Origin of the sequence: Magnetospira sp. QH-2 (genome assembly GCF_000968135.1) — a bacterium.
Classification (GTDB): domain Bacteria; phylum Pseudomonadota; class Alphaproteobacteria; order Rhodospirillales; family Magnetospiraceae; genus Magnetospira.
In genome coordinates, this window is the sequence record NZ_FO538765.1 from 1,761,659 (window position 1) to 1,876,203 (window position 114,545).

The following is a 114,545-nucleotide window of genomic DNA, read 5'->3' on the forward strand; positions in this document are numbered from 1 at the left end:
CACGGGGATCTCCAGTTGATTGGCCCGGGTGATGACTTGCGCGGCGCCAGGAATCAGCTCTGCCTTGTACGGCTCGTGCAGATAGTTGACCTCCACCACCACGACGCCGTCGCGGTCGAGGAAGAGCGCCGGACGGTCAGCGGGGCCCTTGTCGAGAATTTGGTTCCAGACATGCTCACCGTCGATCATCAAGCCTTTGGGCAAATCAAGTTTCTGTTTCATGGGGCGGGCCTCGGATTGATGGGGATGAGCGTGCCGGAGCGGATGGCAAGAGAGGCGGGTGTGAGCAGGTTCATCAGCAGGGCAACCGTATCGGCGATGGGAACATCGGGCGAAATTACCAACGACAGGCGATGAACACCGAGTGGCAGGGAACTGTTTAAAACCCGCCCCCCCGCGTCGTCATCCACCAGGGCAACGATGCGTCCATCGGTTTCTTCCATATCCTCGGCTAAGGCACGGGCCAATCCGGCCAAGCTGCTCAGGTGGCGGCGCCAGACTTCGGCGGCTTCGTCGTCGTCGGGCAGGGGGCCCAATTCACTGCCATCTAAAACCAGGATGTCCACGTTTTCGAGTTCCAAGGCAAGCACGTCTCGGGTTACCGAGTGGGATAGGTCACCTGGTAGCGATTGCACCGTTGCATTGTTTTCACCGTTCAATTCATCGGCGATGACCTGCATCTCCGTTTCGCGCCCTCCGGCCAGGACCAAGAGGCCAGGTTCGGCGGAAAGTTTCGCCGCCAATCGATGCCCCATTTGCCCAAATGGACCAGCCAGAAGCAGGGTCGATGGGGGCGGGTCTTGGTCGCTGGTTTGAGTCATGAGAATGTCATTCCACGGAGTCGCGCTGAAGGGATCCTATCGTCGGCGTCCAAAGGTCGCAATCGATCCTATTTAATATATTGAAATTAAAAGATATTTGTGGGGTGGTTGATCCTGCGACCGTCATTTGAAAGGATGAGGCTCCTCAGAAGAACGACCGTGGTCAACACGGCGTCTCACGCTTGGAAGGAATAGCCAAAAAATGATGGAAATCCGCATCCATGGTCGGGGCGGGCAAGGCAATGTGGTCGCGGCCTATGTCCTGGCCACCGCAGCCTTCGAGGACGGGCGCTTTTGCCAGGCCTTTCCGGCCTTCGGCGCCGAGCGCCGGGGCGCCCCCGTCGTCGCCTTTGTCCGTGTCTCCCATTCCCAGATCCTGCAACGGGACGAAGTCAAGACACCTTCGTTTCTGATTATTCAGGACGAAACCCTGTTGCACGAGGCGGGCCTTACCAAAGGCCTGAAAAAGGGTGGAGGCATCTTGATCAATTCGACCCTGGACGTGAAAGAGCTGAAAAAGCGCTACAAGGAAGACATGATCCCCATTCCGGCCACTCAAATGGCCATCGAGAATGTCGGGCGTCCGGTGCCGAACGTGGCGCTGTTGTCGGCCTTTCTGGAAATGACCGGCATGCTGCCACAATCAGCACTTAAAAAAGCTTTGAGCCAACGCTTCAAGGCGCATGTGTTGGAAAACAATCTGCGCCTCGCCCATCAGGCGGCAAAGGCAGTGGACAAAGGAATGTGGAAGGAGATCGCGGATGCGGCAAGCGCTTGAAGGTTCGCAGGCCATCGCAAAAGCGGTGGCTCTGTGTCGTCCGGGCGTGGTGGCGGCCTATCCCATCACCCCGCAGACCCACATCGTGGAAAACATTTCCAAGCTGGTTGCCGATGGCGACATGAAGACTCAGTTGGTCAGTGTGGAGAGCGAATTCTCCGCCGCCTCCGTGGCCTTGGGCGCCGCCGCTGCCGGGTCGCGGGCTTATACGGCCAGTTCGTCGCAGGGCATCATGTTGATGGCCGAGGTGCTGTTCAATATCGCCGGGCTGCGCATTCCCATGGTGCTGACCTGCGCCAACCGGGCCGTCGGTGCGCCATTGAACATCTGGAACGATCAGTCGGACAGCATGGCTGTGCGGGACTCAGGCTGGATCCAGCTCTATTGCGCCGACAACCAGGAGGCCGTGGATACCATGATCCAGGCCTATCGCATCACCGAAAAGACCGAACTGCCGGTGATGGTCTGCATGGACGGGTTCATTCTGACCCATACCCTGGAAGTGATCGATATTCCGGACTCCGCCAAGGTCGATAAATATCTGCCCGAGTATAAGTTCAAGCGGGTTTTGGATCCTTCGGACCCGATCAGTGTCGGGACCTTGGTATCGCCCGAGTTTTTCTCCGAGGTACGCCATTCCCATCATGCCGCCATGCAAAAGGCTCTGCCGGAAATCGTTTCGGCGGACAAGGCATTCGGGCGCGCCTTCAAGCGCAGTTATGGCGGCCTGCTCAGCGAGCATGGCGACGAAAACGCCACGGTGGCAATCCTGACCCTTGGGTCCGTGTCCGGTACCTTGCGGGCGGGTATGGAACGCTATCCACCGCGCCGCAAGACCAAGATCATCAACATGCGCTGCTTCCGGCCATTCCCCGAGGATGCCATCCGCGAGGCCTGTGCTGGGATCAAGGACCTGATCGTCATGGAGCGCGCCTTCTCGGCGGGCATGGGCGGTATCGTTGGGACGGAGATCCGCGCCGCCCTATCAAGCATGAAAAACCCGCCGAAGGTCCACAACGTGGCCGTTGGTCTGGGTGGACGCGACATTCCCATCGAAATGTTTCCGCGCCTGATGGAGGCCCTCAAAGAGGACTCCATCTCCGAGTTCTCGGTATTCGATGTAGAGCTGGACAAGCTCCCCAAGGAGGACCGCTGACATGGCCGCGAAAAAGAAAGTCGATCAGGAACGTTTGCGCGAACTGCGCAACAAGCATGGTCGCAAGGACGGGGAAGCCCCCAAAAAGGGGGAAGCCAAGCAAAAAGACGCCCGTCAGCTTCAGCCCCGTTTCAGGGGATTGGAAGCCGGACACCGGGCCTGTCAGGGCTGCGGGGAGGCTTTGGCCGCGCGGTTGGTCACCGAGGCCGCCGGGCCTGATGTGATGATCGCCAATGCCACCGGGTGTCTGGAAGTCTTCACCACCCCCTGGCCGCAATCGGCTTGGCGGGTGCCTTGGATCCATTCATTGTTCGAGAACGCCGCCGCTGTGGCCTCGGGCATGGAAGCCGCCATGCTGGACCAAGGCAAGTCGACCAAGGTTTTGGCCTTCGGCGGCGATGGCGGCACCTTCGATATCGGTTTCCAGGCTCTGTCTGGCATGCTCGAGCGCGAACATAACGTGCTTTACGTCTGCTACGACAACGAAGCCTACATGAACACCGGCATCCAGCGGTCCGGTTCGACGCCCCATTCGGCGCGCACCACCACCTCGCCACCAGGCAAGGCGAGCATGGGCAAGCGGCACCTGAAAAAGGACCTGCTATCGATCATTTCGTCGCATCATATTCCTTATGCCGCCAGTACCTCGGTGGCCTATCCCGCCGACATCCGGCGCAAGGTGCGTCGGGCCATGGAAATCACCGGCCCGACCTTCTTGTTGGTGCACAGCCCCTGTCCGCTTGGTTGGGGGCATGATGGCGCCAAGACCATCGAGGTGGCGCGCCTGGCGGTTCAATCAGGCCTGTTCCCGTTGGTTGAGATGGAGCGGGGCGATGTCACCGATGTGATGCCCATCCGCAAGCCACGACCGGTGGCCGATTATCTCAAGCAACAGGTGCGCTTCCGTCATCTGTTCGTGCCGGACGACCCCCGGGCTTTGGAGGAGCAAGAGCACCTGCAGGCTTTGGCCGACTACAATATCGAACGCTATGGGCTTTACGGAGAGGATGACGATCCGTTGGATACCGATGGCGCCGACGCGGTCCGCCGCGGCGGTTTGGCGAATTAAGGGGAGAGACAGAACATGGCTGTGTTAACACGCGGGGCCTATGCCCTTCCCGGGACGTCACTGGACTTCAAGACCGGTACCTGGCGGGTGGATATTCCCTATCACCAGCACTGGTCGGCGCCCTGCCATACCGCCTGTCCGGCGGGAGAGGATCAACAAGCCTGGCTGGCCAAAATTCAGGAAAACAAGCTGCACGAGGCTTGGGAAGTCCTGGTGGCCGCCAATCCCATGCCGGCGATCACCGGGCGGGTCTGCCCGCATCCTTGCGAGTCCGCTTGCAATCGGGCCCAATACGACGAACCCATTGCCATTCACAATGTGGAACGGTTTCTCGGCGACGAGGCCATCCGTCTGGGCTGGAAATATCCGATCCTGAAGAAGGTGACCAAAGAATCGCCGAGCGTGGCCGTGGTCGGTGCGGGGCCAGCCGGGCTTTCCGCCGCCTATCATCTGGTCCGACGGGGATTTAAGGTCAATCTGTTCGATGCTCTGCCAGAAGCCGGGGGACTTTTACGCTCGGCCATTCCCATGACCCGGCTGCCGCGCAAGGTTCTGGATGCGGAAATCGAGCGCATTTTCGCTCTCAATGGGTTGAAGTTCCATCCGCGTCATCGCTTGGGACGGGATATCTCCTTGGGTGAGTTGCAAAATGATCATTCGGCCGTCTTCATGGGCCCGGGAGCCGAGCGTTCCAAGAACTGGGACGTGGATGGGGCCGTGCCCGCCGATTTGCATCAAGGATTGCACCTGATCAAGGAATGGGTGGATCACGGCGAAATCCCGACGCCGAAGAGTGTTGCCATTCATGGCGGCGGCAATACGGCGGTGGACCTGGCCCGCATCATGAAGCGGCGGGGGGTGGAAGAAGTCTATGTGATTACGGCATCGGGTCTGCCCGGTCCCGACACGGCGCCCGACGACATTCTCAATGTGGTGCCGCGCGAGTTGGAAGAAGCCATCGAGGAGGGGGTGATCTTTTATCCCCACCGGACCATTCAGCGGCTGATCATGCGCGGGTCAAAGCTGATCGGCGTGGAGATGGTTCACCTGAAAAAGCTGCCCGGCAAGGGGGGGCGGAAAAGCCGTATCTCGTTCCAGGGTACCGAGCGGGTGCTCAACGTGGATATGGTCATTCCGTCCATTGGCGAAGCTGTGGATGCAGGTGGTTTCGAAAAACTGGTCGGCAACGCCAACTACTTTAAAACCGATGACTGGGGCAACGTGTCAGATCATCCCGGCGTGTTCGTCGGCGGTGACGCCCGCGGCGACCGGGGCACGGTTAGTGCCGCCGTTGGCGATGGGCGCAAGGCGGCGGAAGCCGTCGAGGCCTTTATCAAAAGCAAGGAGCCGGTGGACGACGTTCGCGAGACCCTTGATTACGATAAACTGAACGTCAACTACTACGAGCCGGCGCCCCGATCCTTTGTCGGCAAGCTGCCAGTCATCGATCGCACCGACTTTGCGGAAATCGAGCAGAGTTTGGAATACGCCCAGGTGATCGACGAAGGCGCCCGCTGCTTTAGCTGCGGCAATTGCCTGGCTTGCGACAACTGCTGGACCTACTGCCCGGACAATGCGGTGGTAAAAACCCGCGACACCTGTTCGGACGGCTCACACTATCTGTTTGACTACGAGTTCTGTAAGGGCTGCGGCATGTGCGCCGCGGAATGCCCGTGCGGCTATATTCTCATGAAGCACGAGGATTAATAAGTCAGCGTACGGCAGCTTGCGCCAGGGTATAGACCGTCATCCGGCGGTCGACCCCGCGCAATGCCTGCTCACCCAACGATATACAGCGATCCGCCGTGATTTTTGCGAACTGATCGGAGAGTAACAAAGGCTGGTCGAGGGTCTTGCAGAAGCCCTCAAGGCGCGCGGCTTCGTTGGCTGCCGGGCCAATGACGGTGAATTCCAAGCGTTCGGGAGTGCCGATATTGCCATAAGTCACATCCCCCATATGCAGGGCGATTCCATAGCCCAGCGGTTCTTCTCCGGCGGCTGTGCGTTCACGGTTCAGGTCATCCATGCGGCCCATGGCGTCGGTGGCGGCGGCTAGGGCATCAATACAGGCTTGCCGATGAATAGGGCATTTCTCCGGATTGGGAACGGGGGGGGCATCAATGGGGAAGATCGCCAGTACGGCATCGCCCACATAGCGCAATACTTCGCCACCGTGACCCAACACCGCCCCAGCCATGCATTCAAAGAATTCATTGAGCAGATTAAGATACTCCGGGCGCGGTAGAATATCGGCCATTGGGGTCGAGCCGCGCAGATCACAAAACCAGATCACCGAGTGAATATCATCGCCGTCGCCACGACGCACTTGGCCATCCAGCACCTTGGCGCCTGTTTTTCCGCCCAGATAGGTTTCCAGAACCGTCCGCGCGGTATAGCGCAGGGCGTGAACCTCCAGAGCGCGGGACAGGGGGATGGTCATGGCGGTAAGTCGTTCGATCTGTTCGTCGTCAAATCCTTCCGGTCCATCGCTGGCCAGGGTGAGCGCATGCAAGCTACCGTCTCCGAACACAATTGGCAGGGCCAAATAGTCCGTATAGCCCTCGTCCACCAAGTCGGGGAGGATGTTGTAGTCCAACTGAATGTCTGGTCCGATTAGGCGCCGCCGGATGGTCGAGCCATCTTCGAATATCTTGGCATAGGGACTCTTAAGATACCTGTCCGTCTCGATGATCTCATGGGGAGCCCGGACTTCAGCTACTTCTTCTTGCCCAAAAACCCAGGTGTAGCTGGTGCCGATGGCCTGAGGATGGAGAGTCCGCAGGGTCACCCGTGCGCGCCCCACGGGAATGTCAAAAGCTCTCAGCTGCTGGCTCAGTCCGGTTAGAAGTTCCGGAACGGACGACGCGCTCCAGCCGTAGCGGTAGAGCCAGTCATCAATGGGATCATCGGAGGGTTTCATAGCTTTTCATATGGCTCGAATTCCGCTTCCGGCAAGGGAGTAAACAGGATGGAACGCCTTGCCGTGGATAAAAAAACCGGGCAGCTGGAAAGCCGCCCGGTTCAAGTATAGCGCATGTTCGGGAGGAACACGCAGAGAGAAGTTATAAGGATTACTCTCGCCAGCTATATTTGGCAAAAGGATGGTCAATCCTCATAAGATCTCCGCGTAAGCTAGGTCTAGAGATCCCCGCTATCATTGATCCATATCAATTTTGAACATTGATTTTCTCCCATCAATGATCGGGTTGTATTCATTCTAAAGAAGAGGATAGCGATAAAGTTATGCATGGTTACCTTTTTTTGATCGCGTGCCATGGTCATCGCAGGTGAATCGAGCTACGCTTCCTGCAGAAAAAGGACGGACACAGAATTGGGGCGGGCGTGCTTGCCGGGCTGACAAACATATCCAACGAGACCATTGCGGCTCTGGTCGAACAGGTGCCTACCCCGATTCTAGTGGCCGAAGGGGAAGCGCAATCCGTCCTTTATACCAATCGCGCCTTCAGGGAGATGATCGGCTATTCCATCGCTGAGATCCCCGACGTGGCCCATTGGTGGCCGCTTGCCTATCCGGATCCCGACTATCGACAGCAGGTGATGGAAAAATGGAGCCAGTTGGTGGCCGAGGCTCGCGGGGCGGGGGGCGCCATTGCGAATATGCTTGAAGTCATTCGCTGCAAGGACGGCAAGTCGCGCTGGTTCGAGGCGGGAGGGTCCATCAGTGGGGACAAACTGTTGGTCTTCTTTACCGATGTCACCGAGCGGGAACAAGCCGCACAGCGATATCGGGAACTGTTTGATCATATGAGCAGCGGGGCCGCGGTCTATCGGGCCGTGGATGACGGCTCGGATTTCGTCTTTTTGGATTTCAACAAGGCCGGACAGGTTATCGAGAAAATCGATTTGGGGGACGTCGCCGGGCAGCGAGTCTCGGAGATATTCCCTGGGGTCGAGTCATTCGGTTTTTTAGATGTGCTCAGGCGCGTCTGGGAAACGGGTGTTCCCGAGCATATGCCCATTTCCTTCTATCAGGATGAACGGATCACCGGCTGGCGAGAAAACTATGTCTATCGACTGCCGGGCGGAGAAGTGGTGGCCATCTACGACGATATCACCGACTTCAAGGAAACCGAGCGCAAGCTCCTGGCGAGCGAGGACAAGTACCGCCATATGGTCGAAGGCGCAAAAGCCGTGGCCTGGCGCCTGGACCTGGAAACCCGTCTATTTACGTATGTTTCTCCCCAAGCAGAGCATTTGCTAGGTGTTCCAGCGGAAAAATGGACAGATTTCGAATTCTGGGCCGATCACATTCACCCGGACGACCGGGAGCAGGCGGTTTCATTTTGCAATGCAGAAACCGCCAGGGGAATTGATCACGAGTTCGAATACCGAATGTTGCGGGATGATGGCAGCCTGGTCTGGGTCCGCGATCTGGTGGTCGTCGATCACGACAACCTGGGGCGGCCGGTCGAGCTTTCCGGCATTTTGGTTAATATTGATGAGCAGAAAAAAGCTGAAATCGAGCGCGACAACTTCTTTGATTTGTCTATCGACCTGCTTTGCGTGGCAGGGACCGATGGCTATTTCCGACGATTGAATAAGGCGTGGGAGACCACCCTGGGATGGTCCAAAGAGGAACTGCTTTCGAAGCCGTTTATGGAGTTCATCCATCCCGATGATGTGGCCCCGACCATCGCCGAGGTCGAGCGGCAGATGGGCGGCGAGAGAGTCATTCATTTTGAAAATCGCTATCTATGTAAGGATGGCAGTTGGAAGTGGTTGGACTGGAGTAGCGAGCCAGAGCCGGACGGCACCATCTATGCCGTGGCCAGAGATGTTACCCAACGCCGCCGAACGGTTGAGGTCCTGCGCTCCGAGCGGCAACGGGTCTATGCGGTCTTGGATGGTCTGCCCGCCGTCGTGTCGCTGCAGACCGCCGACGGACGAATCCAGTTTGCCAACCGCCGTTTTCGAGAGATTTTCGGCATGGTCGATCAGCCTCCCTATCGTGATGCCGAAGGGGGATCGCCGAGCCTGAACGTCATCCAAAGCCGGGCGCCCACCGAATGGGAGTGGGATTCCGAAGACGGCCATGTCTACCAACTGAGCGCCTATCCGTTCGAAGACGCGGATGGGACTGAAATGGTGCTGGAGACCGGATTGGATATTACCAGTCTCAAGCAGACACTCGATGAACTGGTTCGGTCAAACGCGGAACTGGAGCGTTTTGCGTTCATCGCGTCCCACGACCTTCAAGAACCGGTGCGGTCGGTGGTCAGTTTCGCCCAGTTGCTGGAAAAAAGGCTGGAAGGACTGTTGGACGAGGATACCCAGGAATTTCTGGACTTTGTCATCGTGGCCGCGCAGCGGATGGGCGAACTGGTCAACGGATTGCTATCCTATTCCCGTTTTGGCGCCACGGCCCGGCGGTTTGAGACCGTGGACTGCAATCACTTGGTGGAACAGGTGGTCTCGGGCCTGAGAGCCATGGAGTTGAACGCCGAGGCCCAAATTGATTGGACCGACCTGCCCACGGTGATGGGCGATCCGCTGCAACTGAGTGAACTTTTCCAAAACCTCATAGCCAACGGCATTAAGTTTTCCCGCGAAGGGGCCGCGGTTCGGATTGATATTTCCGCGGTACCGGGTGACGGCCTTTATGAGTTTACCGTGAGCGATAACGGAATCGGCATCGCCTCGCGCTACCAAGAGGAGATTTTTGAGGTGTTCAGGCGTCTGCACTATGCCGACGAAATTCCGGGCACCGGCCTGGGACTGGCCATCTGTAAACGGGTGGTGGAGCGCCATGGCGGACGGATCTGGCTGGAGTCCGAAGAAGGCGAGGGGAGCCGCTTCAGGTTTACCCTCCCGGCTCCGTCCAACATCCCGGAATAGCCCCGTTGCAGCATTGGCCTGACAGCATTGCCGGGTTCCGCGATAGAAACAGGCCAACAGCTTTTGCCGTTAAACTTTAAGTGATCCTATAGTAGGCTGTTTACCCGTGACGGGATGTCGGGTGAAGCGGTTATTGGCCCAAGGGAATGCTGTGTCTGAAGAGCTTTTTATTGTGGTGGTTGATGATGATGAGGTCGTTGCCGATGCCCTTGGCACGATCCTCGAGTGCTGGGGGCATCGGGTGGCTGTTTCCAATGGCGACACCGATTTTGACCCCTTGATAGAACAAGACTCTGCAAAGCCGGACTTGATCATTGCGGACTATAACCTCGGGAATGGTCGAACAGGGGTGGATTTGATCACTCGGCTTCGGCAGCACCATGGAAACCCAATTGCCGCCACCTTGTTAACCGGTGACACCGCTTCCCTTCCGCCCGTTGACCCGACCATCCTTATCCTTCTCAAACCAGTTGAACCGGCGACGTTAAAAGAGGTCCTTGGCAGTTTACGGCCCTGACCGCCTCGCCTTTGGTCCAAGGTGAAAAAACGGGATTGGTATCAACAGGCTTGCTCAGCGAAGCAAATCGGCGATGGTTCGGTGCAGCTGGTCGGGATTGATCGGTTTGTGCAGCAGCGGCAAACTGGATAGGGCCGCTTCTTGAAGGCGTGAAGGATTGGTGTCCCCGGTGATCAGCATGGCCGGGATCTGAGTATCAAAGTGAGCCCTAATGCGCGAGACCGCCCAGGCGCCGGTTTGTTCGAACGGGAGCCGGTAGTCAGCGATGATGAAATCCGGCTTTCTGGCACGCTCATCAAGAATATAGGGGTAATTGCAGTCATTATTGTTAATGCAGCTTGAGATAAAAACCTCGCAACCCCAGTGTTCCAGAAAAGTGGCGGTGGCTTCGGCGACTGCCATGTCATCCTCAATCAGGAGCACGCGCTTACCGTTAAGGTGTTCCGCCTTGTCGGGGGGCGAAAGAGGCGGCGTGAGAGGCTCCTCCCCACCGGTGAGAAGGACAATGGAAAACATGGTTCCGCGATCCGGATGCGAGCGGAACTGGATCGGGTGGTTGAGCAACAACGCCATGCGCTTGACAATGGAGAGTCCCAGGCCGAGCCCTTTGTTGCGATCCCGTTCTTCGTTGCCGATTTGATAGAATTCCTCGAACACACTGTCGGTTTTGTCTTCTGGGATGCCGATACCCGTGTCCCAAACTTGAATCTCCAGACTGTCGGGCCGCCGTCTGGCTCCCAGTAGAATACGACCTTCCTCGGTAAACTTGACGGCATTGGATAAGAGGTTGCGTAAGAGAGTATCGAGTAATGCCTCATCGGTCTGGACCGTGACCGAAGAAGGGATAAACCGGAAATCAAGATTTTTGGACGCGCTCAAGGCAGTGAATTCTTCGGCCAGACGGCGCATCAATGGCGCAATGGGAGTGGCCCGCATCTGTGGGCTGATGAGTCCGGCCTCCAACTTCGACATGTCGAGGACCCGGTCTAGGATGCCGCGCAGGCTGTCTACCGAGAGGCGGGTTTTTTCAATCAGCTTTGGCTGTTGGGCCGGGGTGGCGCCTTCGCTGAGCACGGATAAGAACAAGGTGATGGCCTGCAAAGGCTGTCGAAGGTCATGGCTTGCCGCCGCCAGGAATCGGGATTTGGCCGCGCTGCTCTGCTCGGCGGCTTCCCGGGCCAGGCGCTCCCGTTCCTCGGCTTTGTTGCGGGCGACGACAAACCCGTGAAGGGCCTCGGCCATGTGGCTGATTTCGTCGCTTCCGCTGATATCAATATCGAGCGGCCCTCCTTTGGCGGCCCGGTCCATGGCGGCCTTCAGAGTATCTAGTCTGCGAGAAACATTGAACAAAACCAAGAGACTGAAAACCAGAGCAACGAGAAAGGTGATGCCCGAGACCCCTGCTAGGATCCAACTGCGGTTTTCCATTTGCTCGATGCTGGTCTCAAAGGCTGACTCGATTTCGGTGCGTGCGGCGCGAACCAGGCTGCCGACGGCAAAGACCTGTCGACGGGCTGTTTGATCATAGGCAAGTCGGAGTCCCTCTGTCCGTCGGATGGCATCTTGAACTTCCCACGCACTGGAAAAGATATCGCGTTCCTGTTTGCCGAATGCTTCCAAGGAATCAATGGTGGCCAAAAGAATCGCTTGGTCGTCGGGGGCCAAATCCACGGTTTCCTGGCGGGCCTGGGTCAAGTGCATCAAGTACAAAGACCGCATGTCCTTTGCTCCATGTGCCAATCGAGGCAACGGATTGCCAAACACAACGAGTTCGGCCTTTCGCAGATGGAGTTCGATGCTCCTGCGCGCCCAATTGATGGCTTTGGAGCGGTGACCTGAGGCCATGGGAAGAATGCTGGCCAAAGTGCGCTTTAGATCCTTTTTCAGGCCATCAAAATCTCGTCGGGCCTCAATCCGACGGGCGACCATGGCCTCAAGGGCTTCAAGCCGGTAGCGAAGCTGGATCATGTCCGTTTCCACCTGCTCGAGAAGAGCCGCAAGGTGGTCTTGGCCGATCACTTTTAATGAGCCGACAAGCCGTTCCATGCGTTCGAACTGATCGTGGATTCGAAACAGGATGGTTTTGCGCTGACTTTCAACACGGGCCGCGGCAAGACCGGGAGCGCTTGCCAAGACCGCTTCGCTTTCGTGGGCCAATTCATAGGCGCTGGATATGATTGGGACGCCCGTACGGGACACGGTTTGTTGTGTCTGGTTCAAGATGACCAGGGAGGACAGCGCCAAAAACAAGGCCGTGGCGATAAAGGCCAAAACGACCAGGAAATTGAACTCGAGCAGCAGTTTGATCGATAGGCCAGATATAAACCTGGAAAAACCCGACAGCATGGATACCGGTCTGAAATCAATGGAAACAACGGACGCCACTTCGTTTGGTGGCGTTGCTTGGACGACGTTGACAATGCTACCATTCCAAGAGAGCCTCGGAAACCTTGTTGCTCTCGCTAAATAATAGATCCGGGGCCTATGGGGAGGCGGAATCATGATGCTGCGGATCCTTGTTGTGGTCCTCGTGTCCTTTGGGATGCAGACCGCAGTGGCGGGAACACTGGATGATGTTCGCGAGCGTGGTGTGCTGCGATGTGGAGCCAACCACGACTATGCCGGTTTTTCGGCGGTTGATAAAAAAGGGCGTTGGTGGGGGCTCGATGTGGATCTGTGTCGTGCCGTTGCCGCAGCGGTGCTGGGAAGTGCCGATGCGGTTGAGTTCCTGCGCCTGAGTGATGAATTTCGATTCGAGGCCTTGTCCAGAGGGGACGTGGATCTTTTGTTTCGCAATACCACCGAAACTCTGAGCCGCGATACCGCATTGGGGTTCAATTTCACCCGGTCCTATTTCTATGACGGCCAGGGATTTATGGTCTGGGCTGATCTGGGGGCCCGCAAACTCGCGGACCTGAAGACCGCGCGGGTTTGTGTCGAGACCGGAACGACTACCCTCAAGACCTTGCGCGATTTCACGCGGCGGGAAAAAGTGACTTTCGATATTCGCCTTTATCATTCCCTGGACGAGATGAAGGTGGCGTTTTTCTCACGCGAGTGCGACACGTTTTCCTCCGATGCTTCAGCCTTGGCTTCAATTTTGTCAACCGACGCTCCGAAGGGAAACGACTTCCTTATTCTGCCAGAAAGAGTTTCCAAAGAACCACTGGCAGGAGTGGTGAGGGAAGGAGACGAGGATTGGTTTGATGTGGTGAAATGGACTCTTCACGGTGTGATCGAGGCAGAGGAAAAAGGTCTGACCTCTGGCAACCTGGAGCAAATGCAAGCGGTTAAAGACCCTTATATCCAGCGGCTGCTCGGCGTGGCACCGGGGATTGGCCAGACACTGGGGTTGGATGATCAATGGCTGCGGCGCATCATTGCCCAGGTCGGGAACTATGGTGAAATCTACGAGCGGAACCTCGGCGCCGCGGCGCCCGTTACCTTGGATAGGGGCTTGAACAATCTGTGGACAAAAGGGGGCTTGCTGTATTCCCCGCCTTTCCTTTGAGGGACTGAGGCGCGCGCGAAATATCACCCCCCCCAGATTTTCACCTTTTCACGGTGTCTATCCCAAAGTATGATTTTTGCCGTTCGTTGCCTGGGGCAAGAGGGGGAGAAGTGGCTTTCGACGTTCGTCATTGGCTGAGTCCGACCGCATTCCTTAAAGGATTGATGGTGTTGGCGCTATTGTCGCCGTTGGGATCCTGCGGCGATGGAGATGAAGCGGAAAAAGCAATCAAAATCGGCCTTGTCACCAATAATCCCAATGGCTTGCGGAATATTCAAGGATTCCGCGACGGCATGGCCCACCTCGGTTTTCAAGAAGACGGGCAAGTGGCCTATCTTTTCGATGGACACCCGGTAACCGGACAGGATCTTAAGACCACATTGGAGCATTTCGTCGCCGCCGAGGTCGATTTGATCTTCACGGCGGGCACGCCAACCGGAGTGTTGGCCCACGAAATGACCAAAGACAGCGGCATACCGGTCATATTCGGCGTGATGGCCGATCCCGTGCAAGCGGGCGTTCTTGGCGATATTTCTCACCCGGGCGGCAACATGACCGGCGTAAAACTGGGCAAAAACCAAGCCCGCCGCCTGGAGTTGTTCAAGGAAGTGGTGCCGGGTATCCAGAAATTGGTCTTGCTCAGCAATCTCGGCGATCCGGCATCGGCGGCATCGGTCGAGCAGATCCGAAGCAGTAATCTGGCCAAAACCCTTGATCTGGTGATCATGGATTGCCGGGACGATGAGGCGGTGACCCGCGCCTTGGCGGACTTGCCGGACGATACGGACGCGCTGTTCCTGGTTCCCAATAGTACGGTCAACAAGCGCATCAAGGATATCGCCCGCGTGTCCCTGGAGCGGAAGATTCCCATTTCCGGGCCAAGTACGGCACAGATCGAACAGGGCGCATTGATGACATATGGTTTTGTGCACGAGGAAGTGGGGGCTCAGGCCGCTCGCCTGGCGCTGCTGGTTCTGAATGGCGCGAACCCGGGGGATTTGCCGGTGGAGAACGCGGAATCTTATTTGGGGTTGAATTTGGAAATCGCCAAGCGGATCGGCCTGGAGATCGACCCGCTCTATATTCGGTCAGCGGATATTTTGATCCGCCCGGTTCCTTGAAACCGCGAGACATTTTGCGTTGGCGAACTGTATAATAGAGGCACTGACTTCCGCTCAACAGGAAGGACGTCGTGTTTCGAAGTCTAAAGTTTCGCTTTTTTCTTGCGTTTGTGGGACTGGCCGTGGGGCCGTTGCTCTTGGCCGCCTTGTTGGTTGGCAACGCCATCAAAGACGAAGAAACTTGGCATAGCCGCGTAATTCTACAAGCAACAGCCGAGCGGGTTCGCGATGGTGTTCGCAGCCTGTTCGAAGCGTCGCGGCGGGATGTGCAGGTCATCGATAACATGATCGGTATCGGCTTGCGGGCTGATACACGGAGATATCAGGTTTTACAGGCGCTGCTGTTGCGCAACAAAACATTCCAGACACTCCGGATTATCGATCTGGAGGGGGGGACGGCGGATGTTGTTTCCAGAAGCAATATGCAGCCGGGTCTGCATTCCCGCTTGTTCCGAGATCGCAAGGGTATGGCTTCGGCGATTGAAACGGGTCAGCCACTCTTTGGAGGGGTGCGCATGGATGAGAGCCTGAATGAGCCTCTGATTACCATGCTGATCCCCTTGCAGATGCCGATAACCGGTCAAGTGGAATGTGTCATGGTCGCGGACCTTCGCTTCAAAGCCGTATGGGATTTGTTGGCTCACCTGACTTTGGGCCCCGGGACCCAAGCTTACATCGTGGACGAAGAAGGGGTTGTTGTCGCCCACCGCAATCCTACCCATGCTTTGCAGCGAAAAGAGGCACCCGTCGGCGAGATTGGCCTTGCGGGTGCGCCGGTGCTCAGAGTCCGAATGCCGCTGGGATTGGCCGGAGCCGGATTGCTTGTTGTTGTGGAGCAAGACCTAGCGGATGCGGAAGTCACGATCCGCCGGATCCTAAATGTTTCCACCATCACCGCTGTGTTCTTTATCCTGGTTGCCCTGTTGTTTTTCACTTACTTCGTCCTGCGCATGGTTTTCCCCTTGGAACGACTGGTGGCTGCCAGCAAGCAAGTGGGAAGAGGCCAGACACCGGAGACGATCTCCGTCGCGGCAACGGGAGAAGTCCGCGAGCTCATCGTTGCCTTTAATCAGATGGCCACCGATATTGCCAAAGCCAGGGATCTGGCGTCGCTCCATGCGATGGAACTGGCAAACAAGAACCTGAAGCTGGATGCGGATAACTTGGCGTTGGAGCGGGCCGAGGCGTCATTGCGCCAGGCTCTGGACAAGGTAACCCTGTCCAACGAGGAGTTGGAGCAATTTGCCTATGTGGCCTCCCATGACCTGAAAGAACCGCTGCGCATGGTTGGCAGCTACTTACAGCTTCTCAAAATGCGCTACGCCGATCAGCTGGATGATACAGCAAGCGAATACATTGGGTTTGCGGTGGACGGCGCCCTTCGCATGAATCATCTGATCACCGATCTTTTGGAATACTCCCGAGTCGAGACTAAAGGGGGAGAGCTGATTCCGCTTCCCATGGAAAATATCCTCCAGGTGGCCATGCAGGATTTGTCCGTGACCATTGACGAGAAAGGGGCGACCGTAAAGGTGGAGGGCCAATGGCCCGTCTGCGAGGTGGATGGATCACAGATCGTTCGACTATTCGAAAACCTCATCGGCAATGCGCTTAAATATGCCGACGAGGACCGGGCTCCGGAAGTTGTCGTGAGCGGCGCCTTGCAAGGCGACCAATGGGTATTTTCCGTTGCCGACAATGGAATCGGGATCGCCGAAGAGTTTCATGCTCGGATCTTTGCCATCTTCCAACGCCTCCATAATCACGATGCATACGGCGGCACGGGGATTGGTCTGGCGGTCGCCAAAAAAATCGTCGAGCGCCATGGTGGGAGAATCTGGGTCGAATCGTGTTTGGGTAAGGGAACAACCTTCTATTTTTCCCTTCCACAAGCCGCCGCCCCCGAATAGGCCGTCGCCGCTGGAGCGAGAATCCCCCCTTAGAGGCGCGCCGGGGTATAAAAATGGTCAAAATTCCACGCAGCCCCCTTTACATTCTTGCTGGTGCGGTTAGGGTTTTAGCTGACTTGTGCATGCAAGAAGCCTGTTGGGCGAGAAGCGGGGGCAAGTCGAAGTCAACACTCAAGGAGTTTTCTAATGCCTACAGGCACGGTTAAGTGGTTCAATCCGGAAAAAGGCTATGGGTTCATTCAACCCGATGCGGGCGGAGACGATGCCTTTGTGCATATCACCGCAGTCCAACAGGCCGGACTGGCAACTCTGAATGAGGGCCAGAAGGTTTCCTATGAGCTGGCTCAAGGCCGCAATGGCAAATATGCCGCTCAGGACCTTCAGGTAACCGAGTAAAAGATCCAGGTATCTCCCGATTCCGGGTCCGCTGGGATCGGGAGTTCCTTACCGTAAAGCCGCCCATAGAAGCGGCTGCGATAAAGGGGTGGGAAGTGACGTTTGGGAGATTCGTCACGCGTTAGCGCGTGTGCCTATCGAACCCACAATGTTCCGTTCCCAACAGACTTCTTCAATCATCCACCAAGGATTTGGGCGGTTCCATATAATGGGACCAGCCAGTACGCCCCCCTCGGTTATCAAGGAAATTGCCCAGGGCCGAGACCGGTCGGCGGTCGTAGGTGACATCCACACCTTCGCGTAGGATTGCCGCTGCCTTGTCGAAGGGGATGGCGTCTCGATAGGCCCGGGGGCTGACCATGCCGACAAAGGCATTGGAAGCCGCGATGATGCGGGCGCCCAGGTGGATTTCTTCACCACGTTTGCCTTCCGGATAGCCCGAGCCATCCCATTTCTCCTGTAGATCGCGGACCACGGCGGCCACCGGCACATCGAACTCGAGCCCCTCCAACAGGTCGGCGCTATTGAGCATAGACTCGCGGATTTTGCTCACTTCGTCGTCGGATAGCTTGCCGGTTTTGGTTAGCAGTTCAGGCGGCACCAGCACCTTGCCCAGGTTCATGAGGTTGCCCGCAAGGTCAACGGTGCGCACCATCTCCTCCGGTTCCCCCATTTCCTCGGCGATGGCCTGGGCCACTTCGGCGACACGGGCCGATTGGTGGGCGGAGTAGGGGTCTCGCCGGTCCACCAGGGATACCAAGGTGGTGACCAGCTTGCGCATGGTGCGTTCGCGCTTTTCCCGTTCTTCCACGACATCGGTCACGTCTTGCAGCATTTGCAGGACCGCGGGGGGGTAATCCCGGTCGCCACGCAGGGGCAGGAAGTGGCCGCGATAGATATGCCGCTGCCCTCCTTCTTCCTCGAAGCTCAAGGTCTTGCTCATGGGTTCAAAGGATTTAAAGACTTCCTGATTGACCCGTTCAAGCTCGCGCGCCTTCACTGGGCCGACCACAGAGGCCATGGTCTTGCCCAAAATGTCATCCTTGGGAATTCCGGCGGTCTCGGCCAGCCAGCGGTTGGCAAAGGTGAACTTGGTGTCCTCGGAAACAGCGGCGATCATTGCCGGATGGCCGTCGGTGACCACGGTGAGGAACTTGGAGAAGTTCTGGAAGCGCTCCAGGGCAACGGTCATCTCGCCCATGGCCTTGGCGGTGCGAACCGAGGTGCCGTGGCGCCAGACCGCAATGATGGTGATACCGAGACCGACAATCAGGGCAATGAATACGATCAGCATGGTTCCCAGACGGCTGTCGGTGGCGGCCAGGGCCTCGGCGCTGGCTATCTTGCGCAGAACCACCCAAGGGGTTCCGGCAATGCCGCGACCGGTGACCAGAACCGGCGCTTGGGCGTAATCCACATACTCGCCAAACCCACCCGGCGATTGCTCGGCAAAGGCGGCGGCCAGGTCTGGTGTATTGGCCGCCAGGCGGCGCTTGAGCGGCGCGGTGCCGTCGGCCAATGGCGATAGATACTCGATCATCGCGCCCACCCGCCGGACCAGCAGGGTCTCGGCGGTTTCCGACGTATCGCCGGGTTGGTTCAGATTGTCGAATAGATCGCGATCGATCTTCTTGAAACCGACCACGAAGCCCAAGGCCGTCGAAGAGCCGGCGTCGTCCTGGATCCCGTAAACCGGCAGCACGAACCCGGTGCTTGGTCCCGCCGCACCTTCGTGGATATCCACCAAGGCCGGTTGGCCTCTAGCGGCCTCATCCATGGCAGCGCGCAGGCGCGGAGTCATGGGCGGCATGTCGGGGGTGGCGGCCAAAAGATTGCCCTGGGCATCGGTGAGGGCGATCCCGGCCTGTCCGGCGGCTGCCACATTGGCCCGCACTTCCAGCGCCGGGGCGTCGGCTCGAAAACCGCCTTGATGGGCGGTGACGGTCAACAGGCTTTCCAGGTATTCCCCTTCGACCCCGTCGCCATCGCCCAGGCTCAACTCCGACATATAGACCTGTAGCGAGGCATTCTCGGCCAGTCCGCGCATGACTCCGAACTGATTATCCAGCCACTGCTGTACCGCCGCGGCGCGGCTATCGGCGATGATGCCCAATCGGACCTGCCAGCCTTGCATGTCGCGGTCGCGCTCTCGTTCGATGAAGAGGTTTACGGCAATAATTCCGCCGATCAGTGCCACGGCCAAAAGCCCCATGGCGCCGAAGACCATCAGGCGGGCACGGGAGCCGCCGGTACCGGAGGGAGCCGGGGAAGGGGCGCTGTCAGTCATCGATGAATTTCCTTTGGGCGGCGGGGTGACGTGGGTGTCATTCTCCCGGTCTATGGCCGTGAATTCAAGCTGAGTTTCGTTGCGAGGGCTTGGGAGTTTCTCAAAGTGACCCGCTTTCACGGCACTAAAAATTACTATAAAACAATAAAATGAAAAGATAATATAATGTCATAGGTTAGGTATGTGGTGGTTGGGGGATGGCAATCCGTGTAAAAAAAACGGGACCCTAGGGGCCCCGTTTTCTTGATGTCTTGGCCGGTCTCGAACCGACTATTCCAGGCGCTCTTTCACAAAGGATCCCGGTGCTTCTTCAATCACCTTCAGATTGCCATCGCCGGGAACCCGGGCCGGAACCTTGCCAGCACCGTATTTGGTCACCCACTTGAGCCAATCGGGCCACCAGGAACCCTCGACACGCTTGGCGCCTTCCAGCCATTTATCGGGGTCCTTGGGCGCTTTGCCGGGTTTGGTGAAGTGGAAATACTTTCCGGCCGCCGGAGGATTGATCACCCCGGCGATATGCCCCGAACCGGCAAGCACGAACTTGACCGGGCCGGAATAGGTTTGGGTCGCCACGTAATTGGATTTCCACGGCGAGATGTGGTCTTCCTGCGCCGACAGGACATAGGACGGCGTTTTGACGGTTCGCAGGTCGATGGGGACACCGCCGAATTCCAAACCGCCCGGCTCGATGAACTTGTTTTCCAGGTACATGTTGCGCAGGTAGAAGCTGTGCATGGTGGCGGGAAGTCGGGTGGAATCCGAATTCCAGTACAACAGGTCGAAGGGGAAGGGGTCCTTGCCCAACAGGTAGTTGTTGACCACGAACGACCAGATCAGGTCGTTGGAGCGCAGCAGATTGAAGGTCTGCGCCATTTCGGCCCCGTCCAGATAGCCCTTTTCGGCCATGGCCTTGTCCAGCCCGGCGAGGAGTTCCTCGTCGATGAACACACCCAGGTCGCCCGGCTCGGCGAAATCGATCATGGTGGTGAAATAGGTGCAGGACTTGATGCGCTTGTCACCCTTGGCTTCCATATAGGCCAAGGTGCCGGCCATCAGGGTTCCGCCGATACAATAGCCGATGGCGTTGACCTGTTCCTCGCCGGTGGCTTCCTTGATCGCGTCGAGAGCCGTGATCGGGCCTTCGAGCATATAGTCGGTGAAATCCCGGGTCGCGTGGCGCTCATCGGGGTTGACCCAGGAGATGACAAAGACGGTCAGTCCTTGATCCACGAACCACTTGATCATCGAGTTCTTGGCCCGCAGGTCCATGATGTAGAACTTGTTGATCCAAGGCGGCACGATCAGCAGCGGGGTTTTCTGGACGTCTTCCGTGGACGGACTGTATTGCAACAGCTGCATCATGTCGTTTTGGAAGACGACCTTGCCCGGCGTGTTGGCGACGTTGTCGCCGACCGTAAAGGCTTCGTAGTCGGTCATGGAGATACGCAGCTGACCTTTGCCGCGCTCCAGGTCCTCCAGCATGTTTTGCAGGCCCTTGAGCAGGTTTTCGCCGCCGCTTTCCGCCGTGGCGCGCAGCACTTCGGGGTTGGTGGCGACAAAATTGGTCGGCGACAGAGCATCGGTGAACAGCTTGGTATAGAAATCCACTTTGTGCTTGGTCTTGTCGTCCAGGCCTTCCACGTCGCCAACGACCGTTTGCATCCAACGTGAAGTCAGAAGGTAGGACTGCTTGATATAGTCAAAGACCTCGTTTTCGTTCCAGGCATCGTCGCGGAACCGGCGATCATCACGCGCCGGGGTGACCACGTCCTCGGTTTCCTGGCCCATCATGCGTCGGGTCGTGTTTTGCCACAGGGCCATGTAGTCCTGCCACAGAGTCATTTGCGCCTGCATGAGCTTCGCAGGGTCGGCCATCATCTTGGCGGTCATATCCATGAACGCCTGGCCGATATTCAGCGGGTCCATGGGGCCGGTAGAACCGTCACCCGTCTGCTTACTCAAAAAATCGGCCACCAGCCTTTGGCTGCGTTCGGCGATATCGCTCATGATCGTACTGACTTCGCCCGGATCGGGCATGGTCGGTTCAGCTGATTGCTTGTCGGACATGGAGCTCCCTTTTCCCAATAAGTTCGCGCCCATACGCATTCTTATGGCGTATGGTGCTGACTCCCCGCTGGAACCGGATTTGCCCGGTTCTTTCTCCACCGTTTATTTTTCGGCGTCGTTTGTATAGTTTTAACGGAATTTCTTCAGGCTGGAAAATGGAATCGGATATTTTTTTGCAATGCGGCATTCGGTTCGGATTTGACAGTTGGTATGGCAAGGGCAAGGGAATGATGGATAAACTTATGAAGTCGACTGCCGTTTTGGCGATGATGGTGCCGTTGGCCCTGGGGGGCTGCTCCACTGCCTGGATGGACGACTACACCCCCGATTGGTTCGATGACGAGCCAACAGCCGAAGGCGATGTCGAAGTGGTCGATGCGCCGGGCGGGGATCGGGACTATCCTTCCGTCGCCGATACGCCGGAAGCGCTGCAAGCCAGTGCGGAAGCAGAACGGGCTCAGGTCGCCGAGGGGCTGCGTGCGGATAACATCCGTAATCGCTATGCGGCAGATACCATTTCGCGTCAAAATGACATGACCGACGATATCCCCATCGCCCGGGCCCCGACATCAGCCAATGCGCCCATGGCAGCACCGCCCATGCCGACGGTGTCCGCGCCGATGGTGGCCGGGGCGCCGGTGCCCATGGCTCCGGTTCCCACGGCGCCTTCGGTGCCGGGCGCGCCGCAAACCGCTTCGGCGCAACCGGCCGGTCCGGCCCAGCCCGTGCCGCCCATGCCCTGGCTTGGCCCGCGTCCGCAGCCCTTGCAGGTGGTGACCTCTGAATCCCAGGCTGGCGCCTTGTTACCCTCGCGCCCCGGGTCCGCTGCTTTTGCCACGGGGATCTATGATCCAACCGCCGCTGGTCCGGTGGTGATTTCCGGATCGGGTTTGCAGATGCCCGTCACCGCCCTGCCCATGGACCGTCGGGGGACTCTGACCGGTGCCGACAGACGCAACATCATGCCCGGCAATGCCTTGCGCGTGGCGACCATTCAGTTCCAGGACGGCTCGTCGCAACTGAGTGCCCATGACCGCACCATTCTGCGTCAAGTGGTGGCCTTGCATCGTGAGCGAGGCGGCGTCGTTCGCGTCGTTGGTCATGCCAGCAGCCGCACACGCGACATGGATCCGGTGAAGCACAAGATGGTCAACCTGAGCATGTCCACGGCCCGCGCGGAGCGGGTGGCCAAGGCGTTGGTCTCTTACGGCGCCCCGTCCTCTCAGGTTCAGACTGCCGGGGTTTCGGATCACGAGCCGCGCTTCTACGAAGTCATGCCGGCGGGCGAGGCAGGCAATCGTCGTACGGAAATCTATTTCCTGCGCTAAAGGACCGGGTCTCGGGGCCTTGTCGTTTTTTTCCGGGTATCGCTTCGTCCCGCTTGACGCGGGGCGGGCCAACCCTTAACCACCCCATCCACGGTCGCTTTACCGCCCGGGCCGGGGCTTAGACAATCGAGCAAATCAGATGATGGACCAGGAGTTTCACCGCATCAGGCGCCTTCCCCCTTATGTCTTCGCCGAAGTCAACGCGATGAAGGCAAAGGCCCGCGCTGCTGGCGAGGACATCATCGATTTCGGCATGGGCAACCCGGACCAGCCGACGCCCAAGCATATCGTCGATAAAATGATCGAGACGGTGCAGGACGGCCGCACCCACCGCTATTCTAATTCGCGCGGTATTCCAGGCCTGCGCAAGGCTCTGTCAGCCTATTACGCGCGCCGGTGGAACGTGGATATCGATCCGGAAACCGAGGCCATTGTCACCCTGGGTTCGAAAGAGGGACTGGCCAATCTGGCCTCGGCCATCACCAGTCCCGGCGACGTGATTTTGGTACCCAATCCCAGCTACCCGATCCATCAGTTCGGCTTCATCATCGCCGGCGCCGCGGTGCGCAATATCCCGGTCAAGGCCAACGAAGAATTCTTCGAGGCTCTGGAACGGGCCGTGATCCACAGCGTTCCCAAGCCGACGGCGGTGGTTTTGAACTACCCCAATAATCCCACGGCGGAATTGGTCGATCTGGACTTCTATGCCCGGGTGGTGGATTTCTGCCGCCATCACGGGATCTGGATCCTGTCGGATCTGGCCTATTCAGAGATCTATTTCGATACCACGCCGCCGCCCTCGATCCTCGAGGTGCCGGGCGCCCGCGATATCGCCGTCGAGTTCACTTCCATGAGCAAGACCTACAACATGCCCGGCTGGCGCATCGGTTTCGCGGCGGGCAATAAGAAACTGATTTCCGCTTTGACACGGATCAAGTCCTATTTGGACTACGGAGCCTTTACCCCCATTCAGGTGGCGTCGGCGGCGGCGTTGAACGGCCCACAGGACTGCGTGGACGAAATCCGCGCGCTTTACAAGGAGCGCCGCGACGTGCTGATCGAGGGGCTGGCCCAAGCCGGGTGGGAGGTGCCGTCCCCGGCGGCGACCATGTTTGCCTGGGCGCCGATTCCGCCTGCCTTTGCGCATCTGGGCTCCATGGAGTTCTCCAAGATGCTGCTGAGCGAGGCCCAAGTGGCGGTGGCGCCGGGGCTCGGGTTCGGCGAGCATGGCGACGGATTCGTGCGCATCGGTCTGGTGGAAAACAAGCATCGCACCCGTCAGGCGGTTCGTAGTATCAAGACGTTCCTGGGTTCCTATGACAAAGCCCTGGAAGAAGCCGAGAAACGCCGCGCCCAGGCAGGTTAAAGCCGGGGCGGCCATCAACAAAACCTAAGAAGCGGGGAGTTGTTCCATGAGTGAACCATTGCGCGTCGGGGTCGCCGGTCTGGGGACCGTCGGAGGCGGGACGGTCAAACTGTTGCTGGCGAATGCCGATCTGTTGGCCGCCCGTTGCGGGCGCCCGATTGTGGTCAGCGCGGTGGCCGAGCGGGAAAAGAGTCGGGATCTGGGCATTTCCCTGGACGGCATTACCTGGCACGACGATGCCATGACCATGGCCTCGTCCAATGACGTGGATGTGGTGGTTGAATTGATCGGCGGATCTGCCGGGATCGCCAAAAAGCTCTGCGAAGCGGCGTTGGAGAACGGCAAGCATGTGGTCACCGCCAACAAGGCCCTGATTGCCCATCATGGCGGCAAGCTGGCCGGGATTGCGGAATCCAAGGGTGTTCAGCTGGCCTACGAGGCGGCCGTGGCGGGAGGGATTCCGATCATCAAGGCCCTGCGCGAAGGTATGGTGGCCAACAATTATTCCCGCGTCTACGGGATCATGAACGGGACCTGCAATTACATCCTGACCGCCATGCGCGAGAGCGGGCGGGAGTTCAGCGACGTGTTGGATGAAGCACAGGAGTTGGGCTACGCCGAGGCGGACCCGAGCTTCGACGTGGATGGGATCGATACAGCGCACAAGCTGTCGATTCTGACGGCGGTTGCTTTCGGCTGCGAGCTCAATTTCCATGCGGTGCATGTGGAAGGTATCCGTCACGTTTCCGCACTGGATATTCATTTCGCCACGGAACTGGGCTATCGCATCAAGTTGCTGGGGGTGGCCAGCCGCACCGAGAATGGCGTGGAGCAACGTGTGCATCCCTGCATGGTGCCTCTGGATGCTCCCATCGCAGCGGTCGAGGACGTGTTTAACGCCGTGGTGGCCCATGGTGATTATGTGGGTACCACCATGCATGTGGGGCGGGGTGCGGGAGAAAAACCAACAGCCTCTGCCGTGGTGTCCGACATCGCCGATATCGCCCGCGGCTTGAGCCTGCCCACATTCGGGCTACCGGTGAAGCGCCTTGAGAAGTTGCCGACTCGGCCCATGGGTGAGCATTCGGGCGCCTATTACGTTCGCTTTACCGTTTTGGATAAGCCGGGCGTGATGGCTGATATCTCGGCGGCCCTGCGCGACAATGATGTATCCATGGAATCGGTGTTGCAGCATGGCCGGGCGCCCTATGAGCCGGTGCCGCTGGTAATGACGGTTCATGAAGCTCGGGAGTCGGCCATGGTCGGGGCCCTGGCGGCCATCGAGAGTCTGGATGCCGTGGTGGAACCGCCCCGGATGATCCGTATCGAGGCATTCTGAACACCGAAGGAGACTCGATGATGGAAACCGATCGCCCCTTGAGCAGCCACCTCAATCTGGCCATGGATACGGTCCAGGTCACCGAGATTGCCGCGCTGGCTGCCGGTGCCTGGATGGGCCGGGGCGATGAGATGGCGGCCGATGGTGCCGCCGCCGCCGCCATGGGCGCCGCCATTGCCCGGTTGGAGTTGGACGGCAAAGTGGTGATCGGCGAATTCGGTGACGGCGCTTCCAGCAGTTTTTGTCCTGGTGAACGGGTCGGCGGGGGCGTCGGCCCTCGGGTCGATATTGCCCTGACTCCTCTGGAGGGCATTACGGCCTGTGCCCGGGGCACGGCCAACGCCCTGTCCGTGATGGCCCTGACCGATGCGGGCGGGCTGCTGCCGGTGCCTGAAGTCTATATGGATAAGATTGCCGTGGGCCCGGGCCTGCCCGAAGGCATCATTGATCTGGAGGCCGAGCCGGAAGACAACCTGAAACGGGTGGCCGAAGCGCGGGGGATTGCGGTTCCAGACTTGGTGGTCTGTATTCTTGATCGCCCCCGGCACGAAGAACTGATCTGGCGGGTACGCGAGGCCGGGGCCCGCATCATGCTTTTCGCCGATGGCGATGTGAGTGGCATCATGGCCACCTTGGAGCCGGAAAGCGGGGTGGATATGTACATGGGGATCGGCGGAGCCCCGCAAGGGGTTCTGGCGGCCGCCGCTCTGCGCTGCGTGGGCGGGCAAATGCAGGGAAAGCTGCTGCTGCGAACCAATGAGGATCATACCAAGGCCCGAGAGATGGGATTGAGCGATCCGAGCCGGATTTTCTCCGCGGCCGATATGGCCTCGGGGGATATCATGTTGGCTGCCACCGGCGTGACCAGAAGCGTTTTGTTGCGTGGTGTCCGCCGATCCGGGGACAGCGCGGTCACCCATTCCCTGGTGATGCGAAGCGCGACAGGGACCTTGCGATACCTTCAGTCACGCCACAGCCTGGACGCGGCGGGCGATCCGCTAACCGGTGCTTGAGGTGAATGACGACACGACTTCGCCGGCTTATCTAGGCGTTGAACGCTCCTTGCGGGGCAAAGCCTGGCGACAAAGGCCGGGTGATGATCGTCTGGCCATGACCCTCGCCCAAAGATTTCATATTCCGGAATTGGCCGGGCGGGTTCTGGCCGCCCGAGGCGTGGACCTGGAGACCGCTTCCAGCTATCTCAATCCGACCCTGCGCGACCTGATGCCCGACCCGGATGGGTTCAAAGACATGGCCACCGGGACCACCCGTCTTGCCGATGCCCTGGCCAATGGCGAAACCATTGCCCTGTTCGGGGACTATGACGTGGATGGGGCGACCTCGGCGGCCCTGCTGGGACGCTTCCTGCGGGCCGTTGGTGGGTCACCCTTGCTTTATGTGCCAGACCGTCTCAGCGAGGGCTATGGCCCCAACGGACCGGCCCTGCGCCGCCTGAGAGAGCAAGGGACCACCGTGGCGGTCACCGTGGATTGCGGCTCCACGGCCTTCGAGGCCTTGGATGTCGCGGCGGAGGTTGGGTTGGACGTGGTGGTCATCGATCATCATGCCGTGGAACCCAAGCTGCCAAAGGCTCATGCCTTCATCAATCCCAACCGGTTGGACGAGCCGCCGGGGCAGGGGCATCTGGCCGCTGTCGGGGTGACGTTTCTGTTCGCCGTCGCCCTGAACCGGCGGCTGCGGGAAAGGGATTGGTACCATGACCAACGCCCGGAACCGGACCTGATGGGGCTGCTCGACCTGGTGGCCCTGGGCACAGTCTGCGACGTGGTGCCATTGGTGGGACTCAATAGGGCTTATGTGACCCAGGGGCTGAAGGTCATGGCCAAGCGGCGCAATGGCGGCCTGACCGCTCTGGCTGATGTGGCCGGGGTCAATGAGGCGCCGGGCACTTATCACGCCGGGTTCCTCTTGGGTCCGCGGGTCAATGCCGGCGGCCGCGTGGGTCAGTCGGACCTGGGGGCAACCCTATTGGGGAGCGACGATCCATCCGTCACCCGCGAGATCGCTCAGCGTCTGGATGCCTTGAACAAGGAGCGCCGGGATATTGAGGCGATGGTATTGGAACAGGCTCTGAGCCAAGTGGAAGGGGAGCCGGAAGAGCACCTGTTTCCATCTTTGGTGATGGCCGTGGGCGAAGGATGGCATCCCGGCGTGGTCGGCATCGTGGCCAGCCGCCTGTGTGAGCGTTTCAACCGTCCTGCCTGTGTCCTGGCCGTGGAGGGGGAAAAGGCCACCGGCTCCGGACGCTCCTTGCCGGGCATGGACCTGGGGGCGGCCGTCATCGCCGCCCGTCAGTCGGAAATCCTGCTCAAAGGCGGCGGTCATGCCATGGCCGCCGGGTTTACGGTTGACGCGCGGCGGGTCGACGAATTCGCGCGTTTCATCGCCGAGCGTTTGGATCGGGGCATGGGGGATGGGGGGCCTGTTCCCGAACTCAATTGTGACACGGTTTTGAGCGTCGGGGCGGCCCATGGGGGCACCATTGCCGCCATCGAGCGGGCGGCACCCTTCGGCGCGGGGAATTCCGAGCCGCGGTTCGTGCTGGCGGATGTGCTGATTACCCATGCCAAAATTGTCGGCGAGAATCATGTGCGTTGCACGCTGAGTGGGGCCGCCGAAGGCGGGCGGGTCAATGCCATGGCCTTTCGTTCCGTGGACAGCGAATTGGGCCAGGCCCTGTTGCGTCATCAAGGCGCGGCCTTCCATCTGGCCGGGCATCTGCGGCGTGATACCTGGCGTGGCGGCAATGCCGTGCAGTTTCTGATCGATGACGGCGTCCGGGTCGCGGAAACAAGACCACGTTAAGGGCTTGATTTCATCTTCCGGGGCCGCTATGAAGAGCACCCCTCGCTGACCCCATCGTCTAGAGGCCTAGGACACCGGCCTTTCACGCCGGCAACACGGGTTCGAATCCCGTTGGGGTCGCCATCCGGTTGTAAACCGGAAATCGCTCAAACACTTAGCAAATCAAGCACTTGCAAGAATGCTCCCTGGTACGGTCGTCCCATCCGGTAAGGAGGTTTTTGTGAGCACGAACTTGATCCGCCGCGAGCAGGTCTATTTCGCCCGAATTCCTGTCCCCGCCCAATGGCCGTCCTACATGGGCCGCGAGGAGATTCGCAATAGCCTTTGGGGCAAGCCGTCCGGAGGCGAAAAAGCGTCTCCTTGGCCCTCAATGGGCCAAGTGGCAGGCTACTCTCCTATCGTCCGGGCCTCTAAGAGGCCTGGGGGATTCAAGGGAGCAGGCGGCCACCGATTTCGGGCAACGGGGATGGAAATGGCACCCAGGGGGCGGGGCGAGGGGCGAAGGAATTTCCCCCCGGATCGGTTCGAATGCCCTTTTTCCCGCGCTGATGGCCGGAGAGGATTCCTTTAAGGCCTGGGTATAGGGATGGCCGGGATTGTCCAATACCTTGTCCACCGGCCCTTCTTCAACGATCCGGCCCAGGTACATGACTGCCACCCGGTCGCATAGATGCCGGATGACGCTCAAATCATGGCTGATGAACAGGTAGGCGATTTTCTGATGTTCCCGCAGGGTAGCGAACAGGTTGATGATTTGTGCCTGGATCGACACATCAAGGGCCGCGACCGGTTCGTCGCAGACCATCAAGTCCGGCTGCATGGCCAAGGCACGGGCAATGCCGAACCGCTGCCGCTGGCCACCGGAAAACTGGTGTGGATAGCGCTTTGTCAGACCGGGCTGAATACCGCATTGGTCAAAGATGCCTTCCAGGTAGGATTGACGTTCCGATGCCGGAACAATGCCGTGAACGCCAATGGCTTCTTCGATCTGTTGCGAGATGCGCATGCGCGGATTGAGCGAGGAATAGGGGTCCTGAAAGACCATCTGGATCTTCAGCAGTTGCTTTTCCGGAATCGTCTCCAAAGAATTTCCCCGATAAGCAATGGCGCCGGACGAAGGAGTCAGGAGCTTCATGACCATCCGCGCGATGGTTGATTTGCCGCAGCCGGATTCACCGACCAAGCCCAGGGCCTCGCCCGGTCGCAAGTCGAAGGTCACGTCATCCACCGCACGGACTGTTTCGGGGAGGCGCTCGGCCCCCAATAGATTGGCGATCCGATCGGTCATCCCAAGCGGCTTGGTGAAGGTTTTGCTGAGGCCGGAAATGGCCAGGAGGGGATGGTCATTCATTGCGCCGCTCCTTTGCCCAAGGGATGGTGGCACCGGATCTGGCGATCGCCGTCGGTGGAGCGATAGGGCGCTTGGCGCTGACACAGGGCATCGGCATGCGAACAGCGGGGCGCGAAGGCGCAGCCTGGCGGCAGATTTCCGGGGCTAGGCATCAAGCCCGGGATCTGGGCCAATGGCTGGCCGTGACCTGATTCCGTGGGCACGGAATCGATCAGGCCGCGGGTGTAGGGATGCCTAGGGTCCGTGACAATCTCGCTTGTGGCGCCATACTCGACGATCTGCCCGGCATACATCACCGCGATCCGATCGGCGATTCCGGATACCACGGCCAGGTCATGGGTGACCCAGATCAGGGCGGTTCCGGACTCTTCGCACAGCTTGCGCACCTCATAGAGAATTTGCGCCTGAATGGTCACGTCCAGCGCCGTGGTCGCTTCGTCGGCCAGGATCAAATCGGGCTTGTTGAGCAGCGCCGTGGCAATGGCGATCCTTTGGCGCATACCGCCCGAAAGCTGATGGGGATAGGACCTTAGGCGTTCCTCTGGTGAAGGAATGCCCACCTGTTTGAGGGCGTCGAGGCAGCGCGCCCGAGCCTCGCCGCGTGGCACCCGGTCATGGGCCTGAATGGCCTCGATCATCTGTTCGTCGATGCGGATAACCGGATTCAGGGTTGCCATGGGGTCCTGGAAAATCATGGCGATGCGATCGCCACGCAGGGCCCGCAGGCTCTCGCCGTCCATTTCGGAGATATCCTGGTTGCGGAACAAGATGGTGCCGCCGCTGACGCGCCCGGGCGGTGGCAGGATGCGCATCAGGGCCTTGGCGAAGACCGATTTGCCCGATCCGGACTCGCCGACCAGTCCGACGATTTCGCCGGGATCCATGGATAGATGGATACCACGCAAGGCGGCTATCGTCCCATTGCGCATGGGGAACTCGACTTCCAGGTTTTCCACGCGGAGAAGGGGTTCGATCATTGGGCACGCGTCCTCGGGTTCAAAATGTCCCTTAAGTGATCGCCGACCAAATTGATCGAAACGATGGTGAACAACAGGGCCAAGCCCGGAAAGAAGGAGAGCCAATAGCGACCACTCTGCATGTAGTGGAAGCCATTGGATATGAGCAGCCCCAAGGAGGGCTCGGTGATCGGGACGCCGATGCCGAGAAACGACAGGGTGGCCTCCAAAGCGATGGCATGGGCGACCTGCATGGTCACGATGACGATCAGCGGTGGCATGCAATTGGGTAGCAAGTGGCCGAAAATGATCCGCGTCTGCGAGTATCGCAGGCATCGGGCGGCGTCGATGTACTCGCGGTTCTTTTCTACCAAGGCCAGGCCGCGAATGGTGCGGGCGTAGTAGGCCCATTGCACCAACACCAAGGCGATGATGATCTTTTCCACGCCCTGGCCCAAAATAGCGAGCAGTACCAAGGCTATGAGCACTGCGGGAAAGCTCATCTGCACTTCGACCAGACGCATGATCACGGTATCCGTGCGGCCGCCGAACCAGGCCGAAACAAGGCCGATGGCCGCGCCGATGGATAGGGCGATGAAGGCGCTGGCAGCTCCGATGGCCAAGCTGGTGCGCAGGCCGTACATGATCCCCGACAGGATATCCCGGCCTTGGTCATCGGACCCAAGCAGGAAACTGAAACCGGCGGCGGCCTGGGCCCCCGGTTCCATGTTGCCGTCCATGAAATCCAGTTGCGCCAGATCATAAGGATCCTGTGGCGCGATCCAGGGAGCGAAGATGGCTATGAAAGCCACGAGCAGGAAACCGGCCAGGCCGATGACCGCCACGGGATTGGAAAAGAAATCCTGTAGAAACCGGCCCAGGGGCGTGTCGCGAAAGGGCTCACGTTCGGGCATTTCGTCGGGAATGGGCGTCATGATTTGATGTCCTCCAGCCGAATGCGCGGATCGAGGGCCGAATAGAGAAGATCGACAACGAGATTAATGACAATGAACATGGTCACGGTTACCAGCAGGTAGGCGACGATGATCGGTCGATCGAGCACGGCGATGGAATCGATGAGCAGTTTGCCCATGCCGGGCCAGGCAAAAATGCTTTCGGTCACCACTGCGAAGGCAATGACGTTGCCTAGTTCGAGGCCGAGCACGGTCACCACGGGAATGAGAATATTGCGCAGCACATGAACGCTGACGATGCGTCTCTCGTTGACACCCTTGGCCCGCGCGAACGCAACATAGTCCGCGAGCATGTTTTCGCGCACCCCGGCGCGGATCAATCGCATGACCAGAGCCAGCTTGAACATGGCTAGATTGATGGCGGGCAGTGCCAGGTGGGATAACCCATCGAAACTGAGAAAGCTGACCGGAACGCCGAATAGGTCCACCGTTTCTCCCCGACCGCCGGATGGGAGGATGTCCAAGTAGACCGAGAATCCCATGATCAACATCAAGCCGACCCAGAAGGTGGGCAGTGAGAAAAACAGGATGGAACTGGACATGATGGCCCGCTCGATCCAAGTCCCCGGTTTCAACCCGGCGAGCAGGCCCAGCGGAATGCCGCATGCGATGGCGATGACCATGGCGGTGAGTGCCAACTCGATCGTCGCGGGCATTTTCGATAGGATCAGGTCGAGGGCCGGTTCGTTGTAGACGAAGCTGTTCCCAAGACTGCCATCAAGCACATTACCGAGAAAGATGAAGTATTGCTCGTACCAGGGCTTGTCCAGACCAAGGGCCCGAACCGCTGCCTCGTATTCCGCGGCCGTTGCCTCGGGATCAATGAGCACGTCTACCGGGCTGCCAATGGCAAAGACCCCGACGAAGACGATGAACGACATCAGCAGGAGGACAGCCAGGCTTTGCAGTAGTCTGCGAAGGAGAAAATTCACCAAGGTCCAAGGCCCCTCCCGGGCTGGCTGGGATTGACCGCCGCATCCATTGTGGACGCGGCGGTCGGCTGGTGGAGCATCTTAGCGAGTCATTTCCGAGATGACGGTGTAATTGTCGGCGCGCGGTGCATAGATGACGCCCTTGCGAGCAGCCCAGAAGTTCATCTGGTAATGCACCGGAATGACACCGTAAAGCTCGCCGATGGCCCGTTCGGCGACCATGGCTATTTTTTCCGAACGGGAGGCTTCATCCACGTCGGCCATGGCGTCTTCGAGCATTGAGTCCACTTTGGCATCGGAAAACCGACCGCGATTCGATGTTCCTTGTCCGGCCTCCTTTTTATAGGTGTGCAGCAAGGACATCAGGGTCGATCCCTGCTCGCCGGTGGAGGACCCCCACCCGAGCAGCATGAACGAATACTTCAGTGCCGAGGCGTTCTTGAAATAGGTTGCCTTGGGTTCGGTCTGCACGGACATCTCGATGCCGATGCGGGCCAGCAACTGAGCGATGGCCTGGGCAATTTGTTCATCATTCACATAGCGGTCGTTGGGCGCATTGATGATCATCTTGAAACCATCGCCATATCCGGCCTCGGCCAGCAGCTTTTTGGCTCCCTTGACGTCATAGGCGACAGGGCTGAGCTTACCGGAAACACCGGAGAAACCCTTGGGCAGCATCTGCGAGGCCGGGGCCGCCGCCTCGTCCATGATGCGTGCGACGATACCTTCGCGGTTGAGGGCCATGGATATGGCCTTGCGCACACGGACGTCGAGCAACGGATTTTTGATTTTGCCACCATCCTTGGCGGTAATGTGCGGACTATCCGAACGGTTGGAATCCATATGCAGGTAGATGGCCAGATTGGATGGCTGTTTGAACAAGGTGTACTTGCTGTCGGCTTGCATGTTCTTCAAGTCCGCCGTGGGAACGCCGTCGATGATATCCACGTCGCCTGATTGCAGCGCCGCCAGACGCGCGGCATCGTTTTTCAACGGGCGCATCTCGACGATTTTGTAGTCCGGCACGCCGCCCCAATATGATTCATTGGCCTGCAGCTTCATGGCCTCGCCGGGTTTCCAGGATGTCAGCTTGTAGGGTCCAGTTCCGACGGCCAGTTTGCCCGAGTTGAAATGGGAGCTGTCAATGGACAGGACATCCTTGGCAATCGACGAGTTGGCGGCATAGTAGGCCTCCACCGTCTCCTTGGAGACAATGGACACCTGAGCCAAATTGTTCGGAGTCAGCGGCTGGCGGCCCTTGGTCTTGATCCGCAGGGTATAATCATCCACGGCTTCCACCGAGACAAAGGTCTTGGAGAATTTGGTGAAGGCAGAGGGACTGTTGGGCACATGTGGGATCCGGTCAAAGGTGAAGACCACATCGGCGGCGGTCAAGGGGGTGCCGTCGTGGAAGCTTACGCCCTGGCGTAGTTTGACTTCCCAGGTCGTATCGTCCGTGGCTTTCCACGAGACAGCGAGCGCAGGCTTCAACTGCATCTTGGCATCCATGTGGATCAGCCGGTCGTAGACGTTGCGGGCCGCCGAATTGTTGGGGCCCAGGTTGTGATAGTGAGGGTCGATCGAACTGGGTTCCGAGGCGATCCCGACCACCAGATCCGCCGCTAAAACCGGCGCGGAAACGATCAGGGCTCCCGTGGTGAAAACCATTGACCGGAGCATTGTGCGTAGGCTCATCATTCCTATTCTCCCATATTTATTGAAGCGTGATTCTGGTTTCTGGAGCCCGCTTCGGTTTCCAGAAAATGATCCCGCCAGTAGTCCAAAAAGCATGCGATATCGTATCTGGCTTCCGCATGGTCGAGCACCCGATGGCCGACACCGGGGTAGAGGATCACTTTGGCCCGTTGGAAGCCGCGAAGCGTTTGCGCCCCATGTCCGGCGACGCTCCCAGTTTGATTAAATCGGGAATGCGGCCCGAAGAATTCATCCTCGTAGCCGTTTAGATTGAGAAAAGGGGTCTTGCTGCTGTTTCCGGCAATGTGGACCGATGGCACGAAGTATCCCGGCTCGCAGTTCCAGGCAATGGCAATGCGGGCGGCAATGCCGCTGCCATCCCAGGTCGCCGCGGCCACGGCTCCTTCCGACAGTCCCGCCAAAACCACGAAACGGTGGTCGATGAACGACCAGGATTGAAGGTTTTCCATGACTTCCGTCACCTCGTCCCGGCGCATACGGTGAACCTGCTCATAAACTTCCGGGTCGGCGGGCGATTCATAGGTTGGCCGGTCTAGCCTCGCATGGGTGTTGGGGGCGATCAGGGCGAACCCTCTTTCCTCGACCAGAAAATCGGCCATCAGTTCTTCTTGTTTGCGGGCATTGGATCCGGGCAGAAAGACAATCAGCGGAACCCGCTTATCGGTATTCGAGATCTCTTGTATCTGATCTTCCAAGGTGTGCAGTGTCCCGCGAAGTTTCCGCCCTCCATAGAGTTTGGAAGGGAAGGCAACAAAGGCCTGTTGATAGGCGATAGCGGCTGACATGATCGGCGGTCTCTCCCATTGGCGAGGGGTTTCTCCAACCCGCGGAAGGCCCCCTTTCTTGCTTTGACGTCGATCATGCATTACATTTCATGATCGATGGGAAAAATATTCATGCGTATTTGGTATGTATAGAGTCGGGTGATGCATGCGGCCAATTGGAAAGCTGGACTGGAGTCTCAAGGAAATGCGGGCGCTGCATCATGTGGTGACCTTGGGAACCGTTACGGCTGCGGCGACCCGCATGGGTCTCTCTCAGCCTGCGGTCAGCCGCTTGCTTGCAAGCCTGGAATCAAAGCTGTCCCAGCCGCTGTTCGAGCGTCAGGGCAGGGGGCTCGTTCCGACGCGTTCGGCGCTGGATTTTTGTACCGCCTCTGCCCGGGTCTTCGATGCCATCGAAGGGATGCAACAAAATCTCGCGGTTTCCAATCAGGTCGAAACGCTCCGAGTGGCCGCGCCTCCGACCTTTGCCAGGGGGTTTTTGCAACAGGCCGTGGCCTTGTTCCTGGAAGCCAATATCAATGCCACGATCCAGGTGGATGTCCGATCGTCGCCTTCGATTATCGGCATGGTTTCCGAGGGCGCCGTCGACGTGGGTATCACCGATACGGCATTGACCCACGAAGCCGTGCGAGATCAACCGTTCCGCAAAGCCGCAATGGCCTGTTTTCTGCGCCGTGATCATCCCTTGACGGCGAACCGCGAAATCAATGTTGCCGAGGCGGGAGATTTGGAGTTGATCGGCCTGACGCATCGGCATGCCACGCGGGCCTATATCGACAACCTGTTGAGATCGTCCGGCCATGGGTGGCGCATGATCGTGGAAACCTCGACCGCCGCATCGGCGGTGTCGTTTGTCCGCGAAACCGGCGCGGTGTCGTTCCTGAGTCCTTTTCCGGTCGCAGGCGATTTGCCTCCCGAAGTGACGTTCCGGCCATTGCACGGTGGTCTGACCCATATTTCTCGTTTCATCTATCCGGCCCGCATTGGGTTGCGTCCGCTGACCCGGCGGTTCATGCGCGCGGTCACGGCCGTGTCGGAGCATCATGACGGCTGGTCCGAAGCCCTTGGGCCGTTCTCAGGTGGAAAGCGAGAGGGGGACATCTGACTCTCATTTTCACTTGTTTTTGCGGTCCTATTTTGTAAAATTTTAGGTCTCTATCAATGGGAGTATGGGAAAGCCTCTTTCCTTGCTTTCAAACAGGAAGGAAATAGTCAGAGGAGGATTAAGTATGCATATTCGTAATCTTACCAAGGTCTTGGCGGTTGCCGGGCTCGTTGCCGCCGGTTCCTTTGCTGCCCAAGACGCATCGGCCTGGTGGGGACCCGGCTGGGGCAACAATGGTTGGGGTCCCGGTTGGGGCGGAAACCGCTGGGGTAACAACGGTTGGGGTGACGGCTGGGGCGACGGCGGAGGAGATTTCTCCTTCGGCTTTAGCGGTAACACTCGGGCCAATACGGGGTTGGGCTATAACGGCTATAACGGCTGGAATGGCTACAACGGCTACGGCCCGTACGGTTGGGGTGGCTATCCCGGTTGGGGATATGGCTATCCGGGAGCTTGGGGCGCCCCTTATGGCGTGGCACCGGTCGCACCGGCGGCCCCCGCGGCACCCGCGGAAGCAAAATAATCCTCGGATCAAGATCTGATTGAATGCGAAACGGCGGCTCTGGGAGTCGCCGTTTCTTTGTTTCGGCCTTTGGGGGCGGCGCGGACAAGTCCGGCTTGTTGTTTCCGGGGTGATCCGCTAGCTTTGGCATTCCCCGGACTATTCCAGAGAGGCCCGCCATGCGCTGTCCCAAATGCCCCTCCGACATGACACTGGAACAAGTGGGCGGCAAGAAACACTGGGTCTGTGACGATTGTGGCTATGCCCGTCCTCAGGGCGGCGTGGGGGCCTTCTTGCGATCGGGACCGGTACTGGTCGGCCTGGTGATCGGGGCCGCCGTGGCGGTGCTGGCATTGACCGGGGCGTAGAGATTACCCGAAGCCTCTCGACCCCATTGGGCGAACCCGTTAGACTCGATTTCCTGAAACGCCTTGCGTTAAAAGGGAACCAACCGCCATGCCAGCCCGAAAAAACGGCGCACCACGCAAGCCCGGCAAGACAGTGACCAAATCCCCACGGAAAGAGCCAACGCCGTCCGCGACGAACAGTGATCTGTCGCCTGCCAATCCGATGGCTTTTCCCGTCGTCGGGATCGGTGCGTCGGCAGGCGGGCTGGAAGCGGCACAGGCTTTTTTCAAAGGCGTGGCGGCGGATTCAGGGGCGGCTTATATCTTCGTCCAGCATTTGGATCCGAAGCGGCCCACCGATCTGCCGGAATTGCTGGCGCGCATGACCCCGATGCCGGTCCAGGCCGTGACCGACCATATGCTGGTGGAACCCAATCAGGTCTATGTGATCCCGTCCAATCATGAACTGATGATCGCCAAGGGTCACCTGGAGCTGTTCGAGTTATCAGAAGAGCCCGGCCTGCGGCATCCCATCGACGTGTTTTTCCGTTCCTTGGCCATGGAGCGGGGGGAACAGGCCGTGGCCATCATTCTATCCGGCACCGCCAGCGATGGCACGTCGGGCCTGCGCGATGTCAAGGCCGAGGGTGGAATAGTCCTGGTCCAAGATCCTTTGACCGCCAAATTTGACGGCATGCCCCGGTCGGCCATCGAAACCAAACTGGCGGATCTGATTCTCGATCCTTTGGACATGGGCGACAAGCTCGTGGATATCTGGGCATTCCAGCGCCCCGGAACCGCGGCTTCGATCATGACCGACGAGGCGGGAATAGATGAGGAGACCCTGGCCAAGATTACCACCTTGGTGCGCAACCACACCGGCCACGATTTTTCCGATTACAAACCCCGAACCTTGCTGCGGCGCATCCGGCGCCGGATGTCGGTCCAGCAGATTGAACAGCCATCCGACTATGTCCGCCATTTGCAGCATAATGCGGCCGAACGGACTATTTTGTTCAAGGAACTCCTCATTGGCGTGACCCGTTTCTTCCGTGATCCGGAAGCCTTTGCGGTGCTGATCGACAAGGTTATTCCCGCTCTTTTTGACAAACGCGCCAACGATGATGAACTGCGGGTCTGGGTCGTGGGCTGTTCCACCGGCGAGGAAGCCTATTCCATCGCCATCCTTCTGCAAGAAGAACAAAGGCGGCGGGATGCCAATGTCAGTATTCAGGTGTTTGGTACCGATATTGACGGCAAAGCCATCGAGACCGCTCGTGGCGGCCTGTTTTCTCCGAGCATTGCCAAAGACGTCCCCGCCGATCTGCTCCGGCGCTATTTTACTTCCGAGAATGCCGGATATCGGGTCAAGGGCGCGATTCGGGACATGTTGGTGTTTGCCGAGCAAAATGTGGTCAAGGATCCGCCATTTTCACGCTTGGACCTAGTCTGCTGTCGTAACTTGTTGATCTATATGGGGGCAGCCCTGCAACGGCGGGTCATCCCCATGTATCACTATGCCCTCAAGCCCGAGGGGTACTTGTTTCTCGGCAATTCGGAAACCATCGGCGAGTTTACCACCCATTTCCAGACCGTTGATCGCAAAGCCAAGATCTACCGCAGCACCAGCGCCGGCACCAAACAGCCGAGATTGCTGAATATCTCACCGCCCGCCTTGGCCGATTTGGTGCCGGTTGTCGCCGCGGAGAAACCGCCGAAAGCACCGGTCAACGTGCGAACCTGGGTGGAAAGCACGCTGCTCTCGGAGCTGTCTCCGGCCTGCGTGGTCATCGACCGTCATTCCCAGATCGTCTTTATTCATGGCCATACGGGCAGGTATCTGGAACCGGCCCCGGGCGAAGCGACAACAAACATTCTGGCCATGGCCCGCCCGGGCCTGTCGGTGGAATTGGCCACCGCCGTGCGCAAGGCGATCAACCATGGCCAAGAGGTCCTGTACGAAGGACTGAGGGTCCGCACAAACGGGGATGAGCAACCCATCGATCTGCTGGTTCGTCCAATCACCGAACCCGAAGCCCTGGCCGGATTGATTCTGGTGGTGTTCAAGGAAGTATCGCCGCTTCCCTCCATGGACCCGGAGCAAACCGTGCCCGAGTCCCAACAGGTGGTTGATGAACTAAAGCGGGAACTGCGCAATACCCGGGAATACCTGCAAACCAGCATCGAAGAAATGGAGACCTCCAACGAGGAGCTGAAATCCACCAACGAGGAACTTCAGTCCTCCAACGAGGAACTGCAAAGCATCAACGAAGAGCATGTGACTTCGAAAGAAGAGCTTCAGTCGGTGAACGAAGAACTGGCCACGGTCAATGCCGAGTTGGAAAGCAAGGTCAGCGAACTGACCCGGTCCAACAACGACATGAACAACCTGCTCGCCGCCACGAAGGTTGGCACCGTGTTTTTGGATTTGCACCTCTGTATCACCCGGTTCACGCCGTCATCGGCCGATGTCATTCACTTGATCGATGGCGATGTGGGGCGTCCGCTGGCCCATACGGTCTCAAACCTGGAATACGATGAATTGGTCAACGATGCGCGGACGGTGCTGGACAACCTGGTGCCCATGGATCGGGAAGTCCGCTCCAAGGACGGCAAGTGGTATTTGATCCGTATCCTGCCTTATCGGACCTTGGACAACGTGATTGAGGGTGTGGTTCTGACCTTTGTGGACATTACCCGAGTGCGCCTGCTCGAAGCGGAATCCCGATTGGCCGTGGTGGTTCAACAGGCCTCCGACGCAATTGTCTTGCAGGATCTGAGCGGCAAGATCCTGGCCTGGAATAATGGGGCGGAAAAGCTCTATGGCTGCTCGGAGGTCCTGGCCCTTGAAGCGGATTTCCGGCTTTTTGTTCCACCAGACGGGCGCGCGGACCACGACAAGCTGCTCAGCCAACTGGCCAAGGGCAAGAAACCCGCACCCTTCGAGGCCCAGCGACTGACCCAGGAAGGCCAAGTCCTGCGTGTTTCCGTGAGCGCATCTTTGTTGTTTGATGAGAGCAACAAACCCTGGGCCGTGGCCACCACCGAACGCGAAAGGCTCTAACAGGCTGCTGAACAAGTGTTGTTCGACGGCCTGCCTCGCCCTTCGACAAGCTCAGGGTGAGGCGAACAAGTTGAAAGTTCAAAGGCCCTCATGCTGAGCTTGTCGAAGCATCTGTCGCCACAGGCTCGAAATCGGACTTTAGCAGGCTGCTGAACAAGTGTTGTTCGACGGCCCGCCTCGCCCTTCGACAAGCTCAGGGTGAGGCGAACAAGTTGAAAGTTCAAAAACCCTCATGCTGAGCTTGTCGAAGCATCTGTCGCCACAGGCTCGAAATAGGACTTTTTCGGCAGCCTGTTAGCGCCGCATAGTATTCATGGTCTCCGGACTCAATTGTTATTTTATATATACGTTTCGTGTGCCTTTAGCCTGCGAAGGTGTTATCATCATTCTAAAGAATAGTTTTGAAGGGTCCCAGTGGATGACCGAGTCAACGGCCCAGGCACGCCTACTGCGCGAACGGGCAGAGGATGCCCTCAGTCGGCATATTGTTGACCGTGACCTGAACCTCATGTCCCGGGAGCAGGTTCAGGACTTGGTGCATGAACTTGTGGTGCATCAGGTCGAGTTGGAAATGCAGGGGGAGGAACTGCGCCGGACCCAGGCAGACCTTGAGAGAATCAGAGATCAATATACCGACTTGTATGATTTCGCCCCGGTGGGCTACCTGACCCTCAACGAGACAGGGCAAATCGTGACCGCCAATCTGACCATTGCGGGCTGGTTGGAAAAGGATCGCATCGACCTGATCGGCTCTTCCTATCCCCGCATCGTCGCCGAATCCGATCGCGATACGATCTACCTCCATTTAAAGAGCGTGAAAGGAAGCGCTTTCCCCAGCTCCTGCGAGGTGACCCTTGCCCATCCGCAAGATACCCCGCGCCTGGTGCAGATGGATAGCCGATGGGTTGGAACTGATGATGCTTCCGCACAGATATTCTGTACCCTCACCGACGTCACCGAGTCCCGTCGGACCGCAAGACGCCTGCAATTGTTGGGCAACGTGATCCAGCATAGTAGCGAAGCGGTGATGATCACCGATCCCAACGAGGTCATTGTCTTCGTCAACCAGGCCTTTACCGACATCACCCATTACTCGGAAAGTGATGCCCTGGGCCTGACCCCGCGCATTTTATCATCGGGGCGCCACGACCGGGCTTTCTATGTGGACATGTGGGAACAGCTCCAAAAGACCGGCATGTGGCAAGGCGAGATCTGGAATCAACGCAAGGACGACGGCGCTTATCCCGAGTTCCTGACCATCAACGCCGTCAAAGGTGAAAATGGTCGTTTGCTCAACTATGTCTGTGTCTTTTCCAATATTTCCCGCCTGCGCGATCGCGAGGAAGCCCTGCGCATCAGTAACGAGGAACTCAATCAGTTCGCCCAGGTGACTTCTCATGATCTGCGCGAACCCCTGCGAACCATCACCAGCTTCATCGAGCTCATTGAACGAAAACTGACCGGGATCGACGATCCAGAGATTACCGAGTATTTCCATTTCGTCACCGAGGGTGCCACCCGCATGGACCGCTTGATTCAAGGGATCCTGCACTATTCCCAGATCGGCAAAAAAGCCGAGGAGTCCGCTTCGGTTGATATGAATAAGGTCGTCGAAGGCGCGATCCACAATTTGGAGACCGCCATAAAAGAATCTCAAGGCTCGATCACTGCCGGAGATTTGCCGACCGTCCAGGCCGTGGAGATCGAAATGGACCGCTTGATGGACAATCTTCTTGGCAACGCCCTGAAATATCGAAGCGCCGATAGGCCGCTGAGTGTTGAGGTGACGGCCGCGGAACGTCGGGGGATGGCCCAGTTCACTGTTCGAGACAATGGCATCGGGATCGACCCGGCGTATTCGGACAAGGTTTTCCGTATGTTCCAACGGCTTCACGCCAAGGAGGCCTATGGCGGCGGGTCTGGCGTTGGCCTCAGTATTTGCAAAAAGATCATCGAAACCGACGGAGGCCGGATCTGGATTGATGCCAATCCCGACGGCGGCTCGAGCTTCCACTTCACCTTGCCGTTGGCCGCGTGAATCGCCGGGGCGCGCGAAAGAGTCTTTCCGGCCGGTTAGTCTTTGCCGCTTCCGCGTAAATCACGCACCCTTACCGCCTTTCCTTCCGAGCGCGGCACCGCGCCGGGCTCCTTCACCATGGCCCGGCAGGATACGCCGATCATCGTCTTGATATGGTTTTCGACTTTCTTGGCGATCTTGGGGTAGTCATCGGCGGAAACATCGGGGCGGGCCTCCGCCTCGATGGTGAGATTGTCCATGGTGCCATCGCGGCGGACAACCAACTGGTAGTGGGGGGCCAAGTCCTCCATGCCCACCAACAGGGCTTCCACTTGAGTGGGGAACATGTTGACGCCACGAATAATCAGCATGTCGTCATTGCGTCCGGTGACGCGGCGGATGCGGAGATGGGTTCGGCCACAGGCACAAGGCTCGTCGGTCAGGCTGGTGATATCCCGGGTGCGATAGCGGATCATCGGCAGGGCCTGTTTGGTCAACGTGGTGATGACCAGTTCGCCGGTTTCGCCCACGGGCAACGGTTCGCCGCTTTCGGGATCGATGATTTCGAATAAAAAGGCGTCTTCCCAACCGTGCGCGCCATCCCGGGCGTCACGGCACTCCATGGCCACTCCGGGCCCGATGATCTCGGATAGTCCGTAAGAATCAACGCTTTGTAGGCCAAGCATCTCGTCCAGTTGACGGCGCAGGGAATCCGTCCAAGGCTCGCCACCGAGGGGGGCGGCGTGCAAGGGACCATCGGCCAGGGGCTCCCCTTGGAGGGCCGCCGCTTCGGCCAAATGCAGGGCGTAGGAGGGGGTGGCGATCAACACCTGGGCGCCGAAATCCCGCAGCAGCTTGATCTGGCGCTCGGTGCCACCGCCGGAAATGGGGGTGACCGTGCATCCCAGGCGCTCGGCGCCACCATGGAATCCCAAGCCACCGGTAAACAGGCCGTATCCCAGGGCATTGTGTACCACATCCCCTGGACGTGCCCCGGCACAAGCCAGCGAGCGCGCCATCAGATCAGCCCACATGTCCAGGTCGTCCCGGGTATAGCCAACCACGGTCGGTGTGCCGGTGGTGCCCGAAGAGGCATGCAGGCGGATCACTTTTTCACGGGGCACGGCGAAAAGGCCGAAGGGGTAGTGGGTTCGCAGATCGTTTTTGACCGTGAACGGCAGGTGGCGGATATCCGCCAGGCATTTGATGTGGTTGGGCGTGACCCCCCTGGCGTCCATGCTTTTGCGCGTATGGGAGACATTCTCATAGGCGTGGCCGACGGTCCAGCGCAGCCGCTCGGTTTGCAATTGGGTCAGGGCGGGCCTGTCCATGCATTCCAGTTCCGGTTGATACTTCAGAGTTGGGCCGTAGGGGGGGATCATGAAAGCCTCTCGGTGGATTTGGGAACGCCGACTCGGTTCCCGCCGAGGGGATTATTTCAGGACCTGGTTTAGGTTTCCAGATATGGCAAAAGATGGAGGGTGGGACGACGCGGGGTTTCCGTCCGCTTCCGCATGCACTACAGTCGTTTTTGAAGTGATATCAGGAAGCCGCCCTGTGGAAAAAATACCAAGCAAAGCCTTGCGCGGATCCCGTCTGACCGCCGTTCTCGGGGCCGTATTGACCCTGGGGGGTGGCGCCATGGTCTACCGGGATTCGGAGGACGTGGGGCATGCCTTGTCCATTGCGACGGTTGCGGGGCTGTTGACCATCATTTCCACGATCTATCTTCGCCATCAGGAAAAGCGCCTCGCCATCGAGCGGAATTTGTCGCGGCATCGCGAGCAGTTATTGGCCGATCAAAGATTGGTGCTGGAGAATACGGATGTGGGTATTCTTCATGTGACCCATGGCAAAGTTCGCTGGATGAACGAGACCATGGCCCAATGGATGGGATTCTCGGTCGAGGAACTGGTCGGCCAGGATGTGCGAGCCCTTTATGTTGATGATGAGGAATACGCCCGCGTTCGCCGCCAGTCGTCGCGGGAGCTTCGAGATAGGGGATTCTCCGAGGGGGATTCCCACATTCGAGGCAAGAATGGCGAGTCCTTTCATGTGCGCTATCGGGGCAAACGGGTGAATCCTGGCGATCCGAGCAAGGGCGCCATTTGGGTCGTGGAAGACATTTCCCGGCAACGGCAAGCGGTCCAGGCGATCAATTTGTCGGAAACCGTGTTCCACAACGCAGCCGAAGGTATTTTGCTTTGTGATATCGAGTTCAGGGTTATTGCCGTCAATCCCGCCTATTCCGCGATCACTGGATACGAGAGCGAAGAGATGATGGGGCAGGGCATCGACCGTTTCGGCGCCCGCCGGGAAAGTGATGTGTTTTTGTTTCGAATGTGGGAGGTAGTGCGGCAAGAGGGGCGGTGGGAAGGCGAGACTTGGGGCTGCCGGAAGAATGGTGAGGTCTATCCCGAACAGAGGACCATTCTGGCGATCCACGATGACGACGGTCGGCTGGCCCACTACCTGATTATGGTGCGTGATGCGACCCGGCAGAAAGAAGACGAAGAGAAGATCCGCTTCCAGGCCTATTACGATACCCTGACCGGCCTGCCCAACAGAGTTTTGTTTCAAGAGCGATTGCGAGAAGCTCTGGTGACTGCGACCCGCCATGATTCGCAAGTCGCCATGATGTATATGGATCTGGACCAGTTCAAGGTCATCAACGACAGCATGGGCCATGCCTCGGGCGATGCTTTGCTGGTCCGGGTCAGCCGAGCCATTCTGGATCACCTGCCGGACAAAGCCACATTGGCCCGTCCTGGTGGCGACGAGTTTTTGGTCTTGTTGCCCTCCACGGATCTGGACGAGGCCGCCGAGACCGCCCGGGCCATTCAGGCCGCCGTTTGCCGTCCGATTGATCTTGAGGGCTCCGATCACGAGGTGGTCGTGACCTCCAGCATCGGTATCGCGATGTTTCCCCGCGACGGTTTGACCGCCGCGGACCTGATCCGCAGCGCTGACACCGCAGCCTTTCATGCCAAGACTCAAGGTCGCAATAGTTTCCAATACTTCTTGGATGAAATGAATGTTGTGGCTCAAGAGAGGCTGATCCTTGAGAACCGTCTCCGGCGGGCCTTGAGCGAGGAAAACTTTGTCACGTACTACCAGCCAAAGATCGACTTGAGGTCTGGTCGGATCACGGGTGCGGAGGCCCTGATCCGCTGGTTCGGTCCTGGCGGGATGATTACGCCGGATAAGTTCATTCCCGTGGCCGAGGAAACAGGCATGATCGTCGATCTCGGCCGATGGGTCTTGAGGAGCACCTGTTTCCAAGTGCGCAGTTGGCAAAAAGAGGGGCTGCCATACTTCAAGGTGGCGGTGAATCTTTCGCCGTTGCAATTGCACGAAGGCGACTTCGTGGAAACGGTCAAGAAGGCATTGGAGGATTCAGGCCTGGATCCCCGTGATCTCGAACTGGAAATTACCGAGCGGGTGATCATGGAGCAAATGGACGAAGTGGTCCGTATCTTCAGCGCGTTGCGGGATATGGGTATCCGCGTGACGATCGATGATTTCGGGACCGGCTATTCTTCTCTGAGCTATCTTCAATCCCTGCCCTTGGATGGTCTGAAGATCGACCGCTCCTTTATTGCCGATATTGGAGAGGATGGGCAGGGGAGTTCCTTGGCGGGGGCTGTGGTGGCCATTGGCCAAAGTCTTGGGTTGAAGGTCACGGCGGAAGGGGTTGAGACTGAAGATCAACTGGGATTTCTGCGCCAACAATGGTGTGACGAAATGCAAGGATTCTATTTCAGTCGCCCCCTGCCGCCGGATGAATTTGCCTCTCTTCTGAAATCAGATAAACGACTCTAATCGGGAAAATCCATGGATCCGGAAATCAATAAAATCAATAATATAGATGGAAATGAACCCCAATCGCTGAAAGATCATTTGTTGTCCAGCATCCGCATGAGCCGGGAGCAGATGATGGACCTTGTTTCGCGCCGGTACCATTCAACTCATGTGAACCGCCACCGAGGTCAATTGGTCATCGGGCGGGTGCAGCTGGTTTCCGCCATATTTGCCGTCCTGACGCCCCTTTGGATCTCGATCGATGCCTGGGCCTATCCCTGGCCCACCTGGGGCATTCTCGCTGTCTTGCGGTTGGCGAGTTGTTTGGCCTTCGTTGCTTTGGCCTGGCCGCGCGCACCCTCTTTGGACCCCTGCCGAACCGGGCGACGGATGCTGTTGATCATGCTGTCCATGCCCATCGTGTTTTATGTGGCCAGTTTGATACTTCTCGACAGCAAGGAGTTCGGAGCCCTCGGGAATGCCGTCACCCTGGGCTATGGCCTGCTGCCTTTTATCGTCGTGGCTGGCTTAAGCGTCTTTCCCCTGACCGCCGTCGAGGTGCTGATCGTTGGATTGCCCATGATGGCTGCCATTGCGGGGGGAACCCTACATTTGAGTGGCGGTGATGCCTATGGATTGATCGCGCCCCTCTGGCTGATGTTCCTGGTGCTGGGGGTTTCGGCGGTCTCGGGAATGAGCCAGCTTCACTATATGATCGCCCTGGTCAACCGGGCCATCCATGATCCTTTGACCGAGGCTTTCACCCGTCGCAGCGGTGCCGAAACGCTGGATCTGCAGTTTCGCGTATCGGTCATGCAGGAGCAGCCGTTGGGGGTTGCTTTCCTGGACGTGGACAACTTCAAGAGCGTCAACGATCAATTTGGACACGAAGCCGGGGATGCCGTGTTGCGCAATACCGCTGAACACCTGAAACAAAACCTGCGGCGCGGAGATACTTTGGTGCGCTGGGGCGGAGAGGAATTCTTGGTCGTGCTCCCCAATACCGATGCCGCTGGGGCCAAATTGGTGGCCCAAAGAATCAGGGAAAGCGGCCTGGGAGAGCGTCCTGACGGCGCACCCGTGACCGCCAGTATGGGCATGGCGGAACGTGTCGCAGACAATCAGGAGGACTGGCCGAAATTGGTCGATCTGGCCGACCGGCGCATGTATCAAGCAAAGAACAGCGGCAAGGACCGCTGTATTTCCTGCGCTGAGGAAGTGATCATCTAAAGTCTTAGGGCCTTTTAATTTTCAATAGGTTAGCCTCACCCTGAGCTTGTCGAAGGGCGAGGCGGGCCGTAGGACAACACTGTTTCAGCAGCCTGTTAGTGCCTGAGTTTTGCCAATAGGCTTGAAATGGGTCAGCCAACCAGTCGCGGGTACTCGATCTTGGGGCAGCGGTCCATGACCACCGAGAGGCCCGCCGCTTCGGCCCGTGCCGCCGCTTCGTCGTGACGGATGTTGAGTTGCATCCAGACCGCCTTAAAGCCTTTCTCTGCCGCGAGACGCACCGCTTCGTCACTGACCATGCCCGCGGCTTCGGGTGCGCGGAAGATATCCACCATGTCGCAAGGGGCAGGGACCTCGGCCAGCGAGCCGACAACGGTTTCGCCATTGAGGATCTGACCGGCCAGCCCCGGGTTTACCGGGATCACCCGATACCCCTTGTTTTGTAGAAACTGCATCACTTGAAAACTGGGGCGCTCCGCCTTGGGTGAGGCACCGACCAGGGCGATAACCTTGATTTCTTTCAAAAGATCGCGGATTCCGTTGTCGTCGAGCATGAGGTCAGCGTCCTTTCCATTCGGGCATGGGCCGTTTGCCCACGAAGGCATCGATTCCAGCCTGGGTATCTTCGGTCATGACCGTATCGGCCATGGCTTCGGCAGCAATGGCATAGGCTTCTTGCAGCGTCGATTCCGATTGGCGATAAAAGGCCTGTTTGCCAAGCGCGATGGCGCGGGCCGGTTTGGCGATGATCTTATCGGCCAGTTCCTGAACCGCATCGTCCAGTTCCTCAGTCGGCACCACGCGATTGAGCAGGCCCAGCTCCAATGCGGCCTCGGCGTCGATGAAATCACCGGTCAGCAGCATTTCAAGCGCTGGTTTGCGCGGCATGTTGCGCACCACGGCGACCCCCGGGGCGGAACAGAACAGGCCTACGGAAACCCCCGACGTGGCAAAGCGGGTATCTTGGGCGGCTACCGCTAGATCGCACTGAGCCACCAACTGGCAGCCTGCCGCGGTGGTCAGGCCATGGACCCGGGCAATGACGGGCTGGGGCATGCGGGTCATGGCCACCATCACCTCGCCGAACCGCCGGAACAACTCGTGGCAGAAGTCCCGATCCTTTTGGGCGTTGATCTCCTTCAGGTCATGGCCGGCGCAAAAGGCCCGCCCGTCGGCGGCCAGCACGACGACACGAACAGACTCATCCGCGGCGGTTTCGCTCACCGCTTCGAAAAGGGCCTGAACCATGTCCATGGAAAGGGCATTGAAGGCATTGGGGCGGTTGAGGGTGAGGGTGCGAACCGAGTCTCGGTCTTCGCGCAGTATGAGTGGCGCGTCCATGGGCAATCTCCCTTAAAGGAGGGGGTCAGTCCGCCTCGACGAACAGGACGTCCTCATGGGAATCCTTGTTGACGAAGTCTTCATTGGCCTGCAAGACCGCATCCCGCCGTGCCGCCATGTAAGGTTCGTAGGCCTTGTCTTCATCTAGAAGGTGATCAAGGAAGGCCTTGGACAGGAAGGCGAACAGGGAAGCATAGTCGTAGCTATCTCCCGTGGCGCTGATGTCAGCGGCATGCTGAGCCAGATCCCGACGGATGGCCGCATGAGCTTTCAAGTGCTCGTCCAGTTCGGGATACCGGCAGGCGGCCATCAGGGCTTCTTCGCGGGAGAAATGGTAATCCGTGTAATCTTGAATGGCGTTGAGGATACTGGTCACGTTGTCCAACCGCTCATTGGAATCGGACGCCGCTTCCTGCAACTGCCCGATCAGGCCGATCAACAGGTCATGGTCCGTATCCAGGCTATGGATACCAACGCTGTATTCCTCGCTCCATGCAAACTGAGCCATTTGGTGGCTATTCCCGATGTATCGTGCGGTAGGTAAGGGTTACATAATGCACATGTTGGCCCCCATTCAACACCCAAGAAGGTTAGAAAGCGATGAATTTTGGCGCACGGCCCGAGGAATATGCCAACCTTGCCCCAAAAATACAGTGTGCGAATACCGTCTAACGCTATGTTTCTAAAGGGTTATTGCAAAGGTATCGTGGTACCAATGCTGCAAGTATTTGAAATTAAATGAAATAAAGTCGTTGACACCCAATCCATAATCGCCATACTGCGCGGCCACGAGAGCTGTCGGATTTCGGCGGCCCGTTTTTGTTTCCAGCCCCCGGTCGAAGGGATCGGGTGCATAGCCGATAGGACCGAGATGAAGACCTATTCCGCCAAACCTGCCGATGTGGACGCCAAGTGGGTCCTTATCGACGCCGAGGATGTGGTGTTGGGGCGCCTGGCCGCCCTGGTCGCCACCCGTCTGCGGGGCAAGCACAAGCCCCTTTATACGCCGCATATCGATTGCGGTGATCATATCGTTGTCATCAATGCCGAGAAGGTGAAGCTCACCGGTCGCAAGCGGACCGAGAAGGTCTTTTATTGGCATACCGGCCACCCGGGCGGCCTGAAGTCCCGCACCATGGACAAGATCCTGGACGGCAATCATCCGGAACGGGTGGTCTCCAAGGCCGTGGAGCGCATGGTCAGTCGCAATCCGCTGGGCCGCAAGCAGCTGAAAAAGCTGCATGTCTATGCTGGTCCCGAGCATCCCCACGAGGCACAGCAGCCCGAGCTGCTTGATGTTGCCGCGCTGAACCCGAAGAACAAGAGGAGTGCCTAAGGCATGTCCGAGGAAACCAAAACCCTTGATGACCTGAAGGACCTCGGCGGGGCCGCAGTCACCACCGAGTCCGTTGCCCAGCCGACCGCCGAACGCAAGGTCGATGCCCAGGGCCGTTCCTATGCCACCGGCAAGCGCAAGAACGCCATTGCCCGTGTGTGGGTCAAGCCCGGTTCCGGTCGTATCATCGTCAACGGTCGCGAGTTGGAAGTCTATTTCGCCCGTCCGGTGCTGCGCATGATCATCAACCAGCCTTTCGAAGTGGCAGGTCGCAAGGATCAGTTCGACGTGGTCGCTACCGTGACCGGCGGTGGCCTGTCCGGCCAGGCCGGTGCCGTGCGCCACGGCATATCCAAGGCCATGACCCTGTTTGAGCCGGAGCTTCGCCCGGTGCTCAAGAAGGGCGGCTTCCTGACCCGCGACAGCCGCGTGGTCGAGAGGAAGAAGTACGGTCGTGCCAAGGCCCGCCGGAGCTTCCAGTTCTCCAAGCGCTAAGTCTCCTGCCACGTCACAGGTTAATCAGGGCGCTGCCGATCATGGCGGCGCCCTTTTTCGTGCGCTTGCGCCGTCCCCATCGGGCGCCTAATCTGTCGCAATCTTTTTCCAACCATAGCGATGAGCGAGGGTGCGGGCCATGGACGCTTTTAACGATATTCTCGGGGCCGTCGGCGGCGTTGTCTGGGGACCGGTGATGCTGGTGCTGCTGCTGGGCACCGGACTGTTTCTGACGATCGGCTTGAAGTTCATGACCATCCGACGGCTGGGCTATGCCTTTGTCCAGATGTGGAAGGGGCGGGCGGGCGAGGGCGATGGACAGATCTCACCGTTCAACGCCCTGATGACCGCCATGGCGGCCACGGTGGGCACCGGCAATATCGCCGGTGTGGCCACGGCCATCTTTCTTGGCGGACCGGGCGCGGTGTTTTGGATGTGGATGACGGCATTGCTGGGCATGGCCACCAAGTATGGCGAGGCCGTGTTGGCCGTGAAATACCGGGAAGTGGATGAACTGGGCAACTATGTGGGCGGGCCCATGTACTACATCCGCAACGGCCTGGGCGAGAAATGGAAGTGGTTGGCGTTCCTGTTCGCCCTGTTCGGTACCATCGCCGCCTTCGGCATTGGCAATACCATTCAGGCCAACTCGGTGGCACAAGCCGCCAAGGCGAATTTCGGTGTGCCGGAAGTGGCAACGGGGGTCGTGCTCGCCGCCCTGACGTTCCTGGTTATATTTGGTGGCGTCAAAGTCCTGGCCGAAGTGGCGGGCAAGCTGGTGCCGTTCATGGCCGTGGTTTATTTCGTCGGCGCCTTTGCCATCATCATTACCAATATAGAGATGTTGCCCGCCGCCCTGGCGACGATCGTCAGCGATGCCTTTACCGGCACCGCGGCAACGGGCGGTTTTGCCGGATCCACCATCTGGCTGGCTATTCGTTTTGGCGTGGCGCGCGGCGTCTTCTCCAACGAAGCCGGCCTGGGCACCGCGCCCATCGCTCATGCGGCGGCCAAGACAAACGATCCGGTGCGCCAAGGCACCATCGGGATGTTGGGCACCTTCATCGATACCATCATTATTTGCTCCATGACCGCTTTGGTGATCGTCATGACCGGGGCTTGGGATTCCGGCAAGACCGGGGCCGAGCTTTCCACCCATGCCTTCGAACTGGGCCTGCCCGGTTTTGGCAGCTATGTGGTGACTTTCGGGCTGATCGTATTTGCCTTTACCACCATTCTTGGCTGGTCGCTTTATGGTGAGCGCTGCGCGGAGTATTTGTTCGGCACCAAGATTATCTGGCCCTATCGGGTGCTTTGGGTGATCGCGGTTCCCATCGGCGCCATGGCCAGTCTGACCACGTTGTGGAATTTGGCGGATGTGCTCAATGGTCTGATGGCGCTGCCCAATCTGATCGCCTTGCTGCTGCTCAGCCCGGTCATCTTTAAGATCACCAAGGACTACTTCGCCAATAAATAACACCGCATGGGCGCTCTGCTCCGTTGGGAGGAGAGCGCCCCAGCGTTTTCTAATATGAACCATGCCCTGTCACTCTCTCTTGCGGAGAGCGCATCCCCCTGGTACCTGTCATTGTGCAGATGCAAAAAAACTGGGAGATGATCATGATCGGCAAGCTGAACCATGTGGCCATCGCGGTACCGGATCTGGACGCCGCCACGGCAACCTATCGGGATATCCTTGGCGCCAAAGTTTCCGAGCCGCAATCGGAACCGGATCACGGCGTGACGGTGGTCTTTGTCGAGTTACCCAACACCAAGGTCGAATTGTTGCTGCCCATGGGGCCGGACTCACCCATCGCCAAGTTTTTGGAAAAGAACGCCACCGGCGGAATCCATCATATCTGTTACGAGGTCGAGGACATTCTCGCCGCTCGTGATCAGTTGGTGGAGAAGGGAGCCCGCGTGCTGGGTAACGGCGAACCGAAGATCGGCGCCCACGGAAATCCGGTGCTGTTCCTGCATCCCAAGGACTTCAACGGGGCCCTGGTGGAGCTTGAACAGGCGTGACCTGGTATTGCGATGTGGCACCGGGCCATCCGGTGCATCAGGACTACCATGACAAGGAATATGGCTTTCCCAAGACGGACGAGAGGGCTTTGTTCGAGCTCTTGTGCCTGGAGATCTTTCAAGCCGGGCTGAATTGGGAACTGGTATTGAAAAAGCGTGCGGGCATGGTCGAGGCCTTCGAAGGCTTCGCGGTAGATCGCGTGGCCGACTACACGGAAGCGGACCGGGCGCGCTTGCTGTCCGATGCCCGAATCATCCGCAATGCCCTCAAGGTCAATGCCATGATCCATAATGCCGGAGTCATCCGGACCATGCGGGATAGCCACGGTGGGTTCGCCGCCTGGCTGGCGGCCCACCATCCGCTTAACAAGGCCGATTGGGTCAAGCTGTTCAAGCAGACCTTCAAGTTTACCGGTGGCGAGATCACCAATGAATTCCTGATGTGCATCGGCTATCTGCCCGGCGCCCATCGGGAAAGCTGTCCGGTGTTTGCCGAGACCAAAGCGGCGGATGCGCCTTGGATGGCCGTGGACCCCTTGGTTTATAAGGACTAATCAGGCACGTCCATATCCAGAACCTCGGTTACCGGCAAGGTTCCGATATCCTGAAACTTCTCGTTCTTGGGGTTGTTCAAGTCCACCAGATTGGCAATGCGGGAGAAGGTGGAATCCACCAGGATCTCCTTGCCGTCCTCGCTACGCCGCCGGATACCGAAATGCAGCCGTTGGCGGTGCTTGTAGGTGAGCTTGCTGACCGCTACCTTGCTGACCCAGATGGACCCCTTGCGGGCGAAATCGCTCAGCCGGGCGGCCTGATTGATGGTATCGCCCAGGACGGTGAATTCCAGGTGGGTGGGGGTCTGATAGGTCCCGAACCATTCCTCGCCTTCATGAATGCCGATATTGAGCCGCAACTCATTGAGCCAGTTCTTTTTTGAGCGCCATTTGCGGGAAATCTCACGCATGGTTTTGCGCATCTCGGCGGCACAATGCAGGGCATTTTCGATGTAGCAGGAATCCGGCTGCGGCAGGAAGTAATAGACCATGCCATCGCCCACATGCTTGCCGTGGGTGGCCTGGAAGCGGCGCAGGTTGGGCTCCACGGCGCTCCAGATGGAATTGATCAGCTCGAAGTATTCTTCCGGCGGCAGTTCGGCGCATATTTTGGTGGAGCTTTGCAGGTCGGCCACCAGAACGGCAAGAGGCGTCAGATAGGGGCGCCGGTTGCGCATCAACTCGCGAATGACCACGTCGCGTCGGGACAGGAAGGTGCTGAGATTATCCTCATGTTCCTCGAAGGGCTCATAGACAAAGAAGATCCCCTCGCGGAAGAACGAGGCATAGACATGGAACCAGTTGCCAGGCTGGCCCCGCAGACCCAGGTTGACCTCGGTGCGGATCATGGCCCGGGTGACCAGGGGGGGCGTATGGTCATAGGCATGCAAAAGATTGTCTACGTAGTTGGGATCATCCTCGACTTCCACGTCCAGGGCCAGGATCGCCTTGCGCGCCATTCGCTTTTTGGCGATACATAGGTGCAGATCGCGCAGCACGTCCCAGCTTTCCGCCTCACGAATCCCCTGGGTGGCGCCGAACAGCTTGAAGATATTGCGGTCGCCGATCTCCATGGTCTTGTCGAGGCGCTCGGGAAAGAGCAGCTCCGTGGCTTCCGTATTCCACCATTCCAACTCGAAATTATTATTCACCATGTAGGCCGGGCTGGAGATCTGGTCGAGGCTGAGCCGCATGCCATCGCCGGGCAGGTTGCTCTTGATGATCTCGATGCCCGGTGGCAGGTCGGCCTTGGCGGTCTCCGGCTCTTCGGTGGCAGGGCCGGGCGGAGACTGATCTTTGAACATGCGGGCAATATCGGACATCTTGACACCTCTGATCTTGAGTTCATTCACCTGAACAATTCTGTCCAGGACCTCGGCTGGAAAGTACCCTAGGCGTGGGGCCGTGGTCTCCTTGGCGTCCGGTTGTCGGAGGGACGGGCGTGGCAGAATACCCAGGGCGATATAGTTGTTGAGAGTCGCCCTCGAGATTTCCGCCCGATCCATCACCTGCTTGCTCGTGAGCATGGCACTTCCGCCTCGGGTCATGTCTGTCTCGAAATGAATGGACAGTCTAATTCATAAGAATCAAGTGTAAATAGGAAATTCCCTCATCGGATTATGGTTTTGTGAATTTTTAGGTCAAAATTGAAGCAGGGGGAAATTGTTGCCGATTAGTATGGTCGTATTGCAAAGTAGATGTACGTCTATAAAGAAATAATCGAAATTCTATGGTGTGCCATCAACTCCGATTCGGATAGGAAATATATAAAACCTACGTGTATCGGTATGGGTATCTTATTCAACGATGAGGATTATTGAAGCGGCCAGGGAAGGTTATTTACGTTTTTTGTATGGGCTGCTGTTGGACAGTTCCGATAGATGATCGCGCATGGCCCGGTTTTCATGGTGCAGATGTTGGCTCACCGCGTCATGGAACCGTCGGTCGGCGATCCAGTGGGCGGAGCGGGTAAGATTGGGCAGGTAGCCCCGTTGGATCTTGTGCGAGCCCTGGGCTCCGGCCTCGACGCGCGACAGGCCATGATCGATGGCGTAATCGATGGCCCGATAGTAGCAGAGTTCGAAATGCAGGAACTTGACTTCTTCCAGACAGCCCCAATTGCGTCCGAATAGACAGTCTCGACCTTGCAGGTTGAGCGCCCCGGCCACCGGTTGGTCGTCGCGGAAGGCCATTATCAGAACCACCTTATCGGCCAATCGTTCTCCGAGCAGGGACCAGAAGTCCCGGTTCAGGTAAGCCGAGCCCCATTTCTTGTCCGAGGTGGACAGATAGAACTGGTGAAAGGCATCCCAATGGCCGGGTTCGATCGCCGGACCGGACAGGGCCCGAATATCCAGGTCGGTCTCGGCCACCTGACGGCGTTCCTTGCGGATGGCCTTGCGCTTACGCGATGACAGGTCTTGCAGAAAATCATCGAAAGAGCCGTATCCCCGATTGTCCCAGTGATACTGGATGTCCACCCGAGGCAGAAATCCCCTTTCTTGCAGGGCTTCCTGTTGATCCTGGGGGAGGAAGTTGGCGTGAATGGAGGAGCAGTCTTGTTGTTCGGCGAGCTTGACCATCCCAGCCGCCAGCAGAGCCACGGTGTTCGGCGAAGTATCTGGGCGGGTCAGAAGTCGCGGCCCGGTGGCCGGGGTGAAGGGCACGGCGCAAAGCAGCTTCGGGTAATAGGACTGTCCACCGCGTTGATAGGCGTCGGCCCAGGACCAGTCGAAGACGTACTCGCCATAGGAATGTCCCTTGAGATACAGCGGGGCGCAGGCGGTGATCTCGCCGCGCTCGTTTTCCACCGTCAGATGGCAGGGGCCCCAGCCACTCTTTGGCTGCACGGAACCACTGTCTTCCAGCGCGCTCAGAAAGGCATGGGAGACGAACGGATTGTTGTCTCCGGCGCAGGCATCCCACTGTTCCGCCGGGATGTCGGCAAGGGCGCTATGCACGCGCAAGGTCTGGGTGTCGGTTCCGTCGGGCATGGCTCTAACATGAGGATGAGTTTGCCGGTGAACAAGAGCTTCAACCTATGCAAATGGTCCCCTGGTGGAGCTTGTCGCGGCCGACCCCAATTAATGATAGGAATGGCGATTCCACCACACTAATTTGAGATCTCCACCATGGCATCCACCTCCACCGGCACGTCCAGGGGGAGGGAGGGGCAGCCGACGGCGGCACGGGCATGACGGCCTGCGTCGCCAAACACCTCGACCATCAGGTCCGAGGCGCCGTTGATGATTTTGGGGTGATCGGCAAAGTCCGGGGTGCAGGCGACAAATCCACCCAGCCGGACAATGCGGGAGACCCGGTCCAGGTCACCCTCGCAGGCCGCCTTGACCTGAGCGATGATATTGATGGCGCAGAGACGGGCCGCCGCGATTCCAGCTTCCATGGAGACGCTGCCGCCCAGTTTGCCCTGATAGGCCGGTTTACCGCCTTGCAGCGGAACCTGACCGGAGACCACCACCAGGTTGCCGGTGACCACAAAGGGCACATAGTTGGCCACTGCCGTGGGGGCGTCGGGGATGGTCAGGCCCATTTCCTTCAAGCGGGCGTCGATGGTTCCGGACATAGGGGCTCCTTAGAAAGAATGGGTGGCGATCTCGGTTTCGATGTTCCAAAAACCACGGGTAAAACTGACGGCGGCGGTCTCGTCGAATCCCTTGCAGGTATAGACCAGCGCCGACAGAAACTTCGGACCGGTCCAGACATAGGCCGAAATGCCCGAATCGATCAATGGCACGAAGGCATCGTACCCAGCGTTGTCTTCCTTGCCCATGCCTGTGTCGGGGGCGAAAATCACCGGCTCCCCATAGGTCCGCAAATCCAGGTATTCGGCCAGACCCAGCAGATAGTCGCGGATATGCGCCTCGCCGGTTTCGACAGTGTAATGGGCTTCGATCAGCAGCCTTTGGCGAAAGATGTCGGGAGCCAGGTTTTCCATGTTCATTCCTTCTCGAAGAGGCGAGCGGGCAAAATCGGCACGGTGCTGATGCTGTTTTTCGGCGAGCCTTCGATCAATTTGTCCGAATAGATCAGATAGACCAGCACGTTGCGTTTCTTGTCGAAGAATCGCACCACCTGGAGCTTCTTGAACAGGATCGAACGCCGCTCGCGGAACACCGATTCGCCGTCTTCCAGGTCGTCGGGCAGGGTGATCGGCCCCACCTGACGACAGGCGATGGCGGCGTCGGATTTGTCCTCGGCCAGGCCGACCATGCCTTTCAGTCCGCCGGTCTTGGCCCGCGATATGTGGCAGGTCACCCCCGGCACCTTGGGATCGTCGAAGGCCTCGATACAGACCTTGTGGTCCGGGCCGAGGAATTTGAAGACGGTGCTGACGCAGCCGATCTCCTCGGCTTGGGCGGGTGTCCAGGCCAGGATCATCAGGGCGGCGGCGATCAGGATTCGCATGGGTCGACTCCGTAAAATTCCGATCGCCAACAGGTAACAGAATAAGGTGAAAAAATAGAGGCTCTTCGGCGTGAGATGTGGTTTTAACAGGCTGCTTCTGTAATCGAGTCATTTGAGTCAAGCTGATTTCCAAGCCGTCGGTTTGAACCTGGGGTATGTGGCGCCCTTTGCTTCTGTCCGCGGTCGACGTCGTCGCCGCATGATGGGGATCAAGGGGGATCGGGTGCAGCAATCTGAAAAGCGTGGTCTTACGCCACTGCAGCCTGCGCGCTGTCATCCGAGCCCCGCGCGTCGCCACGCGTCCTGGCCGCCCTTCAGGCGATCTCGGTTTTCGTTGTGTTTAGATGGCGGTCTCCTCCTTGCGGTACTGGAAGTCCGTGCCGTCGATCCACATGCGATGCATGATTACGGCGAGACGCCGGGGCACGGCTACCTTGGCGCGTTTCATCCCGCGCCTTTTGGCGACCGCGAGCCCCCAGTGTTTGAGCCAGGACCAACGGCGGGTTCGAGTGAGAAGTGCATTGGCGGCCTCGAACAAAAGCCAACGAACCATGGCATCTCCGCACTTGCTGATGGGGCCGCTTCGGTCCTGCTCTCCCGAGGCGTATCTGCGTGGGACAAGCCCGAAGTGGGCGCCGACCATGACCGACTTTTGAAACCGTTCCGGCACGTCGAGTCCTGTCCTGAAAGCGAGGGCGGTAACCGGGCCGACGCCGGGAACGGTCATCAGGCGCCGGCAAACGCTATCATCGCGCGCAGCGGCATGAACCTGCCGGTCGAGCTTGTCGAGTTGTTCGAGCAAGGCTTGGCGCGCAAGCAAGAGCGGCTCGGCGGCTGCGCTGAGGTGCGGGTTATCAGCCGTCAATTCCCGAACCCGCGCCGCGAAAAGGCGTCCGCGCGCCATACCGACCTTGAGGCCGAAAGCTTTCAATGTTCCTCGTACCGTATTGGACAACTGACGGACCTGATGAACCAGGGTCTCCCGATGGGTCAGCACCATCCGGAGCTCCTGACTGCGCGCGGTCTTGACGTGGGTCGCGCGGTACAAACCGGTCCGCATCGCCTGGCTGATCAAGCGGGCGTCGCGACGGTCCGTCTTGACTGGGCTGGCGCTGGCAAAGGCCTTCATTTGCCGGGTCTCGATACAAATCACAGGGAGGCCCCGACTGGACAGTCCTGCGTACAGCCAAGGCGCCAGAGGGCCAGCTTCCAACCCAATTCGCGCAAAGCCACGCCCGCTTTCCTCGAGCCAAGTGGCGACCGCCTCGGGTGTGCTTGACACCTTGCCTTCGCGAATGACGGTTCCCTTTGCATCAATCTCACAGATCGAAATGCTTGCCATCGATACGTCCATTCCAACAAAATACTCCATAGCTGGTCTCCTCTGTTCCATGTCCGGGAAGTTCCCGGTTTTCTTGTTCAATAGAGTGTGATCAGACCAGCTGTCATTTTAGCCATTCCTGGATTGTTGATTACCGCCATTCGAAAAAAGGGTGTTTTTCGGCCCGCCTTGCCCTTTGGCCAAGTTCGGGGGGGGGTTACCTGGTGGAAATTCCATGGGCCTCCTTGTGGGCTTGGTGGAGCCTGGGGTGCCCCCGGGTTGGAATTGGAATTTTTTCGCCACCTGGTTAGGGACCCTTTTTTTGGGGAGTGGTGGTGGCGGGGATGCCCCCCATTTTCCGAAATTATTCGGTGGTTTTCTTGTTAAATTTTGTGGCCAAAGCAAATAGCCACAGGTGTCATAATTCTTTACAAAACGGGCCAAGAGTCCCAATAGATACTGCCTGTAAAAAAATCTAATAGATTGTTTTATAAGCGCAATTCAGGCGATCAATTAGTTTGGCACGATATATGCAAACGCCTGAGGGAAGTCAGACCCAGGAGTTCCCAAAAAGGAAAATGGACATGAAATCCACGATGATTGCGATCATTGCCGGCCTCTCGTTCGGACTTTTCAATTCGGCACAGGCGACACCGATCATTGAAACGGTAGATGGCACCACCGCCCATGTTTTTAATACAAGTTTCAACTCCTCCATAGCTCGAACCTATCCGGATAACCGGTATCCGCATTACGCGGTTGATGGAAACCTCGATACTTGGACCTGGTCCACGAATCCCTACACTCAGGGCGATTTCTATCTGACAATCGATCTAAATGGTTCCTATGATATCTTCGGCATTCGCCTGTTTCAGTCGAGCACGTCCTACGGCCCCTGGGATGGCACTGTTGTCGGGTCAACGGACTCTGATGCTCTATCGCCAGAATCACGCAGCTATTCTGCCGTAAGCGGTTTGACAAACGGCCTGTTCGGAACGGAATTGGCTACGGTGAGTTCAGTCGGCGGAAGTGACTTCCAAGGCTTGGCGCACACCTCCGGCTGGTGGACCATGACCTTCGATACCATCGAGAATGCCTCGGCGGTCGGTCTGTTGCTCGACGGCGCGCACATCTATTCCCACTTTCCGGTCCATGAGATCGAGGTGCTTGTCGCACCGGTCCCCGAACCCGCCTCGCTGGCCCTGCTTGGCATCGGATTGGCGGGCCTCGGGTATGTCCGCCGCCGCAGTCTGAAGGCGGCCTGACCCTCTCAATTCCCTTTTTGGGACAGCGGCGGCCTTTAGGTCGCCGTTTTTGTCCGTGATGGATTCCGCCCATCCGCAATTCGGCTCTCTTCCGCCATACCTATGATTCCTGCCCGCCGCTGAGAACCCCTCCGGTCTCCAAACCCTCTTTGAGAGGCGCCAGATAGGTTTCGTAAATCCGCCATTTTTCCAGCGAAGTCCGATAAACTGGTTGTCGGACCTGCCATTTGCTCGAAGTCTTTACGGCCCGGTCGGATTCGAAAAACCGGAGACAGCCGTCGTCCCAGGGTAGTCCACAGAAATCGATGAGATCCCGGGTGGACGCCTCCTGCCGGTCGATAAGATCCTCGTAGGCGACCGTGTGAATGCGCGCGGGCAGGACAGCCTTCCAGAACGACATGAGATCATCCTGAAACCGGTATTGATGCGCCAGGTTCGATTGGTCGTTGGCGTAAGGATGACCCCGCGGAAAGTTCTGGCTGAGGATCGAAAAACAGGTCGCCATGGGATCGCGCACACAGTGAATTATATGGGCTCGGGGAAACAGCAGAGAGATCAGCCCGAGATACATGAAGTTGCCTGGAAGTTTGTCGGTGATCCGTGCCTTTTCTCCGCCGCACCGTCTCAACCGAGCCAGGTACCAGTCCGCCAGATCGGCAAGGTCTCTCTGGTTCGCTTCAATGAATCGGACCGAGTAGGGATTGTCGGACCGCTCTGTTCCTTGAAACAATTGGGCTGCCGCGGGGATAAGAGTGAGCTCCCCGGCACCGAGCACCTCGGGATGGCTGGAAAGGATTTGTTCCACCAAGGTCGTGCCGGAACGTGGCATGCCGACGATGAAGACCGGCTGATCGCTGTTGCTGCCGCCGTCCGCCAGATTGGCGGGGATGCCGCTGGAGAAGGTGTCCCGGATCGCCTTCGCCACCTGATCCATGGCCTCCCGGTCGTAGGGAACCTCCTGGCTCGCCGCCCAGGTTTTCGATTGCTCCAGATAAGGAAAGGCCCGATCAGGATCGTTTTCCCGATCATGGTACCGAAACAGCGTCATGGCGGTGGCGGAAAGCAGCGACGGCGAACCCTCTTCGCGCTTGAGACATTGCTCCAAGGCGGACAGGTCGGCGCCAGATAGAGGGCGGCTCGCCTCGACGTTCAGCATGTTCAAAGCGTCGACTTTCGAGAATCCCTGGTGTTCATGGGTTGCGCAAACGGCTGCCGCTTCGTCGAAGCGGCCCAAATCTACCAGGATTGTCGAGAGGTCCGCCACCAGGCGCTCATCGTATCCAGTGCGTTCCAAACCCTTTCGGCAAACCTCGGCAGCCTCGTCGGCGCGCCCGCTGTTGAGCAGGAATCGGGCCCGGTTATAGATGGCCTCCTTGATCAAGGGGCCCCCCGGTCGCCTGTCGACGGTATGCTCGAAGGCGGCGCGGAGTGCCTGGTCCGCTTCGTCCCATCGGGCGTCTTTCTCCAGGGCCACTCCGAGGGCATTCATGGCCCCTACGTCGCCGGGCGCCGCGTCGAGTGCTGCTCTTGACGACGCAATGGCATTATCCAATAGCCGCCGCATCTTCTCCAGGTTGTCTGCTTCCTCCGCCTCCATGGTCCCAACCAAGCCCAGGCCGACCAAGGCTCGGACATTGTTCGGTTGCAGGCTCAGCGCCTTCTCGAAGCAGTGGCGCGCACGAGACGAATCTTCGATCTCGAGGTAAAGGTTGCCCAGATTGACTTGCATCATGGCGTTTTTCGGGTCCAGTTGGGCGGCCCGGCGCATGTGGCGCTCCGCCTTCTCGCGATCATCCGAGGACCGAAGGGCCAGGGCGAGGTTCAAGTGGATTGCCGATTCCTTGGGCTTCTTTTTCAACGCCTTTTCGAACCGCTCCGCAGCGTCCCTGTGGCGGTTCAGGGCCAACAGGACCAGTCCGAGATTGTAATGAATGTCCGGGTTTCCCGGCGCCAGCTTGGAGGCGCGCTCCAGAACTTCCCGGGCTTCTTTCTGTCGCCCGCTCATGGCGAGAGCAACCCCGAGGTTGAGGTGGCTTTCTGCGTGGGCCGGCTCGGCGCGGGCTGCCTGCCCGAAAGCCGCCACGGCGGCAGCGGCGTTCCCCTGTCTTAGGGCCATCACGCCGGATCGGAAATGGGCGGCGGCGGGCCCTTCCTTCCCACCACTCCTTGTTTTGGGCCGATTCTGTTTTCTTTTACTCAAATTCTATCCTCTTGCGGTGATTGAGCCGCCAGGCAGCATGATTCCCCAGGTCAACTTACCATGCAAGATCTGGTCGTCGGCCTTCTTTGTCAAAAGGGCCTTTCGGATCAATCCATTCACAAAAACGAAAAAAAAGCGCGGACCCGAGGGCCCGCGCTTCAAGTATGCAGGGGGAGGATGTCTTTCTCCCCTGCTTGGAAATTCGTTAGGAGCAGCCCGAGGTGGAGCCGCAGGTCATGCACTTGAGGCAGGTCCCGTTGCGCACCAGGGTGAAGTTGCCGCAATTCTCGCAGGCATCCCCTTCGTACCCCTTCATGCGGGCCTCGCGGACCCGGTCCAAATTGGCGCCGCCGTCGATGGAGGTGCTGGCCATGGCGTAGCTTTCACCGCCACTGCCGCCTGCGACCGCCATGCCGCCGACACTGGCCGCCATTTCGACGGATTGGGCCTCGGCCATCACTTCGGTCTGCTTGTCCTGCTTGGACCCGTTGACCACGAAGAAGTTCTTGCGCACGTAGCCCGTGCTGGCCAGCAGCGCCACCTGCTTCATGGGATCCGCCGTCGGCGCCCGGCGTTCTTCTTCCTCGGGCAGGGTGCCCTCGACCTGATCGCCACGGCCCAGGGTATCAGGCAGCAGGTCGGCCATTTCCACATGGGCCAGATCCTCGCGACCCAGATAGGCGATGGCCAATTCCCGGAACATATAGTCGAGCAGGGAGGTGGACATCTTGATGGCGTCATTGCCCTGCACGATGCCCGAGGGCTCGAAGCGGGTGAAGGTGAAGGCCTCGACAAATTCCTCCAGCGGCACCCCGTATTGCAAGCCGATGGAGATGGCGATGGCGAAGTTATTCATCATACTACGGAAAGCGGCGCCTTCCTTGTGCATGTCGACGAAGATTTCACCGATGGTGCCGTCCTCATATTCGCCGGTACGCAGATAGACCTTATGTCCGCCGACAATGGCTTTCTGGGTATAGCCCTTGCGCCGCGAGGGCAGGGGGCGGCGGGTGGCGACGGAGCGCTCGATGATCTTCTCGACCACCCGTTCCACCTGCTCGACCGGTGACGGCTGGGCAACGGCTTCCTCCTCCATTTCCAGGTCGTCTTCCAGCACGCTGGCTTGCAGCGGCTGCGACAGCTTGGAGCCGTCCCGGTACAAGGCATTGGCTTTCAGTCCCAGGCGCCAGGACAGCATGTAGGCTTCCATGCAGTCTTCGACCGTGGCGTCATTGGCCATGTTGATGGTCTTGGAAATGGCGCCGGAAATGAAAGGCTGGGCCGCCGCCATCATGCGGATATGGCTATCAACGGACAGCATCCGGGTCCCCGTTCGGCCACAGACATTGGCGCAGTCGAATATCGACAGATGTTCATCCTTCAGATGAGGAGCGCCTTCCAAGGTCATGGCACCACACACATAGGTGTTGGCCAATTCAATCTGTTCCTTGGTAAAGCCGATATGTTCGAGCATGCTGAAGGAGGGCTCGTCCAGCATCTCCGGGGCAATGCCCAGGTTCTCGACGCAGAACTCTTGGCCAAAGGTGTACTTGTTGAACACGAACTTGATGTCGAACGCATCCTTCAGCGAGCTTTCAAGTGATTCCAACGCCTCGGCTGTGAAGCCTTTTTCACGCAGAGCCGCATGGCCGATGGCCGGGGATCCCTTGATGGTGCCGTGACCCACCGCGTAGCGGATGATGTCATCAATCTCCTGGGGCTCGTATTTCAGATGCTCTAGAGCCTGCGGCACCAGCCGATTGATGATTCGGAAGTATCCGCCACCGGCCAGCTTCTTGAATTTCACCAGGGCGAAATCGGGCTCGATGCCGGTGGTATCGCAATCCATGACCAAGCCGATGGTGCCGGTGGGGGCAATCACCGAGACTTGCGCATTGCGGAAGCCATGACGCTCGCCCAGTTGAGCCGCGTCGTCCCAGGCCCGCTTGGCCGATTCCACCAACAGCGGATCGGGGCAGTTGCGGGCGTCCATCGGGACCGGCGTCACGGAAAGATCTTCGTATCCTTCCGGTTCACCATAGGCGGCGCGGCGGTGATTGCGAATCACCTTCATCATCGCCTTGCTGTTTTCCTCATAGCCCGGGAAGGCGCCCATTTCGGCGGCCATCTCGGCGGAGGTAGCATAAGAGACGCCGGTCATCAGGGCTGTGATGGCGCCGCACAGGGCGCGGCCCTCGATGGAGTCATAGGACAGCCCAGAGGACATAAGCAGGCCTCCAATGTTGGCGTAACCCAAGCCCAGGGTGCGGAAATCATAGGAACGCTTGGCGATGTCGGCGGCCGGGAACTGGGCCATCAGCACCGAAATTTCCAGGGTCACAGTCCAAAGACGCGAGGCATGCTCGAACGAGGCGGTATTGAAGTCGCCGTTCTCGTTGCGGAAGGCCATCAGGTTCAGGGACGCCAAATTGCAGGCGGTGTTGTCCAGGAACATGTACTCAGAGCAGGGGTTGGACGCATTGATCCGCCCCGATTCCGGGCAGGTGTGCCAGTCGTTGATGGTGGTATCGAACTGTAGTCCCGGGTCGGCGCAGGCCCAGGCGGCTTCACCGATCTGTTCCCACAGGTCGCGGGCGCGGACCGTGTCGGCCACTTCGCCGTCGATGCGGCGGATCAACTCCCACTCGCCATCTTCCATGACCTTGTGCAAAAAGGCGTTGGTGACGCGAACGGAATTGTTGGAATTCTGACCCGAGACGGTGGCGTAGGCTTCGGAATCCCAGTCCGTATCCATGATCGGGAAATGGATTTCGGAGAAGCCCTGCTTGGCGAACTGGATGGTGCGCTGAATGTAGTTTTCGGGAATCTGAGCCTTGCGGGCACCGATGACGGCCTTTTTCAGCAACTTGTTGCGACGCGCATTGTGACGGTCGCCATCACAGCAGCACATGTCTTCTTCGTCGGCGGCACAGGCCTGAAGGATATTGTTCAGGTGCTCGTTGGCCAGCCGAGACCCGGCAACCAGGGCGGCGACCTTTTGCTCTTCGCGCACTTTCCAGCTGATGAAGTTCTCGATGTCAGGATGGTCCACATCAACGATAACCATTTTGGCCGCCCGACGAGTGGTGCCGCCAGACTTGATCGCTCCGGCTGCCCGGTCCCCGATCTTCAAGAAGCTCATTAGGCCGGAAGATTTGCCGCCGCCGGAGAGGGGCTCTCTCTCGCCGCGCAGGTGAGAGAAATTGGTGCCCGTGCCAGAGCCATACTTAAACAGACGCGCCTCGCGGACCCAAAGGTCCATGATGCCGCCTTCGTTGACCAGGTCATCCTCGATGGATTGAATAAAGCAGGCGTGGGGCTGCGGATGCTCGTAGGCCGATTTGGATTTGACCAGCTTGCCTGTGGTGAAATCCACATAGGAATGCCCCTGGGCCGGACCATCAATGCCATAGGCCCAATGCAAGCCGGTGTTGAACCATTGCGGCGAATTGGGCGCACCCACTTGGGCGCAAAGCATATGACGCATTTCATCGAAATAGGTGCGGGCGTCGGCTTCGGAATCGAAGTATCCGCCTTTCCAGCCCCAATAGGTCCAAGTCCCGGCCATGCGGTCGAATACCTGCTTGGCACTGGTTTCGCCGGAGGTTCTCTGGGACTCTGGGAACTTGGCCAGCGCCTTGTCGTCGGGGACGGAACGCCACAGCCAGGAGGGGACGTCATTTTCCTCAACCTGCTTCAGGGCGGCGGGAATACCGGCTTTGCGAAAGTATTTCTGAGCCAGTACATCACAGGCGACTTGCGACCACTGTGACGGAACCTCTATTTCCTCGGCATGGAACACGACAGTCCCATCCGGATTCTTAATTTCACTTGAAGTAGTCCTAAATTCAAAAGAGTCGTAAGGCGACTCGTCGACCGTCGTGAAGTGACGCGTAATGCGCATGACATCCCCGCTTTGTAGGTTCGTTCATCCCAAGCAACCTGAAACGCTTCCTGACCCGACTTTCCCCCGGTCCCGCGTTCCAAAAGGCCCTGAATTGTCGGGCCTTCGGTCGAAGCGTGCCCCCATATGATGTGTTCGGCTCCGTTCGACGGGGCAAAATGTAGCGGAGCCGAAAGCTCGCCGCAACAAGATTTTGGGGGATGTGGCGCATCAATCACACAATATAATGTGTTTTATTGGTCGATTATCACTTGATTCATACTTTAGGGTCCGTCCGCGACTCGCCTTTGCTTGTAATGGGGACCGAGTCGGGCCCCTGAAAATCAAACTTTTGGTCCAGTTTCGACGCACTCCTGATTCAAAAGGGGCAGGTGCGTTGGTCGAAATTTTTTTTCACCGTGGATATTTCGAGCTCGGAATGGGAGGAGGCTTGTTTTGAACGAGTCGAGCATAACTCAACTATATATTCGAAAGTCATAATATTCACGGAAAGGCGTGAGGCCGGCAGAGATTCTCTACTTGATGGCGATTCTCATTCAAAAAACATGATGAGCGGCGGCTCATCTGGGCTTGAGAAGCGTTATTCATGCCCCTCAAGCGAAAAAGCCCGGCAAGATTTGATCTATGTCAAAAGGCCTTTGGGCCCCTCCCAGTAGCTTTAACACACTGCCCGAAGCAGAAGAATCCGCAAATAAGCGGAGCAGGGATTTGCCGCCAAAGGTGTGTATTTGTAGGAATACGGCGGTGTTCCCAATAGTCGGGCGGGGGGTAGGCGATGGTTAGGACGATTTCCGATTCTGTCCGCTTCGGCGAGGCACGGATCATAGGAATCCTCTTTCAATTCGGCTCTTCTCCGTCCTCGGATTGAACTAAACGCCACCAACCGGATGGGGGGTTTAATGTTAAACAAGTTTCTAAGGACCGGACTTATGGTCGTCGGCTTGGCCGTCGCTTTTGGATTCGGTATCGCGACTGACGCGGAGGCCGCACGGCCTTCGGGTGAGATCGGCAAGGACTGGGGCAATCCCAAGGGCCTGATTTGCGTGGATTGCCATCGCAAGGAAAGCCCCGGCTTGGTCCAGCAGTGGAATGACAGCCAACATGGCCAGTCGGGCGTTAATTGCCTGGACTGCCACCAGGCCAAAAAGGGCGAGCCCGATGCCTTCATGCACGAGGATTTCCTGATCTCGGAAATCGTCACGCCGAAGGACTGCTCGCAGTGCCACAAGACCGAGGTCAATGAATTCCAGCGGTCGCACCATGCGTCTGCGGGTAAAATCCTGGCCTCTCTCGACAACCTGCTGGGTGAAGTGGTCGGTGGTCCGGCCGCGGTGAACGTCGGCTGCCGCCAGTGTCATGGTGGTGAAGTCGAGGTCTACACCTCCGGCAAGATGAAGGGTCACCCGACCCCGCAAACATGGCCGAACACGGGTATTGGCCGGTTGAATCCTGATGGCTCTCGCGGCGCCTGCACGGCCTGCCATGGTCGTCACGGCTTCTCCAAGGCCCAAGCTCGGACCCCGGACACCTGCGGTAAGTGCCACATCGGCCCTGACCATCCGCAGATCGAGGTCTACAACGAATCGAAGCATGGCATCATCTATCGTGCCAGCGTCGACAAGATGAATCTGGAATCCGACAAGTGGGTCGCCGGTGTCGACTATGTTGCCGCCCCGACTTGTGCCACTTGTCATATGTCCGCCGCCCGTGGCTTGAGAAAGACCCACGATGTCGGCGAGCGTATTTCCTGGAACCTGCGGGCTCCGATTTCCAAGAAGATCAACCTGATCCGCTTGGACAACGGCCATCAGTACGATGTGGGTACCTCCGACTTGGCATCCTTGCCGAAGGTTGGTTCCAAGCCGGATCATCCCAAGGCTCATGGCGGCAAGGTCACCGAAGTCCTGACCTGGAAAGACCGTCGTGAAAACATGCAGGCCGTCTGCTTCTCCTGCCACGGTGGCAGCTTCGTCACCGGCTTCTACAAGCAGCTCGACGACTTGGTCGACCTGTACAACAACAAGTTCGCCAAGCCCATCGCGGCTATCATGGGCGAGCTGAAGGCGATGGGCCACATCACCAAGGCCCCGTTCGACGACAAGATCGAATGGACCTGGTGGGAAATCTGGCATCATGAAGGTCGTCGTGCGCGTCACGGTGCTTCCATGAGCGGTCCGGATTACGCCTGGTGGCACGGTATCTATGACGTCGCCAAGCACACCTACATGAAGTTCATTCCTGAACTGAAAGAGGCTGCTGGCGAAAAGGATGCCAAGATGCTGCTCGACAAGTACTTCCGTCCCATCCAAGGGCACGATTGGTACTTCAACGGCATGAGCGTCGAAGCCCTGGATAAGGTGCGCAAGGGTTACGAAGCCCGCTACGGCAAGGGTTCCTTGAAGTAGTCGTACCTCCGGTTGGCCCGTTCCCGGTCGGCAGCAATGTCGGCCGGGGCGGGGTTCCGGTTTATATCGTAGATAAAGACCAGGGAGACTCCCGAACATGGGAAAACATCATTTCAGGCTTCGTCGTCTGGCCACGGCTGCTTTCGTCGGTTTCGCCGTCGTTACCATGGCCTTGACGGGCAAAGCCGCGACCGGAGATGCCGGCAAGCTTATTACCGAAGGTTTGACACACTGGGAGCAATCCCGTCCCGATCAAGCCGAGGCCAGCTTCAAGGCAGCCCTAAAGGAAGATCCGTCGTCGTTGGACGCGCATCTGAAACTCGGTGGATTCTATCTCGCCAAGGCGGACTATCAAGCGGCCGTCGGCCACTTTCAGTCGGCTATCGGGATCGATCCGACCAATAGCAAAGTCTTTGCCGTGCTCGGCATGACCTATCTCCATCAGGGGAAAACGCCGTTGGCCCAAGCCGCCGTCCAAGAAGCGTTGCGTATCGACCCGGAACTCAAAGCGGCCAAGGACCTGATGAAAATGGTGGAAGCCCGGTTGGAACGGGAAGCCAATCCCGCTCCCGAAGGTCTCCTGCATAGTAAGCCCAAGGATGCCGCCACACCTGACAAACCGGCTGCTGCCGGTAACAAGTGAGAGGAAATGCCATGACCAGGACACTCGCCATTATGCTGGCCATCAGCGGCGCCGTGGCGCTGGCCGCGCCGGCAATGGCCAAGGGGCCCAGCGGGGCCATGCTGGCCAATACCTGCGCCGGTTGCCACGGTACCAACGGATCCAGCGTTGGTCCGGCCTCGCCGAATATCGCCGGTTTTACCGAAGATTATTTCATCGCGTCCATGAATGATTACAAGAGCGGTGCCCGCTCTTCGACCATCATGGGCCGCATTGCCAAGGGTTATTCGGACGACCAGGTTGCCGCCATGGCGAAGTTTTTCGCCATGCAGCCTCTGGCGCCCAAGCCTCAGGAAACCAATGCCAAGCTGGCCAAGGAAGGCCTGCATCTGCACCTGATGTTCTGTGACACTTGTCATAAGGACAAGGGACGTAAGAACGGTCAGGGACCGCTGCTCACCGGGCAGATGATTCCGTACACCTTGTACTCGTTCGAAGACATGATGGACGATAAACGGCCCACGCCGACGAAGATGAAGCTGCAACTTCGTCACATGAAATCGCTGTTCGGCGATGAGGGCAGCAATGCCTTGGCCCATTATTACGGCAGCTTGAAATAGGGAGGGGGCCATGAGCACTCTGACACGTCGAGACATGCTGCGCCTGACCGGCGCGGCGGCCGCCACCACCACCATTGTCGGCTGCAACGTCGCTTCCGCCGCGTCCAGGCGCGTGGTCGTTGTCGGCGGCGGTACCGGTGGTGCCACTGCGGCAAAATACCTGCGGATGGCCGATCCGACCATTGAGGTCACGCTGATCGAACCTTTGAAGATTCACCATACCTGCTACCTCTCCAACGAGGTGCTCAGTGGGCATCGGTCGATCGACCAGGTCAGCGTCGGTTATGATGGCCTGATGGCTCACGGTATCACCGTGGTCCATGACATGGTCACCGCCATCGATGGCGAAAAGCAAGAAGTGGTCACCAAGGGCGGCGATAAATTCGGTTACGACCGTTGCATCGTTTCCCCGGGTGTGGATTTCAAGTGGGAAACCATCGAAGGCTATAACGCCGACGTGGCCAATACCATTACCCACGCCTGGAAGGCCGGTCCGCAAACGGTGACCCTGCGCAAGCAGTTGGAAGCCATGCGCGACGGCGGCACGGTGATCATTTCCGCGCCGACGAATCCGTTCCGCTGCCCGCCTGGGCCGTACGAACGGGCCAGCCAGATCGCCATGTATCTGCAAGCCCACAAGCCCAAGTCCAAGGTTTTGATTCTGGATCCCAAGGATACCTTCTCTAAGAAGGGGCTGTTCGAGCAGGCCTGGAAGAAGCTGTACGGGTACGGCACCAGCAACAGCCTCATCGAGTGGGTGCCCGCCGCCGAAGGGGGCAAGATCACCGGCGTCGATGCCAAGGGCATGACCCTGGCTGGTGACGTGGACGACTTCAAGGGTGATGTGATCAACATCATCCCGGCCCAGAAAGCGGGTAAGATCGCTTTTGCCGCCGGTCTGACCGAAGGTGATTGGTGCCCGGTTGACAAGAAGACCTTTGAGTCCAAACTGGTCCCCAAGGTTCATGTGATCGGTGATGCCAGCAGTTCGGCCAAGATGCCCAAGTCGGGCTACGCGGCCAACTCGCAGGCCAAAGTGACAGCCAATGCAGTGATGAACCTGCTCAATGGCATGGATCCGGAGACTCCGGCTTACGTCAATACTTGCTACTCCATTGCGGGTAAGGGATACGGGTTCTCCGTGGCCGCCGTCTATCAGCTGGACGAGGCCAACAATCAGATCCTTCCGGTCAAGGGTTCGGGAGGTCTGACACCCATGGACGCGAATGCCCAGGACCTCATGCGCGAAGTGTCGTTTGCCCATAGCTGGTACGACAACATCGTGCATGATTCCTTCGGCTGAAGGCGTTCATGACTCTCTGAAAGAAAACTAACGGGGAAGGGCCCAGGCTCTTCCCCCTTTTTTTTGCCCTGTTGGCGGGGCGCTTTTTTTGCTCGAATACCTTGGCCGGGTTCTCTTGTGTTGCGGGCGCTGAAATGCCATATTCGCGGGCGGCCTTTTGGGGCCAGAAGAACAACGGGAAGGATCGAGGGCGTCATGATCACCGGCACATTGATCTATACCTGGCTCAAGGGCGAGCAGGTGGGCAAGGACCAATACGGCAATCGCTATTTCCGTAACCGCAAGAAGCTACAGGGACGGGAGCGCCGCTGGGTTCTGTACAAGGGCAGTCGGGAAGCCTCCAAGGTCCCGCCCGAATGGCATGCCTGGCTGCATCATACGGTAGAAGAGCCGCTGACCGACGACGCCAGCGATGCGGCGGCCTGGCAGCAGGAGCATTTGCCCAATCTTACCGGCACCCAATTCGCCTTTGTGCCCCCGGGGCACGACCTGGCGGGCGGCAAGCGGTCCAAGGCCACTGGCGACTACCAAGCCTGGACCCCCGGTGAGGACTGAGTTTTAGCACATGCGTAGCCGAAGCAAGGAACAATGGGTTGGGGCCGCGGCCCTCTGCGGGCTGGCGGTCGTGCTGGCCCTTTCCTATGGGCGTGGACAGGCCAAGCCCACCGGCGGCTATGAGATCAGCGCGTCGTTCAATCGGGTCGATGGCTTGGCTGTCGGCGATGAAGTGACTCTGGGCGGTATTCAAGTCGGCAAGGTCGCTTCTCAGCGGCTGCAACCCGGGGCCTTTCGGGCCGAATTGGTGCTTTTGATCGACGACCACGTCAAACTGCCCATGGATACCTCGGCGGCCATCCATACGGATGGTCTCTTTGGATCGAAGTTCGTGGTGTTGGAACCGGGCGGCGATCCGGAAAACATGAAATCGGGGGATTCCATCGGGTTTACCCAGGAATCCATGGTGGTCGAAGATCTGCTGGAGATGATCATCTCCCAGGGGCGTTCCCAGCGCGGCATGACCGCCGAAAAATCGACCCAGGAAAGGTAACAAGCCATGCGTTCGAATATGGTGGAAACAGTCATGGGGGCGGTGGTGCTGCTGGTTGCCGCCATGTTCGTCTTTTTTGCCTATAACACGGCGCAGGTCAGCGCCGTGAGCGGGTACAAGGTGACCGCCGCCTTCTTCAAACTGGGTGGCTTGTCAGTCGGCGCCGATGTACGCATCAGCGGCATCAAGGTAGGCACCGTGATGGATCGCCATCTGGATCCGCAGACCTATGATGCCGTGGTGACCCTGTCCATATCTCCGGATGTGAAACTCCCCGCTGACACGGTTGCATCCATTGGCAGCGAAGGCATTCTGGGCGGCAAGTATATTCGCCTGACTCCCGGCCAGGCCACGGAGATGGTGGCGGCGGGCGGCGCTCTGACCCGGACCCAGGATTACCGGTCGCTAGAGGATCAGGTGGGTGAGATCATTTTTCTGGCGACTAATCCGGGTGGTGGGGCGACCCCAGGAACGCCATAAGGGGTTATTTCTTTTAAGATACACCAATACATTCTATAGTTTCCCCTCTGTTTCTGGGCTCGGCTTGAGAAGAGGGGAGTTTGTGATGCGCATTGTATCGGTGGTGGTAGTTATATGCTGCCTGGTCTCGCTTTCCGCTTGTCAGACTACGGAAGGGAGCGGCGGTGACATTGATTGGGGAGGCAGTAACAGGGAAAGCCTCGTGATCCTTTCCGAGCCGCTCAAGGCCCGCCTCGAAGGCCTTGAAAGAAAGATGGGGACGACCAGAAACAAGTGGGTTGAAAGCCTGACCTGGAATGGCGGTAAGGCCTCGGTGCATAAACTGTTCGACGGGTGGTATTTCCGCGGAAACTGGAATGATCCGGCCGATGCCGTCCGGCAGGCCCGTCACTGGATGCGATCAGCGAAAGATCCGGTGACATTCAATGAATCAGACGTGAAACGGACCAATACAAAGTTTTCAAGCGTTCTCTATGTTCACGGGCTTTCAGAGTCAGGAAAGAATCGGTGCTGGTCCGGCGTGTCTCGTTTCGGCGTACTCATGGAAGGGGGGGCCGTTGATAATCCCACCGGTCTGATGTCCTTCATATCTTGCGGGTCCGCAACGGATCGCTCCTTGCAAGAAAGTGAACAAGAACTTGTTTCCTTTCTTGGGCAAATTTGGCTGCGCCCCTGAACCGGGACGAAACCAAGTTTCTTTATCTTTGTTGTCGCGGAGCGCTGCTGTCTTCACCTTGCCTCATTCCGGTGCTATACCCGGCCCAACTATGAGGAGAAGGCAATGCGCCTCGCGTTTCAGGTCTTGATGTTTATGCTTTTGGGGGCGTCGGTTTCCGCCACCGAAATGGATACCGCTGTTTTGCAAGGGTTGGACAAAGTCACGGCGCGCATCTCCACCATCGAAGCCCCCATTGGTCAGTTGGTCAATTTCCGCAATCTGGAAATTATTGCACGTCATTGCGACAAGCGCCCGCCCGAGGAAACACCGGAAAGTTCCGCCTTTATGGATATCTGGGAAATCAGGGAAGGGGAGCCCACCAAAGGATTGTTCCGAGGCTGGATGTTTGCCTCCAGTCCGGCACTTAACGGCATGGAACACCCTGTTTATGATGTCTGGCTGCTCGACTGCCGGAACAGGTCTTCCAATGCGCCGGTCAGCTTGCCTGAATCCGGTGCTGCTTCGAACTGACCCTGGACTTGCATGGCGTCGGCCAGCATTTGATGGTAGTCCCGGCGCGGAATTGCAATGGCGCCGAAACGTTGTAAATGTTCGGTGATGAACTGCGCATCTAAAAGCGTATAGCCGCCCATGCGCAGACGTGCCACCAAGTGCACCAGCGCGACCTTCGAGGCATCGGTGGCGACAGAGAACATGCTTTCGCCAAAGAACGCACCGCCCAGGGCAATGCCATAGAGCCCGCCGACCAGTTTGCCGTCTTTCCAACACTCGACACTGTGGGCAACACCCAACTGGTGAAGCTGGCCAACGAGATCGAAGATCTCGCCATTGATCCAGGTCTCCTGTCGGTTGGCGGTGGTCTTGGCGCAATTATTGACCACCTCCGTAAAGGCGCTATCACAGCGGACATCGAAGAGGCCCTTGCGGATTTTTTTGCGTAGGGAGCGGGGGACATGGAAGGCATCCAACGGAAAGATGCCGCGCTCTTCCGGATCGAACCAAAGCAGCTCGCGGCTTTCCTTGGTTTCCGCCATGGGGAAAATTCCCGCCGCATAGGCTCGCAGGAGCATTTCAGGGCTGATTTGGCCAAGGGAACTCATGATCCGAGGGGGCTCTTTTTGTTTCGATTGCGTATCGTATTGTGTCAGAAGTTTCACAAAAACACAATGGTTATTTAGTAATGAAAAGCGGCGCGCGGGTGATGCCGCGCGCCGTCCGTATTTTCATATTTTTATCAAAGTGTTACCGAAGGTGCTGGGCATAAAAGGCGAGGGTTCGTTCCCAGGCCGTTGCCGCATCTTCTTCGTCGTAGCGGGATCCGGTGGGGTTGGCGAAGGCATGATTGGCGTCATACCAATGGACCGTGAGGTCGGTCTTTCCGGCCTCGGCCATGGCTTTTTCGAAACCGCCCACCATCGCGGCATTGATGCTTTTGTCCTGAGTGCCGAAATGGCCCAGGACGGGGCTTTGCAGGGAAGCGAGCTGGGCAGCGGTTTTGGTCACCCGGCCATAATAGATGACCGTGGCATCCACCGGGGTGGCCAGGGAGGTATTGAGCGACCAGCCACCGCCGAAGCACCAGCCGATGGTGCCCACCTTGCCGGTGCATTGTTTGTGATTGCGCAGCCAGTCCACCAGGGTCACCAGTTGCTCGGTGCCTTTGGTGGAATCGACGCTCTTCATGTATTTCATGGCGCCTTCGCGGTCTGTGGCCACATTGCCACCGTACATGTCCACGGCAATCGCAATATAGCCCAGCTTGGCGAATTCAGCCGCCACGGTCTTAATCTGGTTGTTCAAACCCCACCATTCGTGGATCAGCAGCACCGCCGGGGCGGGGGTGACATCGGGCATGGCGATGACCCCGGTGGCTTCGCCGCCGGACGGGGTCTTGATCGAGATTGGCTTGGTGGCGCTATGAGCGGAAGCCCGCGCCAATTCCGGGTAAGCCAGCACCGTGGCAAGCGGCAAGGCTGCCAGGCCTTTGATGAAGTTGCGCCGTTGGTCGTCGGTGACCGGGGGCAGGGGCTTGTTCGACGGAGTATCGCCGCAACCGAAGAGATCGCACATGAGTTCTTCCTCCCAAACTGATGGACCCCTTGGTATCGGGGCGATTCTTGATCTTAAAAATATAGCGACAATGAGGGGAGGTTAAAGAGTGAAAAGGCATATTATTTTTGTGTAATACGAAAGAAGTGCATGGAGGAAATGGGTGTAAGCTTATTTCACCCATTGTTTCGGAGTGTTTGCAAATTTATCCCTGAGTGCTTGAAAAATGCCGCGCGACAGGTACACTGCCACGGACGCCCTGGGGGGGAAATCCGGGGTTCTTGTAATTTAGCTTGATGAGGTTGATATGGCTTTTCAGTTGGCACCGTTCCTGGCGCAATCCGCGCCCGGCGTTGGCGTAATCGGTAGCATCGTCGGCGGTTCCGCCGCTCTGGCTCAGGGCCTTCGCGCCAAGTCGCGTGGCGAAGCCACCAACAAGGACGTGGCTCTGCACACGGTCAAGGAAGCCTCCGGCGCCGGTGTGGCGACGGCTATCAGCGCCTATACGGTCGGTGTCGTCGGTGGTGGTCTGACCATTTCTCTTGGTACGGCCTTCGTGGCCGCCGTGGCCGGCAAGTATGCCTGGGACCGTGGCATGGACTACCTTGAAAGCCGGGTCGCCGAAGAAGAAGAATCCGCCTGATTTTTCTACGGATCAGCGATTGAGTTTCAGCGACGGGCATCCCTGCAAAGGGGTGCCCGTTTGCCGTGGGGAACTTCTATCCACAAGCCGGAAACTCCCATCATATTGACGTTTTCGGCCAAGGGGCTACTGTATCTGGCCAATGGTGGACTGATCGTGGAGAGGATACATGGCAGCGGAAGTTGCTCCGGCTGAAGACATACGGGAAACCCGGCTCGCCGATGCCTTGGGCGAACGCTATCTCTCTTATGCTCTCTCCACCATCATGTCTCGCTCGCTGCCCGATGTGCGTGACGGCCTGAAGCCGGTTCACCGGCGGCTGTTGTTTGCCATGCGGCAATTGAAGCTTGATCCGAAAACCGGCTTCAAGAAATGCGCCCGTATCGTCGGCGATGTGATGGGCAAGTATCACCCTCACGGAGATCAGGCCATCTACGACGCCATGGTACGTTTGGCCCAGGAGTTCGCCCAGCGCTATCCGCTGGTGGATGGACAAGGCAATTTCGGCAATATCGACGGCGATAACGCGGCGGCCATGCGCTACACGGAAGCCCGGCTGACCGAAGTGGCCACGGCATTGCTCGATGGTATCGATGAAGATACCGTTGATTTCCGCTCCACCTATGACGGCGAGGAAGACGAGCCGGTGGTGTTGCCCGCTGCTTTCCCCAATTTGCTGGCCAATGGCGCTCAGGGAATCGCCGTGGGCATGGCCACCAACGTGCCGCCACACAATGCCGGGGAACTCTGTGACGCGCTGATCCATTTGATCAAGCATTCCAATGCGACCATCGATAAGCTGGTGGATATGGTTCGAGGCCCGGATTTTCCCACCGGTGGAATTCTGGTGGACGCGCGCGAAACCATTGTCGAAGCCTATCGCACCGGGCGCGGCGCGTTCCGCCTGCGGGCCCGATGGGAGGTGGAGAAGTTGCGTCTGGGCATGTACCAGATTGTCGTCACCGAAATTCCCTATCAGGTTCAAAAATCCCGGTTGATCGAGAAAATCGCTGATTTGATGAATCAGCGCAAATTACCGTTTCTGGCCGATGTGCGCGACGAATCCACCGAAGAGGTTCGGCTGATCTTAGAACCACGCAACCGGACCCTCGATCCGAATGCGATGATGGAGCAGATGTTCCGCCTGACCGAATTGGAAGGCCGGGTCGGCTTCAACATGAACCTGTTGGACGCCGAAAATACGCCCCGGGTGATGACCCTGCGCGAGGCCCTTCAGGCGTTTCTGGATCATCGCCATGTGGTGTTGGTGCGCCGCTCTGAATTTCGGCTGGGCAAGATCGCCCATCGTTTACATATCCTCGAAGGCTATCTCATCGCCTTCCTTAACCTGGATGAAGTGATCCGCATCATTCGCGAAGAGGACGAGCCCAAGCAGGACCTGATGCGGGCCTTCGATCTGACGGACATTCAGGCCGAGGCCATTCTCAATATGCGGCTGCGTCAATTGCGCAAGCTTGAAGAGATGGAACTGCGTCGAGAGCACGATGCGCTTTCCGCCGAGAAAACCGACTTGGAAGACTTGTTGGCCGATGATGGCCGCCGCTGGAAGCGCATTGCCGAAGAGATCGCCGAGACCCGCAAGAAGTTCGGCCAAAAGACCGAACTGGGGCGTCGTCGTACCGAGATCGGAGAGCCGCCCAGTGCCGAGGTGGTCCCCCTGGACGTGATGATCGAGCGCGAACCGATCACCGTACTCTGCTCGGAAAAGGGCTGGATCCGGGCCATGAAGGGACACGTCGCCGACGTGTCCGAGGTCAAGTACAAGGAGGGAGACCGGGAGGGTTTCGTTCTGCGCTGCGAGACCACCGACAAACTGCTGGTATTCGGCACCAATGGGCGATTCTATACCCTTGGTGGCGACAGGCTGCCCGGCGGGCGGGGCATGGGCGAGCCGGTGCGGTTGATGGTCGATTTGCCGAACGATCATGATATCGCCGCGCTAGTTATCCACAAGCCCGGTCGCAAGCTCGTGCTGGCCTCTTCGGATGGACGGGGCTTCCAGGTGGAGGAGAACGACGTATTGGCTCAAACCCGGTCGGGCAAGCAGATCCTCAATGTGGCCAAGGGTGCCACCGCCAAGTTCTGCCTGGCGGCGAGCGGGGATTCGGTGGCTACCGTGGGTAAGAACCGCAAGCTGTTGGTTTTTCCTCTCGAAGAATTGCCGGTAATGACCCGGGGGCGGGGCGTGATCTTGCAAAAATACAAGGACGGCGGCCTGTCGGATATCAAGACGTTCACCCTGGAAGACGGGTTGACTTGGAGCCTTGGCGAGCGCACCCGTACGGAGACGGATTTAACCGCCTGGCGTGGCAAGCGGGCTCAGGCCGGACGGCTGCCTCCCAATGGTTTCCCGAAGAGCAATCGATTCACGTGAAATTGATGCGCTGCACGGCATTTACCGCGCCGCAAAAGGCTGCTATACCGAACGGGTAATTCACCGCTATTGTCCGAGGTTCCGATGCACGCTGATACCTTCCATCCGACGCTTCTGTCCGCCGCATTGCCCGCCCAGCGCGACAACGCGATTGTGCGTGGCCTGTTCATTGCCTTCGCGGGCAGTTTGCTTCTGACCCTGTCGGCCAAGCTGCAAGTTCCTTTCTGGCCGGTGCCCATGACCATGCAGCCGCTTGTGGTTTTGATGATCGGGGCCGCTTTCGGACCGCGCCTCGGCATGGCCACCGTGGCTTTGTATTTGCTCGAAGGCGCCGCCGGATTGCCGGTGTTTGCCGGAACACCTGAAAAGGGTATTGGTCTTGCCTATATGGCCGGTCCCACCGGTGGCTATTTGTTGGGCTTTCTGCTGTCGGCCGGTCTGGTCGGTCATCTGGCACAGAGGGGCTGGGACCGTCATGTGCTGACCACGGTCGCTTCCATGGTATTCGGTATGCTGGTCATTTATGGCCTGGGCGTTAGCTATCTGGCCAGCCTCATTGGTCTTGAAAAAGCACTGATGTTTGGCATGGTGCCGTTCCTTGCCGGGGACGCGGTGAAAATCATCCTGGCCGCCGCCATCTTGCCCGGTGCCTGGAAACTGCTGGCGCGCCTTCGCCGCTAACTCTTTCTATCCCACCGGAAACGGTCCCCTATCGAAACCCGCCGGACTCCGGCGGGTTTTTTTCATTAGCTTGTCCTCGTCGGTCCGAGGCGATAGAAGGGGCCGACCTGTTTTAGGAGATCGAGATCATGACTGTTTCGCAAAACCCGCTCAATGTGGCTGTCCTAGGTGCCAGTGGCTATACCGGTGCCGAGTTGGTAAGGCTTTTGTCTTGCCATGACGGCGTGCGACTGGCTGCCCTGACAGCCGACCGCAAGGCGGGACAAACCATGGCCTCGGTCTTTCCGCAATTCGCCATGCTCGATCTGCCGACCCTGATCACCATCGACGAGGTGGATTGGTCGGGGATCGATGTGGTGTTCGGCTGTCTGCCCCACGGGACCATGCATGGCTTGGTGCGCAAGCTGCCCGAACGGATCAAGGTTATTGATCTGTCGGCGGATTTCCGGCTACGGGACGGCGCCGTCTATAAGCAATGGTATGGTCTCGACCACAGTGCCCTCGATTTGCAAGAGCAGGCGGTCTATGGCCTTCCGGAGATCCATCGCGAAGCCATTGCCGGCGCGCGGATCGTCGCTGGGCCGGGCTGCTATCCCACGGCGGCCCAGGTGCCCCTGGTGCCGTTGTTGACGGCAGGTCTGATTGATACCGACGATATCATCATCGATGCCAAGTCCGGCGTTTCCGGGGCCGGTCGGGCGGCCAAGGAAGGGGTGCTCCATACGGAAGTGTCCGAGGGCTTCCATGCCTATGGCGTGGCCGGACACCGCCATGCGCCTGAGATCGAGCAAGGCTTGGGCTGGGCCTCCGGCACGAATATGACCATTGCTTTCACGCCGCACCTGGTACCCATGAATCGGGGCATCCTGGCGACCATGTATGTGAAGCTGCGGAACGGAGCCTCGGCGGACGACCTGCGCGTTTTGCTGGCCGATCGCTACGCCGACGAGCCTTTCGTTACCATTGTACCCGAAGGCCATTCCCCGTCCACCCGCCATGTGCGCGGCTCGAACCATGTGATGGTCGGGGTGTTCCAGGACCGGCTGCCGGGACGGGCCATCGTCCTCTCCGCCATCGACAACCTGGTCAAGGGGGCCTCGGGGCAATTGGTGCAAAGTATGAATGTGATGTGCGGCTTTCCGGAAACCCAAGGATTGGAGCAGTTGCCGCTGTTTCCGTGAGGATGGTGGCATAGGAGAATGGGTGCGGACACCCAGAATACCGGGTATCATTCCAGACGCGATGGGTGAAGTGTTCTAAAGGGGGATGCCTTGGGGGTTCGTGTCATTCTGTTTGTTCTCGCCCTTCTGGGAGGGGCAATGCCGGCGGCGGCGATGGATCTTGCCATTTGCGCCAGAGCTCAAGGGCATCCGAAGCACTATGTGGACTCTTCGGGAAATCCCAAGGGATACGCTATCGAGGTTGCTGCCGAAGCGGTGCGCCGGGCCGGTTATAGGTCGCGCATCTTGAATTTCCCTTGGAAGCGGGCACAGAAGACAGCTCTTGATGGTCTTTGTATCATCACCGCTTTTTCGGTGACGGAAGAGCGGAAGGCAAAGTACCTGTTTAGTGACTCAATGTTTATTGATCGTGTTTTGCTGTGGCAGGCTGCAGCCAGACCGTTTCCTTTCTTCCGCTTTGAGGACCTGATTGGAAAGCACATCGGGATTCCCACGGCCAGCTATTACGCGGGCGAGTTTGATCGCGTCCGGCCTCAACTGAATCTATTTGAAGACAGTGAGAAACAGGTCAGCCTCAAGATGCTGATCAAAGGGCGCCTCGATGCCGCGATTATCCCGGGCGACATTGCCGCCGCGAAGTTTCTGGCGCGTCTTCAAGGGGTGGATTTCGCGCAACTAAAGCCATCGGATACACCGATTTCCTTGGATCCCAATCACATTGGTGTGCCGAAGAATCTGATCGGTTTCGAGGCGGCGGGTCTTACGGAAAAACTCAATGCGGCATTGGCGGCCATGGCAGCGGATGGAACCACAAGGGCTATTTTGAGCCGCTACCAGTAGGCGTTCACCGCCACCGATCATTCATATGCAAGCGGGGTACGAAATTGAGATCACTGATAACTTTCGGGTTTGGCTTGCTTGTTGGCGGTCTTTTGCTGCAGAAAACGGTCTGGAGCGCGGAGCCAGCGACCTTGTATATGACTGAAATTCCCGGTCAAACCATGCTCGATGAGAGCGAGCCAGGGATCTCTCTGAGACTCACCCGAGAAGCATCGAAACGCGCAGCCATCACGTTGGATGAGCGGTTTGTTCCTTGGGGCCGGGCCGTTGGGAAAACCGAGTCGGGGTCTGATACCTTGATTGTGCCCTTCTCTCGCACAGCCAAACGAGAGGATCGCTTCGCCTGGATCGCTCCCTTGTTCGATATGACTTTCGGATTTGTTTCGTTGGGTACGGCGGTCGATACCAAGGCCGAGGCTCGAACCCTCAAGCGATTGGGCGTATGGCGGGAAACCTCCATGGAGGAGGAACTGATAAAAGAGGGCTTTACCAACCTGGTGCCGGTTTCAAACGATAAGGCCCTGGTCCGCATGCTGATAAACGGACGACTGGATGCCTGGTACGGCTCCATCGCCGAGGCGAAGTATATCTTTGCAGGCATCGACATCATCAATCGCCAGAAGATCCGTTTTGGCCAACCAGTCAAGGCCAGTCCCGTCTGGCTTGCCGGGGGGCTGGCCAATTCGCCATCCATGGTGGACAGATTCCGCAGCGCCCTGAAATCCATGAGAGCCGACGGCTTCATCGAAAAGACCATGGCGCAGCAAGATGCGGCGTTTGAATAGTCCGATGGCCTTGGGAAAGGGAACTACAGCGCTTTCTCCAATACCGCTTCGATCCCGCGCACAACCTCTTGGCATCGTCCTGCGTCGAGAGCGTCAGGGTGGGGAGGAGCGAAGCACCGGGAATCATTGTCATAGTACTGGCCCGAAGCGCCATCGAATTCATCGCTCAGGGCCGCGCGCATCAGGATATCCGCGCCGATGCGGATATCGTTCCCGGCCACACCGAAGCCTTCCTTCACCATCTTGCTCGCCAGCATGGAGCCGGGATTGACGGCCACGACCAAGGGCCCGCTCTCCTTGAGCGACTCTGCCAGGGTCCGTGACCACATGGTGAGGGCCAGCTTGCTCTGCGCATAGGCCTCGAAATCGGAGAGTTCGACCCCACCGGCCAAGGCCCGAAGATCGACCGGAGACTGGGCGGCGGAAGACAGATTGACCACCCGCCCATCGCATCCCATCAATGGCAACAGCCGTTGGGTCAGCCGATAGGGGGCGATGGTATTGACCATGAAGCGCACATCGAGCCCCGTTGGGGTGATGGGATCGGGGGTTTTGAAGATGCCTGCATTGTTTATCAGGACATCCAGGCTGCTATGCTTGTCGATCACCGCCTGGGCGAGCGCTTCCACATCTGGCAGTCGTGATAGGTCCGCCTTGTAGCATTCCAGCGGCCCGCCACCGGGGATACCCGAGAGATCTTCTTCCACCTGTGCCAATTTCGCCGGGTTGCGTCCGTGCAGCAGCACGCGGTGACCTGCCCCGACCAGCATTTTTGCCGTTTCCAATCCGATTCCATCGGTGGCGCCGGTCAAGAGAATGGTTTTTTGCATTATGCTTGCTCCTTTAGCCGGAAAAGTCCGGCATGAGATCATCGGCCAGGCGCTTCAAGGTGGACTCGATGTCGGCCTGGTTGAACCGCAGATTTAGGGCCACATGGTTAATGCCGATCTCCTGTATCGATTTTAGATAGTCTCGAAGTGCCCGGATTCCTGATCGGAACCCCAAGTGAATCGGCTCCGGAGGGGCATTCGAATCTTCAACCAGATCGATATACAGCGATTGCAGGGCCGGTTTCTCTGGTCCACCCGCGGTTTTGACCCGCGCCCGCCAGTCATGGATGATCCGTGCCTGAGTGGAAATGTTGCGCGGATAAGTGATCCACCCATCCCCATGCGCGGCGATCCATTCGGGAGACTGCTGACTGCCGCCGGTGATCAGAAGCGGCAGTTTTCCCGACAATGGCTTGGGCAGCATATCCATGCCCCCATAAGGGTTGCCATGAAGATTCTCGAAGGTTGGAGCGTCTTCCCACATGCGTTGAATATAGTCGAAGCTTTCTTGAAACAGCGCGCCGCGATCGTCGAAGGGCAGGTTGAGGGCCGGATATTCCTCCGGTCGATCCCCCGAGGCCACACCCAGAATGAGGCGTCCTCCGGATAACACATCGACGCTGGCTGCCGCCTTGGCTACATGGGCCGGGTGGCGCAGGGGAAGGATAATGCTGGCGACCCCCAGAGCGATGCGCTCCGTCCGGGCGGCCAGAAAGCCCAGGTAGGCAAAGGGATCGAACATCTGGCCCGCATCGCCGAAGGAGGGCACGTTGAACGGCACATCCCGCAACCAAAGAGCAGAAAACCCCAGTTCTTCGGCCCATTGAACCCTTTCCAAATGGTGGGCCATGGTCGGTACCGGGCCTTGGGCATAGGTCTCCAGCGGCACCACCAATCCGAGGCTCAGGCGGTTTGGTTGGAAAACCGTGTTGTAGCCTCGGTTGATGGCCTGAAAGGATGTTTTCTTCGTCATTGTTCAGGCCCAGCTAACCACATCGGCCATTTCGCGTCGGGTTTTGGGGAACATGGGCCCATCGGCGCGATAGCCGAAAGCGACCATGACAGCAGGCTTGTAGCGTGCCGGATCGATATTGAAATGCTTTTCCAATACGGCAATGGTCTTGTCCACCTCGAAGCCTTCGATGGGGCAGGAGTCGATACCCATCAATGCGGCGGTGGTCATCATGTTGCCCAGCGCGATATAGGCCTGGCGGGCCGACCAGTCGCTGATCTGCCGGTCTCCCTGGATCTTGAAATCCTGATCCTGGAACTTCTGATAGGCGCCATTGATGAAGCCGATGACATCCTCGGGAAGCTGTTTGACCTCTTTCATATGGTTCTGTAGATATTCGGAATGGTGGGTCATGGTCGCGCCCGTGTGGGCCAAGAAAATGCAGAAATGGCTCGAGGTGCCCAACTGCCCGGCGGTGCCATTGGTGGCGCCATTGGCACCCCAGGTGAAATCCCGGAACAGCTCGCGCTTCTCCGGGGTTTGGATGACCAGAAGCTGCCAAGGCTCCATGCCGAAAGAGCTGGGCGACAGGCGCGCTGTTTCGAGGATGGTATCGAATTCCCTGTCGCTGATTTTGCGCTCGGCGTCGAATACCTTGGTGGCATGGCGAAAATGATAGGCCTCAAGGATCTGGGCCTGGACATCATTGAGAGGGGAAGCGGTATCCATAATGCGGTCTCCATTGGTTTCTGGTCCGCATGATACGCATCCCATTGATCATAACTATCTGATGATTTCGGGAATCATTATCCCACTGAATGGTATAATGGCCCCTACAAAAGGTCGCCATAACGCTGTTGGTTGGTTTTGACGATATGCGCCTGCATGAAGTCGAGGAACGCCTTGACCCGGGCGGGCATTAACCGACCAGGGGGGCGCACCGCCCAGATCTTGCGTTCGGGCCAGACCCGGTAGCGCGGCAACACAGCAACCAGCCGTCCCGCTCGGATATCCGGCCCGGCATGCCAAAGGGAGGCTTGGCCGATGCCCAATCCCGCCACCGACCATTCCCCAACCGCATCGCCAAGATCGACCCTAACGGGCCCGGACACCGGAATATCATGAACCGCGCTATCTTCGCCAATCAGTTGCCAGCTATTGGTTTTTCCCAAAGTCAGGCAGGCATGTTTGACCAGCTCTCGCGGTGTTTCTGGGATTCCGGAACGGGCGAGATAGGCCGGTGCGGCCACCAGGAGTACGGGGTTCTCGTCGATCTTCTGTGCCAGCAGGCTTGACGGCGCCAACTCACCGATGCGAAAGGCGAGATCGAAACCCTGCTCGACAATATCCACAACGGTATCGGTCAGGTTCAAATCCAGCATCACATGGGGATAGAGCCGCAGGAACTCGGGCACGAAAGGCACGATATGCGATCGCCCAAAGGAGGCCGAGGCGGTGACGCGCAAAGTCCCGGAAACCGATTGCGCACTATGGGAGAGCGCCGTGCGGGCATCTTCCACATCTTCGAGAATCCGCTTGGCATGTTCGAGAAACAGTTCGCCGTCCGGAGTCAGCGAGACGGTTCTGGTGGTGCGGTTGAGCAATTTGACTTTGAGATCGGCTTCGAGTTTCTGAATGCGTTGGGAGGCATTGGTGGTGGAAAGATTGAACTCGGCCCCGGCTCGCCCGATGGCACCTAGGGCGGCGACGCGAACAAATAGATTCAGAGTCCAGATATCAAAAGACAAATTAATCGGTCATCCGTTAAGGGGCGCCTCATGGTTCGACCATTATGGGCCGCAGGGGTGTATTTTTAAAGGGAGTGGTGGAGGCTCTATGGCTTGTGGCACGATCGTTCCCGAAGGGGGATGAAAAGCCTTCGGTCAAAGGGACAGGAGAGCGATGTCGGTGTTAAGCAACTTTGAAAATCAGCCTCGGTTTCTGGGCGACGGTTGGCGTGTGTCGTCTCTGCATCGGGCAGGCCTGGACGGAGAAACGTTTCAGGCGGTTGTTAAATCCATTGAAAAGGACGCCCATTCGGATTTTCATTCCCTGCTCGTTGCACGGCATGGAAGGTTGGCCTTCGAGGGTTACTTCAATGGCTACGATACCGGCAGCCTGCACGATATCCGCTCTGCGGGTAAGAGTATGACTTCGACTTTGGTTGGGATCGCCATTGATCAAGGCGTGATTCCCTCCGTTGACCACCGGGTTTTACCCTACTTCCATGGCTATGAACCGCTTCGGGACCTGGATGATCGGAAGGCGTCAATCAAGATCAGGGACCTGCTGATGATGAGGTCCGGTCTGGACGCCGACGACAATGATCGAGCGACACCGGGAAATGAAGAGGCCATGCTCAATTCACCCGACTGGATCCGCTATGCGCTAGATCTGCCAATGAGCGCCGAGCCCGGCCAGAAATGGGCCTATGCCGGGGTCAACAGCATGCTCCTGGCGGGGCTGCTCGAAGCGGCAACGGAGCAGCCCTTGCTGGAATATGCGATGCAATATCTGTTCGAGCCACTAGGGATCCACAGCCTTCTCTGGCAATCTTCGCCCCAGGGAACCCCCGCCGGGCAGGGGTTTATGGCGCTAAGTGGACGGGATATGCTCAAGTTGGGGCAGATGATGCTCAATGGTGGCGCTTGGAACGGGCGCACGATCGTTTCAGAGGATTGGGTGCGAGAGGTATCTCGATGCCGGACCTTGCTCCCCGATGAAAAGCATGCAGGGTACGGCTATCATTGGTGGTGTCTAGCCATGGACCGGAACGGTCAGAAGCTGGCATGTTTCTTTGCCTCTGGAAATGGCGGCAACAAGATCTACGTTGTTCCAGATCTCCAGATGGTCGTCGCTTTGGCCAGTTCAGCCTATAACAAGCCCTACATGCACGCTCGCTCACACGAGATTTTGAAACGGGTCATTCAGTCAGTAATTTAGTTTTAGACGTCCAGGTCCTCGACGAACTTGGCCTGGTCCTGGATGAAAGCCATGCGGGCTTCCGGCTTGCGGCCCATGAGTTGTTCCACCAGCGAGGCGGTCTCCTTGGCTTCCTCGATTTCGTCCTCGCTATGGCCCATGGGGACCGAGACCTTGAGCAGGATCCGCGAGGCCGGGTCCATGGTGGTCTCCTTGAGCTGTGCCGGGGGCATCTCGCCCAGTCCCTTGAAGCGGCTGACCTCGATCTTGCCTCGTCCCGAAAACTCCTTGGCCATCAATTCTTCCTTGTGCGCCTCGTCGCGGGCATAGAAGACCTTGCCCCCCTGAGCGATGCGAAACAAAGGTGGAAGGGCGATAAAAAGGTGTCCAGTTTCAATCAGTTTCGGCATCTCTCTAAAGAAATACGTCATCAACAAGGAGGCGATATGGGCACCATCCACATCCGCATCGGTCATGATGATGATCTTCTCGTAGCGCAGGGCCTCCTCGCTGTAATTGTCCCGCGTGCCGCAGCCCAGGGCTTCCTGTAGATCGGACAGTTCCTGGTTGCCGCGCAGTTTGTCGGCGGAGGCCGAGGCGACGTTGAGGATCTTGCCACGCAAAGGCAGGACCGCTTGGGTATCGCGGCGGCGGGCCTGCTTGGCCGAGCCTCCGGCGGAGTCACCCTCGACGATGAACAGTTCTGTGCCTTGCTGGATGGAGCGCGAGCAGTCGGCGAGCTTGCCGGGCAGGCGCAGGCGCTTGGTGGCCGAGGCCCGCTTCATTTCCTTGTCCTGCTTTTTGCGCAGGCGGGAATTGGCCCGATCGACGATGCGCTCCAACAGGGCCTTGGCCCCGTCCGGATCGCCGGACAGCCAGTGGTCGAAATGGTCCCGTACGGCATTTTCCACCAGGCGCGAGGCTTCGGCGGTGGAGAGCTTCTCCTTGGTTTGGCCCTGGAACTGCGGGTCGCGGATAAACACCGACAGCATGATGCAGGCACCGCCCACCAGGTCGTCGGCGGTCATCTTGGCGGCCTGGCGGTTGTTGACCAACTCGCCGTGGGCCTTCAGGCCGCGCAGTAGGGCGGTGCGCAGGCCGGTCTCGTGGGTGCCGCCCTGGGGGGTGGGGACGGTATTGCAGTAGGAATTGAAAAAGGCCTCGTCATCCTCGGGCCAGGCTACCGCCCATTCCATCTTACCCGCATTGTCCGGAAACTGAGCGGTTCCGGCGAAGGGAGTGGGGGTGACCATGGCCCGTCCGTCCAGGCTGGCGGCCAGAAAATCGGACAGACCGCCAGGGAAGTGCAGGGTGGCTTGTTGCGGGGTCTTGTCTTCTTCTTTCAGCAAAGACGGATCGCAAGACCAGCGGATCTCGACGCCACGGAACAGGTAAGCCTTGGAGCGGACCAGTTTGTACAGGATCGAGGGCTTGAAATGCAGACGGTGACCGAAAATCTGCGTGTCGGGCTGAAAAATCACCGTTGTGCCGCGCCGGTTCTGTGTCGCGCCCATGTTGCGCAGCTTGGTCAGTGGTTTGCCGCGCTCGTAACTCTGGGCCCAGAGCTCCCGGTCACGGGCCACTTCAACTTCCAGCTTTTCCGCCAGGGCATTGACCACCGAAATACCCACGCCGTGCAGACCGCCGGAGGTCTCATAGGCCTTGCCGCCGAATTTGCCGCCGGAGTGCAGGGTGGTCAAAATCACTTCCAGCGCCGATTTTTCACGCATCTTGGGGTGTTTATCCACCGGGATGCCGCGCCCGTTGTCGCGCACGGTGACGCGGTTATCCACGCCCAATTCCAATTCAATGCGGCTGGCATGCCCGGCCACGGCCTCGTCCATGGAATTATCCAATACTTCGGCCACCAGGTGATGCAGGGCTCGCTCATCGGTGCCGCCGATATACATGCCCGGACGCCGCCGGACGGGCTCCAGGCCTTCGAGGACCTCGATGTCCTTGGCCGAATAGCCGCCGGTGGTCGCGCCGTCCGCCTGGAAAAGATCGTTCATGGGGGCTGCCTCATTCCGTATGGTGCGCTATCCTAGAAAACCCGTCTTGACGTGACAAGCAGGATAAGGGGTATTTGGGTCATTCGTCCCTCAACATCTTGTGGAATGATAGGGTTATCCACCATGACCGATCAAACTGAACCCGGACCGCACGGCATTGCCGCCACTCGGACCCTGGCCATGCCCGCCGATACCAATCCCAATGGCGATATTTTCGGCGGATGGTTGATGGCGCAAATGGACGTGGCCGGCAGTCTGATTGCCCGTGAAAGGGCCGGGGGGCGGGTTGCGACGGTGGCTGTCGATGCCATGGCGTTTCACCTGCCCGTGCGCGTGGGGGACGTGGTCAGCTGCCACGGTCTGGTCCAAAGGGAAGGGACGACCTCTCTGTCGGTGCATGTGGAGGCCTGGGTACAGCGCCATCTTAGCGGCCATGAACAGATGGTCACCGAGGGCACTTTCGTCTATGTGGCCATTGATGGGAATGGCGCCAAGCGAAAGCTGCCCCCAGTGTCCGGTATGGGGCCTCTGTGACGAGTCAATAGAGCGCACCAATAATCAGCCAGGCGTAGGCCCCCAAACCAAAAATGGTCAAACCAATGAAATCCTTGGCGAAAGTCCAGTTGAACATGGTTCATGCCTCCGGGCAAAAGAGAACAAAAGCGACACATTGACCCAAGATGTATCATGGCCCAAAAGAGAATACAACAAGAACATTTGCTCTCGGCGATGTGATGGGATGTTGGGGGGAGAGCTGTGGCAAAGTCCTTACGAGCAAGGGCGGCGATCAAAGGAGGATGGAAATGGGCTGGAATAGGCGAGCCTTGGGTTTGGGTATCTGCATTGGCTTACTGGCCAGCGGTTCGCAGGCTGGCGAGGTTCGCGTGGTCGATGCCGATGTGGTTCGATCCGGAGATGGCAGCTATCGCTTCGATGTGACCCTGCGCCATGGGGATGAAGGCTGGGATCACTACGCCAACCAGTGGCAGATCGTGGCACCGGACGGTCAGGTTTTAGGGACTCGGACTTTGCTGCACCCCCATGTGAATGAACAACCCTTTACCCGCAGTTTGGGCGGCGTCCGGATCCCGCCAGGTGTCGACCATGTCGATGTCATGGCGCGCGATAGCAAACATGGAATTGGCGGCAAGCCATTTCGAGTGCTGATTCCAAACCGCCCGTAACCAAGGCAGGAAGTATCCTCTCGACGCCGGAACCCAGGAGGGTTATAATATAACCTTATTGGGCGAGTCGGGGGACGCCGCACGGTGAATAGGGGTGTGCCATGACCTTCTTGTCGTATGCATTTGTCGGTCTGCTTGTGACTTGGCTCTGCATTGCCTTCGTCGTCGAAGCCGCTTTGGTTGGGATGCTGGTATTCGGTGTTTTCAAGCAAGTCCATCGCCTGCTTGGATTCAGGCGAAAGACTTTAGTTCCGACGAACTGAAGCATTAACCGAACCGTAACCGTCAATGCGCGAATATGGCAACAGTGACTCAACTGTGCCTATTCGTGGAGAGATTGTTATGGGCCATTATCGATATCAGGTTCGATACGCAACGCGGGAAACCCGTCCAGAGGTAGAACAATTGCTGGAAGGTCGTTGCATGGGCGATTGGTCCGTGGAGGAGGAACAGCGCCGCCGCGCCCGTTCCGCCGATAGCCACCTGTTCCGGGTTCACTTCGAGCAGGAAGGCGATATTCTCGCCCTATTCAAGTCGGCCACCAGCGCCTGCTAGCTTTTCAGCCGGTAGCGCACCACACCTTTAACCTCGGTGGGGTCAATGGGCTTTCCCTTGTGCAGAATTTCGAGGGTACCGGCGCGGGCTTGGTGTAGGGCCTGTTGTTTGACCGCTTGGAAATAGCGGCGCCAGGGTACGGGTTTACCGTGATCCTTGGTCTGTTCCTTGGCATAGGCCTGGGCGATCTCCTGCCCCCCGGCAGAGGCTTTATCGGACAGAAAAGACATCATGAAGGTAACCAGCGGATCCGGCTTCCGCTGCTCGTTCTCGTTGGTCATGGCGAGGTTAATCCTAATCGGTATGGGGAAGAACGGCGTCTACGGGACTGATTAGCACGGTTTCCCAACCGGCGACCACATGCGGAGCGATGCTCCGGGCCCAGTGCAATGTCCGTTCGGCAAATTCAGGTGTGAAATGATAGGCGTCACGGATTTGCGACAAGATGGCCTGCTCTTCGGGCGGCACCTGTCCATCGCAGACGGCGACCAGGGATATCTCCAGCAATAGAACCGTCCGCGCTTTCATACTATCGAACACATCCAGGCGGAAATTGCCCTGTGCCGTGGCCAAATCCGGTACCACGTCCCAGCCGATTTCAGACTGTATGGCACCCAGCAGGGAATGCTCCTCGGCAACGATCTTGCCGTCGGCCTGACAGAGCTTCATGGCAAGGGCCAGGAACACCGATTTTTGCTGAGGATTGAGGATGTTGAGAAACACGATAGGGGTCCTAACGGTGAAAAGCGCCGGTCATGAAAAAGTCACTTTTGTAAACGGCAGCCGAAAGCGGATTAAATAAGGAAAAATCCACCCGCGTCACGGGGAATCCAGCGGCGCCAGTATGTGATCATAGAGGGCCTGATAGCTGCCGTCTTGTTTCATTTCCCGCAGCGCCTCCGTGACTTTTGGGATGTGGTGCTGGTGTTTTTTATTCAGGTACATATACATCTTCAGATCGACGAACGGTGGATCGAGAATGGCCAGGTTTTTCAGGCCCATCTGCCGGGCAACCCACAATCCCTGCCAGCGCTCGTACAGAGCCACGTCGGCCCGACCGGCTCTCAGGATATCGAACATCTGATTGGCGTCGCGGGTCTTGATGATCTGTTCGGCCTGTTTGACATTGTTGTCAAAGATCTTCCAACCGGTGATATATGTCACCGCTTGCCCGGCCAAGGAGCCCCAGCCCGACACGGGGATTTTCCTGCCGGTGGTGTAGCCCACAAACTGGGAATTGATCAGGCTTTCGGGCACGCGAACCAAATTGGGATAGGTTTTTTCCAGCCCCTTGATACGGAGCAAACAGCCGTCTTCCAAACCATCGTTGGCGTTGCGCAGCACTCTCTCGGCCGGAAGCACGATGACGCGTAGGTCCAATCCCGCACGCCGGAAGGCTTCCTTGGCCAATTCCTCAAGAAATCCGTCTTCGGCCTCAGTGGTAACGAACGGCGGCTTGAGCCCAGTGGCTATGGTAAGGCGTTCGACTGCCTGGGCTGACGTCTGACCAATGACAAGGGCCGCGACCGCGCCCAATGCCCAACGCAACAAATTCATCGGAACTTCCCTGGTATCCCTTTTCATTTAGTCGAAATTATAGCCACTTAATTATATAATACTCAATGATAAAGTAGATTATAGTGCAAGCGGGCCTTTGTGCGGCAATCGCGAGTAATTCTATGCGCGGGGCGTCGGCGGCAAAAAAGGGCGGGATTGCTCCCGCCCTTGGTAACGCAGTGTTGGGTCCGTTTAGGACGAGTAGTACATCTGGAACTCGACCGGGTGCGGGGTATGCTCGAAGTTGTAGACTTCTTCCCACTTGAGCTCCAGATAGCCGTCGATCATGTCGCTGTTGAACACGTCGCCCTTCATCAGGAACTCGCGGTCGGCGTCCAGGGCTTCCAGAGCTTCGCGCAGGCTGCCGCAGACGGTCGGCACTTCGGAGAGCTCTTCCGGCGGCAGATCGTACAGGTTCTTGTCCATGGCATCGCCCGGGTGGATCTTGTTCTGGATGCCGTCGAGGCCAGCCATCATCATGGCGGCAAAGGCCAGGTACGGATTGGCCGTGGCGTCGGGGAAGCGGATCTCGACGCGCTTGCCCTTGGGGTTGGCCGAGAACGGGATCCGGCAAGAGGCGGAACGGTTGCGGGCCGAATAGGCCAGCAGCACGGGAGCCTCGAAGCCCGGGATCAGGCGCTTGTAGGAGTTGGTGGACGGGTTGGTGAAGGCATTCAACGCCTTGGCGTGCTTGATAATGCCACCAATGTAGTACAGGGCGTTGTCCGACAGGTCGGCATAGCCGGAACCGGCCATGATCGGGTTGCCGTCTTTCCAGATGGACTGGTGGGTATGCATGCCCGAGCCGTTGTCGTTGATCACCGGCTTCGGCATGAAGGTGGCGGTCTTGCCATAGGTATGGGCGACCATGTGGGTCACATACTTATAGGTCTGCACGTTGTCGGCGCTTTGTACCAGGGTGGAGAAGGTCATGCCGAGCTCATGCTGGGACGGCGCCACTTCGTGGTGATGCTTGTCCATGGTCAGGCCCATTTCCTGCATCACGGCAACCATTTCGCCCCGCAGGTCGGGAACTGAATCCACCGGCGGAACCGGGAAGTAGCCGCCCTTGACCGGCGGGCGGTGGCCGATATTGCCTTCGGGCATGATCTTGCCGGTGACATAGGGGCCTTCCTCGGAATCGAATTCGTACATGACGCGGTTCATGGACACGTCGAAGCGCACGTCGTCGAAGACGAAGAACTCGGGCTCCGGACCGAAGTAGGCGGTATCACCAATGCCGGTGCTCTTCAGATAGGCTTCGGCCTTGGTCGCCACCGAGCGCGGGTCGCGGTTGTAAAGCTGACCGGTGCCGGGCTCCAAGATGTTGCAGTTGATGATCATGGTGCTCTGAGCGGCGAACGGATCCATGACGGCGGAAATCGGATCGGGGATCAGCGCCATGTCGGACTCGTTGATCGCCTTCCAACCGGCGATGGAGGAGCCATCGAACATGATGCCATCGGCGAAAGCGTCATCGTCGATGAAATCCGACACCATGGTCAGATGCTGCCACTTGCCACGCGGATCGGTAAAGCGCAGGTCGACGAACTTGATTTCGTTGTCCTTGATGACCTTCAGGACGTCATCGGAAGTTTCGCACTTAAGCGTCATGGTTTGGTACCTTTCAAACGATGGATAATGATTGGTCGTGATGGGATCAGACGGCGTCCTTGCCGCGTTCACCGGTCCGGATGCGGATCGCGTCTTCTATGGTGGAAATGAAAATCTTGCCGTCGCCGATGCGGCCGGTATAGGCGGCCTGCTGAATGGCTTCGACGGCGCGTTCGACCAGATCGTCGTCCACCACCAGTTCGATTTTCACCTTGGGCAGGAAATCGACCACATACTCGGCACCCCGATAGAGTTCCGTATGGCCTTTCTGGCGGCCAAACCCCTTGGCCTCGACAACGGTAATGCCCTGGAGCCCGACTTCATGCAGGGCGTCCTTCACCTCGTCCAGTTTGAAGGGTTTGATGATCGCCTCAATTTTCTTCATGGATAGATATCCCCTTGCCGTTTCCTGCGTCTCTCCGAGAGGAGAGGTGCCTGAACCTTTCGGTCCGGCCCCTACTTAGCACAATGCGTGCCAGCCGGGAGCATGATTACAAAATATCGGGAAAGCCCCGGTGCGGACGCATTCTAACGGAATGCCGGACAATTTTAAGGGCAATTATGTGATTATATTTTAGGCGAATGCCTTTATTATGGGCGCCTGTGGTCGGGGGAGATCGTGGCTGTCGAGGCTTTGCAAAACCCTTGACGCCTCAGCGGCCAAGGGCTAAACAGGCGCCTCTTGTGGCGAGCGTAGCTCAGTTGGTTAGAGCACCTGGTTGTGGTCCAGGGGGTCGTGGGTTCAAATCCCATCGCCCGCCCCATTTTTTCAAAGACTTAGCTCCACCGTCGTGTGGGGCTAAGTCATTTATGGACACGCTGTGGACAGATCGGGTGGAGCCTTTTTGCTATGGCATTTATAGCAAACAGGGGCGATGCCTCTGCGTCTAGATCACGTCGTGTTTAATCGGATTCGATCAAACATGAAAAACGTGATCGATTCCAATAAGGTCGCGCGTGTCTAGCGGGTCCGATTGGACCCGACACGCGCTAGTGGACCCAGCCGCGTGTGCCGCTATCAGGCGGGGCGACGATGACAGGGCATGCCGGATTTGGTCCGCGAGTTTATCTCCTGCGATTTCGGCCAGGCCGAGAACTTCGTCAAGGTCTCGAAAAGCGAAAAGCCCGGCATCCGAAGTGATCTTCGTGCCATGAAACTCCAGCTTCAGCCGACGGTCAAAATCTAGCCTCAGGACCTGAGTTTCGCTTTCATCCGCCAGATGAGCCATTCCACACCTTCCAGCCCGACAGCAACGCATTGATTTTTATATCAGAATAGCGCCGCAGCGTCGTTAGGTCGGTTGCCTTATCTGGGAAATGGGGGCCAAGACCACGTTGTACCGTTGGTACGAGCGTTACCGCTACCTGGCTTTCGGTGAGGCCGGGCAGGTGACAAATCGGGCAGATTTGGGTTAGATTCCTTCATTGCGACCGTAGATGAAATTGGTGTCGTGGGTTGGGTGTGCACCCCATGAACTCTACGATAATTCGACCATTCAAGCTACGTTCGGCAGCTTTCTCGGCTGGGGCCCGTGAATAATTCGGGCTAAGGGGATGCGGCCCTTTCGAGATGGACATGAACTTTGATGTGAGAGTGGAGGTTGCATCATGCCAAGTTCCGTTAAATTATTTTTCTTTTCGGTGTCGATATTGGGAATTGCCACTATTTCTTTCGCGGACGCCCAAGCCACGTCGGCCGATGATTGTTCCAAGGAACGTGCTAAACTGATGAAGGATATGGATGCCGCCGTGGCCAATATCGGCCAGCAGACGAGTGGCCTTTTCCCATATGAGAAGAAGCGGGTCCTCGCAAAGGCCGAATTCATCGAAAAGACCTTGGACGATATCGACAAGCTTTTTCCCAAAGGCAGTGAGAGCACGTCGACGAAAAAAAATATTTGGAAAAAGCCAAAAAAATTCCAAAAGATGCTCGATAAAGCGAGGAGCCTGGCTGGTAAACTCATAAAAACCATCAAGAAAAAAGACAAATACGCCGTCGCAAAAGTGAACAAGTCCCTGTTCAAGGCCTGCGGGAATTGTCACGCAGAATTCCGCCAATAGGACGATAATTTTCCCACCCTAACTTAGACGAAATAGACTGTTTTTTTTGTGTTTTTGACCGTTCAGTCCCTTCATGGTAACATCGTAGAAATCATGAGTTCCCTCCATGCTGAACTCAGTCGGCAGTTTGAAAAGGTATTGCGTTTGTTAGCGCATACAATGAGGCGGGACAAGAATCCTGCTGTACCAAGGGGAGAAAAAAATGAAATCATTCAAAAGGCTTATGAGTTTATCTGTGGCAAGTTTCGCAACCGCGGCTTTTGTTGCAAGCGCTTCTCTAGCATTGGCTGAAGAAGACGATGATATGGAGGACACGCATGCTGCGGTCATGAAGGTCCTCGACGAATATGACATCGATGTTGGCTACGACTACATCGCAACGTTGATGCGGTTGCCGAACGCATTCGGCGAAGGCGCGGCCTGCGTGGTGTGTCATACGTCCAATGATCCAAAGAAAAGTCCGGCGGGGCTTGATTTGACATCCTGCGAAGGCATTCACAAGGGCGCGGTCTCTGGCCCGATGGTCGTTCCCGGTAAATTCAAAGAAGGCAGCTTCCGCCGCCGCATGCGCGACAACCGCATGCCCTTGGGTGTGCGTTTTGACGTGCCTCAGGATTTGCCGGCCATTTTGGACGTGAAGAAATGGATCGAAACCGGCGCCAAGAACGACAAGTTGTTCAAAGAAAAAGTCTTGCCGTCGTTCAAGAATCCCGAGGCTTTCGGTGGTGAACAGTCCTGCGTCGAATGCCATATGTCCAACCAGGAGCCACCGAGCTTCCACGAGCTTGATCTCACATCCCATAAAGGCGTAATGCTGGGTGCGGATGCCATTGCCAAGGCGGCCGAAGGATTGCCGCCGGTGAAAATCGTCATTCCCGGCAAGGCGAAGGAAAGCAAGCTTTACCTGCGGTTGGTTGAAAACCGCATGCCCGGTGGTATTGGGGCCAGTGAAAACCGGGACCATCCCAACATGTATGTGATGTTTGAATGGATCGAACACGGCGCCAAGTGCAACTAGCGCCCATGCATTCGGAATCCGGTTTCAAAAGGAAACCGCGTCACTTCTGGCGTCGCTGCGTTCTCGGTATTTTTATGCTGACGATCGCGGCGTCGTCGGTTGCGATTGCCCAAGAGAAAAGCGGCGAACAAACGTCGTATTCAGTTCTGGCGCGTTGGGCCACGGACAACACATCCCTTCGTCCCGTCACCTATGATGACGACGTGCTCTATGTCGCCGGTGATATCAGTGTCGAGGCTTGGGATACACGAACAGGAACGCGGATATGGCGGCATACACTTGATGATGGCGCGGACTTCCGGCCCCGTCTGACGGGCAATGCCGTTATTGTGACCGGGCGAAAATTTATCATCGCACTCGCACGGCATACCGGTGACGTTCTTTGGTCCCTCTATCCGGAACAAAACCCCAACGACCCGTTCGAGCCCGTGGCGACCCCTCTTGTTCACGACGAAAGAGTTTTCCTGGGCGTGGGTCCCATGATGACAGCGTTGGGGGAAGATGGCGCAGTTGTTTGGGAGCGCGCGACACATCAAAGAAAAGGTATTTGGTACGCTCCGACTGTTTTCGAGGGAAATACCATTCTGTTCGGTCCTGGTGACGGCATACTGTACGCTCTGGATTACGATACCGGCGCCGTCAAATGGACCCTGGACAATGCGAAAAAGTGGCAATACCTGCGCCAATTGCATGTCAGCGACAAGGTTTTGGTGGCTGGCGGCTACAAAGACAATCTTTTTGGTGTCGATCTCACGACCGGAACGCTCAAATGGGATTGGTATTCGGGGAATTTTATCAATTCGCATCTGGTACATGAGGGTGCGGCGTACCTTTGGTCACCGACGGGTTGGGTCTATTGCCTGGATGTGGAAAGCGGCAAGGTCAATTGGCGCACGAAATCCGATTACTTCCCAAACAAGAAACGGACCAAACGTCCCTGGGCTCCGGTGTTGGCCGAACTGGTCGCCAGAGGAACGGCTCTTTATATTCTCGATATGCAAAACATCTTGCATATTTTGGACACCCAGACTGGAAAAGAACGCAGGAGCATTTCATTCCATGAGCGACTACGCCCGTTCATTGTGCCCGCACCAAAATCTCCGCGCCTGTTTATGGGATCTGCCAAGGGTGAAATCCTGTACATCGAACTGAATGAAGAAAGCAGTAAATGATATAATGCCTATAAGAGCCCAACTCGAAACCAGAAACCTGTTTTCAATGGCTTGGGTTTGTGCGCCCGTAGGACCGACATGTGGGCGGTCATGAACGGGATGCTCTATATTGTCGGCAGCGGCGTCCAGTGGCGCGGCCTTCCGAAGGATCTTCCGCCAGTCTCAACATACGGGTTCGTCTCATAGACTTTTGAATCGATCACGTTTTTCATGTTCGATCGAATTCGATCAAACACGACACGCTCTAGGCAAAAGGATCGGCCCGCAGGGTGGTCTCCGGTGGCCGCCCGCGGCGTCAAGCTCCCTCACCGATGCGCCGCATCGCCTTCGGGACCTTTCCTGGCGGTTCGACTCACCGGAGACCATTGAAATGGGTCGTATGAAACGCCAAAGGCTTTGGGAACCCCGGTCCAGCCAGATCGGGCTTTTTTGCGCGCCGATCAACGGATGATCGTCCAAGAGGTGGGGATGGTACCTCGCGGGTATTGGGCCGATGAAAACCGGTCTGCCCACCGCATGGCTTTGAATCTTTTTCGGATCACCGGTTTCAAGGCCAATAGAGCATGCAACCCCGCCGCAATCAGGGGAATTTGCACCAGCATTTCATGAAGATCCTCAAACAGGCCGCCCCAAGTATCGGCGCCCAGACCGCTTAGAACCGCCACCGTCAGTCCCAATACCAACGCCGAACCCACCAAGCCCCATGACGTGCGCTTGGCCCGGCGGGGTTTGCGCAGCCATTTGATCATGGCGGGAACCGTTGCCGCCGCGACCAGATAGCCAAAGCTCAGATGCACGATCAGCGGACCTTCTGCGCTCCCATAGGCGAGCAGAAAGGCGATGGCGAGGGTCCAGTGCAGGGGGCGGCGGCGAAAGGCTCGGATCATCAGGTTGGCTCCGTGGGGACAAGGGGTCATGGAGCGTAGTCTGGCACGAGTCCCCTGAAGCCCCCCTGAGAGAGCCGTTCAGGTTCGGTTCAGGTTGGTCGAGACCGGAGTCTTTGCCGTCCAGAACCGCCATGGTGAGGTACTTCCGAGGCCGAAATGAATAAAATCTATATTCATGTAGTCTAATGATCTTATCAAACCAAATACTTGCGAACTTATTACTAGAACATAATGTCATAATATTAACGCAAGGGTATTTTCGCCTTCAAGCAGGTCGGCTATAATTTGCAGCAATTAAATGTGAAAAAGGCAACAGGGGCACCGGTGGCAATATTGGGCATCGTTGCCGGTGAAGCGGGCGAGACATCGTCCGTATCTGAGGTTCATGAGTTTGGGAGGGTTTGTGCCATGGAAGCAGTCCAGGTCCACAATGATTATCCGGTATATGTTCTCGATCTCGGCAAGGACGAGACCATGTATCAGACGGTCGATGAAATCATTCTCTATTTAAAGCGAATGATCAATGACACGCCGAAAGCATCCTATATCGGCAGTTTCGATCACTATGACCACACCACTCGTATCGGCGGCGAAATCGGCGATGAGATTCAGGCTGCCCGCTTGGTGGTGTTCTGCTTCGGGTTCAAGCTGCCCAATCCGGAAGTTCTGGCGGTGCGCCCGCGTTCTATCGGCGTGGCGGATATGGGCAACCGTTTTGTGATCAGCTTCCTTGAAGCCCCGGTCAATCCGGCCAACGAAACCATTGAAAAATGGCTGACCGGCTTGCACCACGAAGGGGAAATCAAGCTGGCCGCCGCGGCTCAGTAAGAGGAAAGGAAACCGGGGAGGCGTTGCTGCGCTCTCTCCGTTACGTTGGCGGGCTCAGGCCCTTGGCTGCGGCAAATGGGTCTTCTCCAGCCTGCCAACGGGCTTCGACGTTTGGTTCCGTGAAAGCAATCAACAGGGCACCGGTCAGGTCGAGTACGTGACCGGTGCGTTTTTCCCGCTTCAGCCCCAGTTCGATCCCAGCCAAGAGACATTGGGCGATACGCAACGGGTGGCCGTAGCCCTCAATGGCCAGATCGACTTGGTGATCGATTTTGCGCTGTTCACAGACCGAGGCATCATAGGCATTGAACCCCCTGCAGATGAACGGGCGGGCGGCATAGACCCGGCATTTTCCATCTTCCAACAAGGGGCAGGGGAAGAAGAGTTGACCCGTGTCCTCGCGCAAGGCCGCCTCACGCATCGCCAGGGCGCTTTGAAGCGACGGAACCAACGCCTCGATGTTCAAGGTGGCGCGGAGGGTCTGGACAATGCCGAATAGTTCGATCGGGGATAGGTGAACCTGAAAGTTATGGCAGCAGAAATGGCACCCTGCCTTGCAAGCCAAGGGCCGGGGTGGGGGTTGTTGGGCCGAGATGGTCGCCAGGTAGGCTTCCGCCAAATCAATGAGAGCCCGCGAAAGGGCGGTGATGTCAGCAGACCCCTCGGACATATATCCAGCGACGATCTTGGCCACACCGTCGCGCAGGGCGGTTTCATATCCATAGGGGCTGGGCTGATTCATGGGCTGATCTTAAGGGGCTGGGACAAGATTGACTACCATTGTCCTTGGTTCACAACCATCCCCGCCGCCAAGGCTCGGATCGGAAGTGATTTGTTGGTCTGTCGTGACCGGGAAGAGGCTTTATCTAAAGGAAATGCCTATTGTATTAGGAAAACCTAATTGACAGTATATTAGAATTATATAATGTTTGTGGGGCGATTGTGAAAACGATTACCTGACCCGTCAAAACGCGCATCGGAGAAAATGTCCATGGAAACCCTGATCGAACCGAAACCAGAATGGAACCAAATGTTGGATGCCGTGACCGAGGCTTATGAGCATGGTGAGGATTTCGAGGCCGTTCGGCTGGCCCGTGAGCTCTGCGACGCCCTGGATCAAGAAGACGGGCCGGAAGCCGAGGTCATTCGTGAACGCATGCAGCTAATCACCGAGGCGCTGGACGTCGCGGCCTGATCAGTCGGTTTTGGCATGGGTGGCCACGACGACGGACACCCCGGCCTCTTCGAACATGGTGTCGGAGGTCTTGATGTCCGCCTCCCATCGCTCCATGAAGGGGCCGTCCATGGTCGCGCCATCCACCACCACCCGCGATATTCCCGCTTGGATGATCTTGCGGGCGCAGCCGCAGCAGGGGTAGTGGGTAACATAGAGGGTGCTGCCATGTGTGCTCGCGCCCATCCGCGCGGCATTGCAAATGGCGTTCTCCTCGGCGTGACTGGTCCATTGATATTTGGTCGGGCGTTCGTGACGCTCTTCAACCATGTCATCGATATTGCGAGGGAATCCGTTGTAGGCAAAGGTGATTGGTGTACGGTCATCGCGGATCAACACCGCCCCCACCTGGGTGCTGCGATCCTTGGACCAGGAGGCCACCTCATGAGCGAGGCGCAGAAAGCGGTCGTGCCATTTATCGCTCAAGGCAGGGGCCTCCGGGTTGGTTAGGATGACTTGTTGGCCGCTTTGGCCTTGTCCCGTTGCTGCTTCAGCCAGCGCGGGAACAGAACACCCTTGGACGGGCCGCCGTCAACCACGTACTCAAAGGCTTTGAGATAGAATCTCGGGGCCAGGTAACCGGGCACCCGGAAGACTTCCTTGCCTTCGGGACCGAAGAATACGGTGGTCGGAGAGAAGTTGACCATCAGCTTTTCGTTAAACCGGGCTTCGGCCAGCACCTCGCCGTCGAAGTCGGTAACTTCGTTGGCGCCATACATGTTGATGACCATGATGTCGAAATTCTTGGATACGTAATCGATGGTCTCTTTTTCCTGAAAGTTGACCTCGTGCAGGCGCTGGCAGGCGCCACAACCTTCTTGCTCGAAGACCAGCACCAGGCCTTTCTTGCCGGCGTCCAGGGCTTCCTGCAGGTCTTCCTTGAGATCCAGGAACGACAGGTTTTTAAACCAGGACTCCGTGTGAACGCCGTCATCACGCAGGATTCCCCCAGCCTGCGCCGGAAGAGTCAGCAACACCAAGGCGGCCAGAGCCAAAATGGAACGTCGAAACATAGATACCTCCTTGTGGGGACCGATGAAAAAGCGGGGACCCTTCGGCCCCCGCTGTTCATCGTCTGGAGTGGGCCTCGACCTGAAAATCAGGTGCGGCTCCAGATGTCATTGGTGATATTGGCGAACCAGCCGCGGGCATAGTTGGCCTCGGCCTTGCGGAACTTGGCGCCTTCACCCAAGGGCGACAGACCACCGGAACCGGCTTTGCCGCGATAGCCCTTGTCCGTCAGCTGATACACCGCCGTCACCGAGATGCCATGGGTCGGAGTGATCAGGCTGTAACAGGTGTTGGTGGTGGTCGGCACGCCCGGTTCGCGACCGGCCAGAGAATCGACAACCGCCGCGGCACAGACCTTGGCCTGAGTATTGGCGGCGTTGCCGGATTTCGGCATCCCGTTCACCGTGGCCGCGTCACCCAGCACATAGACGTTCTTTTGCAAGGTCGACTCGAAGGTCTTGTGATCGATGGGGCACCAGCCCTTGGCATCGGCAAGACCCATGGTGAAGGCAATGTCGTTGGCCTTTTGCAGCGGGATGTAGTTGAGCACCGCTGCCTTGTGTTTCTCGAACTCGGTTTCCGCCACGTTGTCCTTGGCATTGACCGAAACGACCTTGCCGTCCTTGGAGCGCGGCACCCATTCGATCATGTCGCCGTAATGCTGCTTCCAGCCTTCCATGAACAGGCCCTGCTTGGAGAACTTGTCTTTGGAATCCAGGATCAGCACCTTGGACTTGGGCTTATTGTACTTCAGGTAGTGAGCGATCATGCTGGCCCGCTCGTACGGCCCCGGGGGGCAGCGGAACGGATTGGCCGGCGGGGCAATGACTACAACGCCGCCATCATCCATGGCGCGCAGTTGATCATGCAGGATCTTGGTTTGCGGACCACCGTTCCAGGCATGGGGGACGAGCTGTGCCGCCGCCATGTCATAGCCCGGAGTTTCTTCCCACTTAAAGCCGACACCTGGCGAGACCACCAGTTTGTCATAGGGGAACGAGCTGCCCTTGTCGGTCATGACCATCTTCTTGTCGGGGTCAAAGCCGGTGACGGTCTCGTGCACCACGACCACGCCGTCATCGTCACGCAGGTTGTCGTACCCGAAAGTGATCGAGTCGAAGCTGCGGATGCCGCCGAGATAAAGGTTCGAGAAAGGGCAAGAGGTGAAATGGGTTTTCGGTTCGATCAAGGTGACCTGAACGGTCGGATCGAATTTGCGGATGTACTTCGCGGCGGTCGCGCCACCAAAGCCACCGCCGATGACGACGACGCGCGCGGCGCCTTCTCCGCAACCTGCGATTCCGAAGGCGGAAACGGCGCCCGCCGTGCCCGCGAGCTGCAGAAATGTCCTGCGGCTTGTACGTGCCATGGGTCTGTTCCTCCCTAAAGTATTATTTGTTGATTTTTTCCAAATATTCCGCGATCGCCTTGATTTCCTTGTCGGAATAACCCTTGGCAATTCGGTTCATGATCGGGGCCGTTTTGGTGTCCCCTTTGTAGTCGCCCATATAACCGATCATCCGCTCGGCGGTGATCCCCTTCAAGGCGGGAATAATGCCGAGGGATTCCCCATTGGGTCCATGGCAATTATAGCAGTTGGATGCCAGAAGCTCTGCCCGCGCCATGTCTTCGGCCTTGGCGGAATTTGTCCCCGCGAGTCCGAAAACCACAGCCAGGGCAGCCCCACAAAGGGCGCTCTGTTTGTAATTCATATGTTCCTCCCAGTCGTCGCTCGTTACGTGCTTGTTTGATTTCCGGCTTTATCCGGTATGTCTCGCGGATCGGAGGAAAATTTCACCTCTTTCACCGTGATCATGTGGAAATAACGGATAACACACCGTGTCCAGTTTGCAAACCGTTATTGGACACGGATTTTGTAACGAATTAGGGTCAAGAAAGAGGTTGGGTATGGTGATGGTGAATTCGGTCTTTGTTGGCAGGAACACCGGCCATCCAAGAGATATTACGAATGCGAAATAACCACAGTTTAATCCGGGTTACTTTGTGCCCATGAAAGGCGATAAGCAAGAATACCAAATTGAATGATGCACATAAGGAAAACCAGAAAATGCATGGAATGATTCGGCTGATCGGCGGCGTGATTGGCATGATGGCCCTCATGGCCGTTGGCCTTGTGGCGATTGCGGCGGACGGGCCTGTCCTTGTGGGGCAGGTCAAGGTCACCCAGGGCGACACTTATGTGGTCCGAGGGGATCAACGCCTGACCCTGGATGAAGGGGCTTTGATATATCTCAACGACAAGGTTTCCACCGTCGGGGATAGTGCCTTGGGCATTACCTTGGAGGATGCCACGACCTTGTCTTTGGGCTCGGACAGTGAATTGGAGATCAATGAGTTCGTGTTCGATCCAGCCACCGATAACCTGGGCATGGGTTTGGGCTTGGTGAAGGGGACTCTGGCCTATGTTTCCGGGACCATTGCCTCGCTGGCACCGGAGAATGTGGCCGTGCACACCCCGGTGGCCACCATCGGTATTCGCGGGACCCGCTTCGTGGTCCGGGCCAGTGGTGAATAAGGAAAAATGATATGATTGAATGGATTCTCATTGCCCTGTTCGCGGGTGCCGTGGGGCTCTTGCAGCCCGATGACAACATGGTGGTTTTGCTGGCCGAGGAAGATGGCTCCGTGGGGCGGGTGGTGGTGCGGACGAACGGGGGCGAACAGGTTCTCGATCAGGCCGGATCGGCAACGACCTTCGCCGGAACCGAGGAAGCGCCGTCCGCGCCCAGGACCCTGACGGCTGAAGAGATCAATAGCGAGTTCGGAAAGGTTCTGGACGCTCATCCGCCCATTCCGCTGTTCTTCAAACTCTATTTCGAGACAGGGGGCGCGACCCTGACGCCGGAATCCAAGGCACGGGTTTCCGAGATCCTCCAGGCGGCCAAGGATCGTAAACATGCCCGGGTTTCCGTGATTGGTCATACGGACCGGCAAGGAAGCGCGGCCCTCAATGCCGAACTGGCACGGAAAAGGGCCGTGGTCATGAAAGACCTTCTGGTTGCCGCGGGCTTGCCAACGGAGGCCTTGACCGTTCGCTCCCACGGCGAGAACGATCCGATTGTTCCCACGGCGGACGAGGTGGACGAGCCGCGCAACCGTCGGGTGGAAATCAATATCAGATAATGGGTCGACGAGCCGGGGCGGTGATTAAAGTCTTTAGACCGCCTCGGCGCCGTAGAACAGGGTCACCGTGTGCTTGGCTTCGGCGAAGAACAGCCAGCGTTCGACGACAATTCCCAGGCTCACCGATAGACCGGCCAGGATGCTCGCCACCAGCGAGATCCAGGTGTCGCCGAAGGCCACGGTGAGGGCGGTGAAGAACAGCGGCAGGGCAAAGGCGAACAGGTGGGTCACGCCGCGCAGGTTGGCGGCATGCTTGCGCGCCACTTCATAGCCCATTTCCCGAAGCAGATAATTGTCCACGTAGTGAGGGCTCTCCACCGCTCGCACCCGTCCATAGACCCGCAGGCCGGTGGCGGTTTCCGGGGTGCTGATGGCTTCGGTGTTGTCGACGAAGTTCCAATACATCAACTTTGCGCCCCAGCCGGCAACCACCGTGGCCAGCACCCAGCCGGAGATATAGGGGTTGCTGAGGCCAAAAGATTCCACCAGCACATTGAACCAGACCCCGCCGGTCATCACGCCAAGGATGGTGTAGGAAGGCGGCACCCAGATGTTGTGCCATTGATGGATGGTCTTCAGACTGCCGTAAATCATCGAGGTGCAGAACACGGTCAGCATGGCCATGCCCGCCGTGGCCAGACCGACCACCGCCCAGGGGCCATAGTTATCCTCGAAAATCAGCCAGCCGAGAGCGAACAGCCCTGCCGCCGGGAAGGTCAGCACCGCCGCCACGCCTTCGCGCGCCAGCCAGGAGGATTTCCATTGGGTCAAGGCCCGCCAGGCCCGCTCCGGATGACCCAGATGGAAGGTCGAGGACAGCAGACCCACGGACACGGTACCCAGGGCCACGGCGAAGGACACCAGGCCAAACCAGAAGTCGGCGGGCAGGGCGCCAGCGGCGGACAGGAAGCCCATGATGGTCAGCATGCCGTAACCGGCGCCGGACGTGGTGGTAAAGAAGATGACGGAATAGGCGGGATGCATGGTTTCGGTGTCCTTTCCGTCAGCGGGTAAACAGCTTGTCGAGCCAGCGGGCCAGCAGACGCTCGGTCTTGCCCATGGGCACCAGACGACGCGGCGCGCCGATATCCCGGGCGCGGTCCTTGCGCGGGCGCGGTGGCAGGTACTTGTTGGTCGGCTTATAGCCCAGTTCCGGCATCAGGTCGTAGCCGCCCCGTTCGGCCACCAGACGGGAAACCTCGGAACGGGGATCGCCCAGATCCCCGAAATGCCGGGCACCGGCGGGGCAGGTGACGACACAGGAAGGTTGCCGGTCGATCTCTTGCATATGCTCGTTGTAAATACGGTCGACGCAGAGGGTACATTTTTTCATCACCCCCTCGGACTCGTCGAATTCGCGGGCGCCGTAGGGGCAGGCCCAGGAACAGAGCTTGCAGCCGATGCACCAATCCTCGTTGACCAGCACAATGCCGTCTTCCTCGCGTTTATAGGAGGCGCCGGTGGGGCAGACGGTGACGCATTGGGCATTTTCACAATGCAGGCAGGATTTGGGGAAGTGGATGGTGCGGCAGTCATCGCCTTCTCCCGCCTCGAAGGTATGGATACGGTTCAGCCATACGCCTACCGGGTCGGCGCCATAGGCATCCTGATCGGTCAGCGGGGCAGGATGGCCGCCGGTGTTCCATTCCTTGCAATGCACCGCGCAGCCGTGACAGCCGACACAGATATCCAGGTCGATAACCAAGCCCAGGCGGCGTCCGGAAGGATATTCGGGAAGGCTGGTCATGTCAGGTCTCCTCCCCGTTGCTTTTCCTGTGCCAGGACTTTGGATTGAAGAAGTGGCCGAAACGGTTTTTCTTCGGGGCTTTGCGGCCCCCCGGCATGCGCGGTTGCGGATCGAATTGCGGCCAGGTGCTGCCTTGCTCCTCGGGCGCCGCTTTGGTCACTTTGACTTTCAGGTCGAACCAGGAGGCCTGGCCGGTCACCGGGTCGGAGTTGGAATAGGCGTATTCGTCCTTTTCCTTCTTGGATGGCAACAGCTCCGAAATCAGGTGATTGAGCAGGAAGCCTTTCTGGCTTTCCGGAGCCTTGGGATCGAGACTCCAAGCACCGGAGCGCTTGCCGATGGCATTCCAGGTCCAGACCGTGTCTTGATTGACGCCTTCGACCAGTTGTACCTGTACCCGGATCTTGCCGTGGTGGCTTTCCACCCAGACCCAGTCGTCATCGCTGATGCCCAGTTTCGAGGCCGTGGCCCGGTGGATATAAAGCCGATTGGCGGTATTGATCTGGCGCAACCAGGCATTATGCGAGCCCCAGGAATGGTACATCTGCATGGGCCGCTGAGTCAGGGCATGTAGCGGAAACGCGTCGTTGTCGACGCGCGCTTCCTCGAAGGGTACGTACCAGATGGGCAGCGGGTCGAAGTAGTCCTTGACCCGTTGCCGATGTTGTTCCGGCGGCTGATTCTTGCCGTGACCCTCGGCGGCGAGGCGGAACTTCTGGATGGGCTCGGAATAGAGCTGCATGACGATGGGTTCGGCAGACCCCAACAGACCGAAGTCCACCGCCCATTCCAGATAACCCGCATTGGCGAATTTGTAGAACTTGTGCTCCTCGGGAAGGTGATAGGCCCAAAAGGATTGGTTTTCGATATAGCGATTGAGCTGATCCGGGTTGGGCTTGCCGCGTCCGTGGTGGGTGCCGTTCTCCCCCCGCCAACCGGCCAGCGGGCCGATGCCCGGGCCCCGCTCGTGATTGACGATATAATCCTCATAGCCGCCCGGATACTTGGCCGAGCCATCCTCATTGGTCATGCCTTTCAGACCCAAACGGGCGCCCAAGTCGAGCATGACCGTCTGGAAAGCCCGCACGTCCCGGTCCAGGGGAATGATCGGCTGGCGGATGGCATCGGCGGGACCGTCGGCCTCGCAGATGGGCCGATCCAGCAACGAAATGCAGTCCCAACGTTCCAGATAGGTGGTATCGGGCAGCACCAGATCGGCAAAGGCCACGGTTTCGGATTCGTAGGCATCCACATAGATGAACTTGGGAATCTTGTATTCGCCGGTTTTCGGGTCCTTGTCCCGGAGCATTTCCATGACACCCTTGGTGTTCATGGAGGAGTTCCAGGCCATGTTGCCCATATACATAAAGAGCACGTCGATGGGGTAGGGGTCGCCCTTCCAGGCATTGCGGATGACCATATGCATCAGCCCGTGGCTGGACAGCGGATTTTCCCAGGAATAGGCCTTGTCGATGCGCAGCGGCGTGCCGTCGGGATCCACCAAAAGGTCTTCCGGGTCGGTTGGGAAGCCAAGCGGTGCGCCGGGCAGGCCTTCGCCGGGTTTCACCTGATCGCGCTTGCCGGTTGGTTTCTGCGGCGGCGGCACCGGGCGGGGGAAGGGCGGCTTGTAGCGGAATCCGCCGGGACATTCGATGGAGCCCAGCAGGACCTGCAAGATATGGATGGCGCGGCAGGTATGGAAGCCGTTGGAATGGGCCGAGATCCCGCGCATGGCATGCATGGCCACCGGACGTCCGATGACTTTGTCATGCTCGCGACCGGCCCAGTCGGTCCAGCGGATGGGCAGTTCGATCTGTTCTTTGAACGCCACATGGGCCAGTTCAGCGGCCAGGCGGCGGATGGTTTCCGCTTTCAGGCCGCAGGTCTCGGCCACGGCGGCGGGCGCGTACTGCTCGTCGGTGTAGCGCTTGGCCAGCAGCTCGAACACCGGCACCGCCTTGCGCCCGTCCGGGGTGTCGTAGTGGCCGACCATGGCCGGTTTCAGTTCCGGGTCCATGGCATCGGCGAGTTCCTTGTTCTCGGCGTCCCAGATTTGCGGATTGCCGGAATCGTCGCGTAGGAACAGTCCGTGATCCGCCGCGCCTGGATCGTCGATTACCAGCCAAGGAGCGTTGGTGTAGCGGACCAGATATTCGAAATCCACCTTGTCGGCGCGCAGCAGTTCATAGATCAGCGCCATGACGAACAGGCCGTCGGTGCCGGGGCGGATCCCCACCCATTCGTCGGCGATGGCCGAATAGCCGGTCTTGACCGGATTGACCGAAACGAATTTGGCGCCACGGGTTTTCAGTTTGCCCAGGCCGATCTTGATGGGATTGGAATCATGGTCCTCGGTGACCCCGAACATCATGAAATACTTGGTTCGGTCCCAGTCGGGCTCGCCAAACTCCCAGAACGACCCGCCGATGGAATACAGACCGGCGGCGGCCATGTTGACCGAGCAGAACCCGCCGTGGGCGGCATAGTTGGGGGTGCCGAACTGGCTGGCCCACCACCCTGTCAGGGACTGGCTTTGGTCGCGTCCGGTGAAAAAGGCCAGCTTTCGCGGATCGGTCTCGCGCACATCTTTCAACCAACCCGTGGCGATTTCCAGGGCTTCGTCCCATTCGATGGGCTTGAACTTGCCTTCGCCCCGTTCACCGACGCGGAGCAACGGCTTGGTCAGCTTGGCCGGGGAGTATTGGGTCATGATCCCGGCGGATCCCTTGGCGCAAAGCACTCCCTTGTTGGTGGGGTGCTCGCGGTTGCCCTGGATATACCGGATCTTGCCGTCTTTCAGGTAAACCTTGATGCCACAGCGGCAGGCGCACATGTAGCAGGTGCTATACTTGATATCGTCCGCGATCTCCGGTGAGGTATCGACAACCTCACGCTTGGGGACCGGCCAAAACCGTGCCGCCATGCCCGCCTTCCTTCCTTGGATCGTTTCTAGGGAATCCTTGAGGACTCCTGTTTTTAAGAATCTTTATAATATTAGTATTTTCTTATATGTGTCAAATCAGATATTCATTGTAATTTCAGGGTGTTCCTACCCAAACAGGGGAGAAACGGGTAGGACTCCCCTTGCCACCACCCTTGTGGAGGGGTACACACACGGGTCAGTCCCTCGAACCCACCCGAAAGAAGGCGGGAACCTGGAAAGGAAGGAAGCGTGAGCGACTCCACAGAAATACCGCCCATCGATCTGGTGATCGCCGATAAGAGCCCCTTGGTACAGACGGCCCTGGCCAGTTTGTTTGGGGACAACAAGCGTTTTCATCTTGTTGCCGTCTGTGCCGATGGCGAAAGGTTCATGGAAGCCGTGGACCGGCTTGCCTTCACCATCGGTGTCATTGGCTGGGATATGCCTTATCTGCATGGGCGGGGTGTCCTCGAAGCCCTACGCGAACGGCCCGATGGTCCGCGTCTGGTGGTCTACAGCGGCAATGGCAGCGTGGATGTGCCGCGTCAGGTCATGAATTTGGGCGGTGCCGGATTCTGTTCCAAGAGCGAGCCACCAGAAAAGCTGATAGAAACCGTGCTGGCGGTTTCCGAGGGCCGCATGATGTTTCCTTTCATCGATGTTCATCGGGCCGTGGATGATCCCCTGGCCGGGCTGACGGCGCGAGAACATGAACTGCTGGCCTCATTGGCCGGAGGACGGACCAACGCCCAGATCGCCGCGGACATGGATATTTCCCTCAATACGGTGAAATTCCATTTGAAAAATCTCTATAGCAAACTGACCGTCCACAATCGCGCCCAGGCGGTTGCCTGCTATCTGAATGCCCGAGGCAGCGAGGGATAAAAGGGGTGGGGCGTGCCCGCCCTCACGGGTGGGGGTGGGCCTCTCCGGAAGAGTTTGACCGCCCGCCCCCGGGGGTGTTCCATCCATTCGGGTAGGGGGCTAAACCTTGAGCATGGCCGGGAGGGGAGTCCCACGCCATCTTGATGAATAAGAAGGGGTAGGGGGAACCATGCCGTTCGAGAGTAGGGTCGATCATCCGATCATCCTCGGCATCGTCGGCGACTCGGCATCGGGCAAGACCACGCTTGCAGCGGGGATTGCTCAGATTCTGGGTCCCGATCGCGTTCTCTCCCTTTGTTCCGACGACTATCACGGCCTTTCCCGCGCCGAACGCCGGGCCCAAGGACTCACCGCGCTTAATCCGGAAGCCAATTATCTGGAAATTGCCGGACAGCATTTGCAATTGCTGCGCTCCGGGCAGCCGGTGTTGAAGCCGGTTTATGATCACGGGTCGGGTACTCAGGCGCCGCCGGAACTGGTGGAACCTCGGGAATACATTATCGTCGAGGGTCTTCTAGCCTTTTCCACAAAGGCTCAGCGGGATTGCTTCGACGTCAAGATTTACCTGGAACCGCAAGAAGACCTGCGGGTCAAATGGAAGCTACAACGGGACACATCCGAGCGTGGCTACACGGCGGAACAGGTGCGGGCGATTCTGGAGAAGCGCCGCGCCGACAGTGTGGATTTTATCCAACCGCAGCGGACTTTCGCCGACATCGTGGTACAGTTCTATCCGCCACAAGGGCATTCGGAGGAAACCGGCGCCCATTTGAACGTCCGTCATACCCTGCGACCCACCCTGCCGCATCCGGATTTGACCCCGCTGCTTGATGCCGGGGCGAAGTCTGGCTTGCGGTTGGACCTGAAAAGGGATATCGACGGCAAGCCGGTTGACGTTTTGGAAATTCCTGGGGAGATCGACGACCGGCGGGCCAAGGCCATGGAGGATCTTCTTTGGCACCTCATTCCCGAGGCTCGGCATTTGAGGGAGAATGTGGGGAAATTCACCGACGAAAGCAATCGACAGGCCATGAGCCATCCTTTGGCCCTGTCGCAGTTGCTCATTACCTATCACATGGTCAAGGCCGCCCTCGGTCACCATGCTGTCTAAGAGTTCAAGCGAGACCTTAAACCAATTAAAGACCAAGAGAGAAAACGAGGAGACGTCAAGTCATGAGTGCTACACATCAAGAAATGGCCAATGCCATCCGTTTTCTGGCGGCTGACGCTGTACAGAAGGCTAAGTCCGGCCACCCCGGTATGCCCATGGGCATGGCCGATGTCGCCACCGTGCTTTTCACCAAGTTCATGAAGTATGATCCGAGTGCGCCGAAATGGGCCGACCGGGATCGCTTTATTCTGTCCGCCGGTCACGGCTCCATGTTGCTGTACTCGCTGTTGCACCTGATGGGTGTCGAGGACTTCTCCATGGAAGAGTTGTCCAAATTCCGTCAGTTGGGTTCCCGCTGCGCCGGTCACCCGGAATACGGCCATGGCGCCGGCATCGAAGCCACCGCCGGTCCGCTGGGCCAAGGCATCTCCATGGCGGTCGGCATGGCGCTGGCCGAGCGCATGATGAATGCCCGCTACGGCAACGACTTGGTCGACCATTACACCTACGTCATCGCCGGCGACGGTTGCCTGATGGAAGGTATTTCCCAGGAAGCCCTATCCATTGCCGGTCATATGAAGCTGAACAAGCTGATCGTGATGTGGGATGACAACGAGATCTGCATCGACGGCAAGACCAACATGACCTTGTCCGACGACCAACTGGCCCGCTTCACCGCGTCCAACTGGAACGTGATGAGCATCGACGGCCATGATCCCAAGGCCATCGAAGACGCTCTGACCGCCGCCAAGGCCTCTGACAAGCCGACCCTGATCGGCTGCAAGTCGACCATCGGTTTCGGTGCGCCGACCCTGGCCGGTTCGCACCATACCCATGGTGCCCCGCTGGGCGACGAGGAGATCGCCGGCATGCGCAAGGCCCTGAATTGGGATGCCGCGCCCTTTACCGTTCCCGACAACGTGCTGGCCGCCTGGCGTGCCGCTGGTGCCGCCGGTAGCGCCCCCCGCGAGTCCTGGGAAGGCCGTCTGAATGGTTCCGCCGAGAAGGCCGAGTTCATGCGCCTGCAATCCGGTGATCTGCCGGGTGGTTGGGAAATGGCCATGAATGACTACAAGAAGAAGATGGCCGACGAGCAGCCCACCAAGGCAACCCGTCAGGCTTCCGGCATGGCCCTGGAAGTGCTGGCCGACGCGGTGCCCGAAATGATTGGTGGTTCCGCTGACCTCACCGGTTCCGTGAACACCAAGACCTCGTTCATGAACGCCATTCAGCCCGGTGACTACGGCGGACGCTACATGCACTATGGCGTGCGCGAGCACGGCATGGCCGCCGTCATGAACGGCATGGCTCTGCACGGCGAGTTCATTCCGTACTCCGGCACCTTCGCGGTGTTTGCCGACTATATGCGTGGCGCCATGCGTTTGTCGGCGCTGATGGAACAACGGGTGGTCTACGTGCTGACCCATGACTCCATTGGTCTCGGCGAAGACGGTCCGACCCACCAGCCGGTGGAAACCGTCGCCAACCTGCGCGCTCTGCCGAACTTCAACGTCTATCGTCCGGCTGATGTGATCGAAGCCGCCGAATGCTGGGCCTCGGCCTTGACCACCAAGAGCACCCCGTCGGGCATGATTCTCTCCCGCCAGGGGCTGCCTGCGGTGCGTGTGACACACACCGACGAGAACCTCTGCGCTCGGGGTGGCTACGTGCTGCGCGAAGCCGAAGGCGGTGATCGCAAGGTCACCTTGATGGCGACGGGTTCCGAGGTTTCCGTGGCCATGGCGGCCCGCGATCAGCTGCAGGCCGATGGCGTGCCGACGGCGGTTGTTTCCATGCCGTGTTTCGAACTGTTCGATGCGCAAGATCAAGCGTATAAGGACTCGGTTCTTGGCGCGACGGGCGGTGCGCGTGTGGCGGTCGAAGCGGCGGTTCAGCAGGGCTGGGACAAGTACCTGGGCTCCAACGGCGGCTTTATCGGCATGACCGGTTTCGGTGCTTCGGCCCCGGCGCCCGATCTGTACAAGCACTTCGGTATCACGGCTGATGCGGTGGCGGCCGAAGCAAAAAGCCTTATCTAAGGTGTGACTGTAGGAATTGACTGTAACAGTCTGTAAAGGAGATTAAATATGCCTCTCGTTTCCATGCGTCAGCTTCTCGACCACGCGGCCGAGAACAGCTATGGCATCCCGGCGTTCAACGTCAACAACCTGGAGCAGGTCAAGGCGATCATGGTCGCTGCCGACGCAACCAACAGCCCGGTGATCCTGCAAGGTTCCGCCGGTGCCCGCAAATATGCTGGCGAGGCGTTCCTGCGTCACCTGATCCTGGCGGCGATCGAAGAGTACCCCCACATCCCGGTGTGTATGCACCAGGATCACGGCACCTCTCCGGCGGTTTGCCAACGGTCTATTCAATCCGGGTTCTCCTCGGTGATGATGGATGGCTCGCTGATGACAGACGGCAAGACTCCGTCGTCGTATGAGTACAACGTGGAAACCACCCGTCGGGTGGTGGACATGGCTCATGCCTGCGGTGTTTCCGTCGAAGGCGAGCTGGGTTGCCTGGGTTCCTTGGAGACCGGTGAAGCCGAAGCCGAAGACGGCGTGGGGGCCGAGGGCAAGCTGGACCATTCCCAGCTGCTCACCGACCCCGATGAGGCGGCCGACTTTGTCAGCAAGACCCATTGCGATGCCCTGGCCATTGCCATTGGCACCAGCCATGGCGCCTATAAGTTCACCCGTCCGCCGACCGGGGATATCCTGGCCATTGACCGGATCAAGGAGATCAATGCCCGCATTCCCAACACCCATTTGGTGATGCATGGCTCTTCTTCGGTGCCGCAGGACTGGCTGAAGACCATCAACGAGTATGGCGGCGGCATGGGCGAGACCTATGGCGTTCCGGTGGAAGAAATCGTTGAAGGCATTAAGCACGGTGTGCGCAAGGTCAACATCGATACCGATCTGCGCATGGCCTCTACCGGTTCCATCCGCAAGCACCTGCACGACAACAACGCTAACTTCGATCCGCGCAAGTTCTTGAAGGTGGCCCAAGATGCCATGACCGATATCTGCAAGGCCCGCTACGAAGCCTTTGGGACCGCCGGCAATGCCGACAGAATCAAGGTCATCAGCCTCGAGACCATGTTCATGGACTACGAGGCCGGTAAGTTGGACCCGAAGGTGAATTGATTACCGTCGAATTCTGTT

Annotated in this window: 105 protein-coding genes, 2 tRNA genes and 1 pseudogene (1 of these 108 cut by a window edge); 62 read left to right on the forward strand and 46 right to left on the reverse strand. The window is 58.2% G+C overall.

The window, feature by feature from the left end; all coding sequences use genetic code 11:
• Both MGMAQ_RS08320 and MGMAQ_RS08325 read right to left on the reverse strand, forming a co-directional pair.
• Positions 1–222: the start of an HAD-IIIA family hydrolase gene (locus tag MGMAQ_RS08320; RefSeq protein ID WP_052716248.1), read on the reverse strand. 444 nt of this gene lie to the left of the window's left edge; only the first 222 of its 666 coding nucleotides appear in the window; the start codon lies at positions 220–222; its stop codon lies off the left edge, out of view.
• Positions 219–821 (reverse strand): hypothetical protein, encoded by a 603-nt coding sequence (locus MGMAQ_RS08325; protein ID WP_046021174.1) that lies wholly within the window; start codon positions 819–821, stop codon positions 219–221. The genes MGMAQ_RS08320 and MGMAQ_RS08325 overlap by 4 nt, the downstream gene beginning before the upstream one ends.
• Positions 822–1,023: 202 nt before the next feature.
• Between MGMAQ_RS08325 and MGMAQ_RS08330 the strand changes: the two genes are divergently transcribed.
• The 4 genes from MGMAQ_RS08330 to MGMAQ_RS08345 are packed head-to-tail and all read left to right on the forward strand — an operon-like array spanning position 1,024 to position 5,531.
• Positions 1,024–1,599, forward strand: a complete 576-nt coding sequence (locus MGMAQ_RS08330) for a 2-oxoacid:acceptor oxidoreductase family protein (RefSeq protein ID WP_046021175.1) — start codon at positions 1,024–1,026, stop codon at positions 1,597–1,599.
• On the forward strand, positions 1,583–2,755 hold the full coding sequence (locus tag MGMAQ_RS08335; RefSeq protein ID WP_046021176.1) for a pyruvate ferredoxin oxidoreductase: 1,173 nt from the start codon (positions 1,583–1,585) through the stop codon (positions 2,753–2,755). The genes MGMAQ_RS08330 and MGMAQ_RS08335 overlap by 17 nt, the downstream gene beginning before the upstream one ends.
• A gap of 1 nt (position 2,756) precedes the next feature.
• Positions 2,757–3,824, forward strand: a complete 1,068-nt coding sequence (locus MGMAQ_RS08340) for a thiamine pyrophosphate-dependent enzyme (RefSeq protein ID WP_082085340.1) — start codon at positions 2,757–2,759, stop codon at positions 3,822–3,824.
• A 15-nt stretch (positions 3,825–3,839) separates the two neighbouring features.
• Positions 3,840–5,531, forward strand: coding sequence for an FAD-dependent oxidoreductase (locus MGMAQ_RS08345; protein ID WP_046021177.1), 1,692 nt, complete (start codon positions 3,840–3,842; stop codon positions 5,529–5,531).
• Between the two features lie 4 nt (positions 5,532–5,535).
• Here MGMAQ_RS08345 and MGMAQ_RS08350 read toward each other — a convergent pair whose 3' ends face one another.
• Positions 5,536–6,744, reverse strand: coding sequence for an adenylate/guanylate cyclase domain-containing protein (locus tag MGMAQ_RS08350; RefSeq protein WP_052716249.1), 1,209 nt, complete (start codon positions 6,742–6,744; stop codon positions 5,536–5,538).
• 422 nt (positions 6,745–7,166) lie between these two features.
• On the opposite strand from MGMAQ_RS08350, the gene MGMAQ_RS19510 reads away from it, so the two are divergent.
• Together MGMAQ_RS19510 and MGMAQ_RS08360 are read left to right on the forward strand one after the other, a co-directional pair.
• A complete protein-coding gene (locus tag MGMAQ_RS19510; protein ID WP_052716250.1) occupies positions 7,167–9,680 on the forward strand; it encodes a PAS domain S-box protein in 2,514 nt (837 codons plus the stop codon).
• A gap of 121 nt (positions 9,681–9,801) precedes the next feature.
• On the forward strand, positions 9,802–10,197 hold the full coding sequence (locus MGMAQ_RS08360; protein WP_158498814.1) for a response regulator: 396 nt from the start codon (positions 9,802–9,804) through the stop codon (positions 10,195–10,197).
• A gap of 54 nt (positions 10,198–10,251) precedes the next feature.
• Here MGMAQ_RS08360 and MGMAQ_RS19515 read toward each other — a convergent pair whose 3' ends face one another.
• Positions 10,252–12,582 carry a hybrid sensor histidine kinase/response regulator gene (locus tag MGMAQ_RS19515; protein WP_158498815.1) on the reverse strand — a complete coding sequence of 777 codons (2,331 nt, stop codon included), beginning with the start codon at positions 12,580–12,582 and terminating at the stop codon, positions 10,252–10,254.
• A gap of 115 nt (positions 12,583–12,697) precedes the next feature.
• On the opposite strand from MGMAQ_RS19515, the gene MGMAQ_RS08370 reads away from it, so the two are divergent.
• The 4 genes from MGMAQ_RS08370 (at position 12,698) to MGMAQ_RS08385 (ending at position 17,135) form a co-directional block, all read left to right on the forward strand.
• A complete protein-coding gene (locus tag MGMAQ_RS08370) occupies positions 12,698–13,708 on the forward strand; it encodes an amino acid ABC transporter substrate-binding protein (protein ID WP_046021179.1) in 1,011 nt (336 codons plus the stop codon).
• 110 nt (positions 13,709–13,818) lie between these two features.
• The gene (locus MGMAQ_RS08375; protein ID WP_046021180.1) at positions 13,819–14,829 is read left to right on the forward strand and encodes an ABC transporter substrate-binding protein; all 1,011 of its coding nucleotides are present in this window, start codon (positions 13,819–13,821) and stop codon (positions 14,827–14,829) included.
• Between the two features lie 71 nt (positions 14,830–14,900).
• The gene (locus tag MGMAQ_RS19520; RefSeq protein ID WP_052716252.1) at positions 14,901–16,739 is read left to right on the forward strand and encodes an ATP-binding protein; all 1,839 of its coding nucleotides are present in this window, start codon (positions 14,901–14,903) and stop codon (positions 16,737–16,739) included.
• Positions 16,740–16,925: 186 nt separating this feature from the next.
• A complete protein-coding gene (locus tag MGMAQ_RS08385; protein WP_046021181.1) occupies positions 16,926–17,135 on the forward strand; it encodes a cold-shock protein in 210 nt (69 codons plus the stop codon).
• 172 nt (positions 17,136–17,307) lie between these two features.
• Here the strand turns inward: MGMAQ_RS08385 and MGMAQ_RS08390 are convergent, their stop codons facing one another.
• Complete coding sequence (locus MGMAQ_RS08390) at positions 17,308–19,422, reverse strand: HD domain-containing phosphohydrolase (protein ID WP_046021182.1); 2,115 nt, start codon at positions 19,420–19,422, stop codon at positions 17,308–17,310.
• A 270-nt stretch (positions 19,423–19,692) separates the two neighbouring features.
• Positions 19,693–21,492, reverse strand: coding sequence for an alpha/beta hydrolase (locus MGMAQ_RS08395; RefSeq protein WP_046021183.1), 1,800 nt, complete (start codon positions 21,490–21,492; stop codon positions 19,693–19,695).
• Positions 21,493–21,734: 242 nt separating this feature from the next.
• Here MGMAQ_RS08395 and MGMAQ_RS19525 point away from each other — a divergent pair, with 242 nt between their 5' ends.
• From MGMAQ_RS19525 to MGMAQ_RS08425, 6 genes are all read left to right on the forward strand, one after another.
• A complete protein-coding gene (locus MGMAQ_RS19525) occupies positions 21,735–22,820 on the forward strand; it encodes an OmpA family protein (protein ID WP_158498816.1) in 1,086 nt (361 codons plus the stop codon).
• Between the two features lie 139 nt (positions 22,821–22,959).
• Positions 22,960–24,186 (forward strand): LL-diaminopimelate aminotransferase, encoded by a 1,227-nt coding sequence (locus tag MGMAQ_RS08405; protein ID WP_173427168.1) that lies wholly within the window; start codon positions 22,960–22,962, stop codon positions 24,184–24,186.
• A gap of 46 nt (positions 24,187–24,232) precedes the next feature.
• The gene (locus MGMAQ_RS08410; protein ID WP_046021184.1) at positions 24,233–25,525 is read left to right on the forward strand and encodes a homoserine dehydrogenase; all 1,293 of its coding nucleotides are present in this window, start codon (positions 24,233–24,235) and stop codon (positions 25,523–25,525) included.
• A gap of 17 nt (positions 25,526–25,542) precedes the next feature.
• Complete coding sequence (gene glpX, locus MGMAQ_RS08415) at positions 25,543–26,538, forward strand: class II fructose-bisphosphatase (RefSeq protein ID WP_046021185.1); 996 nt, start codon at positions 25,543–25,545, stop codon at positions 26,536–26,538.
• A gap of 49 nt (positions 26,539–26,587) precedes the next feature.
• Complete coding sequence (recJ, locus tag MGMAQ_RS08420; protein WP_252508703.1) at positions 26,588–28,351, forward strand: single-stranded-DNA-specific exonuclease RecJ; 1,764 nt, start codon at positions 26,588–26,590, stop codon at positions 28,349–28,351.
• A gap of 47 nt (positions 28,352–28,398) precedes the next feature.
• Positions 28,399–28,474: transfer RNA gene (locus MGMAQ_RS08425), tRNA-Glu, on the forward strand.
• A 244-nt stretch (positions 28,475–28,718) separates the two neighbouring features.
• On the opposite strand, the gene MGMAQ_RS08430 is transcribed toward MGMAQ_RS08425, so the two are convergent.
• From MGMAQ_RS08430 to MGMAQ_RS08455, 6 genes are all read right to left on the reverse strand, one after another.
• Complete coding sequence (locus MGMAQ_RS08430; protein ID WP_052716254.1) at positions 28,719–29,702, reverse strand: ABC transporter ATP-binding protein; 984 nt, start codon at positions 29,700–29,702, stop codon at positions 28,719–28,721.
• Positions 29,699–30,679: an ABC transporter ATP-binding protein gene (locus tag MGMAQ_RS08435; RefSeq protein ID WP_046021187.1), complete on the reverse strand. Its 981-nt coding sequence runs from the start codon at positions 30,677–30,679 to the stop codon at positions 29,699–29,701. The genes MGMAQ_RS08430 and MGMAQ_RS08435 overlap by 4 nt, the downstream gene beginning before the upstream one ends.
• The gene (locus MGMAQ_RS08440; protein WP_173427169.1) at positions 30,676–31,593 is read right to left on the reverse strand and encodes an ABC transporter permease; all 918 of its coding nucleotides are present in this window, start codon (positions 31,591–31,593) and stop codon (positions 30,676–30,678) included. The genes MGMAQ_RS08435 and MGMAQ_RS08440 overlap by 4 nt, the downstream gene beginning before the upstream one ends.
• Positions 31,590–32,567 carry an ABC transporter permease gene (locus tag MGMAQ_RS08445; RefSeq protein WP_046021188.1) on the reverse strand — a complete coding sequence of 326 codons (978 nt, stop codon included), beginning with the start codon at positions 32,565–32,567 and terminating at the stop codon, positions 31,590–31,592. Before MGMAQ_RS08445 ends, MGMAQ_RS08440 begins: the two co-directional genes overlap by 4 nt.
• A 78-nt stretch (positions 32,568–32,645) precedes the next feature.
• A complete protein-coding gene (locus tag MGMAQ_RS08450; protein ID WP_046021189.1) occupies positions 32,646–34,262 on the reverse strand; it encodes an ABC transporter substrate-binding protein in 1,617 nt (538 codons plus the stop codon).
• Positions 34,263–34,264: 2 nt separating this feature from the next.
• Positions 34,265–35,065, reverse strand: a complete 801-nt coding sequence (locus tag MGMAQ_RS08455; protein ID WP_148560903.1) for a dienelactone hydrolase family protein — start codon at positions 35,063–35,065, stop codon at positions 34,265–34,267.
• A gap of 145 nt (positions 35,066–35,210) precedes the next feature.
• On the opposite strand from MGMAQ_RS08455, the gene MGMAQ_RS08460 reads away from it, so the two are divergent.
• From MGMAQ_RS08460 to MGMAQ_RS08480, 5 genes are all read left to right on the forward strand, one after another.
• The gene (locus MGMAQ_RS08460; RefSeq protein WP_082085343.1) at positions 35,211–36,170 is read left to right on the forward strand and encodes a LysR family transcriptional regulator; all 960 of its coding nucleotides are present in this window, start codon (positions 35,211–35,213) and stop codon (positions 36,168–36,170) included.
• Between the two features lie 124 nt (positions 36,171–36,294).
• Positions 36,295–36,693: a sulfur globule family protein gene (locus MGMAQ_RS08465; protein WP_046021192.1), complete on the forward strand. Its 399-nt coding sequence runs from the start codon at positions 36,295–36,297 to the stop codon at positions 36,691–36,693.
• Positions 36,694–36,851: 158 nt separating this feature from the next.
• Positions 36,852–37,040 carry a hypothetical protein gene (locus MGMAQ_RS21030; RefSeq protein ID WP_046021193.1) on the forward strand — a complete coding sequence of 63 codons (189 nt, stop codon included), beginning with the start codon at positions 36,852–36,854 and terminating at the stop codon, positions 37,038–37,040.
• A gap of 88 nt (positions 37,041–37,128) precedes the next feature.
• Positions 37,129–40,083 (forward strand): CheR family methyltransferase, encoded by a 2,955-nt coding sequence (locus tag MGMAQ_RS08475; protein WP_052716256.1) that lies wholly within the window; start codon positions 37,129–37,131, stop codon positions 40,081–40,083.
• A gap of 418 nt (positions 40,084–40,501) precedes the next feature.
• Entirely contained in the window at positions 40,502–42,121 is a 1,620-nt protein-coding gene (locus tag MGMAQ_RS08480) for an ATP-binding protein (protein ID WP_046021194.1), read from the forward strand.
• A 35-nt stretch (positions 42,122–42,156) separates the two neighbouring features.
• Here MGMAQ_RS08480 and MGMAQ_RS08485 read toward each other — a convergent pair whose 3' ends face one another.
• Positions 42,157–43,482, reverse strand: coding sequence for a phenylacetate--CoA ligase family protein (locus MGMAQ_RS08485; protein ID WP_046021195.1), 1,326 nt, complete (start codon positions 43,480–43,482; stop codon positions 42,157–42,159).
• Between the two features lie 175 nt (positions 43,483–43,657).
• Here MGMAQ_RS08485 and MGMAQ_RS08490 point away from each other — a divergent pair, with 175 nt between their 5' ends.
• Both MGMAQ_RS08490 and MGMAQ_RS08495 read left to right on the forward strand, forming a co-directional pair.
• A complete protein-coding gene (locus tag MGMAQ_RS08490; RefSeq protein WP_052716257.1) occupies positions 43,658–45,922 on the forward strand; it encodes a bifunctional diguanylate cyclase/phosphodiesterase in 2,265 nt (754 codons plus the stop codon).
• An 81-nt stretch (positions 45,923–46,003) separates the two neighbouring features.
• A complete protein-coding gene (locus MGMAQ_RS08495) occupies positions 46,004–47,131 on the forward strand; it encodes a diguanylate cyclase (protein WP_158498817.1) in 1,128 nt (375 codons plus the stop codon).
• A 131-nt stretch (positions 47,132–47,262) separates the two neighbouring features.
• On the opposite strand, the gene MGMAQ_RS08500 is transcribed toward MGMAQ_RS08495, so the two are convergent.
• The 3 genes from MGMAQ_RS08500 to MGMAQ_RS19530 are packed head-to-tail and all read right to left on the reverse strand — an operon-like array spanning position 47,263 to position 48,980.
• Positions 47,263–47,685, reverse strand: a complete 423-nt coding sequence (locus MGMAQ_RS08500; protein ID WP_046021196.1) for a CoA-binding protein — start codon at positions 47,683–47,685, stop codon at positions 47,263–47,265.
• A gap of 4 nt (positions 47,686–47,689) precedes the next feature.
• Positions 47,690–48,472 carry an enoyl-CoA hydratase gene (locus MGMAQ_RS08505; RefSeq protein ID WP_046021197.1) on the reverse strand — a complete coding sequence of 261 codons (783 nt, stop codon included), beginning with the start codon at positions 48,470–48,472 and terminating at the stop codon, positions 47,690–47,692.
• A gap of 25 nt (positions 48,473–48,497) precedes the next feature.
• On the reverse strand, positions 48,498–48,980 hold the full coding sequence (locus MGMAQ_RS19530; protein WP_052716260.1) for a bacteriohemerythrin: 483 nt from the start codon (positions 48,978–48,980) through the stop codon (positions 48,498–48,500).
• 363 nt (positions 48,981–49,343) lie between these two features.
• Between MGMAQ_RS19530 and rplM the strand changes: the two genes are divergently transcribed.
• From rplM to MGMAQ_RS08535, 5 genes are all read left to right on the forward strand, one after another.
• Positions 49,344–49,808, forward strand: coding sequence for a 50S ribosomal protein L13 (rplM, locus tag MGMAQ_RS08515; RefSeq protein ID WP_046021198.1), 465 nt, complete (start codon positions 49,344–49,346; stop codon positions 49,806–49,808).
• A gap of 3 nt (positions 49,809–49,811) precedes the next feature.
• Positions 49,812–50,303: a 30S ribosomal protein S9 gene (gene rpsI / locus MGMAQ_RS08520; RefSeq protein WP_046021199.1), complete on the forward strand. Its 492-nt coding sequence runs from the start codon at positions 49,812–49,814 to the stop codon at positions 50,301–50,303.
• A 139-nt stretch (positions 50,304–50,442) separates the two neighbouring features.
• Complete coding sequence (locus MGMAQ_RS08525; protein WP_046021200.1) at positions 50,443–51,780, forward strand: sodium:alanine symporter family protein; 1,338 nt, start codon at positions 50,443–50,445, stop codon at positions 51,778–51,780.
• A gap of 143 nt (positions 51,781–51,923) precedes the next feature.
• Positions 51,924–52,328, forward strand: a complete 405-nt coding sequence (mce, locus tag MGMAQ_RS08530) for a methylmalonyl-CoA epimerase (RefSeq protein WP_046023135.1) — start codon at positions 51,924–51,926, stop codon at positions 52,326–52,328.
• Entirely contained in the window at positions 52,325–52,882 is a 558-nt protein-coding gene (locus tag MGMAQ_RS08535; protein ID WP_046021201.1) for a DNA-3-methyladenine glycosylase I, read from the forward strand. Before mce ends, MGMAQ_RS08535 begins: the two co-directional genes overlap by 4 nt.
• Here MGMAQ_RS08535 and MGMAQ_RS08540 read toward each other — a convergent pair.
• From MGMAQ_RS08540 to MGMAQ_RS08565, 6 genes are all read right to left on the reverse strand, one after another.
• Positions 52,879–54,408: an adenylate/guanylate cyclase domain-containing protein gene (locus MGMAQ_RS08540; protein ID WP_046021202.1), complete on the reverse strand. Its 1,530-nt coding sequence runs from the start codon at positions 54,406–54,408 to the stop codon at positions 52,879–52,881. The genes MGMAQ_RS08535 and MGMAQ_RS08540 overlap by 4 nt on opposite strands.
• A gap of 309 nt (positions 54,409–54,717) precedes the next feature.
• Positions 54,718–55,875 (reverse strand): GNAT family N-acetyltransferase, encoded by a 1,158-nt coding sequence (locus tag MGMAQ_RS08545; protein WP_046021203.1) that lies wholly within the window; start codon positions 55,873–55,875, stop codon positions 54,718–54,720.
• A gap of 119 nt (positions 55,876–55,994) precedes the next feature.
• Positions 55,995–56,465, reverse strand: coding sequence for a RidA family protein (locus MGMAQ_RS08550; RefSeq protein WP_046021204.1), 471 nt, complete (start codon positions 56,463–56,465; stop codon positions 55,995–55,997).
• A gap of 9 nt (positions 56,466–56,474) precedes the next feature.
• Positions 56,475–56,837 carry a hypothetical protein gene (locus MGMAQ_RS08555; protein WP_046021205.1) on the reverse strand — a complete coding sequence of 121 codons (363 nt, stop codon included), beginning with the start codon at positions 56,835–56,837 and terminating at the stop codon, positions 56,475–56,477.
• A gap of 2 nt (positions 56,838–56,839) precedes the next feature.
• Positions 56,840–57,307, reverse strand: coding sequence for a CreA family protein (locus tag MGMAQ_RS08560; RefSeq protein WP_046021206.1), 468 nt, complete (start codon positions 57,305–57,307; stop codon positions 56,840–56,842).
• A 340-nt stretch (positions 57,308–57,647) separates the two neighbouring features.
• On the reverse strand, positions 57,648–58,679 hold the full coding sequence (locus MGMAQ_RS08565) for an IS110 family transposase (protein ID WP_046021207.1): 1,032 nt from the start codon (positions 58,677–58,679) through the stop codon (positions 57,648–57,650).
• 533 nt (positions 58,680–59,212) lie between these two features.
• On the opposite strand from MGMAQ_RS08565, the gene MGMAQ_RS21370 reads away from it, so the two are divergent.
• The gene (locus MGMAQ_RS21370; RefSeq protein ID WP_046021208.1) at positions 59,213–59,893 is read left to right on the forward strand and encodes a PEP-CTERM sorting domain-containing protein; all 681 of its coding nucleotides are present in this window, start codon (positions 59,213–59,215) and stop codon (positions 59,891–59,893) included.
• 100 nt (positions 59,894–59,993) lie between these two features.
• Here the strand turns inward: MGMAQ_RS21370 and MGMAQ_RS08575 are convergent, their stop codons facing one another.
• Together MGMAQ_RS08575 and MGMAQ_RS08580 are read right to left on the reverse strand one after the other, a co-directional pair.
• Positions 59,994–62,009, reverse strand: coding sequence for a sulfotransferase (locus MGMAQ_RS08575; RefSeq protein WP_046021209.1), 2,016 nt, complete (start codon positions 62,007–62,009; stop codon positions 59,994–59,996).
• 289 nt (positions 62,010–62,298) lie between these two features.
• Entirely contained in the window at positions 62,299–65,997 is a 3,699-nt protein-coding gene (locus tag MGMAQ_RS08580; protein WP_046021210.1) for a vitamin B12-dependent ribonucleotide reductase, read from the reverse strand.
• A 929-nt stretch (positions 65,998–66,926) separates the two neighbouring features.
• Between MGMAQ_RS08580 and MGMAQ_RS08585 the strand changes: the two genes are divergently transcribed.
• The 9 genes from MGMAQ_RS08585 to MGMAQ_RS08625 all read left to right on the forward strand — a co-directional run bounded on the left by MGMAQ_RS08585 (position 66,927) and on the right by MGMAQ_RS08625 (position 73,664).
• A complete protein-coding gene (locus MGMAQ_RS08585; RefSeq protein WP_052716261.1) occupies positions 66,927–68,402 on the forward strand; it encodes a multiheme c-type cytochrome in 1,476 nt (491 codons plus the stop codon).
• Between the two features lie 97 nt (positions 68,403–68,499).
• On the forward strand, positions 68,500–69,045 hold the full coding sequence (locus MGMAQ_RS08590) for a tetratricopeptide repeat protein (protein WP_046021212.1): 546 nt from the start codon (positions 68,500–68,502) through the stop codon (positions 69,043–69,045).
• A gap of 11 nt (positions 69,046–69,056) precedes the next feature.
• On the forward strand, positions 69,057–69,644 hold the full coding sequence (locus MGMAQ_RS08595; RefSeq protein ID WP_046021213.1) for a c-type cytochrome: 588 nt from the start codon (positions 69,057–69,059) through the stop codon (positions 69,642–69,644).
• A gap of 10 nt (positions 69,645–69,654) precedes the next feature.
• Complete coding sequence (locus tag MGMAQ_RS08600; RefSeq protein WP_046021214.1) at positions 69,655–70,947, forward strand: NAD(P)/FAD-dependent oxidoreductase; 1,293 nt, start codon at positions 69,655–69,657, stop codon at positions 70,945–70,947.
• 195 nt (positions 70,948–71,142) lie between these two features.
• Positions 71,143–71,502, forward strand: a complete 360-nt coding sequence (locus MGMAQ_RS08605; RefSeq protein ID WP_046021215.1) for an NADH:ubiquinone oxidoreductase subunit NDUFA12 — start codon at positions 71,143–71,145, stop codon at positions 71,500–71,502.
• A gap of 10 nt (positions 71,503–71,512) precedes the next feature.
• Positions 71,513–71,995 (forward strand): MlaD family protein, encoded by a 483-nt coding sequence (locus tag MGMAQ_RS08610; protein WP_046021216.1) that lies wholly within the window; start codon positions 71,513–71,515, stop codon positions 71,993–71,995.
• 6 nt (positions 71,996–72,001) lie between these two features.
• On the forward strand, positions 72,002–72,475 hold the full coding sequence (gene mlaD / locus MGMAQ_RS08615) for an outer membrane lipid asymmetry maintenance protein MlaD (protein ID WP_046021217.1): 474 nt from the start codon (positions 72,002–72,004) through the stop codon (positions 72,473–72,475).
• A gap of 85 nt (positions 72,476–72,560) precedes the next feature.
• The gene (locus MGMAQ_RS08620; RefSeq protein ID WP_148560904.1) at positions 72,561–73,151 is read left to right on the forward strand and encodes a hypothetical protein; all 591 of its coding nucleotides are present in this window, start codon (positions 72,561–72,563) and stop codon (positions 73,149–73,151) included.
• Positions 73,152–73,256: 105 nt separating this feature from the next.
• Positions 73,257–73,664 (forward strand): DUF2155 domain-containing protein, encoded by a 408-nt coding sequence (locus MGMAQ_RS08625; RefSeq protein WP_046021219.1) that lies wholly within the window; start codon positions 73,257–73,259, stop codon positions 73,662–73,664.
• Here MGMAQ_RS08625 and aat read toward each other — a convergent pair.
• Both aat and MGMAQ_RS08635 read right to left on the reverse strand, forming a co-directional pair.
• The gene (gene aat / locus MGMAQ_RS08630; protein ID WP_046021220.1) at positions 73,580–74,254 is read right to left on the reverse strand and encodes a leucyl/phenylalanyl-tRNA--protein transferase; all 675 of its coding nucleotides are present in this window, start codon (positions 74,252–74,254) and stop codon (positions 73,580–73,582) included. The genes MGMAQ_RS08625 and aat overlap by 85 nt on opposite strands.
• Positions 74,255–74,396: 142 nt before the next feature.
• A complete protein-coding gene (locus MGMAQ_RS08635; protein ID WP_046021221.1) occupies positions 74,397–75,224 on the reverse strand; it encodes a dienelactone hydrolase family protein in 828 nt (275 codons plus the stop codon).
• Between the two features lie 286 nt (positions 75,225–75,510).
• Here MGMAQ_RS08635 and mamC point away from each other — a divergent pair, with 286 nt between their 5' ends.
• The 6 genes from mamC to MGMAQ_RS08665 all read left to right on the forward strand — a co-directional run bounded on the left by mamC (position 75,511) and on the right by MGMAQ_RS08665 (position 81,728).
• Positions 75,511–75,846: a magnetosome protein MamC gene (mamC, locus tag MGMAQ_RS08640; RefSeq protein WP_046021222.1), complete on the forward strand. Its 336-nt coding sequence runs from the start codon at positions 75,511–75,513 to the stop codon at positions 75,844–75,846.
• 169 nt (positions 75,847–76,015) lie between these two features.
• Entirely contained in the window at positions 76,016–78,241 is a 2,226-nt protein-coding gene (gene parC / locus MGMAQ_RS08645; RefSeq protein ID WP_046021223.1) for a DNA topoisomerase IV subunit A, read from the forward strand.
• Positions 78,242–78,325: 84 nt separating this feature from the next.
• Positions 78,326–78,922 (forward strand): biotin transporter BioY, encoded by a 597-nt coding sequence (locus MGMAQ_RS08650; RefSeq protein ID WP_046021224.1) that lies wholly within the window; start codon positions 78,326–78,328, stop codon positions 78,920–78,922.
• A 128-nt stretch (positions 78,923–79,050) separates the two neighbouring features.
• Positions 79,051–80,103 (forward strand): N-acetyl-gamma-glutamyl-phosphate reductase, encoded by a 1,053-nt coding sequence (gene argC / locus MGMAQ_RS08655; protein ID WP_046021225.1) that lies wholly within the window; start codon positions 79,051–79,053, stop codon positions 80,101–80,103.
• 90 nt (positions 80,104–80,193) lie between these two features.
• On the forward strand, positions 80,194–80,943 hold the full coding sequence (locus MGMAQ_RS08660) for an ABC transporter substrate-binding protein (RefSeq protein ID WP_046021226.1): 750 nt from the start codon (positions 80,194–80,196) through the stop codon (positions 80,941–80,943).
• Between the two features lie 365 nt (positions 80,944–81,308).
• Positions 81,309–81,728, forward strand: a complete 420-nt coding sequence (locus MGMAQ_RS08665) for a hypothetical protein (protein WP_371258395.1) — start codon at positions 81,309–81,311, stop codon at positions 81,726–81,728.
• Between the two features lie 23 nt (positions 81,729–81,751).
• On the opposite strand, the gene MGMAQ_RS08670 is transcribed toward MGMAQ_RS08665, so the two are convergent.
• The 4 genes from MGMAQ_RS08670 to MGMAQ_RS08685 all read right to left on the reverse strand — a co-directional run bounded on the left by MGMAQ_RS08670 (position 81,752) and on the right by MGMAQ_RS08685 (position 85,258).
• Positions 81,752–82,558: an SDR family NAD(P)-dependent oxidoreductase gene (locus tag MGMAQ_RS08670; RefSeq protein WP_046021228.1), complete on the reverse strand. Its 807-nt coding sequence runs from the start codon at positions 82,556–82,558 to the stop codon at positions 81,752–81,754.
• Between the two features lie 13 nt (positions 82,559–82,571).
• A complete protein-coding gene (locus MGMAQ_RS20700; protein ID WP_046021229.1) occupies positions 82,572–83,531 on the reverse strand; it encodes an LLM class oxidoreductase in 960 nt (319 codons plus the stop codon).
• Between the two features lie 3 nt (positions 83,532–83,534).
• Positions 83,535–84,239 carry an NAD(P)H-dependent oxidoreductase gene (locus MGMAQ_RS20705; protein WP_046021230.1) on the reverse strand — a complete coding sequence of 235 codons (705 nt, stop codon included), beginning with the start codon at positions 84,237–84,239 and terminating at the stop codon, positions 83,535–83,537.
• A gap of 104 nt (positions 84,240–84,343) precedes the next feature.
• Complete coding sequence (locus MGMAQ_RS08685) at positions 84,344–85,258, reverse strand: LysR family transcriptional regulator (protein WP_046021231.1); 915 nt, start codon at positions 85,256–85,258, stop codon at positions 84,344–84,346.
• Between the two features lie 154 nt (positions 85,259–85,412).
• Between MGMAQ_RS08685 and MGMAQ_RS08690 the strand changes: the two genes are divergently transcribed.
• A complete protein-coding gene (locus tag MGMAQ_RS08690; RefSeq protein WP_052716263.1) occupies positions 85,413–86,453 on the forward strand; it encodes a serine hydrolase in 1,041 nt (346 codons plus the stop codon).
• Between the two features lie 2 nt (positions 86,454–86,455).
• On the opposite strand, the gene parE is transcribed toward MGMAQ_RS08690, so the two are convergent.
• Positions 86,456–88,444 carry a DNA topoisomerase IV subunit B gene (gene parE / locus MGMAQ_RS08695; protein ID WP_046021232.1) on the reverse strand — a complete coding sequence of 663 codons (1,989 nt, stop codon included), beginning with the start codon at positions 88,442–88,444 and terminating at the stop codon, positions 86,456–86,458.
• Positions 88,445–88,567: 123 nt separating this feature from the next.
• Between parE and MGMAQ_RS08700 the strand changes: the two genes are divergently transcribed.
• The 4 genes from MGMAQ_RS08700 to MGMAQ_RS08710 all read left to right on the forward strand — a co-directional run bounded on the left by MGMAQ_RS08700 (position 88,568) and on the right by MGMAQ_RS08710 (position 90,183).
• Positions 88,568–88,978: an acyl-CoA thioesterase gene (locus MGMAQ_RS08700; protein WP_046021233.1), complete on the forward strand. Its 411-nt coding sequence runs from the start codon at positions 88,568–88,570 to the stop codon at positions 88,976–88,978.
• A gap of 269 nt (positions 88,979–89,247) precedes the next feature.
• Positions 89,248–89,628, forward strand: coding sequence for a hypothetical protein (locus MGMAQ_RS08705; protein ID WP_173427170.1), 381 nt, complete (start codon positions 89,248–89,250; stop codon positions 89,626–89,628).
• Positions 89,629–89,729: 101 nt separating this feature from the next.
• The gene (locus MGMAQ_RS21035; RefSeq protein WP_158498820.1) at positions 89,730–89,891 is read left to right on the forward strand and encodes a hypothetical protein; all 162 of its coding nucleotides are present in this window, start codon (positions 89,730–89,732) and stop codon (positions 89,889–89,891) included.
• A gap of 79 nt (positions 89,892–89,970) precedes the next feature.
• Positions 89,971–90,183, forward strand: a complete 213-nt coding sequence (locus tag MGMAQ_RS08710; protein WP_046021234.1) for a hypothetical protein — start codon at positions 89,971–89,973, stop codon at positions 90,181–90,183.
• Here the strand turns inward: MGMAQ_RS08710 and MGMAQ_RS08715 are convergent.
• The 5 genes from MGMAQ_RS08715 to MGMAQ_RS08735 form a co-directional block, all read right to left on the reverse strand.
• Positions 90,180–90,464 carry a DUF3253 domain-containing protein gene (locus MGMAQ_RS08715; protein ID WP_046021235.1) on the reverse strand — a complete coding sequence of 95 codons (285 nt, stop codon included), beginning with the start codon at positions 90,462–90,464 and terminating at the stop codon, positions 90,180–90,182. The genes MGMAQ_RS08710 and MGMAQ_RS08715 overlap by 4 nt on opposite strands.
• A gap of 13 nt (positions 90,465–90,477) precedes the next feature.
• Positions 90,478–90,906: a hypothetical protein gene (locus MGMAQ_RS08720; RefSeq protein WP_046021236.1), complete on the reverse strand. Its 429-nt coding sequence runs from the start codon at positions 90,904–90,906 to the stop codon at positions 90,478–90,480.
• 96 nt (positions 90,907–91,002) lie between these two features.
• A complete protein-coding gene (locus tag MGMAQ_RS08725) occupies positions 91,003–91,740 on the reverse strand; it encodes an ABC transporter substrate-binding protein (protein WP_052716264.1) in 738 nt (245 codons plus the stop codon).
• A gap of 192 nt (positions 91,741–91,932) precedes the next feature.
• On the reverse strand, positions 91,933–93,354 hold the full coding sequence (gene glnA / locus MGMAQ_RS08730) for a type I glutamate--ammonia ligase (protein ID WP_046021237.1): 1,422 nt from the start codon (positions 93,352–93,354) through the stop codon (positions 91,933–91,935).
• Positions 93,355–93,400: 46 nt separating this feature from the next.
• Positions 93,401–93,739 carry a P-II family nitrogen regulator gene (locus tag MGMAQ_RS08735; RefSeq protein WP_046021238.1) on the reverse strand — a complete coding sequence of 113 codons (339 nt, stop codon included), beginning with the start codon at positions 93,737–93,739 and terminating at the stop codon, positions 93,401–93,403.
• A 302-nt stretch (positions 93,740–94,041) separates the two neighbouring features.
• On the opposite strand from MGMAQ_RS08735, the gene MGMAQ_RS08740 reads away from it, so the two are divergent.
• A tRNA-His gene (locus MGMAQ_RS08740) sits at positions 94,042–94,118 on the forward strand.
• 258 nt (positions 94,119–94,376) lie between these two features.
• Here MGMAQ_RS08740 and MGMAQ_RS21375 read toward each other — a convergent pair.
• Positions 94,377–94,583 (reverse strand): annotated as a pseudogene (locus MGMAQ_RS21375) (IS1380 family transposase); the annotation flags it as partial.
• Positions 94,584–94,962: 379 nt separating this feature from the next.
• Between MGMAQ_RS21375 and MGMAQ_RS08750 the strand changes: the two are divergent.
• The 4 genes from MGMAQ_RS08750 (at position 94,963) to MGMAQ_RS20365 (ending at position 97,791) form a co-directional block, all read left to right on the forward strand.
• Positions 94,963–95,415 (forward strand): cytochrome c, encoded by a 453-nt coding sequence (locus tag MGMAQ_RS08750; protein ID WP_046021240.1) that lies wholly within the window; start codon positions 94,963–94,965, stop codon positions 95,413–95,415.
• A 202-nt stretch (positions 95,416–95,617) separates the two neighbouring features.
• Entirely contained in the window at positions 95,618–96,433 is an 816-nt protein-coding gene (locus MGMAQ_RS08755; protein WP_148560906.1) for a c-type cytochrome domain-containing protein, read from the forward strand.
• Positions 96,434–96,438: 5 nt separating this feature from the next.
• Positions 96,439–97,605, forward strand: coding sequence for a PQQ-binding-like beta-propeller repeat protein (locus MGMAQ_RS08760; protein ID WP_046021241.1), 1,167 nt, complete (start codon positions 96,439–96,441; stop codon positions 97,603–97,605).
• A gap of 57 nt (positions 97,606–97,662) precedes the next feature.
• The gene (locus MGMAQ_RS20365) at positions 97,663–97,791 is read left to right on the forward strand and encodes a transposase (RefSeq protein WP_371258396.1); all 129 of its coding nucleotides are present in this window, start codon (positions 97,663–97,665) and stop codon (positions 97,789–97,791) included.
• 254 nt (positions 97,792–98,045) lie between these two features.
• Here the strand turns inward: MGMAQ_RS20365 and MGMAQ_RS08765 are convergent, their stop codons facing one another.
• Positions 98,046–98,492 (reverse strand): hypothetical protein, encoded by a 447-nt coding sequence (locus MGMAQ_RS08765; RefSeq protein ID WP_148560907.1) that lies wholly within the window; start codon positions 98,490–98,492, stop codon positions 98,046–98,048.
• Between the two features lie 333 nt (positions 98,493–98,825).
• On the opposite strand from MGMAQ_RS08765, the gene MGMAQ_RS08770 reads away from it, so the two are divergent.
• Positions 98,826–99,320, forward strand: coding sequence for a DUF6858 family protein (locus MGMAQ_RS08770; RefSeq protein WP_198409178.1), 495 nt, complete (start codon positions 98,826–98,828; stop codon positions 99,318–99,320).
• A gap of 40 nt (positions 99,321–99,360) precedes the next feature.
• Here MGMAQ_RS08770 and MGMAQ_RS08775 read toward each other — a convergent pair whose 3' ends face one another.
• Positions 99,361–100,062: a YkgJ family cysteine cluster protein gene (locus tag MGMAQ_RS08775; protein ID WP_046021244.1), complete on the reverse strand. Its 702-nt coding sequence runs from the start codon at positions 100,060–100,062 to the stop codon at positions 99,361–99,363.
• Between the two features lie 243 nt (positions 100,063–100,305).
• Here MGMAQ_RS08775 and MGMAQ_RS08780 point away from each other — a divergent pair, with 243 nt between their 5' ends.
• Entirely contained in the window at positions 100,306–100,515 is a 210-nt protein-coding gene (locus tag MGMAQ_RS08780) for a hypothetical protein (RefSeq protein WP_158498823.1), read from the forward strand.
• On the opposite strand, the gene MGMAQ_RS08785 is transcribed toward MGMAQ_RS08780, so the two are convergent.
• The 4 genes from MGMAQ_RS08785 to MGMAQ_RS08800 form a co-directional block, all read right to left on the reverse strand.
• A complete protein-coding gene (locus MGMAQ_RS08785) occupies positions 100,516–100,980 on the reverse strand; it encodes a dCMP deaminase family protein (RefSeq protein ID WP_046021246.1) in 465 nt (154 codons plus the stop codon).
• A 20-nt stretch (positions 100,981–101,000) separates the two neighbouring features.
• Positions 101,001–101,567 (reverse strand): thioredoxin family protein, encoded by a 567-nt coding sequence (locus MGMAQ_RS08790; RefSeq protein WP_052716266.1) that lies wholly within the window; start codon positions 101,565–101,567, stop codon positions 101,001–101,003.
• Positions 101,568–101,653: 86 nt separating this feature from the next.
• Entirely contained in the window at positions 101,654–102,934 is a 1,281-nt protein-coding gene (locus MGMAQ_RS08795; protein ID WP_046021247.1) for an NAD(P)/FAD-dependent oxidoreductase, read from the reverse strand.
• 22 nt (positions 102,935–102,956) lie between these two features.
• Positions 102,957–103,277 (reverse strand): c-type cytochrome, encoded by a 321-nt coding sequence (locus tag MGMAQ_RS08800; protein ID WP_052716267.1) that lies wholly within the window; start codon positions 103,275–103,277, stop codon positions 102,957–102,959.
• Positions 103,278–103,633: 356 nt separating this feature from the next.
• Here MGMAQ_RS08800 and MGMAQ_RS08805 point away from each other — a divergent pair, with 356 nt between their 5' ends.
• Positions 103,634–104,101 (forward strand): FecR domain-containing protein, encoded by a 468-nt coding sequence (locus tag MGMAQ_RS08805; protein WP_052716268.1) that lies wholly within the window; start codon positions 103,634–103,636, stop codon positions 104,099–104,101.
• Positions 104,102–104,112: 11 nt separating this feature from the next.
• A complete protein-coding gene (locus MGMAQ_RS08810; RefSeq protein ID WP_052716269.1) occupies positions 104,113–104,709 on the forward strand; it encodes an OmpA family protein in 597 nt (198 codons plus the stop codon).
• Between the two features lie 33 nt (positions 104,710–104,742).
• Here the strand turns inward: MGMAQ_RS08810 and MGMAQ_RS08815 are convergent, their stop codons facing one another.
• The 3 genes from MGMAQ_RS08815 to MGMAQ_RS08825 are packed head-to-tail and all read right to left on the reverse strand — an operon-like array spanning position 104,743 to position 109,379.
• Positions 104,743–105,693: a DmsC/YnfH family molybdoenzyme membrane anchor subunit gene (locus MGMAQ_RS08815; RefSeq protein ID WP_046021248.1), complete on the reverse strand. Its 951-nt coding sequence runs from the start codon at positions 105,691–105,693 to the stop codon at positions 104,743–104,745.
• A gap of 19 nt (positions 105,694–105,712) precedes the next feature.
• Positions 105,713–106,456, reverse strand: coding sequence for a 4Fe-4S dicluster domain-containing protein (locus tag MGMAQ_RS08820; RefSeq protein ID WP_046021249.1), 744 nt, complete (start codon positions 106,454–106,456; stop codon positions 105,713–105,715).
• 1 nt (position 106,457) lies between these two features.
• Positions 106,458–109,379 (reverse strand): molybdopterin oxidoreductase family protein, encoded by a 2,922-nt coding sequence (locus MGMAQ_RS08825; RefSeq protein WP_046021250.1) that lies wholly within the window; start codon positions 109,377–109,379, stop codon positions 106,458–106,460.
• A gap of 249 nt (positions 109,380–109,628) precedes the next feature.
• On the opposite strand from MGMAQ_RS08825, the gene MGMAQ_RS08830 reads away from it, so the two are divergent.
• The 4 genes from MGMAQ_RS08830 (at position 109,629) to fba (ending at position 114,527) form a co-directional block, all read left to right on the forward strand.
• A complete protein-coding gene (locus tag MGMAQ_RS08830) occupies positions 109,629–110,264 on the forward strand; it encodes a response regulator transcription factor (protein ID WP_046021251.1) in 636 nt (211 codons plus the stop codon).
• A gap of 169 nt (positions 110,265–110,433) precedes the next feature.
• Positions 110,434–111,375, forward strand: a complete 942-nt coding sequence (locus MGMAQ_RS08835; protein WP_046021252.1) for a phosphoribulokinase — start codon at positions 110,434–110,436, stop codon at positions 111,373–111,375.
• A 62-nt stretch (positions 111,376–111,437) separates the two neighbouring features.
• A complete protein-coding gene (gene tkt, locus MGMAQ_RS08840; RefSeq protein WP_046021253.1) occupies positions 111,438–113,414 on the forward strand; it encodes a transketolase in 1,977 nt (658 codons plus the stop codon).
• Between the two features lie 48 nt (positions 113,415–113,462).
• Positions 113,463–114,527, forward strand: a complete 1,065-nt coding sequence (gene fba / locus MGMAQ_RS08845) for a class II fructose-bisphosphate aldolase (RefSeq protein ID WP_046021254.1) — start codon at positions 113,463–113,465, stop codon at positions 114,525–114,527.
• The last annotated feature ends 18 nt before the right edge of the window (positions 114,528–114,545 follow it).

Excerpts from the sequence above, each read along its gene's own strand:
- MGMAQ_RS08585 (WP_052716261.1), top strand. The coding sequence starts at position 66,927 with ATGGTCGTCGGCTTGGCCGTCGCTTTTGGATTCGGTATCGCGACTGAC.
- MGMAQ_RS08580 (WP_046021210.1), bottom strand. The coding sequence starts at position 65,997 with ATGCGCATTACGCGTCACTTCACGACGGTCGACGAGTCGCCTTACGAC.
- MGMAQ_RS08800 (WP_052716267.1), bottom strand. The coding sequence starts at position 103,277 with ATGAATTACAAACAGAGCGCCCTTTGTGGGGCTGCCCTGGCTGTGGTT.
- MGMAQ_RS08450 (WP_046021189.1), bottom strand. The coding sequence starts at position 34,262 with ATGATGAGCCTACGCACAATGCTCCGGTCAATGGTTTTCACCACGGGA.
- MGMAQ_RS08665 (WP_371258395.1), top strand. The coding sequence starts at position 81,309 with ATGACTTTCGGATTTGTTTCGTTGGGTACGGCGGTCGATACCAAGGCC.
- MGMAQ_RS08435 (WP_046021187.1), bottom strand. The coding sequence starts at position 30,679 with ATGATCGAACCCCTTCTCCGCGTGGAAAACCTGGAAGTCGAGTTCCCC.
- MGMAQ_RS19530 (WP_052716260.1), bottom strand. The coding sequence starts at position 48,980 with ATGGCTCAGTTTGCATGGAGCGAGGAATACAGCGTTGGTATCCATAGC.
- MGMAQ_RS08440 (WP_173427169.1), bottom strand. The coding sequence starts at position 31,593 with ATGACGCCCATTCCCGACGAAATGCCCGAACGTGAGCCCTTTCGCGAC.
- MGMAQ_RS08600 (WP_046021214.1), top strand. The coding sequence starts at position 69,655 with ATGAGCACTCTGACACGTCGAGACATGCTGCGCCTGACCGGCGCGGCG.
- aat (WP_046021220.1), bottom strand. The coding sequence starts at position 74,254 with ATGAGTTCCCTTGGCCAAATCAGCCCTGAAATGCTCCTGCGAGCCTAT.
- MGMAQ_RS08765 (WP_148560907.1), bottom strand. The coding sequence starts at position 98,492 with ATGATCCGAGCCTTTCGCCGCCGCCCCCTGCACTGGACCCTCGCCATC.
- MGMAQ_RS08370 (WP_046021179.1), top strand. The coding sequence starts at position 12,698 with ATGATGCTGCGGATCCTTGTTGTGGTCCTCGTGTCCTTTGGGATGCAG.
- MGMAQ_RS08715 (WP_046021235.1), bottom strand. The coding sequence starts at position 90,464 with ATGACCAACGAGAACGAGCAGCGGAAGCCGGATCCGCTGGTTACCTTC.
- MGMAQ_RS08500 (WP_046021196.1), bottom strand. The coding sequence starts at position 47,685 with ATGCTCGACGACAACGGAATCCGCGATCTTTTGAAAGAAATCAAGGTT.
- MGMAQ_RS08345 (WP_046021177.1), top strand. The coding sequence starts at position 3,840 with ATGGCTGTGTTAACACGCGGGGCCTATGCCCTTCCCGGGACGTCACTG.
- MGMAQ_RS08485 (WP_046021195.1), bottom strand. The coding sequence starts at position 43,482 with ATGATCCCCCCCTACGGCCCAACTCTGAAGTATCAACCGGAACTGGAA.
- MGMAQ_RS08620 (WP_148560904.1), top strand. The coding sequence starts at position 72,561 with ATGCGCATTGTATCGGTGGTGGTAGTTATATGCTGCCTGGTCTCGCTT.
- MGMAQ_RS08480 (WP_046021194.1), top strand. The coding sequence starts at position 40,502 with ATGACCGAGTCAACGGCCCAGGCACGCCTACTGCGCGAACGGGCAGAG.
- rpsI (WP_046021199.1), top strand. The coding sequence starts at position 49,812 with ATGTCCGAGGAAACCAAAACCCTTGATGACCTGAAGGACCTCGGCGGG.
- MGMAQ_RS08690 (WP_052716263.1), top strand. The coding sequence starts at position 85,413 with ATGTCGGTGTTAAGCAACTTTGAAAATCAGCCTCGGTTTCTGGGCGAC.
- MGMAQ_RS08545 (WP_046021203.1), bottom strand. The coding sequence starts at position 55,875 with ATGCCCGACGGAACCGACACCCAGACCTTGCGCGTGCATAGCGCCCTT.
- MGMAQ_RS08795 (WP_046021247.1), bottom strand. The coding sequence starts at position 102,934 with ATGGCACGTACAAGCCGCAGGACATTTCTGCAGCTCGCGGGCACGGCG.
- MGMAQ_RS08505 (WP_046021197.1), bottom strand. The coding sequence starts at position 48,472 with ATGGACGCGCCACTCATACTGCGCGAAGACCGAGACTCGGTTCGCACC.
- MGMAQ_RS08460 (WP_082085343.1), top strand. The coding sequence starts at position 35,211 with ATGCGGCCAATTGGAAAGCTGGACTGGAGTCTCAAGGAAATGCGGGCG.
- glnA (WP_046021237.1), bottom strand. The coding sequence starts at position 93,354 with ATGACGCTTAAGTGCGAAACTTCCGATGACGTCCTGAAGGTCATCAAG.
- MGMAQ_RS08390 (WP_046021182.1), bottom strand. The coding sequence starts at position 19,422 with ATGACTGACAGCGCCCCTTCCCCGGCTCCCTCCGGTACCGGCGGCTCC.
- MGMAQ_RS08805 (WP_052716268.1), top strand. The coding sequence starts at position 103,634 with ATGCATGGAATGATTCGGCTGATCGGCGGCGTGATTGGCATGATGGCC.
- MGMAQ_RS21370 (WP_046021208.1), top strand. The coding sequence starts at position 59,213 with ATGAAATCCACGATGATTGCGATCATTGCCGGCCTCTCGTTCGGACTT.
- MGMAQ_RS08430 (WP_052716254.1), bottom strand. The coding sequence starts at position 29,702 with ATGAATGACCATCCCCTCCTGGCCATTTCCGGCCTCAGCAAAACCTTC.
- MGMAQ_RS08760 (WP_046021241.1), top strand. The coding sequence starts at position 96,439 with ATGCATTCGGAATCCGGTTTCAAAAGGAAACCGCGTCACTTCTGGCGT.
- MGMAQ_RS08750 (WP_046021240.1), top strand. The coding sequence starts at position 94,963 with ATGCCAAGTTCCGTTAAATTATTTTTCTTTTCGGTGTCGATATTGGGA.
- MGMAQ_RS08835 (WP_046021252.1), top strand. The coding sequence starts at position 110,434 with ATGCCGTTCGAGAGTAGGGTCGATCATCCGATCATCCTCGGCATCGTC.
- MGMAQ_RS08605 (WP_046021215.1), top strand. The coding sequence starts at position 71,143 with ATGATCACCGGCACATTGATCTATACCTGGCTCAAGGGCGAGCAGGTG.
- MGMAQ_RS08325 (WP_046021174.1), bottom strand. The coding sequence starts at position 821 with ATGACTCAAACCAGCGACCAAGACCCGCCCCCATCGACCCTGCTTCTG.
- MGMAQ_RS19525 (WP_158498816.1), top strand. The coding sequence starts at position 21,735 with ATGAAGTCGACTGCCGTTTTGGCGATGATGGTGCCGTTGGCCCTGGGG.
- MGMAQ_RS08330 (WP_046021175.1), top strand. The coding sequence starts at position 1,024 with ATGATGGAAATCCGCATCCATGGTCGGGGCGGGCAAGGCAATGTGGTC.
- MGMAQ_RS08725 (WP_052716264.1), bottom strand. The coding sequence starts at position 91,740 with ATGAATTTGTTGCGTTGGGCATTGGGCGCGGTCGCGGCCCTTGTCATT.
- MGMAQ_RS08475 (WP_052716256.1), top strand. The coding sequence starts at position 37,129 with ATGCCAGCCCGAAAAAACGGCGCACCACGCAAGCCCGGCAAGACAGTG.
- MGMAQ_RS08790 (WP_052716266.1), bottom strand. The coding sequence starts at position 101,567 with ATGTTTCGACGTTCCATTTTGGCTCTGGCCGCCTTGGTGTTGCTGACT.
- tkt (WP_046021253.1), top strand. The coding sequence starts at position 111,438 with ATGAGTGCTACACATCAAGAAATGGCCAATGCCATCCGTTTTCTGGCG.
- MGMAQ_RS08340 (WP_082085340.1), top strand. The coding sequence starts at position 2,757 with ATGGCCGCGAAAAAGAAAGTCGATCAGGAACGTTTGCGCGAACTGCGC.
- MGMAQ_RS08755 (WP_148560906.1), top strand. The coding sequence starts at position 95,618 with ATGAAATCATTCAAAAGGCTTATGAGTTTATCTGTGGCAAGTTTCGCA.
- MGMAQ_RS08635 (WP_046021221.1), bottom strand. The coding sequence starts at position 75,224 with ATGTGCGATCTCTTCGGTTGCGGCGATACTCCGTCGAACAAGCCCCTG.
- MGMAQ_RS20705 (WP_046021230.1), bottom strand. The coding sequence starts at position 84,239 with ATGGATACCGCTTCCCCTCTCAATGATGTCCAGGCCCAGATCCTTGAG.
- MGMAQ_RS08610 (WP_046021216.1), top strand. The coding sequence starts at position 71,513 with ATGCGTAGCCGAAGCAAGGAACAATGGGTTGGGGCCGCGGCCCTCTGC.
- MGMAQ_RS21030 (WP_046021193.1), top strand. The coding sequence starts at position 36,852 with ATGCGCTGTCCCAAATGCCCCTCCGACATGACACTGGAACAAGTGGGC.
- MGMAQ_RS21035 (WP_158498820.1), top strand. The coding sequence starts at position 89,730 with ATGACCTTCTTGTCGTATGCATTTGTCGGTCTGCTTGTGACTTGGCTC.
- MGMAQ_RS08780 (WP_158498823.1), top strand. The coding sequence starts at position 100,306 with ATGTCCATGGAAACCCTGATCGAACCGAAACCAGAATGGAACCAAATG.
- argC (WP_046021225.1), top strand. The coding sequence starts at position 79,051 with ATGACTGTTTCGCAAAACCCGCTCAATGTGGCTGTCCTAGGTGCCAGT.
- MGMAQ_RS08550 (WP_046021204.1), bottom strand. The coding sequence starts at position 56,465 with ATGTCCGGAACCATCGACGCCCGCTTGAAGGAAATGGGCCTGACCATC.
- MGMAQ_RS08670 (WP_046021228.1), bottom strand. The coding sequence starts at position 82,558 with ATGCAAAAAACCATTCTCTTGACCGGCGCCACCGATGGAATCGGATTG.
- MGMAQ_RS08815 (WP_046021248.1), bottom strand. The coding sequence starts at position 105,693 with ATGCATCCCGCCTATTCCGTCATCTTCTTTACCACCACGTCCGGCGCC.
- MGMAQ_RS08710 (WP_046021234.1), top strand. The coding sequence starts at position 89,971 with ATGGGCCATTATCGATATCAGGTTCGATACGCAACGCGGGAAACCCGT.
- rplM (WP_046021198.1), top strand. The coding sequence starts at position 49,344 with ATGAAGACCTATTCCGCCAAACCTGCCGATGTGGACGCCAAGTGGGTC.
- MGMAQ_RS08705 (WP_173427170.1), top strand. The coding sequence starts at position 89,248 with ATGGGCTGGAATAGGCGAGCCTTGGGTTTGGGTATCTGCATTGGCTTA.
- MGMAQ_RS20700 (WP_046021229.1), bottom strand. The coding sequence starts at position 83,531 with ATGACGAAGAAAACATCCTTTCAGGCCATCAACCGAGGCTACAACACG.
- MGMAQ_RS08595 (WP_046021213.1), top strand. The coding sequence starts at position 69,057 with ATGACCAGGACACTCGCCATTATGCTGGCCATCAGCGGCGCCGTGGCG.
- fba (WP_046021254.1), top strand. The coding sequence starts at position 113,463 with ATGCCTCTCGTTTCCATGCGTCAGCTTCTCGACCACGCGGCCGAGAAC.
- MGMAQ_RS08455 (WP_148560903.1), bottom strand. The coding sequence starts at position 35,065 with ATGTCAGCCGCTATCGCCTATCAACAGGCCTTTGTTGCCTTCCCTTCC.
- MGMAQ_RS08410 (WP_046021184.1), top strand. The coding sequence starts at position 24,233 with ATGAGTGAACCATTGCGCGTCGGGGTCGCCGGTCTGGGGACCGTCGGA.
- MGMAQ_RS08565 (WP_046021207.1), bottom strand. The coding sequence starts at position 58,679 with ATGGAGTATTTTGTTGGAATGGACGTATCGATGGCAAGCATTTCGATC.
- MGMAQ_RS08735 (WP_046021238.1), bottom strand. The coding sequence starts at position 93,739 with ATGAAGAAAATTGAGGCGATCATCAAACCCTTCAAACTGGACGAGGTG.
- MGMAQ_RS08700 (WP_046021233.1), top strand. The coding sequence starts at position 88,568 with ATGACCGATCAAACTGAACCCGGACCGCACGGCATTGCCGCCACTCGG.
- parE (WP_046021232.1), bottom strand. The coding sequence starts at position 88,444 with ATGAACGATCTTTTCCAGGCGGACGGCGCGACCACCGGCGGCTATTCG.
- MGMAQ_RS08350 (WP_052716249.1), bottom strand. The coding sequence starts at position 6,744 with ATGAAACCCTCCGATGATCCCATTGATGACTGGCTCTACCGCTACGGC.
- MGMAQ_RS08810 (WP_052716269.1), top strand. The coding sequence starts at position 104,113 with ATGATTGAATGGATTCTCATTGCCCTGTTCGCGGGTGCCGTGGGGCTC.
- parC (WP_046021223.1), top strand. The coding sequence starts at position 76,016 with ATGGCAGCGGAAGTTGCTCCGGCTGAAGACATACGGGAAACCCGGCTC.
- mce (WP_046023135.1), top strand. The coding sequence starts at position 51,924 with ATGATCGGCAAGCTGAACCATGTGGCCATCGCGGTACCGGATCTGGAC.
- mamC (WP_046021222.1), top strand. The coding sequence starts at position 75,511 with ATGGCTTTTCAGTTGGCACCGTTCCTGGCGCAATCCGCGCCCGGCGTT.
- MGMAQ_RS08335 (WP_046021176.1), top strand. The coding sequence starts at position 1,583 with ATGCGGCAAGCGCTTGAAGGTTCGCAGGCCATCGCAAAAGCGGTGGCT.
- MGMAQ_RS08525 (WP_046021200.1), top strand. The coding sequence starts at position 50,443 with ATGGACGCTTTTAACGATATTCTCGGGGCCGTCGGCGGCGTTGTCTGG.
- MGMAQ_RS08825 (WP_046021250.1), bottom strand. The coding sequence starts at position 109,379 with ATGGCGGCACGGTTTTGGCCGGTCCCCAAGCGTGAGGTTGTCGATACC.
- MGMAQ_RS08405 (WP_173427168.1), top strand. The coding sequence starts at position 22,960 with ATGATGGACCAGGAGTTTCACCGCATCAGGCGCCTTCCCCCTTATGTC.
- MGMAQ_RS08540 (WP_046021202.1), bottom strand. The coding sequence starts at position 54,408 with ATGCTCACGAGCAAGCAGGTGATGGATCGGGCGGAAATCTCGAGGGCG.
- MGMAQ_RS08590 (WP_046021212.1), top strand. The coding sequence starts at position 68,500 with ATGGGAAAACATCATTTCAGGCTTCGTCGTCTGGCCACGGCTGCTTTC.
- MGMAQ_RS08650 (WP_046021224.1), top strand. The coding sequence starts at position 78,326 with ATGCACGCTGATACCTTCCATCCGACGCTTCTGTCCGCCGCATTGCCC.
- glpX (WP_046021185.1), top strand. The coding sequence starts at position 25,543 with ATGATGGAAACCGATCGCCCCTTGAGCAGCCACCTCAATCTGGCCATG.
- MGMAQ_RS08575 (WP_046021209.1), bottom strand. The coding sequence starts at position 62,009 with ATGGCCCTAAGACAGGGGAACGCCGCTGCCGCCGTGGCGGCTTTCGGG.
- MGMAQ_RS08555 (WP_046021205.1), bottom strand. The coding sequence starts at position 56,837 with ATGGAAAACCTGGCTCCCGACATCTTTCGCCAAAGGCTGCTGATCGAA.
- MGMAQ_RS08385 (WP_046021181.1), top strand. The coding sequence starts at position 16,926 with ATGCCTACAGGCACGGTTAAGTGGTTCAATCCGGAAAAAGGCTATGGG.
- MGMAQ_RS08465 (WP_046021192.1), top strand. The coding sequence starts at position 36,295 with ATGCATATTCGTAATCTTACCAAGGTCTTGGCGGTTGCCGGGCTCGTT.
- mlaD (WP_046021217.1), top strand. The coding sequence starts at position 72,002 with ATGCGTTCGAATATGGTGGAAACAGTCATGGGGGCGGTGGTGCTGCTG.
- MGMAQ_RS08625 (WP_046021219.1), top strand. The coding sequence starts at position 73,257 with ATGCGCCTCGCGTTTCAGGTCTTGATGTTTATGCTTTTGGGGGCGTCG.
- MGMAQ_RS08820 (WP_046021249.1), bottom strand. The coding sequence starts at position 106,456 with ATGACCAGCCTTCCCGAATATCCTTCCGGACGCCGCCTGGGCTTGGTT.
- MGMAQ_RS08560 (WP_046021206.1), bottom strand. The coding sequence starts at position 57,307 with ATGCGAATCCTGATCGCCGCCGCCCTGATGATCCTGGCCTGGACACCC.
- MGMAQ_RS08775 (WP_046021244.1), bottom strand. The coding sequence starts at position 100,062 with ATGAATCAGCCCAGCCCCTATGGATATGAAACCGCCCTGCGCGACGGT.
- MGMAQ_RS08395 (WP_046021183.1), bottom strand. The coding sequence starts at position 21,492 with ATGTCCGACAAGCAATCAGCTGAACCGACCATGCCCGATCCGGGCGAA.